Source organism: Chitinophagaceae bacterium (assembly GCA_016713085.1).
GTDB lineage: Bacteria > Bacteroidota > Bacteroidia > Chitinophagales > Chitinophagaceae > Lacibacter.
In genome coordinates, this window is the sequence record JADJPV010000001.1 from 1,268,774 (window position 1) to 1,380,000 (window position 111,227).

At 39.2% G+C, this 111,227-nt stretch carries 105 protein-coding genes and 11 pseudogenes (2 of these 116 running past the window's edge); 60 read left to right on the plus strand and 56 right to left on the minus strand.

The genetic code is table 11. The features are described 5' to 3' along the window. Positions 1–440, plus strand: partial view of a hypothetical protein gene (locus tag IPK31_06060; GenBank protein ID MBK8087528.1) — the 3' portion only. The gene continues 193 nt to the left of window position 1, outside the view; the window shows 440 of its 633 coding nt (coding positions 194–633); the start codon falls outside the window, past its left edge; the stop codon is at positions 438–440. Between the two features lie 80 nt (positions 441–520). Here the strand turns inward: IPK31_06060 and IPK31_06065 are convergent. Both IPK31_06065 and IPK31_06070 read right to left on the minus strand, forming a co-directional pair. Next, positions 521–1,442, minus strand: a pseudogene (locus IPK31_06065) (sugar kinase). Between the two features lie 131 nt (positions 1,443–1,573). Then, positions 1,574–2,047, minus strand: a complete 474-nt coding sequence (locus tag IPK31_06070) for a hypothetical protein (protein ID MBK8087529.1) — start codon at positions 2,045–2,047, stop codon at positions 1,574–1,576. 105 nt (positions 2,048–2,152) lie between these two features. Between IPK31_06070 and IPK31_06075 the strand changes: the two genes are divergently transcribed. Together IPK31_06075 and paaK are read left to right on the plus strand one after the other, a co-directional pair. Then, entirely contained in the window at positions 2,153–2,743 is a 591-nt protein-coding gene (locus IPK31_06075) for a TetR family transcriptional regulator (protein ID MBK8087530.1), read from the plus strand. Between the two features lie 16 nt (positions 2,744–2,759). After that, entirely contained in the window at positions 2,760–3,845 is a 1,086-nt protein-coding gene (gene paaK / locus IPK31_06080) for a phenylacetate-CoA oxygenase/reductase subunit PaaK (protein MBK8087531.1), read from the plus strand. 10 nt (positions 3,846–3,855) lie between these two features. Here the strand turns inward: paaK and IPK31_06085 are convergent, their stop codons facing one another. Next, positions 3,856–5,325 (minus strand): aminotransferase class V-fold PLP-dependent enzyme, encoded by a 1,470-nt coding sequence (locus IPK31_06085; GenBank protein MBK8087532.1) that lies wholly within the window; start codon positions 5,323–5,325, stop codon positions 3,856–3,858. 248 nt (positions 5,326–5,573) lie between these two features. Here IPK31_06085 and paaA point away from each other — a divergent pair, with 248 nt between their 5' ends. The 15 genes and pseudogenes from paaA to IPK31_06160 all read left to right on the plus strand — a co-directional run bounded on the left by paaA (position 5,574) and on the right by IPK31_06160 (position 19,110). After that, a complete protein-coding gene (paaA, locus tag IPK31_06090; protein MBK8087533.1) occupies positions 5,574–6,533 on the plus strand; it encodes a 1,2-phenylacetyl-CoA epoxidase subunit A in 960 nt (319 codons plus the stop codon). A 21-nt stretch (positions 6,534–6,554) separates the two neighbouring features. Beyond that, complete coding sequence (gene paaB / locus IPK31_06095; GenBank protein MBK8087534.1) at positions 6,555–6,938, plus strand: 1,2-phenylacetyl-CoA epoxidase subunit B; 384 nt, start codon at positions 6,555–6,557, stop codon at positions 6,936–6,938. A gap of 65 nt (positions 6,939–7,003) precedes the next feature. Further along, positions 7,004–7,351, plus strand: a complete 348-nt coding sequence (locus IPK31_06100) for a phenylacetate-CoA oxygenase subunit PaaI (GenBank protein ID MBK8087535.1) — start codon at positions 7,004–7,006, stop codon at positions 7,349–7,351. After that, positions 7,341–7,889 (plus strand): annotated as a pseudogene (gene paaC / locus IPK31_06105) (phenylacetate-CoA oxygenase subunit PaaC). The gene IPK31_06100 and the pseudogene paaC overlap by 11 nt, the downstream one beginning before the upstream one ends. Continuing rightward, a complete protein-coding gene (gene paaJ / locus IPK31_06110) occupies positions 7,883–8,386 on the plus strand; it encodes a phenylacetate-CoA oxygenase subunit PaaJ (protein MBK8087536.1) in 504 nt (167 codons plus the stop codon). The pseudogene paaC and the gene paaJ overlap by 7 nt, the downstream one beginning before the upstream one ends. A gap of 65 nt (positions 8,387–8,451) precedes the next feature. After that, the gene (locus IPK31_06115; GenBank protein MBK8087537.1) at positions 8,452–9,228 is read left to right on the plus strand and encodes an enoyl-CoA hydratase/isomerase family protein; all 777 of its coding nucleotides are present in this window, start codon (positions 8,452–8,454) and stop codon (positions 9,226–9,228) included. A 23-nt stretch (positions 9,229–9,251) separates the two neighbouring features. Beyond that, complete coding sequence (gene paaI, locus IPK31_06120) at positions 9,252–9,662, plus strand: hydroxyphenylacetyl-CoA thioesterase PaaI (protein MBK8087538.1); 411 nt, start codon at positions 9,252–9,254, stop codon at positions 9,660–9,662. Further along, complete coding sequence (locus IPK31_06125; protein MBK8087539.1) at positions 9,659–10,255, plus strand: transferase hexapeptide repeat family protein; 597 nt, start codon at positions 9,659–9,661, stop codon at positions 10,253–10,255. The genes paaI and IPK31_06125 overlap by 4 nt, the downstream gene beginning before the upstream one ends. A gap of 200 nt (positions 10,256–10,455) precedes the next feature. Next, positions 10,456–12,492, plus strand: a complete 2,037-nt coding sequence (locus IPK31_06130; protein ID MBK8087540.1) for a T9SS type A sorting domain-containing protein — start codon at positions 10,456–10,458, stop codon at positions 12,490–12,492. 124 nt (positions 12,493–12,616) lie between these two features. Further along, entirely contained in the window at positions 12,617–13,606 is a 990-nt protein-coding gene (gene obgE / locus IPK31_06135; protein ID MBK8087541.1) for a GTPase ObgE, read from the plus strand. A gap of 33 nt (positions 13,607–13,639) precedes the next feature. Then, positions 13,640–14,536 carry a CPBP family intramembrane metalloprotease gene (locus tag IPK31_06140; protein ID MBK8087542.1) on the plus strand — a complete coding sequence of 299 codons (897 nt, stop codon included), beginning with the start codon at positions 13,640–13,642 and terminating at the stop codon, positions 14,534–14,536. A gap of 71 nt (positions 14,537–14,607) precedes the next feature. Further along, positions 14,608–15,426, plus strand: a complete 819-nt coding sequence (locus tag IPK31_06145; protein MBK8087543.1) for a hypothetical protein — start codon at positions 14,608–14,610, stop codon at positions 15,424–15,426. Positions 15,427–15,453: 27 nt separating this feature from the next. Then, positions 15,454–15,666: a hypothetical protein gene (locus IPK31_06150; GenBank protein MBK8087544.1), complete on the plus strand. Its 213-nt coding sequence runs from the start codon at positions 15,454–15,456 to the stop codon at positions 15,664–15,666. 83 nt (positions 15,667–15,749) lie between these two features. After that, a pseudogene (locus IPK31_06155) lies at positions 15,750–17,912 on the plus strand (S46 family peptidase). Between the two features lie 115 nt (positions 17,913–18,027). Continuing rightward, positions 18,028–19,110: a dipeptide epimerase gene (locus tag IPK31_06160; GenBank protein MBK8087545.1), complete on the plus strand. Its 1,083-nt coding sequence runs from the start codon at positions 18,028–18,030 to the stop codon at positions 19,108–19,110. Positions 19,111–19,122: 12 nt separating this feature from the next. Here the strand turns inward: IPK31_06160 and IPK31_06165 are convergent, their stop codons facing one another. The 11 genes and pseudogenes from IPK31_06165 to rlmD all read right to left on the minus strand — a co-directional run bounded on the left by IPK31_06165 (position 19,123) and on the right by rlmD (position 28,788). Further along, positions 19,123–20,424 (minus strand): TlpA family protein disulfide reductase, encoded by a 1,302-nt coding sequence (locus IPK31_06165; GenBank protein ID MBK8087546.1) that lies wholly within the window; start codon positions 20,422–20,424, stop codon positions 19,123–19,125. 125 nt (positions 20,425–20,549) lie between these two features. Next, positions 20,550–21,053 (minus strand): hypothetical protein, encoded by a 504-nt coding sequence (locus IPK31_06170; protein MBK8087547.1) that lies wholly within the window; start codon positions 21,051–21,053, stop codon positions 20,550–20,552. A gap of 23 nt (positions 21,054–21,076) precedes the next feature. Next, entirely contained in the window at positions 21,077–21,679 is a 603-nt protein-coding gene (locus tag IPK31_06175; GenBank protein ID MBK8087548.1) for a DNA-3-methyladenine glycosylase 2 family protein, read from the minus strand. Between the two features lie 15 nt (positions 21,680–21,694). Next, positions 21,695–23,188: a cysteine--tRNA ligase gene (locus IPK31_06180; protein MBK8087549.1), complete on the minus strand. Its 1,494-nt coding sequence runs from the start codon at positions 23,186–23,188 to the stop codon at positions 21,695–21,697. A gap of 126 nt (positions 23,189–23,314) precedes the next feature. Continuing rightward, positions 23,315–24,022, minus strand: a complete 708-nt coding sequence (locus IPK31_06185) for an endonuclease/exonuclease/phosphatase family protein (GenBank protein ID MBK8087550.1) — start codon at positions 24,020–24,022, stop codon at positions 23,315–23,317. A gap of 123 nt (positions 24,023–24,145) precedes the next feature. Continuing rightward, complete coding sequence (locus IPK31_06190; protein MBK8087551.1) at positions 24,146–24,451, minus strand: hypothetical protein; 306 nt, start codon at positions 24,449–24,451, stop codon at positions 24,146–24,148. A 41-nt stretch (positions 24,452–24,492) separates the two neighbouring features. Further along, a complete protein-coding gene (locus IPK31_06195) occupies positions 24,493–25,614 on the minus strand; it encodes an endonuclease/exonuclease/phosphatase family protein (protein ID MBK8087552.1) in 1,122 nt (373 codons plus the stop codon). 5 nt (positions 25,615–25,619) lie between these two features. Further along, entirely contained in the window at positions 25,620–26,549 is a 930-nt protein-coding gene (locus tag IPK31_06200; protein ID MBK8087553.1) for a rhomboid family intramembrane serine protease, read from the minus strand. Positions 26,550–26,563: 14 nt separating this feature from the next. After that, entirely contained in the window at positions 26,564–26,662 is a 99-nt protein-coding gene (locus tag IPK31_06205) for a rhomboid family intramembrane serine protease (GenBank protein MBK8087554.1), read from the minus strand. 199 nt (positions 26,663–26,861) lie between these two features. Beyond that, complete coding sequence (locus tag IPK31_06210) at positions 26,862–27,296, minus strand: rhomboid family intramembrane serine protease (protein MBK8087555.1); 435 nt, start codon at positions 27,294–27,296, stop codon at positions 26,862–26,864. A gap of 69 nt (positions 27,297–27,365) precedes the next feature. Next, positions 27,366–28,788, minus strand: a pseudogene (gene rlmD / locus IPK31_06215) (23S rRNA (uracil(1939)-C(5))-methyltransferase RlmD). 110 nt (positions 28,789–28,898) lie between these two features. Between rlmD and IPK31_06220 the strand changes: the two are divergent. From IPK31_06220 to IPK31_06240, 5 genes are read left to right on the plus strand one after another with little or no spacing between them, the layout of a single operon-like run. Further along, positions 28,899–29,657, plus strand: a complete 759-nt coding sequence (locus IPK31_06220) for a DUF4369 domain-containing protein (protein ID MBK8087556.1) — start codon at positions 28,899–28,901, stop codon at positions 29,655–29,657. Further along, on the plus strand, positions 29,644–30,363 hold the full coding sequence (locus tag IPK31_06225; protein MBK8087557.1) for a TlpA family protein disulfide reductase: 720 nt from the start codon (positions 29,644–29,646) through the stop codon (positions 30,361–30,363). Before IPK31_06220 ends, IPK31_06225 begins: the two co-directional genes overlap by 14 nt. A 9-nt stretch (positions 30,364–30,372) precedes the next feature. After that, on the plus strand, positions 30,373–32,289 hold the full coding sequence (locus IPK31_06230; GenBank protein ID MBK8087558.1) for a peptidylprolyl isomerase: 1,917 nt from the start codon (positions 30,373–30,375) through the stop codon (positions 32,287–32,289). A 40-nt stretch (positions 32,290–32,329) separates the two neighbouring features. After that, positions 32,330–32,740, plus strand: coding sequence for a hypothetical protein (locus IPK31_06235; protein ID MBK8087559.1), 411 nt, complete (start codon positions 32,330–32,332; stop codon positions 32,738–32,740). Continuing rightward, entirely contained in the window at positions 32,737–33,207 is a 471-nt protein-coding gene (locus IPK31_06240; GenBank protein MBK8087560.1) for a hypothetical protein, read from the plus strand. Before IPK31_06235 ends, IPK31_06240 begins: the two co-directional genes overlap by 4 nt. A gap of 104 nt (positions 33,208–33,311) precedes the next feature. Here IPK31_06240 and IPK31_06245 read toward each other — a convergent pair whose 3' ends face one another. From IPK31_06245 to IPK31_06260, 4 genes are all read right to left on the minus strand, one after another. Beyond that, on the minus strand, positions 33,312–33,692 hold the full coding sequence (locus IPK31_06245) for a type II toxin-antitoxin system death-on-curing family toxin (protein MBK8087561.1): 381 nt from the start codon (positions 33,690–33,692) through the stop codon (positions 33,312–33,314). 1 nt (position 33,693) lies between these two features. Next, positions 33,694–33,882, minus strand: a complete 189-nt coding sequence (locus IPK31_06250) for a hypothetical protein (GenBank protein ID MBK8087562.1) — start codon at positions 33,880–33,882, stop codon at positions 33,694–33,696. Positions 33,883–33,960: 78 nt separating this feature from the next. Continuing rightward, entirely contained in the window at positions 33,961–34,911 is a 951-nt protein-coding gene (locus IPK31_06255; GenBank protein MBK8087563.1) for a hypothetical protein, read from the minus strand. Positions 34,912–35,209: 298 nt separating this feature from the next. Continuing rightward, the gene (locus IPK31_06260) at positions 35,210–36,163 is read right to left on the minus strand and encodes a methylenetetrahydrofolate reductase (GenBank protein ID MBK8087564.1); all 954 of its coding nucleotides are present in this window, start codon (positions 36,161–36,163) and stop codon (positions 35,210–35,212) included. A 154-nt stretch (positions 36,164–36,317) separates the two neighbouring features. Here IPK31_06260 and lptB point away from each other — a divergent pair, with 154 nt between their 5' ends. From lptB to fabG, 3 genes and pseudogenes are all read left to right on the plus strand, one after another. After that, positions 36,318–37,208 (plus strand): LPS export ABC transporter ATP-binding protein, encoded by an 891-nt coding sequence (gene lptB, locus IPK31_06265; protein MBK8087565.1) that lies wholly within the window; start codon positions 36,318–36,320, stop codon positions 37,206–37,208. Between the two features lie 47 nt (positions 37,209–37,255). After that, a pseudogene (locus IPK31_06270) lies at positions 37,256–38,769 on the plus strand (GH3 auxin-responsive promoter family protein). A 121-nt stretch (positions 38,770–38,890) separates the two neighbouring features. Continuing rightward, entirely contained in the window at positions 38,891–39,646 is a 756-nt protein-coding gene (gene fabG / locus IPK31_06275) for a 3-oxoacyl-[acyl-carrier-protein] reductase (GenBank protein MBK8087566.1), read from the plus strand. Between the two features lie 67 nt (positions 39,647–39,713). Here the strand turns inward: fabG and IPK31_06280 are convergent, their stop codons facing one another. The 6 genes and pseudogenes from IPK31_06280 to IPK31_06305 all read right to left on the minus strand — a co-directional run bounded on the left by IPK31_06280 (position 39,714) and on the right by IPK31_06305 (position 47,139). Further along, entirely contained in the window at positions 39,714–40,028 is a 315-nt protein-coding gene (locus tag IPK31_06280) for a hypothetical protein (protein ID MBK8087567.1), read from the minus strand. Continuing rightward, on the minus strand, positions 40,009–41,568 hold the full coding sequence (locus IPK31_06285; protein MBK8087568.1) for a hypothetical protein: 1,560 nt from the start codon (positions 41,566–41,568) through the stop codon (positions 40,009–40,011). Before IPK31_06285 ends, IPK31_06280 begins: the two co-directional genes overlap by 20 nt. Before the next feature lie 33 nt (positions 41,569–41,601). Next, a pseudogene (locus IPK31_06290) lies at positions 41,602–44,224 on the minus strand (DUF2309 domain-containing protein). A gap of 7 nt (positions 44,225–44,231) precedes the next feature. Next, positions 44,232–44,921, minus strand: coding sequence for a carbonic anhydrase (locus IPK31_06295; protein MBK8087569.1), 690 nt, complete (start codon positions 44,919–44,921; stop codon positions 44,232–44,234). Positions 44,922–44,985: 64 nt separating this feature from the next. Then, the gene (locus tag IPK31_06300; protein ID MBK8087570.1) at positions 44,986–46,566 is read right to left on the minus strand and encodes a SulP family inorganic anion transporter; all 1,581 of its coding nucleotides are present in this window, start codon (positions 46,564–46,566) and stop codon (positions 44,986–44,988) included. A 204-nt stretch (positions 46,567–46,770) separates the two neighbouring features. Beyond that, a complete protein-coding gene (locus tag IPK31_06305; GenBank protein ID MBK8087571.1) occupies positions 46,771–47,139 on the minus strand; it encodes a hypothetical protein in 369 nt (122 codons plus the stop codon). Between the two features lie 170 nt (positions 47,140–47,309). On the opposite strand from IPK31_06305, the gene IPK31_06310 reads away from it, so the two are divergent. Next, positions 47,310–47,945, plus strand: coding sequence for a carbonic anhydrase (locus IPK31_06310; protein ID MBK8087572.1), 636 nt, complete (start codon positions 47,310–47,312; stop codon positions 47,943–47,945). Between the two features lie 2 nt (positions 47,946–47,947). On the opposite strand, the gene IPK31_06315 is transcribed toward IPK31_06310, so the two are convergent. The 9 genes from IPK31_06315 to rplM all read right to left on the minus strand — a co-directional run bounded on the left by IPK31_06315 (position 47,948) and on the right by rplM (position 55,482). After that, positions 47,948–48,586: a DNA-3-methyladenine glycosylase 2 family protein gene (locus IPK31_06315; GenBank protein ID MBK8087573.1), complete on the minus strand. Its 639-nt coding sequence runs from the start codon at positions 48,584–48,586 to the stop codon at positions 47,948–47,950. Between the two features lie 39 nt (positions 48,587–48,625). Beyond that, positions 48,626–49,054: a hypothetical protein gene (locus IPK31_06320; protein MBK8087574.1), complete on the minus strand. Its 429-nt coding sequence runs from the start codon at positions 49,052–49,054 to the stop codon at positions 48,626–48,628. After that, complete coding sequence (locus tag IPK31_06325) at positions 49,051–49,824, minus strand: enoyl-CoA hydratase/isomerase family protein (GenBank protein MBK8087575.1); 774 nt, start codon at positions 49,822–49,824, stop codon at positions 49,051–49,053. Before IPK31_06325 ends, IPK31_06320 begins: the two co-directional genes overlap by 4 nt. 54 nt (positions 49,825–49,878) lie before the next feature. Then, positions 49,879–51,954 (minus strand): phenylacetic acid degradation bifunctional protein PaaZ, encoded by a 2,076-nt coding sequence (gene paaZ, locus IPK31_06330; protein MBK8087576.1) that lies wholly within the window; start codon positions 51,952–51,954, stop codon positions 49,879–49,881. 60 nt (positions 51,955–52,014) lie between these two features. Next, positions 52,015–52,479: a DUF1569 domain-containing protein gene (locus tag IPK31_06335; GenBank protein MBK8087577.1), complete on the minus strand. Its 465-nt coding sequence runs from the start codon at positions 52,477–52,479 to the stop codon at positions 52,015–52,017. Between the two features lie 163 nt (positions 52,480–52,642). Beyond that, a complete protein-coding gene (locus IPK31_06340; protein ID MBK8087578.1) occupies positions 52,643–53,479 on the minus strand; it encodes an elongation factor Ts in 837 nt (278 codons plus the stop codon). 167 nt (positions 53,480–53,646) lie between these two features. Further along, positions 53,647–54,543 carry a 30S ribosomal protein S2 gene (gene rpsB, locus IPK31_06345; protein ID MBK8087579.1) on the minus strand — a complete coding sequence of 299 codons (897 nt, stop codon included), beginning with the start codon at positions 54,541–54,543 and terminating at the stop codon, positions 53,647–53,649. A gap of 66 nt (positions 54,544–54,609) precedes the next feature. Beyond that, positions 54,610–54,999, minus strand: a complete 390-nt coding sequence (gene rpsI, locus IPK31_06350) for a 30S ribosomal protein S9 (protein ID MBK8087580.1) — start codon at positions 54,997–54,999, stop codon at positions 54,610–54,612. A 39-nt stretch (positions 55,000–55,038) separates the two neighbouring features. Continuing rightward, on the minus strand, positions 55,039–55,482 hold the full coding sequence (gene rplM / locus IPK31_06355) for a 50S ribosomal protein L13 (GenBank protein MBK8087581.1): 444 nt from the start codon (positions 55,480–55,482) through the stop codon (positions 55,039–55,041). A 438-nt stretch (positions 55,483–55,920) separates the two neighbouring features. Between rplM and IPK31_06360 the strand changes: the two genes are divergently transcribed. Beyond that, the gene (locus IPK31_06360) at positions 55,921–56,061 is read left to right on the plus strand and encodes a hypothetical protein (GenBank protein ID MBK8087582.1); all 141 of its coding nucleotides are present in this window, start codon (positions 55,921–55,923) and stop codon (positions 56,059–56,061) included. Between the two features lie 60 nt (positions 56,062–56,121). Beyond that, a complete protein-coding gene (locus IPK31_06365) occupies positions 56,122–56,799 on the plus strand; it encodes a hypothetical protein (GenBank protein ID MBK8087583.1) in 678 nt (225 codons plus the stop codon). Positions 56,800–56,824: 25 nt separating this feature from the next. Here the strand turns inward: IPK31_06365 and IPK31_06370 are convergent, their stop codons facing one another. The 11 genes and pseudogenes from IPK31_06370 to IPK31_06420 all read right to left on the minus strand — a co-directional run bounded on the left by IPK31_06370 (position 56,825) and on the right by IPK31_06420 (position 68,679). Next, complete coding sequence (locus tag IPK31_06370) at positions 56,825–59,050, minus strand: DUF3857 domain-containing protein (GenBank protein MBK8087584.1); 2,226 nt, start codon at positions 59,048–59,050, stop codon at positions 56,825–56,827. 8 nt (positions 59,051–59,058) lie between these two features. Next, positions 59,059–60,996, minus strand: a complete 1,938-nt coding sequence (locus tag IPK31_06375; GenBank protein ID MBK8087585.1) for a transglutaminase domain-containing protein — start codon at positions 60,994–60,996, stop codon at positions 59,059–59,061. 149 nt (positions 60,997–61,145) lie between these two features. Further along, positions 61,146–61,987 (minus strand): annotated as a pseudogene (locus IPK31_06380) (outer membrane beta-barrel protein). A gap of 120 nt (positions 61,988–62,107) precedes the next feature. Beyond that, positions 62,108–62,986 carry an NAD kinase gene (locus IPK31_06385; protein ID MBK8087586.1) on the minus strand — a complete coding sequence of 293 codons (879 nt, stop codon included), beginning with the start codon at positions 62,984–62,986 and terminating at the stop codon, positions 62,108–62,110. Between the two features lie 73 nt (positions 62,987–63,059). Continuing rightward, complete coding sequence (locus IPK31_06390) at positions 63,060–64,553, minus strand: hypothetical protein (protein ID MBK8087587.1); 1,494 nt, start codon at positions 64,551–64,553, stop codon at positions 63,060–63,062. A 74-nt stretch (positions 64,554–64,627) separates the two neighbouring features. Beyond that, the gene (locus tag IPK31_06395; protein MBK8087588.1) at positions 64,628–65,290 is read right to left on the minus strand and encodes a CBS domain-containing protein; all 663 of its coding nucleotides are present in this window, start codon (positions 65,288–65,290) and stop codon (positions 64,628–64,630) included. Positions 65,291–65,314: 24 nt separating this feature from the next. Further along, complete coding sequence (locus IPK31_06400) at positions 65,315–66,088, minus strand: alpha/beta hydrolase (GenBank protein MBK8087589.1); 774 nt, start codon at positions 66,086–66,088, stop codon at positions 65,315–65,317. 79 nt (positions 66,089–66,167) lie between these two features. After that, a complete protein-coding gene (locus tag IPK31_06405) occupies positions 66,168–66,707 on the minus strand; it encodes a CvpA family protein (protein ID MBK8087590.1) in 540 nt (179 codons plus the stop codon). Next, entirely contained in the window at positions 66,707–67,156 is a 450-nt protein-coding gene (locus tag IPK31_06410; protein ID MBK8087591.1) for a GatB/YqeY domain-containing protein, read from the minus strand. The genes IPK31_06405 and IPK31_06410 overlap by 1 nt, the downstream gene beginning before the upstream one ends. A gap of 5 nt (positions 67,157–67,161) precedes the next feature. After that, positions 67,162–67,506, minus strand: a complete 345-nt coding sequence (gene gldC / locus IPK31_06415; protein ID MBK8087592.1) for a gliding motility protein GldC — start codon at positions 67,504–67,506, stop codon at positions 67,162–67,164. A gap of 24 nt (positions 67,507–67,530) precedes the next feature. After that, positions 67,531–68,679: a glycosyltransferase family 4 protein gene (locus IPK31_06420; GenBank protein ID MBK8087593.1), complete on the minus strand. Its 1,149-nt coding sequence runs from the start codon at positions 68,677–68,679 to the stop codon at positions 67,531–67,533. 571 nt (positions 68,680–69,250) lie between these two features. On the opposite strand from IPK31_06420, the gene IPK31_06425 reads away from it, so the two are divergent. From IPK31_06425 to IPK31_06445, 5 genes are all read left to right on the plus strand, one after another. Then, on the plus strand, positions 69,251–69,715 hold the full coding sequence (locus tag IPK31_06425) for a hypothetical protein (GenBank protein MBK8087594.1): 465 nt from the start codon (positions 69,251–69,253) through the stop codon (positions 69,713–69,715). A gap of 58 nt (positions 69,716–69,773) precedes the next feature. Beyond that, the gene (locus tag IPK31_06430; GenBank protein ID MBK8087595.1) at positions 69,774–71,375 is read left to right on the plus strand and encodes a T9SS type A sorting domain-containing protein; all 1,602 of its coding nucleotides are present in this window, start codon (positions 69,774–69,776) and stop codon (positions 71,373–71,375) included. 111 nt (positions 71,376–71,486) lie between these two features. Next, complete coding sequence (locus IPK31_06435; protein MBK8087596.1) at positions 71,487–72,209, plus strand: DUF4290 domain-containing protein; 723 nt, start codon at positions 71,487–71,489, stop codon at positions 72,207–72,209. Positions 72,210–72,295: 86 nt separating this feature from the next. Then, positions 72,296–73,606 (plus strand): UDP-N-acetylglucosamine 1-carboxyvinyltransferase, encoded by a 1,311-nt coding sequence (murA, locus tag IPK31_06440; protein ID MBK8087597.1) that lies wholly within the window; start codon positions 72,296–72,298, stop codon positions 73,604–73,606. Beyond that, positions 73,603–74,205, plus strand: coding sequence for a GNAT family N-acetyltransferase (locus IPK31_06445; protein MBK8087598.1), 603 nt, complete (start codon positions 73,603–73,605; stop codon positions 74,203–74,205). Before murA ends, IPK31_06445 begins: the two co-directional genes overlap by 4 nt. 123 nt (positions 74,206–74,328) lie before the next feature. Here IPK31_06445 and IPK31_06450 read toward each other — a convergent pair whose 3' ends face one another. Then, positions 74,329–74,736 (minus strand): hypothetical protein, encoded by a 408-nt coding sequence (locus tag IPK31_06450; GenBank protein MBK8087599.1) that lies wholly within the window; start codon positions 74,734–74,736, stop codon positions 74,329–74,331. 199 nt (positions 74,737–74,935) lie between these two features. On the opposite strand from IPK31_06450, the gene IPK31_06455 reads away from it, so the two are divergent. The 10 genes and pseudogenes from IPK31_06455 to IPK31_06500 all read left to right on the plus strand — a co-directional run bounded on the left by IPK31_06455 (position 74,936) and on the right by IPK31_06500 (position 84,176). Next, on the plus strand, positions 74,936–76,132 hold the full coding sequence (locus IPK31_06455) for a hypothetical protein (GenBank protein ID MBK8087600.1): 1,197 nt from the start codon (positions 74,936–74,938) through the stop codon (positions 76,130–76,132). Positions 76,133–76,155: 23 nt separating this feature from the next. Continuing rightward, positions 76,156–76,776: a hypothetical protein gene (locus tag IPK31_06460; protein ID MBK8087601.1), complete on the plus strand. Its 621-nt coding sequence runs from the start codon at positions 76,156–76,158 to the stop codon at positions 76,774–76,776. A 41-nt stretch (positions 76,777–76,817) separates the two neighbouring features. After that, complete coding sequence (locus IPK31_06465) at positions 76,818–77,372, plus strand: YceI family protein (GenBank protein MBK8087602.1); 555 nt, start codon at positions 76,818–76,820, stop codon at positions 77,370–77,372. Positions 77,373–77,399: 27 nt separating this feature from the next. Further along, positions 77,400–78,350, plus strand: coding sequence for a hypothetical protein (locus tag IPK31_06470; protein MBK8087603.1), 951 nt, complete (start codon positions 77,400–77,402; stop codon positions 78,348–78,350). A gap of 293 nt (positions 78,351–78,643) precedes the next feature. Next, positions 78,644–80,686, plus strand: a complete 2,043-nt coding sequence (locus tag IPK31_06475; protein ID MBK8087604.1) for a glycoside hydrolase family 97 protein — start codon at positions 78,644–78,646, stop codon at positions 80,684–80,686. Between the two features lie 567 nt (positions 80,687–81,253). Next, on the plus strand, positions 81,254–81,604 hold the full coding sequence (locus IPK31_06480) for a helix-turn-helix transcriptional regulator (GenBank protein ID MBK8087605.1): 351 nt from the start codon (positions 81,254–81,256) through the stop codon (positions 81,602–81,604). 173 nt (positions 81,605–81,777) lie between these two features. Beyond that, positions 81,778–82,485, plus strand: coding sequence for a hypothetical protein (locus IPK31_06485; protein ID MBK8087606.1), 708 nt, complete (start codon positions 81,778–81,780; stop codon positions 82,483–82,485). 84 nt (positions 82,486–82,569) lie between these two features. Then, positions 82,570–83,211, plus strand: coding sequence for a hypothetical protein (locus IPK31_06490; protein ID MBK8087607.1), 642 nt, complete (start codon positions 82,570–82,572; stop codon positions 83,209–83,211). Between the two features lie 222 nt (positions 83,212–83,433). Continuing rightward, positions 83,434–83,969: pseudogene (locus IPK31_06495) on the plus strand (DUF2975 domain-containing protein). A gap of 3 nt (positions 83,970–83,972) precedes the next feature. Then, positions 83,973–84,176, plus strand: a complete 204-nt coding sequence (locus IPK31_06500) for a helix-turn-helix transcriptional regulator (protein ID MBK8087608.1) — start codon at positions 83,973–83,975, stop codon at positions 84,174–84,176. Positions 84,177–84,193: 17 nt separating this feature from the next. On the opposite strand, the gene IPK31_06505 is transcribed toward IPK31_06500, so the two are convergent. Further along, positions 84,194–85,072: a glycoside hydrolase family 18 protein gene (locus IPK31_06505; protein MBK8087609.1), complete on the minus strand. Its 879-nt coding sequence runs from the start codon at positions 85,070–85,072 to the stop codon at positions 84,194–84,196. 277 nt (positions 85,073–85,349) lie between these two features. On the opposite strand from IPK31_06505, the gene IPK31_06510 reads away from it, so the two are divergent. The 8 genes and pseudogenes from IPK31_06510 (at position 85,350) to IPK31_06545 (ending at position 94,260) form a co-directional block, all read left to right on the plus strand. Next, positions 85,350–86,096 carry a hypothetical protein gene (locus IPK31_06510; GenBank protein MBK8087610.1) on the plus strand — a complete coding sequence of 249 codons (747 nt, stop codon included), beginning with the start codon at positions 85,350–85,352 and terminating at the stop codon, positions 86,094–86,096. Between the two features lie 162 nt (positions 86,097–86,258). Continuing rightward, a complete protein-coding gene (gene gmk / locus IPK31_06515; protein ID MBK8087611.1) occupies positions 86,259–86,837 on the plus strand; it encodes a guanylate kinase in 579 nt (192 codons plus the stop codon). Positions 86,838–86,879: 42 nt separating this feature from the next. Next, a pseudogene (locus IPK31_06520) lies at positions 86,880–88,058 on the plus strand (HlyC/CorC family transporter). Between the two features lie 111 nt (positions 88,059–88,169). Beyond that, positions 88,170–90,749: a zinc-dependent metalloprotease gene (locus IPK31_06525; protein MBK8087612.1), complete on the plus strand. Its 2,580-nt coding sequence runs from the start codon at positions 88,170–88,172 to the stop codon at positions 90,747–90,749. 199 nt (positions 90,750–90,948) lie between these two features. After that, positions 90,949–91,751: pseudogene (tatC, locus tag IPK31_06530) on the plus strand (twin-arginine translocase subunit TatC). A gap of 105 nt (positions 91,752–91,856) precedes the next feature. Then, positions 91,857–92,219, plus strand: coding sequence for a four helix bundle protein (locus tag IPK31_06535; GenBank protein ID MBK8087613.1), 363 nt, complete (start codon positions 91,857–91,859; stop codon positions 92,217–92,219). Positions 92,220–92,343: 124 nt separating this feature from the next. After that, positions 92,344–92,781 (plus strand): ribose 5-phosphate isomerase B, encoded by a 438-nt coding sequence (gene rpiB / locus IPK31_06540; GenBank protein ID MBK8087614.1) that lies wholly within the window; start codon positions 92,344–92,346, stop codon positions 92,779–92,781. A gap of 159 nt (positions 92,782–92,940) precedes the next feature. Continuing rightward, on the plus strand, positions 92,941–94,260 hold the full coding sequence (locus IPK31_06545) for a M28 family peptidase (protein MBK8087615.1): 1,320 nt from the start codon (positions 92,941–92,943) through the stop codon (positions 94,258–94,260). Between the two features lie 93 nt (positions 94,261–94,353). On the opposite strand, the gene IPK31_06550 is transcribed toward IPK31_06545, so the two are convergent. Further along, on the minus strand, positions 94,354–95,061 hold the full coding sequence (locus tag IPK31_06550; protein MBK8087616.1) for a hypothetical protein: 708 nt from the start codon (positions 95,059–95,061) through the stop codon (positions 94,354–94,356). 202 nt (positions 95,062–95,263) lie between these two features. Between IPK31_06550 and IPK31_06555 the strand changes: the two genes are divergently transcribed. From IPK31_06555 to IPK31_06575, 5 genes are all read left to right on the plus strand, one after another. Next, the gene (locus IPK31_06555) at positions 95,264–95,575 is read left to right on the plus strand and encodes a hypothetical protein (protein MBK8087617.1); all 312 of its coding nucleotides are present in this window, start codon (positions 95,264–95,266) and stop codon (positions 95,573–95,575) included. Positions 95,576–95,810: 235 nt separating this feature from the next. After that, positions 95,811–96,524, plus strand: a complete 714-nt coding sequence (locus IPK31_06560) for a hypothetical protein (protein MBK8087618.1) — start codon at positions 95,811–95,813, stop codon at positions 96,522–96,524. A 164-nt stretch (positions 96,525–96,688) separates the two neighbouring features. Continuing rightward, positions 96,689–97,120 carry a hypothetical protein gene (locus IPK31_06565; GenBank protein MBK8087619.1) on the plus strand — a complete coding sequence of 144 codons (432 nt, stop codon included), beginning with the start codon at positions 96,689–96,691 and terminating at the stop codon, positions 97,118–97,120. Positions 97,121–97,431: 311 nt separating this feature from the next. Next, complete coding sequence (locus tag IPK31_06570) at positions 97,432–97,977, plus strand: hypothetical protein (protein ID MBK8087620.1); 546 nt, start codon at positions 97,432–97,434, stop codon at positions 97,975–97,977. A 107-nt stretch (positions 97,978–98,084) separates the two neighbouring features. Beyond that, a complete protein-coding gene (locus IPK31_06575; protein ID MBK8087621.1) occupies positions 98,085–98,477 on the plus strand; it encodes a DoxX family protein in 393 nt (130 codons plus the stop codon). A 381-nt stretch (positions 98,478–98,858) separates the two neighbouring features. On the opposite strand, the gene IPK31_06580 is transcribed toward IPK31_06575, so the two are convergent. The 7 genes from IPK31_06580 to IPK31_06610 all read right to left on the minus strand — a co-directional run bounded on the left by IPK31_06580 (position 98,859) and on the right by IPK31_06610 (position 107,148). Further along, on the minus strand, positions 98,859–100,532 hold the full coding sequence (locus IPK31_06580) for a putative transporter (protein MBK8087622.1): 1,674 nt from the start codon (positions 100,530–100,532) through the stop codon (positions 98,859–98,861). Between the two features lie 107 nt (positions 100,533–100,639). Next, positions 100,640–101,092: an RDD family protein gene (locus IPK31_06585; protein ID MBK8087623.1), complete on the minus strand. Its 453-nt coding sequence runs from the start codon at positions 101,090–101,092 to the stop codon at positions 100,640–100,642. Between the two features lie 117 nt (positions 101,093–101,209). Beyond that, positions 101,210–102,184 carry a deoxyhypusine synthase family protein gene (locus IPK31_06590; protein MBK8087624.1) on the minus strand — a complete coding sequence of 325 codons (975 nt, stop codon included), beginning with the start codon at positions 102,182–102,184 and terminating at the stop codon, positions 101,210–101,212. Positions 102,185–102,327: 143 nt separating this feature from the next. Beyond that, on the minus strand, positions 102,328–102,768 hold the full coding sequence (locus IPK31_06595; GenBank protein ID MBK8087625.1) for a hypothetical protein: 441 nt from the start codon (positions 102,766–102,768) through the stop codon (positions 102,328–102,330). A 283-nt stretch (positions 102,769–103,051) separates the two neighbouring features. Continuing rightward, positions 103,052–104,794 carry an N-acetylmuramoyl-L-alanine amidase gene (locus tag IPK31_06600; GenBank protein ID MBK8087626.1) on the minus strand — a complete coding sequence of 581 codons (1,743 nt, stop codon included), beginning with the start codon at positions 104,792–104,794 and terminating at the stop codon, positions 103,052–103,054. Between the two features lie 68 nt (positions 104,795–104,862). Beyond that, positions 104,863–106,653: an acyl-CoA dehydrogenase family protein gene (locus IPK31_06605; GenBank protein ID MBK8087627.1), complete on the minus strand. Its 1,791-nt coding sequence runs from the start codon at positions 106,651–106,653 to the stop codon at positions 104,863–104,865. 54 nt (positions 106,654–106,707) lie between these two features. Then, the gene (locus IPK31_06610; GenBank protein MBK8087628.1) at positions 106,708–107,148 is read right to left on the minus strand and encodes a winged helix-turn-helix transcriptional regulator; all 441 of its coding nucleotides are present in this window, start codon (positions 107,146–107,148) and stop codon (positions 106,708–106,710) included. A gap of 136 nt (positions 107,149–107,284) precedes the next feature. Between IPK31_06610 and IPK31_06615 the strand changes: the two genes are divergently transcribed. The 3 genes and pseudogenes from IPK31_06615 (at position 107,285) to IPK31_06625 (ending at position 109,899) form a co-directional block, all read left to right on the plus strand. Beyond that, positions 107,285–108,316 carry an SPASM domain-containing protein gene (locus IPK31_06615; GenBank protein ID MBK8087629.1) on the plus strand — a complete coding sequence of 344 codons (1,032 nt, stop codon included), beginning with the start codon at positions 107,285–107,287 and terminating at the stop codon, positions 108,314–108,316. 80 nt (positions 108,317–108,396) lie between these two features. Next, positions 108,397–109,438, plus strand: a pseudogene (locus IPK31_06620) (AI-2E family transporter). Positions 109,439–109,506: 68 nt separating this feature from the next. Next, complete coding sequence (locus tag IPK31_06625) at positions 109,507–109,899, plus strand: GxxExxY protein (GenBank protein ID MBK8087630.1); 393 nt, start codon at positions 109,507–109,509, stop codon at positions 109,897–109,899. Positions 109,900–109,949: 50 nt separating this feature from the next. Here IPK31_06625 and IPK31_06630 read toward each other — a convergent pair whose 3' ends face one another. Next, positions 109,950–110,996 (minus strand): hypothetical protein, encoded by a 1,047-nt coding sequence (locus IPK31_06630; GenBank protein ID MBK8087631.1) that lies wholly within the window; start codon positions 110,994–110,996, stop codon positions 109,950–109,952. 1 nt (position 110,997) lies between these two features. Further along, a protein-coding gene (locus tag IPK31_06635) for a right-handed parallel beta-helix repeat-containing protein (protein MBK8087632.1) crosses the window boundary here: on the minus strand, positions 110,998–111,227 show its 3' portion. Its footprint extends 880 nt past the window's final position; the window shows 230 of its 1,110 coding nt (coding positions 881–1,110); its start codon lies off the right edge, out of view; its stop codon occupies positions 110,998–111,000.

Sequence of the window (111,227 nt, forward strand, 5' to 3'; positions counted from 1 at the left end):
GTTTCAGAAAGACGTTTCAATCCATTAATACAATCATCGGTAACGGCAAACGTTTCATGGCCTATGAAATTATCCGGAGACTGGAAGAAAGAAATGAAACAGATTTACTTGATCAACTGAGCAGTTCGGTTGAAACAGAACGAAAGAAAAGAAAGAAAAAGCATGATGTTTGGGAACTGTCGTTTGACTGGAAGATTTGTGAAACAGCCAAGTTTATTACACAGAAACTTGATTATTTTCATGCTAATCCATGCAAAGGGAAATGGAACCTGTGCGCCACCCCTGCTGATTATGTACACAGTTCTGCAAAGTTTTACTTAGATGAAGAGCAGGGTGTTTATGAAGTAACAGACTATACTGAAGTGTTGAACATGGATTTAACGGTAATGATGGAAGATGGTGCTGCTAATGACGCAACGTCCACATCAGCTATTTGCTAACTTTCATCTTTACCTATTGGGAGACGTTGCTGGGAAAGAAAGTCGCTGATATATCAGCAGCGTTAAGTTAAACCCGGCTTTTAAACCAACTCAATATCAAAATTCACTAATTGCACAAACTGCTGAATACGGCTTTCGATATCTTTTCTTGAAATTTCTTTGAGTCGTTCAGTACCAAATTTTTCTACACAGAAACTTGCCAGCGCACTTCCAACAATAATAGCAGTTTTCATATTTTCAAAACTGATATCTTTTGTTTTGGCAATATGTCCAATAAATCCTCCTGCAAACGTATCACCTGCACCGGTTGGGTCAAACACTTCTTCTAACGGTAAGGCAGGAGCAAAAAACACATTGTCTTCATGAAACAGCAATGCACCATGTTCGCCTTTTTTAATCACCAGGTATTTAGGCCCCATCTGCATAATTACTTTGGCAGCTTTTACAAGCGAATACTGTGCACTCAATTGACGTGCTTCACTGTCATTCACCATTAAAACATCTACTTTACTCAACACTTTCTCCAGGTCAGGCATAGCAATTTCCATCCAGAAATTCATCGTATCCAGTACAACCAGCTTTGGTTTTACTTTCATCTGGTCAATTACTGCAAGCTGAACAGCCGGGGCTAGGTTGCCAAGCATCAGGTATTCACAATCCTGATAGCTGTCGGGAACTATTGGATCAAAATCAGCCAGCACATTGAGCTGAGTCTCCAGTGTATCACGGGTATTCATATCGAGGTGGTATTTACCACTCCAGAAAAAGATTTCTCGTTCTCTTTTATTTGAACGCCTTCGGTTACAACACCTCTTGCTTCCAGCATTTGCAGTTCTTCCTTTGGAAAATCACCCCAACCACAGATAATTGCTTGATGGGTTGGGTAAAATTGGAAGCACTCCATGCAATATAAGTGGCTGCGCCGCCAATAATCCGATCGCTTTTACCAAAAGGAGTTTCAATTGCATCAAATGCCATGGAGCCTACAACTAATAAAGACATAATAGATTTATTTTGATCCCGGTAATTATCGGGAGGGCAAAGGTAATGGGAACAGGCTTACAGCAAAAGGATTCAAATAAAAAAAGCGTTATCAAAACTGATAACGCCTTTATGAAAACGAACACTCCGCTTTATTTCTTGTCGCTGCGGACAAGATCAAAAAACTTGTTGTCGCTCATACCAAGCCAGATCATATCAATCTGCTCGATGTCGAATGCTTTATCAAAGCATACATATTGTATATGATTTTTTCCGGCTTCTACTGACCAGGTGCAGGCCAGGTCACCATCTTCAGCTTTTGTTGTATAGCTGTAAAACAGATCGTTGTTTTTTAACTTGATGTAGATCTTGTAATCGTTCCACTTCAGAGTATTGGCGCCTTCCTGGTTAATGACAGCCATACGGATCTTTGTGTAACCGGTACCATCATCACGGGTAATGAATTCGTTTTTGTTTACATAAACCCCAATCAGGAAGTTGATGGTTTTGCTTGGATTGGAGATGCTTTCATAATAATAGTAATCGCTTTGAGCTTTTGCAGTTACGGGAGCGGCCATAATTGCTGCTACGCAAATCAGAGTAAGGAGGAGGAGTTTCTTTTTCATGTTTTTGTTTTTTGGTACCGTAAAAATAGAGCAGAGACCAGAACCGGCCAATACCGTCAATTGGGTATTTTGCAAAAAGCCATCTAAACCCTATATTTTTGCAGCATGGGAAAATTGAAAGTGCCAAAAAACGGAAACCGTAAAGACCTGATCTTAAAAGCAGGCGCTGCCCTTTTTCGTGAAAAAGGGTTTGGTGCTGCCAGTATGAGAGACCTTGCCGAAACGCTTGGTATCGAAGCTGCCAGCCTGTACAATCATATCCGCTCCAAGAATGAAATCCTGGAATCGGTATGTTTTAATGTAGCCAACCGTTTCAATACGCATCTCGATGAAATTGAAACCGGCAGTCTTTCACCAATTAAAAAAGTGGAAACTCTTCTGCGTTTTCATATTCAGCAGATGATTGAAAACCATGAAGAGGTGATTGTAAGCGACAGGGAATGGAAGCATCTGGACGAGCCTTACCGTTCAAACTTTCATACACAACGCCGCAATTACCGCAAACGTTTTGCTTTAATTATTGAAGATGGAATGAAAAAAGGTGAGATTAAAAAAATTGATGCACCTACTGCTGTTGTTATCATTTTACATTCTGTAAGTGGTATTGAAAGCTGGCACCGTTCAACCGCAAAAATCAGTGGCGCTGAACTGGAAGATAATATGATCATGATTATGATCGACGGTTTGAGAAAATAAGATAAGAACGGTTTGCATGTCCATACACTTTCATCCGCTTTCGATTAAGGAAGTAAAAAAAGAAACAGCTGATTGCATCACTGTTTTATTTAATGTACCCCCCGACTTAACCACAGCTTTTCAATTTACGCAGGGGCAGAGCCTTACTATGCGTACAACGATCAACGGTGAAGAGGTAAGAAGAACTTATTCCATTTGCAGCAGCCCGCTGGAAAAACAATTAAGGGTTGCCATTAAAAAAGTGGAGGGCGGTTTGTTTTCAACCTTTGCCAATGAGGGTTTGAAGAAGTCGGACATACTGGAAGTAATGCCTCCTGTAGGAAGGTTTTACACAACGCTGGATCGGGCACATCAGAAAAATTATACCGCCTTTGCTGCGGGCAGTGGCATAACACCCATCTTATCCATCATCAAAACAACACTGGCAACAGAACCAAACAGCAGCTTTACGCTGGTATATGGAAATAAAAGCCGGTCATCAATTATTTTCTTTGAAGAACTGGAAGCACTGAAGAATAAATACATTAGCCGGTTTAACCTCATTCATATTTTAAGCAGAGAAAAAACAGATGCTGATATTAACTTCGGAAGGATTACAAAAGAAAAATGTTCGCAGCTGTTTGACAAACTGATTAACATCAAAACAACTGATGAGTTTTTTATATGCGGACCTGAAGACATGATCTTTTCAGTAAAAGATTTTTTAGAAGCAAATGCAGTTGACGAAAAGAAAATCCATTTTGAACTGTTTACTACACCGGGACAAAGCAACAAGACGTACGATGTAAGAGGTACGATGTACGGTGTAAGCAGCCCCCAAAGTAATATTACAGTTAAGCTTGATGGAAGGAGTTTTGATTTTACGATTCCAACCAACAGTGATACAACTATTTTAGATGCTGCTATGCAACAGGGAGCTGATGTTCCTTATGCCTGTAAAGGTGGAGTTTGCTGCACCTGCAAAGCAAGGCTACTGCAAGGTGAAGTAAGCATGGATGTTCACTGGGGATTAGAACAGGAAGAAATTGAACAGGGATATATTCTTACCTGTCAATCACATCCCAAAACTGAAAAAGTGGTGGTAGATTTTGATGTGAAATAATTCCAACTGATTAATTCAATTTTTTTTCAAACCAATCATTCACCTGTTCCCCGATTTTATCTTTATACGAATGATGATGATACTCATTGGTATCAGTCTCGTACACATAATCAGTTTTCCATACGTTGTAATGCAGGGCTACCTGTTCAATGGCATCAATGATAAAGTTAATTTCATCGTTGGTCATTACAGGATGAACAGACATGCGGATCCATCCCGGTTTGCAGGAAAGGTCACCACTGTTAATTTCATCAAGAATTTCGTAAGAATGTAATTCATCAACATGCAGTAAAATATGACCATAAGTACCTGCACAGGCACATCCTCCACGTGTTTGAATTCCAAAACGGTCGTTGAGCAATTTAACTACAAGATTGAAATGTGTTCCCATGACGATAAAAGAAATTACACCCAGCCTGTTTGAGTTTTGTCCTTCCAGTAATTCAATTCCTTCCACTTTTGGAAGACGATCAAAAATGATCTTCAATAATTCTTCTTCCCGTTCCAGCATTTGTTCAACACCCATTTCTTCTTTCAGTTTTACCGCCAGTGCTGCTTTAATTCCCTGTAAAAAAGGTGGAGTACCACCATCTTCCCTGTGTTCAATATCCGTAATGTATTCATGATACTTCCATGGGTTGGTATAAGTTACCGTTCCACCGCCGGGCTGATCGGGAATAATATTATGATATAAACTTTTGTGAAAGATCAATACACCGGGCGTTCCCTGTCCACCCAAAAACTTATGCGGCGAAAAGAATATCGCATCAAGATCTGCATCTTCCATATTTGCCGGATGCATATCAATGGAAACATACGGTGCAGAACAGGCGAAATCAACAAAACATAATCCGCTATGTGCATGAACCAACTGTGCTACTTTATGATAATGTGTTTGAATTCCTGTTACATTCGAGCAACCCGTGATTGCTGCAACCTTGTTTTTCCTGTGCTGATATTTCTTTAATAATATTTCCAGTTCAACCAGGTTGATATTGCCGTTTTCATCATTGGGAATAATTTCAACATCTGCAATTGTTTCAAGCCATGATGTTTGATTGGAATGATGCTCCATATGTGACACAAAAACAACCGGTTTCAACTCCGGATCAATATCAAGGTAATTGCTGAACAGGGAATGGATACTTACTTTGCTGCTCTTCAATTCATCTGCTGAAGGGAGCCTGCCCTGTTTTACATAGTCCATAATCCGTTCGGGAATACGCAAACCAAGCAGACGTTGCAGTTTGTTTACTGCACCGGTCATACCACTTCCTGCAAAAATCAACACATCATCAGAACCGGCATTTACATGTTGTTTAATAATATGCTTCGACTGTTCATAAGCACGGGTCATAGCTGTGCCTGTTACCGTTGTTTCGGTATGAGTATTCGCCAGCAACGGCATAATTTCATGCTGAAGTCGTTCTTCAATTGGGGCATAGGCCCGGCCACTGGCAGTCCAGTCGGCATAAATCATTTTCTTAATGCCGTAGGGAGTTTCAAAACTGGTGTTGATACCAATGATATTATTTCTGAACTGTTGAAAATATTGTTGAAGCAATGCAGTAATTTTTAAGTTGTAGCAAAAGAGGTTGAAAAATTAACAGCTTTCGTTTTATACAAAATAGCTCATTAAAAGAGTCACAAATTTAGCCCTAACACATGTTAGTTGTTGTTTATTTTTTCTATCTTTCCCTCGTCAGATTTCAAATCTAAGTAACACGCATGTCATTACCAGAAACAGATAACCAATTTCAACTAAAAATCGATGCTGAAATCAAGATTGAGCCAAAAGACTGGATGCCGGAAGCTTACCGTAAAACCAATCTTCGCCAGATTAGTCAGCATGCACACAGCGAAGTAGTTGGAATGCTGCCCGAGGGGAACTGGATCAGCCGTGCTCCTTCTTTAAAACGTAAAGCAATCCTTATTGCTAAAGTGCAGGATGAAGCTGGCCATGGTTTGTATTTGTATTGTGCAGCAGAAACGCTTGGCATGAGTCGTGAACAGATGATTGATGATCTGTTGAGTGGTAAAGCCAAATATTCTTCCATCTTTAATTATCCATCATTAACATGGGCCGATATGGGTGCAATCGGCTGGCTGGTTGATGGAGCAGCCATTCTGAACCAGGTGATGCTTTGCAGAACTTCTTACGGACCGTATGCAAGAGCAATGGTACGTATCTGTAAAGAAGAAAGTTTTCATCAGCGCCAGGGATTTGAATCGTTGCTGGTGTTATCAAAAGGAACAGCTGAACAAAAAGAAATGTGCCAGGATGCAATCAACCGCTGGTGGTGGCCAAGCCTCATGATGTTTGGACCGAAAGACAGTGAAAGCACCAACAGTGATCAAAGCATGAAGTGGAAGATCAAACGCAAAAGTAATGATGAACTGCGGCAGAATTTTGTTGACATGATTGCTGAGCAGATAAAACTTCTCGGCATGACTTTACCCGATCCAAACCTGAAATGGAATGAAGAACGCAGGCATTATGATTTTGGAGAAATCAACTGGGAAGAATTCTGGAATGTGGTAAAAGGAAATGGTCCCTGCAATAAACAACGCCTGGATGCAAAACGTAAAGCACATGAAGAAGGCAGATGGAGGAGAGAAGCAACAGCATGTCATGCAGAAAAAAGGAAGAAACCCCAAACCCCTGAAGGGGCTTTAGCAGCAGCTTAATAAAATGTAACACTCTGAATGATGAACATTCAAATAAGAAAATTTTATTACGGCGATATTCCTGACACAAATACAGGTGGTAACCTCTCATCGGAGAGTTCCCAAGTTCCCCCTTCAGGGGGCGGAGGGGGCTGGCCTTTATGGGAAGTATTCATCCGCAGCAAACAGGGATTGGATCATAAACATGTGGGCAGCTTAAAAGCTGCTGATGCACAGATGGCTATTGAAAATGCAAGAGATGTTTATACAAGAAGAATGGAAGGTGTAAGCATCTGGGTGGTGGAAAGCAAATATATTCATGCAAGTAACCCCGATGATGCAGAGAGTTTATATGACCCTGCCAATGATAAAGTATACCGTCATCCTACGTTTTACGATTTACCTGATGAAGTAAAACATATGTAGCCTCCCCCAACCCCTCCAAAGGAGGGGCTTAAGAAACAGTAAAAAGAATTTGAAAGACTTTATTAATGCAAACCCCGGAACCTTTAAAGAATAAAAAACACCTTGATATTGCAGGGTCAAAAGTCCCTCCTTTGGAGGGATTTAGGGAGGCGTATATATTACACCTGGCAGATACAACTCTAATCCTGTCGCAGCGCAACAGCGAATGGTGCGGGCATGGACCAATTCTTGAGCAGGATATTGCCATCACCAATATTTCTTTGGATCTCATCGGGCAGGCAAGAAATTTTTATCAGTATGCGGCACTGTTAATTAATCAATCAAAACAATCGGGGGGACTAAAAAGCCCCCCCCCCGGGGGAAAAAAAAAAAAAAAAAAAGGGGGGGGGGGGGGGGGGGGGAGAGGTCGATGAAGATCAGCTTGCATACCTACGTACTGAAAGGGAATTCAAAAACCTGTTACTTGTTGAACAACCAAATGTTGATTGGGGGCAAACCATACTCCGTCAGTATTTATTCAGCCAGTTCCAATTTTTGTTATACCGGCAATTACAAAATCATACAGATGAAGAGCTGGCAGCCATTGCAGCTAAAGCAGTGAAAGAAACAACTTATCATCTTCGCTGGAGCAGTGAGTGGGTGATTCGTTTAGGTGATGGTACAGAAGAAAGTCATACAAAAATGCTGCATGCCATTGATGAACTGTGGAGATATACAGGTGAACTGTTTATTCCATCTGCTTATGAAACAGCATGCGGAATTGATGTTGCAGCATTACAGGAAGATTGGATGCAGAATGTAATTCAGATTTTTCGTGAAGCAACATTACCTGTACCGGTGAATACGTTTATGCAAACAGGCGGTAAAGAGGGAATCCATACAGAACATCTTGGTTATATCTTAACTGAATTGCAATATCTGCAGCGAACTTATCCCGGTGCTAAATGGTAAACACATCAATCATATCTCAACAGGATATCCGGAACATTCTTGCAACAGTGTGTGACCCTGAAGTGCCCGTATTAACCATTTTTGATTTAGGGATTGTAAGAGATGTCCAAATCAACAATGAGAAAATAGAAATCATCATCACACCTACTTATACCGGCTGCCCTGCTATGGATATGATCGCTATGAACATCCGCCTGGCATTAGCAGAGCATGGCTGTAAAAACGTAACCGTAACAACAGTGCTCTCGCCTGCATGGACCACTGACTGGATGACGGAAGAAGGAAAACAGAAATTGAAAGCTTACGGTATTGCGCCACCCAATCCAAAACAGCAGGTATGCAACGATAAACTCTTCGCTGCAGCTGAAGCAGTTCAATGTCCGCATTGCAACTCGCATCATACAAAACGGATCAGTGAATTTGGATCAACTGCCTGCAAGGCATTATATCAATGCGAAGAGTGTAAAGAACCCTTTGATTATTTTAAATGTCACTGATAGTTGAGAATGTAAAAATATAGTTCCGATATTTATTTGAAATAGCATTTCTAAATCAACCAGCCATGTCAACTGTTTTATTCGAAATAAAAAACTCCATTGCGTTCATCACTCTTAACCGTCCTGATAAATTCAATGCATTCAACCGTGAAATGGCTTTGCTGTTGCAAAACATTTTAGATGAATGCGCATCACTGAATGAAATCCGTTCTGTGTATATCACTGGTGCCGGAAAAGCTTTCAGTGCAGGGCAGGATATTGGTGAACTGGTGGGTGAACATAAAATGGAGCTTGCACAAATTTTATCAGAGCATTATAACCCCATTGTAAAGCGTATTCGCAATATGCCAAAACCTGTTATTGCAGCAGTAAATGGAGTTGCGGCAGGAGCAGGTGCCAACATCGCTTTGTGTTGCGATATTGTTATCGCCGCTGAATCTGCTTCTTTCATCCAGGCATTTTCAAAAATTGGGTTGATACCTGATAGCGGTGGCACATTTACTTTACCAAGATTAATCGGCTGGCAAAAAGCAAGTGCATTAATGATGACGGGTGATAAGGTTTCAGCGAATGAAGCAGAACGAATGGCAATGATCTATAAAGTTTTTGCTGATGTTACGTTTGAAGAAGAAAGTAAAAAGATTGCCCATACACTTGCGCAGATGCCAACCAAAGGACTTGCGTATACAAAACATGCTCTGAACTATTCATTCAGAAATTCATGGGAAGAGCAATTGGAACTCGAAGATCAGTTTCAGCAAAAAGCAGCTGTTACAAAAGATTACACCGAAGGAATCAATGCATTCTTAGAAAAGCGACAGGCAACATTTAAAGGAGAATAATTTTTCAATTCAATAATCATTTTATGAGCAGTCCTCAACAGGTTGTTGCACACATGATGCAGAACGATTTATTCAGTCAGTGGCTGGGTATTGATGTCGTTGAAATAAAAGAAGGTTACAGTAAAATAAAGATGACAGTTCGTAAAGAAATGATCAATGGCTTTGGTATTGTTCATGGTGGTGTTGCTTTTTCTTTAGCCGACAGTGCTTTTGCGTTTGCTTGCAATAACCGGAATAATTTATCGGTAGCACTTGATACTTCCATCAACTTTATTAAACCTGTTCACGTTGACGACCGGTTGACAGCAGAAGCAAAGGAATTACATAACGGAAGATCCACCGGATTATATCATATTTCAATTTACAATCAGAATGATCACCTGGTTGCACAATTCAAAGGAACCTGTTACCGTACCAATAAACCATTGATATGATTTACTCTTTCAAAGGTTTTGTTCCCGTTGTTCACGAAACATCATTCGTACATCCGCTTGCTGCCGTTACCGGCAATGTGATCATTGGAAAGAATTGTTATATCGGGCCGGGTGCTGCTTTACGTGGCGATTGGGGTGCAGTTATCCTGGAAGATGGATGTAATGTGCAGGAAAATTGTACCCTTCATATGTTTCCCGGATTAACGGTTTTGCTGAAAGAAGCTGCACATATCGGTCATGGTGCAGTAATACATGGAGCAACGATTGGCAAAAACTGTTTAGTAGGAATGAACAGTGTATTAATGGATCATGTTGTGTTGGGAGATGAATGTATAGTGGGCGCACTTAGTTTTATCAGAGAAGGAGAAGAATTTGATCAACGCAGTTTAATTGTAGGCAATCCTGCAAAAAAAATAAAAGATGTAAGTGATGAAATGATCGCCTGGAAAACAAAGGGCACTTCTTTGTACCAGTTACTCCCCAATGAGTTAGCCCATGAGTGGAGCCCCTGTGAACCCTTGCGGAAAGTACCTGAAAACAGGCCGGAACAAAAGGAGATCTACTACAGCTTTAAACGGCATGAAAAAAAATAACCCTAAAAAAATTCGTATTTTCCGAAATCTGCTATACTTTTGTTGCATACCTCTGATCCAATCCCCTGACAATCCTCCATTTATTTTATTCATCCGTCATCCCTTATCCCCTGAATGCAATTTAGTTTTCAAATCCTTGCAATAACCTAAGGTCCATCTCCTTTTGAGGCTATTTTATTATTGTACCAAAATTTGAAAACATGAAAAATTTTACTTTCTTAAAAGGAACCCTGTCTCTATTCGTACTCTTTTCTTTAATTTCTGCAAAATTGATTGCACAAACAGCATCAATCACTCCTGGCAATTCAACGATTACTGCTAACAGCTCACAAACGTTTACAACAACTACAGCCGGCCTTGGCAGCAGTAACGACAACAGAACTTTTGTGTATACTATTTCAGGTCCGGGTGCTACTATACCGGCAAGCCCTGCAACGTTCAACTGCAGTACTGGTTGTAACACCGAAAGTCATACGTTTCAATTTCCAACTGCAGGGGTTTATACAGTGTCTGTAACTGTTACACAAACACAAAATGGTTCAGCGACTGCAACAGCTTCTACTACAATAACTGTTACTCCACCTCCTCCTCCGGCAGTAATTCTTGCTCCAACTCCTGCTGCTTCTGAGGTTGTTGGTGGCAGTCTTAATTTCACTTCATCAACCGCAAATTTTACCGGAAGCGGAACAATTACTTATACATGGTCAGTTTCCCCCGGAACTGATGGTGAAGAGTTTGTAATTCCTGCAGGAAACAGCAGCAGCAAGAATATCATATTCAATGCAGCCGGTGAATACACTGTAAGCGTTGTTGCCAGCAGGGGAAGCGAAGTGGCAGCCTCACCAATAACTACAGCTACCGTTTTTCAGCCAAATCTTTACTCTACTTCCGGCACGGGAGCAATCAGAGCATATAAGATTAACCCGATTATTGGTTCAGTTACAAACGGACCTGTTGATCTTATTTCACCTTCGTCAAGCACGGCGGGCTTAGGAAAAAACAAAGCAAATGCAAATGACCCTAACGGAAATCTGTATTACATCCTCAATACATCAAACAATGATGGACTGGTAGAAATTTATTCTATGAGTCCAACCGGTACAGGCAATACCTCTGTTGGAACAATTGACCTGAACGGTGCAGGTAATACTACCAGTCTTGGATTTGTACGAATTGGCTTTGATGCAAATGGTAAAGGTTGGATCATTGCAGGTGATGGTTCTGCCAATATTTACATTGCTTCTTTCCAGGGTAATGGTACAAATGCAATCACAGATATTAATACCTACGGTAATACCTCTCTTGCATTCAGCGGTGGTGGCTCAGCTGCTGATTTTCAGAATGGTGATTTAGCAGTAGGCCCTAATGGTGTATTGTATGCACTGGCAAATGTAACAGGTGCAGATACTTATATTTATACACTTAACTCGTTAGCAAATCCAACAACCCTTACCAGGAAATGGATTGTTCAAACCGGTGGTGCATCATTTACAGGAACAAGTGTAAATGGTGTTGCCTGGACTCAAACCGGGTCGTTGCATATTTCAACCGGAACCGGCTTGTATTTTATTGATCAAACAACTGCAAACAGCGCAACAGGCACTGTGCAAAGTTTTCTTATCAGCAGCCTTAGCGGATTAACTGATCTTGCATCAAGTGAATTCCCTTCCAACTCAACACTTCCGGTTTCATTTGGTGAAGTCAGTGTAAAAAAATCAGGTGCAAATGCTGAGCTGAGCTGGATTACATTAAATGAAATCAATAACGATTACTTCCTTGTTGAACGCAGCGAAGATGGTGTTAACTTCAAATCAGCAGGAAAAGTATTTGGCAAAGGTGGCTCCGCTTCTCAGCAATTCTACAGCTACCTCGATCCAATCAACTCTTCTGCAAAAGTGATCTACTACCGTTTGAAACAGTTTGACCAGGATGGAAAAACATTTTTCTCCAACACCGTTTCATTACGCCTCAGCGGAGTTAAACTGAACAACTATACAGTATATCCCAATCCGTTTGCAAGTGATATTAAACTGCAGGTTGAAACTGAAAAGCAGACTGCAATGACTGTAAGGATCAGTAATGTATCAGGCCAGGTTGTTATAAACAAACAGGTAAGTCTTCAGAAAGGTCAGAATATTGTGGTGATTCCAAATCTTGGTTCACTGAAACCGGGCATGTATATCGTAGAAATGATTTCTGTCGATTGGAAACAGACTCTGAGAGTAACAAAGCAATAAAAAAGAAGGATATTTTACTATCCGGAACAAACCCCTCTTGCCACTATGCAGAGGGGTTTTTGTTTGACTGGATAAATACAAATTCCTGTACCCGCTGTCAAAAAACTATCTTTGCCGCCATTTTATGGAAAAGAACTTTATCGACTATATACGGGTATTTTGCCGCAGCGGACACGGTGGTGCAGGGGTTAAGCATTTTATGCGTAATAAATTAACGGCTATGGGCGGTCCCGATGGTGGTGATGGCGGCCGTGGTGCACACATTATATTAAGGGGTAATTCACAACTCTGGACCTTACTTCATTTGCGTTATTATAAGAATGTACTGGCTGAAGATGGCATTCCCGGTGGGAAGAACAATATGACTGGCAGGGATGGAAAAGATATTATCATTGAAGTTCCTCTTGGTACAATTGCCCGTGATGAAATAACTGGTGAAGTGGAAGCCGAAATTCTGGAAGAGGGTCAGCAGGTAATTTTATTAAAAGGCGGACGTGGTGGTTTGGGCAATGCCAACTTTGCCACACCCACCAACCAGGCACCTGAACATGCACAGCCGGGCGAACCGGGTATTGAAGGCTGGAAAGTGCTTGAATTAAAAGTGCTGGCCGATGTTGGTTTAGTTGGATTTCCGAATGCCGGCAAATCAACCCTGCTTTCATCAATTACTGCCGCTAAACCAAAGATTGCTGACTATGCTTTTACAACCCTTACTCCGCAATTGGGCATGGTTGAATACCGTGATGGGAAAAGTTTTTGTATTGCCGATTTGCCGGGTATTATTGAAGGTGCTGCAGAAGGGAAAGGCTTGGGTCATCGCTTTCTCCGCCATATTGAACGCAACGCTGTTTTATTATTTTTAATTCCTGCCGACAGTAATGATCACCGCAAAGAATTTGAAATACTGCACAATGAGCTGGAAGAATACAATCCTGAAATGCTGCAGAAAGAATTCATTATTGCTGTAAGCAAAAGTGATATGCTGGATGATGAGCTGAAAGCAGCCATTGAAAAAGAGCTGCCAAAAAATATTCCGCATGTGTTTATCTCTGCTGTTACCGGCCAGGGACTTCCCCAGCTGAAAGATATTTTGTGGCAGAAGCTGAATGCATAAAAAGCAGGCATTATTTTCAGTGAAAAGAAAATCTTGAAAAAATTCCTTTCCATAACCGTAACAGAACTGCTGCAGAATTTTTCAGTTATAAAATATGGAATTGCAACAGCAATCATTTGCATTACCTGTTACATCAATTATTTTTCCGGCTTTAAGTTTTGGTTACGGGGCGAAGATTTTCTTTTTTCACTTGCCTGGTATTTCAGCCTGTTTTTTATTTTTTTTCTTGCGGGCATTTTCATTGAAGTAAGAACTGTCTCGTTTAAAAATAACCTGCTTCGTTTTTTATTATTTGCAGCCCCCATCCTGTTTGCCCTAAAAGTAGTAACACCTTTTTCCCGTTTACTGGAAGTAACAGATTCATACAAACATGCGTTTCAACAGCCTGCATCCTGGCTGGGTGGAGTAATTCTTATTTCCGGTTTACTTTTAGTAATACACAGGTTTACAGAAGGGAAATGGGGTTTATATGGTTCAAAAAAAACAAGTCCACTCAGCCCTTACTTTTTTCTGATTTTGCTGATGATTCCATTACTTCTCTGGGCTTCCAAGCAACACGATTTTTCACTTGTGTATCCAAGAGCAAAAGTTATTACAGAAAGCCTTGGCAATGATGCAAAGCCCTGGCACTACATATTATTTGAAGCTGCTTATACTTCTGACTTTATTACCATTGAATTGTTTTTCCGGGGTTTCCTGATTATTACATTAAGCAGAGTGCTTGGTAAACAAAGCATTCTGCCAATTGCTTTATTCTACTTTTCCATTCACCTTGGCAAGCCGATGTTTGAAGCGATCAGCAGTTTTTTTGGAGGCATTATTTTGGGCACCATCGCTTATCAAAACAAAAGCATCTGGGGAGGCTGGCTTGTGCATGTAAGCATTGCATTGCTGATGGAGTTATTTGGTTACTTACTTCGTACGGCATAGCCGGAGGCGAAGCCGTATTTTAACAGCTTGCTGTATTTCCTTTCTTTATTTTTATGCTTTAATCAATCTCCATGAAGAAAATATTTTTCATCTGTTTACTGACTGCATTCTATTACTCCCTTCCGGCACAAACTGTAAGACAACTCCGTAAGTCGGTTACTTTGAAGATGCCGAAAGGGCCGGGTGAAAATGGGGGCACGGTTGCCATCAATTTAAAGAACCGTTTTTACTATGCAACTATTGCCGGCAACAAAACATACAGCATTGCTTATTTCAATGCAGTGGGTGAAATGGTTTCACCTCCTGATCTTGCCTTACTTGCCGATGTAAGAGGAATGTGGTACAGCCCGGGCTTGAAAACCATGCAGGCAAATGCATTCGGCAGTATTGGCTGGGTAAACTATGTACTGGATGATGCCGGTATACCTTACGATGTGAAACCATTTTTGAGCGGACAATTGCAACCTTTCCCCAATTCAGTAGCACAATACAATCAGCGGGAAAATCTGGTGCATTTCTTAAAAGGATCAACAGTTGTGGCTTATGATGCTGCAACCGGAAAAGAAGTAAAAGAAAAAACTGTTTTATTAAAAACAGGCTATTCCAAAAAAGCCCCTCCTCCTGCAGGGTTACTGATTGATTCAGCAAGAGTTTTACCGCAATACAATTCCACTACCGTTCTTTATACAGGTATCAGCAATGCCGAATTTGGTTTGCTGAACCTCCAAACCAATGAAATTGAATTATACAGTAAAGCAGATGGTTTACTGACACAGAAACTTAAACTCCCTGCCGATGCAAGACCAAACGACAAGCTGAATTTCAGCTTTTGCAATAATGTTTACTTCATCTATGATGTATCAACAAGATCCTGGTTTGGGTATCGCTGATATTCATTTTGTTCCTATTTTCGGGTGATGCAGCAATGTCTTTTCTGTGGCTTCATGGTGCAACTGGTGCATGTACACGGTCATTATCAATGCCCTGTATGTTTTACCAATGCATTGCCCTGCTGCGACGGAGATAATTGCCATACCAATCAATACTTTGATGAGAAAGCCAGTGTTGCGGGGAAAAAGCTCAGTGAAGCTTCCTCTGCACAAGAGTGCGACGCCAATACAGCTGATTAATTTACCGCAGACAGATACCTAATCCTCATCCTTCTTTACAATCTGTTTTTCCCGTACGTTTGCTGCCATAAAAGAATGTCGTTATGAAAAAATTTTTAGTTACGGTTGTTTTTGCACTTACGCTGTTGCGTACGTATGCAGATGAAGGCATGTGGCTGCCTCTTTTATTGGGCGAGCAGGTATATGCTGATATGCAGAAAAAAGGATTGAAGCTCACCAAAGATCAGCTTTACAACATCAACAAAGCATCGTTGAAAGATGCCATCATCATTTTTGGAAATGGTTGTACCGGCGAAATTGTAAGCAGCCAGGGTTTGATTTTTACAAATCACCATTGCGGCTATGATGCTATTGCAACTTCATCAACTGTTGAACACAATTATCTGCGTGATGGTTTTTATGCAAAAAGTCAGAAAGAAGAAATCCGCAGCGGTTTAACTGTACAGTTTTTAGTGCGTATTGATGATGTAACAAAAGAAGTACTCGATTCATTAGGTACAATGCTTGGCAAAGCAAGAGCCGATAAACAGGCTGCTGTATTAGCTGCCATCAACAAACGTTTATCAAAGCTGGATGAATCTATTGAATGCAGAGTTAGCCCCTTTATTTAAAGGCAACCAGTTTTTAGCATTCGTTTATCAGCGTTACCGTGATATTCGTTTGGTAGGCGCTCCTCCTGAAAGTTTTGGTAAATTTGGTGGTGATACAGACAACTGGGAATGGCCACGTCATACTGGTGATTTCAGTGTGTTTCGTGTTTATATGAGTAAAGATGGCAAGCCTGTAGAATACAATGAAGAAAATGTTCCATTGAAACCTAAATATTTTTTACCTGTTTCTATTCGTGGATTAAAGGATGGTGATTTTGCAATGACCTGGGGTTATCCAGGCAGCACCAACCGTTATGAAACTTCACTGGGTGTAAATCTTGCTACTGATATTAATAATCCAACATTGGTAAAGCTGCGTGATGTGCGATTGAAATATATGTTTGTTGAAATGCAGAAAGATCCCGGCACTAAATTGAAATTAGCCAGCAACTATGCAAGCGTTGCCAACTACTGGAAATTTTATGATGGTGAAACCAAACAGTTACTGAAGTATGATGTGTTTGGACAAAAACAAAAAGTTGAAGCTGACTTCATGAAGTGGGCGAAAGAAAAACCTGATTATGCTGCTATTTTTCCTGAATGGGAAAAAACATATACTGCATGGCGCCCTTATGCAAAGCACCGTGTATATATGAATGAAGGAATTTTCGGTTCCCCATTGATTGCTTTTGCATCAAGTTTACTTCAACTGGAAGCAGCTATACTGAAACCAAACTCAACAAAAGAGGATGTAAAAAAAGCCATGGCAGCATCAGTTGAAGCAAGAAAAGGATTTCTTGAATCGCATGATGCGGTAAGTGATCAGAATATACTCGGAGCTGTGTTAATGATGTATTATAAAGATGTTCCTAAGGAACAGCACCCTATCAGTTATTTTGAAACAGTGAAAGGAAGTTATGGTGATTTGAAAGACGAAGCAATCTGGAAAAAATATGCTGCTTCTGTTTTTGCCAATACCATGATTTTAAATGAAGAAAAATGGAATGCATTTGCTGCCAATCCTGATGGAGTAAAATTGCAGGAAGATCCTGCTTTCTTTATTGCCAGTGCTTTCTATAAAAACTGGAGTGTGAAGTTCCTTCCACGTTTCCAGGAGTTCACCATTAAGAATAATGATCTCGGCCGTTTGTATTTAAGAGGTATTATGGAAATGAATCCATCAAAAGCTAAGAAGATGTATCCCGATGCTACGTTTACCATGCGTGTATCGTATGGTAATGTAAAAAGTTATGTACCGAGAGATGCTGTGAAATACGACTATGTTACAACAGCAGGCGGACTTCTTGAAAAATACAAAGCAGGTGATTATGAATTTGATCTTCCTTCAAAACAGATTGAACTGCTGAAGAAAAAGATTTCGGTCAGTACATTGATAAAGTCCGCAAAGATCTTGTTGTTGGGTTTATTACCACTAATGATATCACCGGAGGTAACAGTGGTTCACCCGTAATCAATGCCAATGGCGAATTGATTGGTTTGGCTTTTGATGGCAACTATGAAGCATTAAGTCACAAGATTGCATTTGACAAAGATCTCAACCGCACCATTTGTGTTGACATCCGTTATGTATTGTGGTGCATTGATAAATTAGGTGGTGCTTCAAATTTGATAAAAGAGTTGAAGCTGGTGAAATAGACCGTTGATTACTTTGATGAAATGATTTTCACTGATTAATAAAAAGAGTCCCGCCTTCGGCGGGACTCTTTTTATTAACTTCGTTCAATGCAACTCCAAATCACATCCATCTGAAATTTTACAAACTCTGCATCCCCTTAAACAACCCTTTGTAATTTCGTTGGGTACACAATATGATGCAGATAATATTTTAATCATCATCCGCACCAGCGAAGGCATCAACGGTTATGGTGAATGCAGTCCCTACATGAGCATCAATGGCGAAAGCATGGACACCTGTTACATTGTTGGGCAATACTTAGCTGCTGCTTTAAAAGGAAAAAACCCGTTACAGATTGAAGATTGTGTTACAGCAATGGATCGTGCAATTACAAGAAATGAAAGCATCAAGAGTGCATTTGATATGGCATTGTATGATATAGCAGCCCAATATGTGCAACAACCTCTGTATAAATTTTTAGGCGGCAGTAAGAATAAAATTATTTCAACAGATATGACCGTTGGCTTGGGAACTCCTGAGAAAATGGCGAAGGAAGCATTGCAATACAAAACAGAAAGGTTCCCTTCCATAAAAGTAAAACTGGGCACCACAACAGAAGCTGATGTGGCAAGGATCAAAGCAATTCGTGAAGCAATTGGCAACGAACTTCCTTTACGTATTGATGCCAACCAGGGGTGGACTGTGGATACTGCAATTACAACGTTAAATGCATTAAGTACATTTGAAATTGAGCATTGCGAAGAACCGATTGCCCGCTGGAATTATATGGAATTACCGAAAGTGAGAAAGAACAGCCCCATTAAAATCATGAGTGATGAAAGCTGTTTTGATGAACATGATGCTGAGCGATTAGCCAAACTCAATGCTTCTGATTATTTTAATATTAAGCTGGGAAAGAGTGGCGGCATTTATCATGCGTTGAAAATTGTGGAAGTAGCCAAAGCACACAACATTAAATTACAGGTAGGTTGTTTTATGGAAAGCCGCCTGGCCATTACAGCTCTTGTTCATTTTGCTTACTGCAGCGATTTAATTGTGCATTATGATTTAGACACACCACTAATGTTGAAAGAAGACCCCATTATTGGTGGTATGGTTTTTAAAGAGAACGGAATTGTGGAGATACCTGATGCAGCTGGAATTGGGGTGAAAGTAGATGAAGAGTATTTGAAAACACTTGAATCTGTTTTCATTTAATTTACCCTTTACCTACCGCATTGCTTTCAGCGCAGCTTCAACATCGCTTAAACTTGTAGACCGTACAACAATTACCCCCTGCTTATTCAAAAGGATGTAAGTTGGAAAGGCTTTTACTTTTAATACGTTAACAACATCAGCCCCATAGAGAGGATGGTTTCTGTATTGAAGTAGTTGTGGCCATTTTAATTCATCTTTTATAATATATCCCCTCGCTTTTGAGATATCTTCCCTGGATTCATATGGAAATCCATACACTGCTATTCTGCCCTGGTATTCCTTAATAAGCTTTGAAAGTAAGGGGAGATTTTTTATACATGGGTCACACCAGCTTCCCCAAAAATGAAGTAAGGTGTAGGTTGCTGTGTTTTTAAAACTAAGGTCGATTTCTGTGCCAGTTATTAAATCTTTTCCTATTAATGATCTTAACGACATACCAACAGTTGGCCCCCTGTGCTCCTCATTAATTACAAAATACCTGAAACTTATAGTATCGCCTGTAAAATTCATCTCTTTGAACTGCAACAAATGATCACCTGCATAAATTGTATCAGAAAGACTGTAGTAAATAGAATAACCAGAGCTCATATCTACATCGTTTTCATTTGTCTTTGAAAAGAAAATCATCTTTGCTTTCTCTTTAGTTACACCGATTGAGTAATCTGGATGCCAGACAATAAAACGGAAACTATCGATACCTAAATTAATTGTTCCCAAAGTTAATTTTTTAGTACCGCCAGTTGCTTTAAAGTAATTTTCATACCCGGGCAATTCCGGTAGTTTCTTCATGTAAGGGCAAAAATCAATAACCAGCTTTCGTTTGAGTTCTTTTTTATCCCAATACTTTACGTTGTATGTAAATTGAATTGTCTCTTCGCTTCGTACTTTATAAACCCGGTCATCAGTAAAAGAAAAGGATCTGTTTACATCAGGAGTTACTTCATAAAGGCTGTCTCCTTTATACTTAACCAATATATAAAGTTTATCATAGTCTTTCCATTTATACAGATTACTTGTGTCAATATTTAATCTCTCGATTAAAAGTTTAAAACTATCAACATCAATCTTTCCCAACTTGTATTGCTCATAAAGCCGATGGCTTCTATCCAGTATAAGTTCTCGTATTTCAATTTTACCGGGAACCGGCTGAATATTAAATCGTTTATCAACTGTTGGTACGGGGAATGTGTAGACAATACCATAAGTAGTAATTGTATCTGATGAGAATTTTACCGGCGCCGTCACTATTGAATCAACCTGAGCCTGGGCAAAGTTTACGATGAATAATAACAGAAAGAATAAACGGTGCTTCATTTTGGCTAAACGAAATTTTTGACTTGTTATTTTTGAAGAGGCTTAATTCTCTTTCTTCCACAAAAACTTTCAGTATTCCTGTAAACTGTTCAAATTCGTTTAAAAAAAAGTATCCAAAGGGATTACTATTGCACTGCACTTTTTAACACAGCTTCAACATCCATTATGGATGATGACCGGACAAGAATTATCCCTTCTTTATTCAGCAGCATATATGTAGGAAACTCGTCTACTTTCATTACATCAATCACATTTGCACCCTGCACACCACTTTGTTTATACTGAAACAACTGTGACCAGTTCAATTTATAACGTACAATATATTCTTTGGTTCGGGGAATGTACTGCCTATCTTCATAAGGAAAACCATAAACATTTATTTTTTGGTGATACTTCTTTTCCATTGATACAATTTCAGCAAAGTCTTTAATGCAGGAGTCAGATTCTGTTTGCCAGAAATGCAGCAGTGTATAACCCGGAGATTCTTTAAACTGAATATCGATCAGTTTTCCTGTGAGTAAGTCCTTACCAGATAATGAGCGAAGCTTTGTTCCAACAGTGGGACCATTTTCCTGGGCTGTTGCTGCAACGCTGTTAAGCAAAAATAATATGAACAGAAATTTGCGCATACTCAAACACAAAGTTATGCTTCTTATTTCTCATCCTTCCATCTCCACAAATGCACACAGGCATAAGTGCGGTAGGGCCGCCATTTTTCAGCCACCTTGTGCATTTGCTCATACAGCAGCTTTTTGCTGGATGTATCTAATTTGTAGAGTTTGGTCATTGCCTGCTGTATTCCAAGGTCATCAACCGGAAATACATCTTCATGCTGCAATGCAAACATCAGGATCATTTCAGTCGTCCATTTGCCAACTCCCTTGATCTGGATAAGCTTCTGCTGCACTTCTTCACTGTTCATTTTATACAGATGCTTATCATCAAGCCCTTCTTCAATAAAGAAACGGCAGACATTATGTACATAGTTTGTCTTTGCATTACTCAGCCCGATTGCACGGAGTGTTTCAAAAGGTGTATCTAAAATTTGCTGAGCAGTTGGTTCTTTCTTCCCGTACAACGCAAGAAAACGTTTGTAGATCACATCAGCAACTTTGGTGGAAAGCTGTTGGCTCATGATAGATGCACAGAGATAGAGATAAATTTTCTTTCTCCTCACCAGTTCATGCGGATCCTGCAGTTCTAAAACTTTTCTGAACTTTTTGTCCTTCGACAGATGTAAAATATACTCAGACATGAGGAATTTGTTTTATTAAAAAGTATAACTCATTCCCCCATCTCTTTCATCTTTCAGCTGAATACCCAGTTCAGATAATTGATTTCTGATTTTATCGCTTGTAACAAAATCTTTCTTTGTTTTTGCTTCCTTCCGCAAATCAATCAGTAACTGCATCACCGCTTTCAGTTTATCATTTTCTTCACCACTGATATTTTTTAAACCGAGGATATCTTCAATATAGACTTTGAGCTGTGTCTGCATCAATGCAATGGTTGTACTGCTCAATGCATCTGCTGCAATATGTTTGTCTTTCATGCCATTGATCACCGGTACGAGTTCAAACATATTCGCCAGCACTTTGGCCGTATTAATATCATCATCCATAAACTCATCCAATTCAGCAACCAGTTTATTAACTTTTGCATCAAGTTCACTGTCTTTCGCATCGTACTTCGTACTTCCTGCATCGTACTTCGATATCCATTCATATGCTTCCCATAAACGCTTCAATCCTTTTTCCGCTGCCTGCAGTGCATCATTCCCAAAATCAAGGGTGCTTCTGTATTGTGTTTGCAGAATAAAAAAGCGAACCGTCATCGGGTGATATGCTTTCTCCAGCAATGGGTGATTGCCACTGAAGAGTTCTGTTAACTTAATTACATTGTTATAACTCTTCCCCATCTTCCGTCCGTTAATGGTGATCATGTTATTATGAATCCAGTAACGAACCGGGGCCGTATGATTGCAAATAGTACTCTGGGCGATTTCACTTTCATGATGCGGAAAAAGCAAATCCATACCGCCGCCGTGAATATCAAACTCAGCACCTAAATATTTTGTAGCCATGGCCGAGCATTCAATATGCCAACCGGGAAAACCAACACCCCATGGACTTTTCCAGCGCATGATATGTTCGGGTGCTGCATTTTTCCATAAGGCAAAATCAGCACGATCCTTTTTTTCTTCCTGTCCTTCGAGTTCTCTTGTTGTCTCCAGCAAGTCATCGATCACTCTTCCACTCAGTTTTCCGTAATCATGACTCTCTGCATATTTTTTCACATCAAAATAAACGGAGCCATTTTTCACATAGCCATAACCTGCTTCAATGATCTGTTCAATCATACCAATCTGTTCAACAATATGTCCTGTTGCTGTTGGCTCTATCGAAGGTGGAATAGTATTGAACTGATCCATTGCCCAATGATAGAGGTTGGTGTATTTCTGCACCAGCTCCATTGGTTCCAGTTTTTCAAGAATTGCTTTCTTTGAAATTTTATCTTCTGCTTCTCTGCCTTCTTCTTCAAAATGTCCTGCATCTGTAATGTTGCGTACATAGCGAACCTTGTATCCCAAATGCATCAGGTAACGGTACAATACATCAAACGTAACATAAGGCCGGGCATGACCCAAATGACTTTCACCACTTACGGTTGGTCCGCACACATACATGCCCACATGACCGGGAGTAATAGATTTAAAGAGTTCTTTCTGACGTGTGAGTGAATTATAGACTTTTAACTGCGACATAAACTTGTATGATTGGGAATGAAGAATTGTTGTATACGGGAGACCGGTTGCATCATCAGCAACAGCAGCTACAACAACAATATTGGGAGAAATTCCTCATTGAAACAAAGATAGGATTTCCGCTGTTTAATTACCGGGGATTTTGAAATCCGAAATCACCGGGTTATGATCGCCGGGCGAAGGGCGAATGATCTGCACCTGCTTCAGTTCAAGCTGTTTACTGTGCAGCACATAATCAATACGCAGCGTGGGCGAAAGAAACTGGAAGGTGCGGCCAATGCCCCAACCCTTTTCAGTATAAGAATCGTATAAATTTTTGCTGATCGTTTGGTACGCATACGAATTAGGCACATCGTTCATATCACCGCAAATAATTACCGGGTAAGGGCTTTGATTAATCTCGGCTTTTACATCCAGTGCCTGGCTGGCACGTAACAAGTAAGCGCTGCGCATTTTTCGGATAATATTTTTACCGCTGCTTTGTACATTATCCATATCCTGCTGATCAATATTTTCAATAAATGCATATTCATTTCTTCCAAAATGCATGCTTTGCAGGTGAATATTGAAGATGCGGAAGGTATCTGTATTCACTAAAATATCGGCCCATAGAAATGTATGATTGTATTCTTTCAGGCTCTGCACTTTTTTCCATTGCAGAATGGGGTGGTTTGAAAAAATGGCCACACAAAAAGGATGATAGCGTTCATTTTTTTGTTTGAGGTTTGTATGCACGCCGAAAGCCCTGTCGTTAGCAGCAACAACATATTTAAATCCTAATCGCTGTTTTACTTTGTCAAGTGTAATGGGCGATGAACTGTCTAACGAAAACACAAATTCCTGTGCTGCAAAAACATCTGCATGAAAATTCTTTGCTTCCTGATCATGCCTGCATCAAGCTTTCCGTTGTTTTCAAAAAAATTAAACAGGTGTGTGTTCCATGTTGCCACCCTCAAATCAGCATCGTCTTTTACTTTCTTTTTCTGAAGGATGAAATCCAATTAATGATCCAATCAGACCCCAGCATAATAATAAAGTAATAACCGGAATCCATACCAGTTTGCGTTTTGCAAATAGCCAGAAAACCAGGAAGCAGATCTGCAGAAAAAGAAAGAAAGGAAACAGCAGCGCAACAAGATTAATAAACCAGGATACCCGCTGATTGGTAATGGGCAAAATGTACAGCAACAGCATACTCACACTTAAACCAACATTACAGATAATGAGGAAACGCTTGGTAATGTATCGGAGTATCTTTAACATTCAGCTTACAAAGTATCATTTTAAGCGAAAAAAATAAAATCTCATTTCAGTTGAAAATCGGCAGTAAACGGGAAGTGATCAGAAGCATGGATACGATCAATAAACGCATTTACGGGTTTCATTCGCTTATCACTAAGTATATAATCTATTCGCAGTGTAGGAGAAATGAATTTAAATGATCGTCCGATTCCTTTTCCGGCTTCACGTTGTGCATCCAGTAAATTATGTGATAATTTCTGATAAGTGTAAGACGCAGGTACATCATTAAAATCACCACAAACAACTACCGGGTAAGGGCTGTTCTCAATCTCGGGCAGAATGTTATTTACCTGTTGTGCCCGCATAGCGTAAGCAATTTTCATTTTTTTCAAAATTGCTTTCCCACCGGGCAATGCATTTTCAACTTTCCCTTTTCTTACTTCTGAAAGAGCGTTGTAATCCTGTCGGGTAAAAAGAAGTGATTGCAGATGAAAATTAAATACCCTTATGGTATCGTTTTTCACTTTAATATCAGCATACAGAAAATCACTGTTATTAGCATCAGTTGCGTTTACTGTTTTAACAGCAATGATTGGGTGTTTTGAAAAGATCACTCCGCAGTGTGTACGATCGCTCTTCTCAGGCCTATACTGTTCCTCTTCAAACCCTGCTGCATGGTATTTAAATCCGAGTGCCTGCATGATGCTGTCAAGACTGAACGGATGTCTTATATCTTTTGCATACATTATTTCCTGCAGTGTAAGAATATCAGGATTCAGTTCTTTTATTTTTTTCAGCATCGATGAATCCAGCGAAGTTTTATAAAAAGGAATATTAAACAGATGAACATTCCAGGTAGTGATGCGGAGTGAATGATCAGAAACAATCCCGGTTTTTACAGGCTCTTTCATCTTAAAAGCATATAAAGCCGTAATAAAATTCCACGATAACAGCAGCGTAATTACAGGAGCCCAGCCCCATTTACTTTTGAAAAACAACCATAGAACCAGGAAACAAAGCTGAGCCAGCAATAAAAAAGGAAGTGTAATGGCAAACAGGTTTATAAACCAAAAGATGCTCTGGTTCACATAAGGTAAGGCATACAGCAGCAACAGGCAACAGCTGAGCAGTACATTACTGATAATAAAAAAACGTTTTAATATGATACGGGTCTTAGCGGTCATTTGCTTTAGTCACTTGCATCATCCGCAGCTTTCTTCAGAATATCTTTCTCTTCCTGACTGAGCGTTTCAAATCCTTTCTGACTGATCTTATCCAGAATTTCATCCACTCTTTGTTGGGTGATGTTTGGTTTCTTTGTAAACGGCTGCTTCCCTTTTGTATTATAGAACACTTCTTTTTTTACAGTTTTCTTTGGCGGCTTCTTTTCTTTTGGATCGAATAAATGAATAAACCAGCTGTAGAATCGATGCATCCAGCTGCCCCAGTCATTTCCGCTTTGTACCTGTTTAATGTAAACAAAGCCCATAAACGCTCCGCCTAAATGTGCAAGGTGATGAGGAAATGCAAAACTTGCAAGACCTGCAAAATCAACAATCACATAAATGAGTGTAATGATCCAGATGGGTATTCCTCCATTGATCATGGGAAACACACGGTAATCAGGTGCTGTAACGGTTGCTGCAATAGCCACGGCCATTACACCTGCGCCACCACCTAAAAAACCAACTGCATTGGCAGCTTCTCTGAACTGCGGAAAAATATTTACAGACAGCATATATAAAACCGCACCTGCGAAGCAACCATAAAAATAAACAGGGATTACATGACGATTACCCATCATATCCTGCAGCAGGTATCCAAATGCCCAGAGAAAAATCATATTGCCAATCATGCTCCACAAATCAGCATGACTGATCATATGTGTAATGATTGTCCATGGCCGTGTGAGCAATGTGTACGGATCATGGGACAGAGCCACCCAATCAAGTATCTGTGTTTTGTATAAGTCTAATGGAATAGGTGTGAGTTGATAAACGATTTTGATGAACATCAGTATCACAAACACCATTACATTAATAAAGATGAGCATCATGAGTGAATCTCCATCCTCACCAAAGCGTATTCTCTTTTTTCGTTCTGCCTGCAGGTAGCTCATAGATCAATCATTTATCAGTAAAACGTTTTGCGGTTGTTTTTGTTCCAGAAGAGAACCAGTAAAAAGCCTACAACTGCTCCACCAAGATGAGCAAAGTGTGCAATATTATCCACCTCTATTTTTGCAATACCTCCAAATAAATCAATTGCCTATAAAAGCAAGGATTGCATATTTGGCTTTAATTGGCAAGGGAATAAACATCACAAACAGTTCAGTATTATGGAAACAGGTTAAGCAAACCCTGCCAGATCAATCCCTTGAATATAATTGCACCCGATGCACCACCAGCAACTGTAAAATGTCAACCAGCAACTATGCTATTCCAACAAAAAACCGGAAAAAAAAAAAAAAAAATTTTGGGGGGGGGGTTTGTTTTTTTTTGCTTCTGGGTCCTGAAAGGGGTTTTTTTGGCGCTGCTAATCCACAAATAATATAAAATTGAAGAAAGTTTTTTGAGCCCCAGAAATTTTCAAGTATTCTTCCAAACATCCAAAGAGTAAGCATGTTGAAAAAGATATGCATGAACTCAATTCTGCCAAATTCATCTACTGATGCATGCATAAACATATGTGTTACTAATTGCCACACTTTAAAATTTCCTGTATCAATACCCCACAATGCGCCCCAAACTTCTAATGCAATTCCTTGTTTCCTGAAATATATCTGTGCAATCCATATTACAATATTAATTGCAAGCAGGTTTTTAACAACAGGCGGTATACCATTAATTCCCCTATACTGAGTCATTCTTTTCCTTGTTTATTATTCGAAAGTAGAAAATTATCCTTTTACATTAAGTGAACAAACATATAAGCTTTAATTCCTCAATACCAAAGCAGCAACATTTTCAATATGATGCGTATGCGGAAACATATCAACCGGCTGCAATTGCTCCACCACATATTTTTCGTTGAGCAGTTGCAGATCCCTTGCCTGTGTGGCCGGATTACAGCTTACATACACAATTCGTGGAGCAGCAATATCCAGCAGTTTCTTCACCAGTTTTTCATGCATGCCTGCACGGGGCGGATCGGTAATGATCACATCGGGGCGGCCATGAGCCGCAAAAAAATCATCAGTACAAACATCAATTACGTCTCCTGCATAGAAGGAAGTGTTGGTTAACCCGTTTACTGATGCGTTCTCTTTTGCATCTTCTATGGCTTCTGCTATTGCTTCCACTCCAATAATTTTTTTAGCTCCTTTACTGCAAAAAATGCCGATGCTGCCGGTACCGCAATACAAATCATACAGAATTTCATTGCCGGTAAGCTGTGCAAACGCTCTTGTTATTTTATATAACTCTTCGCCCTGTTTGGTATTGGTTTGAAAAAAAGATTTAGCCCCGATCTTGAAAACAAACTCTTCCAGTTTCTCTGTTACATAACCTTTGCCGAAATAGATTTGCGGCTGCAGGTCGTAAATACTGTCGTTCCATTTTGGATTAATGGTATACAACAGGGTTGTAATTTCAGGGAACTCATTCAGCAGGGCATCAAACAAAAGTTTACGGTCAGCTTCATCATCATGACCAAACGTAATGTTTACCATCACTTCACCTGTTGTTGTCATTCGAAAGATCATTGTACGCAACCAGCCTTTATGCTCACGGATATCATAAAACGTAAACTGGTGACGCACAGCAAACTCCCTTACAAAATTGCGGATGGCATTATTCGGTTCCTGCTGCAGAAAGCAGGTTTCAATGTCAATCACCTTGTCAAAAATACGGGGAACGTGAAAGCCAAGAGCCCCGTTAAAAAGGTTCTTCAACCTGCGATTGATCTGTTGCAGCTTTTGCTCTTGCCTCATCTCTTTTCAACAATTCTTCCCTTGTGAGATAGCGCTTATTGCTGAATGTATATTCTAGTTTGTTTCGGTAGTATTTGGTTTGTTTCGCTCCAACAATCGGCAGCATGGCTGGTAATTCAATACTCCCGATACGTTTCAGGTTTTGCTCCACTTCCCGTTGCTTATACTCCAGCTGCTTTTCATAAGGCAGCATCTGCCATTTACAGCCCCCGCATAATCCAAAATGATCACAGAAAGGAGTGGTACGGTCAGCAGAATACGAATGAAAATGAACTGCCCTTCCCTCGGCCCAGTCTTTTTTGCTTTTGCCAAGCTGAATATTCACCACATCGCCGGGTACAGCACCTTCAATAAAGATCACTTTCCCGTCAACACGGGCTATCGATTTACCTTCGGCTGCATAGTCTTCAACGGTTACCTGTTCCAGTATCCTGATTTTATTTTTCTTTCTCACGGCGCAAAGGTAACAATAGGACAGTTTGCAAATCGTTAACAGGTAGAGAAAGGTTTTTGAATAACTTTACCCATCTTATGCGAATGAAAACAGTACTCTTTTCCTTCCTTTTACTGGTCAGCAGTTTTTGTGCGTTTGCGCAGGGTTATCAACTCACCGTTAACTATAAACCGGTAGAGAAAGGTTATTTATACCTCGGCTATTATTTTGGTGAAAAGAAATATGTGCAGGATTCTGCCCTGCTCCAGCCAAACGGTCAGGCTGTTTTCAGCGGAGCTGAGAAACTTACCGGCGGACTTTATATCATTGTTGACCCGGAAAAGAAAAAATTCTTCGACATCCTCATTGATAAGGAACAGCAGTTTCAGCTAACGATTGATACAGCCAGCTTTATTATTTCCAGCATCACCGGTTCCACTGAAAACAGTTTCCTGGAAAACTATAAGTTCGCAACGAATCAGTTATATCGGAATTACCAGGGCTGGCAAACAGAACTTGTATCAGCTAAAACAAAAAAAGACAGTATCGCCATTCAGCAAAAAATGAATGGAGTTGCCATTGCATCCCAGCAATGGAGGGATAGTTTTACAGTTACACATCCGGAAAGTTATTTATCACTTTTGTTCCGATTAATGAAAGAACCGGCTTACAGTATAACAGGTGCTAAATCAAAACAGGACAGCATCAATGCATTTTACAATTATAAAAAACAATACTGGCAGGATATTTCATTTGCTGATGACCGCTTATTGCGTACTCCCATGTTTGAGCAACGGTTGAACCGTTATATGGAGAGCGTTGTTTTCCGTCACCCCGACAGTATTAAAGGTGGAACTGGATAAATTCATTCTGTACAGCCGCAGCAGTAAAACCATGTTCCGGTATTTCATTAATAAGTTTACCAACGATTATATGAATCCCAAATACATGGGGCTGGATGTAGTGTTCCTGCATCTGTTTGAAAAATATTATATCACTAACCAGGTTGACTGGCTGGAGAAAAAAGACAAGGACCTTGTATTTAACCGTGCTTACAGTTTAATGGGCAATATTGTTGGTGAGCCTGCCGCTGAATTGAATTTGCTTGATACGCTGGATAAAAAAGTAAACCTGTATTCCATTAAATCGCCTTACACCATTATTGTGTTTTGGGATCCTGATTGCAGTCATTGCAGGGAACAGGTACCAAAGCTCGACAGTATGTACAGAAGCACCTGGAAAAAACAGGGAATACAAATGGTGGGAGTACTAACCGATACAGTTAAAACGGATCTCACTAAACTTTCATTGGTAAAAAGCGCCTGGACCAAATACATCCGTGAACACCAGTTGGAAGGATGGGTGCATTTGTATCAAACACCGCAAATGAAACAGGCTGAAGCAAAAAACAATCTTCCCGGTTTCAGGCAAACCTATGATGTATATCAAACCCCTACAATATATTTGCTTGATGAACAGAAACGGATCGTAGCCAAAAAGATCAGCCCCGAACAGGTTGATGAGTTTCTGGAATTCAAACGCAATAATAAAACAAACCAGCATCCTTAACCAGAACTTATGCGTAACATTCTATTGATCGTTTTCATGGTTGCTTCTTTCAGCAGTCAGAGTCAAACACTATTTACTTACGGCACAACCAAAGTTGATCAGAAAGAATTCTGGCGTGCCTACAGCAAAAACAATAACGGAGCAACCGATGAAAAATCTATCCGTGAATATCTTGATCTGTTCATCCGGTTTAAATTAAAGGTACAGGCTGCAAAAGATGCGAAGCTGGATACCCTTCCAACTATTAAAAATGATATTGCGGGTTTCCGTGCACAGATCCTTGAACAGTTTCTGCGTAACCAGGGTGCAGGTAAGGATGTTATTACCGAAGCAGTTGATCGCAGCAAAACAGAAATTGAAGCGGCACATATATTTGTTGCGTATGATAAAGACAGCACAAAAGCAAAAGCACAAATTGATAAAGCTTACCAGCAATTGCAGGCAGGAGCAGATTTTAAAAAATTAGCAAGAGAGGTATCAACCAATGCGTATGTAATTTCAAGCGATGGTTATATCGGTTATGTATCTGTGTTTTCATTGCCCTATAATTTAGAAAATGTTTTATATGCATTACCGGCAGGTTCTTATTCAAAACCTGTGGCTGGTGAAAATGGTTATCATATTCTGAAAGTGATCAGCAAACGAAATTCAGCAGGAACACTGAAAGCTGCACAGATCCTGATTGCAACTCCTGCCGATGCAACAGCAGCGGAAATTGCGGCTGCAAAAACAAAAGCACAAACTGTTTACCAGCTGGCAAAAAAAGGAGATAAGTTTGAAGACCTTGCTCTGCAGTACAGTGAAGATAAAATGACCTTCCAAAATGGGGGCTTACTACCCGATTTCGGTTTTACAAAATTTGATGCAGGTTTCAGCAAAGCAGCTTTTGGTTTGCAGAAAGATGGCGACATCAGCGAACCTGTACAAACATCAGCGGGGTTTCATATCATCAAACGGATTTCATTAAACCCTGTTAAAACAGATATCACCGATCCTTTATTATTACAGGAGTATACGGATAAAGTAAGCAACGATTCCCGTATCAATATTGCCAATGCCCGTATGAAAGAACAGATGCTGAAAGCAAGCGGTTACAAAGCATTGCCTTATAATGAACAGCAATTATGGACATTAACAGACACGATGCTGAAGGCAAAAAACTATGCTTCCTTTTTTAAAGCCAATCAGCAAAAGCCTTTGTTCTTATTAAAGGATAAAACAGTTACCGTATCAGATTGGTTAAAGTTTGTAAAGAGTCAGCAAACAAACCCCAATGCTAAACTGCAGCTCAATTATAAAAACGTAATGAAGCAGTTTGTGGAAACAACCGCTGAACAGTATTACAAAGACAGGCTCGAAACAATGAACGAAGACTTCCGTTACCAGATCAAAGAGTTCAGTGAAGGAAGTTTACTGTTTGAGGTAATGGAACGTAAAATATGGAGCGTGGCTCCAACTGACAGTGCTGCGTTGGTAAAGTTTTATACGGGAAACAAAACAAAATACAAATGGCAGCCCAGTGTAAATGCAATTGTGTTTAACTGTTCGGATACATCTGTTGCCAACAGGGCTTTGCTGCTGATGAAAAAAGCTCCGTTGAAATGGAAAGATTATATGGACGGTTTTAACGGAACAGCCTTAGCTGACAGCGGACGTTTTGAATTCAATCAATTACCTGTAACAGAACAGCGTGGTTTTACAACTGGAACATTTACTCCTGTTATTACCAATACCAATGATGGGTCTTCTTCTTTCTGCTATATCGTTAAAGTATATAATACAGAAGATCAGCGCAGCTTTGATGAAGCCAAAGGTTTAGTAATTAATGATTACCAGTTATTACTTGAAGAACAGTGGATCAATCAGCTGAAAAAGAAATACCCGGTGAAGGTGAATGAAGCAGTGGTGAAGGGGATGGTGAAGTAGGAGGTTGGAGTTTTATTGCAAATAAAGAGACAATCATATCATGAATCCTGGCAATTTAATTTTCAGCATTGCCGCACTTGTTGTTCTGAATTTTGTATTCAGTTACAACCTAATTAAGCGTACAATTCACATATTATTCCTGTACAAAAAAGGGATCAGATCCACCGCAACTGTAGTAGATAGTATTCCGCATGACGAAGAGGATACGCTTACGAGTTATGACCGGATCATCGAATATTCCACCGTTGAAAATGAACATAAAAAACTAAGGCTTGATCGTGATGCTTTGTGGATAAGGCCTAAAACCGGCAAAACAATAAAGATCATTTACAATTCAGATAAACCAGAAGACATTATTTTAGTAAATGACCCTGTATATTATTCTTTTCTGCTTGCTGGTTACTTTCTGCTTGCAACTTTAAACATTATGCTGTTTCAAAAGATTTTATGAATACAAAGCTTTTTTTACTGCTGATTTTAATACTTCTGCAAATTGGTTGTAATACCGGTGACCCTTTTTATACCTCTTACGCAAGAGAGGATATATGGAGAGTGCCATTAATTAAACCCTATGAATTACTTAATCTTAAGGGCGCAAATCCAAAAGTAGAAATGGCTTATGGTTGGGAGTTAGATTTTAATAAAAAGAATGAATTCGGCGGGAATCATTTTATACGAGTTTATCGTATCAATATTAAGAACAGCTATATCTATGGATATGGAAAAGGAGTTTATAATGATTTTTTTGTAATTGACAGTAAAAATCAAAAAGAACATTTTTTTGAGAATTCAACACAATGGGAGTATTTTCTTAGAGAGATATCTATAGATACAAGTACAGTAATGTCAACTTGGGATTTGTTCTATGATTTTAAAGATACAGGAAAACTGCCCTGGTCAGTTCCAGCCGATAAATAACTAAACCTTTAACGTATCTCAATTTCCCTGCTATTTTACTTTTTTTCTCAGCACAGTCTCCTGAAAGGGACTGTGCGTATTTAGGATGTAAAAAGATATTTGATTTATCCCGCAGCTTTTGTATTCTTCTTCAACCATTCCACAATCTCTTCATATCGTTTTGCACCGGTAGAAATACCTATTACAAACTGATAAAGCTCGTCATCAGCAGCTGAGATTTTAAACCCTTCCAAACGTAAAACAGTTTCCATTAAAACATACCCGGTTCTTTTATTGCCATCAACAAAAGGATGATTCATAATAATGCTTTCGCCGATAGCAGCCGCCTTTTCAAAAGAGGAAGGATATAAATCATCCCCGCCAAAGCTTTGGTAAGGGCGGGCAATTGCAGATTCAAGTCCATTCATATCCCTTACTCCATTGGCTCCGCCATGAAGCAGTACCACCTGGTTATGTATCAGTAAAACTTCTTCTTTTGTAATCATATTACTGAGCCAGTTTTTCCAGCACTTTTTCACGCTCCTTTATAATTTCCATGGCATGCGCCATTACAGAAATCTTTGCATCAGAATCACTGTTTATCTGCTCAATAAAATCATTTACCAGCTTTAGTTTTTTTTCTTCTAAAGAATCCACCTGCTCGTGAATTTTCTTTTTCATTTCAGCTGCACTCATACATTTTAATTTAGTCCTTTAAAATTACAACTTTTAAATGGATAGGCTTACAGGGGGAATCTATTCAACTTTTGTTTATCAGAACAGTTTTTCAAAACTCAGCTTCGGAGTAATGGTGCAGCCAATACTTTCTTTAAACTGGCACAAGCCGTAGTTGGGAATACTTGCTTCTGTAGCAATACCGAAATGCAGGTACTTTTTGCCCATCTTCTGATAATATTCCTCAATATGGTACGACAGGAAATTCATTGGCCGCATGGAAGAAAAACCGGGCAGATCGCCCCACAAAGCTACATACTGAATATCATCAGCTACATCATATACAATCGCTCCTGCCACCGGCACATGATGATGCTTTAACAGGAAAAAATCCATGGGTATAATTTTATTCGTTTGAATAATATCTTCAAACGTCATATACATCGGCCGGTCTTTCAACAAATGGTTTTCTTTGATGATTTCATACGTCAGCTGCTTCCCTTCTTCATCATCATTGCAAAGGCATACAGAAAAATCATTTTGCTGACTGACACGCAAATTCTGTCTTGCCGTTTTCCACATCCGGTCAATATATGGTTGCTCATCCTGCAGTTCTATATAAAAATCAATATCAAGATTAAACACCCGGTAAGAACGGCGGTAAAGTACATTAATGAGTTTGGTAAGAAGTGTACGGTTATAAATTAATGGTGGCAGTACCATGCGGATTCCTTTCAATCCTTTTTCAGCGGCAAACTGTTCCAGTAAAATAAGTGCCTGTTCAATAGCACTGATCTGAACATCTGCTTTCAAAAATGAAAGTCCTCCAAAAGGTGCAGAAAAAGGAGATAAGAGCATTCCCTTTCTTACTCCGGCAATTATACCAAGCCGGTATTTCGAATCTTTGTAAAGCAGTGAAAAAACAGCATCGCATTTATGCTGATTGATGGATGCAAATTCTGCAGAATTAAATGCATGGTAGGGTTCATGAAAAATCTGTTCGTAATCTTTAAACCCGACCTCGACCAATGAATGAATGGCTACGGACATAATAGAAACAGTTCATTTACTTACTAAAAGATTGTACCAGTATACAATTGTATGCTGCCGAATTGGTTGGAGATTGACGAACGCAGATGCTGGTTTCAGGTATAGGAGAATGGATAATCATTGTATCATAAACTATCCGGATATAAAGGTAACAGATAACAGTCAACTATTATAACCTGAAATGTGCTTCTCAAATATTTCTATTACTAAGCGAACAAAAACATGACCAAGATCAGGATAAATCAAAAAAAAACTCCCGGGAAATGCCGGGAGCTTTATAAAAGTTATTGCGAAGTAATCAAATTACATTCTTCACCACATTATAAATCACTTTCGGGCTGCCGAGTGTATAATAATGCAGAACGGGAACGCCAAACTCTTTCAGTTCTTTAGATTGCTGAATCAACCAGTCGGTTCCAATTTTTTTACAATCTTCATCCGTTTTGGCTTTCGTTATTTCATTACTCAGTTCAGTTGGAATATCCACATGAAAGGTTCTTGGAATAACAGTCAATTGTTTTTTAGTAGTCAATGGTTTCAACCCCGGAATGATGGGAACTTCAATGCCCATTTCACGGCAGGTTTTTACAAAAGCAAAAAACTTGCTGTTGTCGAAAAACATCTGTGTCATAATATATTCTGCACCTGCATCAACTTTATCTTTCAACCGTTGCATTTCAATTTCCATATTCGGACTTTCAAAATGCTTTTCGGGGTAGCCAGCCACACCTGCACAAAAATCAGTACGGAAACCATCACGGATATCTTCTTCAAGATAAATGCCATGATTGAGATTGATGGTTTGCTTCAGCAGATCAATGGCATATTTATGGCCATCGTTATGCGGTTCAAAAGAAGTTTCATTTTTGGGGGCGTCGCCACGTAAGATCAGCACATTCTGTACGCCGATGAAGTTGAGATCAATCAATGCATCTTCCGTTTCCCTTTTGGAAAACCCACCACAAATGAGGTGTGGTACAGCATCGATATTATAATGATTCTGTAATGCAGCACAAATACCAACCGTTCCTGGTCTTTTTCTTATTTCCACTTTTTCAAACGTACCATCCAGTTTCTTTTTAAACACCTGCTCGGCACGGTGATAGGTAACATTGATAAATGATGGTTTGAATTCCATCAAAGGATCGAGATGATCAAAAATGGAATTAATTGTCTTTCCTTTTAAGGGAGGAAGAATTTCGAATGATACAAGGGTATCTTTTGCCTGTGCGATAAGTTCAGTAACCTTCATGAATTGCTATATTCCTGCAAACATACTACTTCGCCCTTACTCAGATAAATTACAGTTCATTTAAATAGTGTTCTGTTTACCTGTAATGAGTCTTTTGATTCCCGGCTTCGCAGTACGCAGTATAACGGCAGTTGCTTTTAATCAAACAATGTTTATGAACGACTGTTCTTATCAGAGATGGGTTTTCACATTTCAAAAGGGATTCTTATCGCTCAGTTCTGCTGAAAACAGGTATTTTCGCAATCATAACTTTTTTGTTTTGAGTTTAACCATTCATACCTCCGAGCTCGTAAAGCGTTACCGCAACCGCACCGTTGCCAATAAAGTAAGCATTGAAGTAAAGCAGGGTGAAATTGTTGGCTTGCTCGGGCCAAATGGTGCCGGTAAAACAACAACTTTTTACATGGTGGTAGGATTTATTAAGCCCGATGAAGGTGAGGTTTTTCTCAATGATCTGAATATTACCCGTTACCCCATGTACAAACGGGCCCAGATGGGGATTGGTTACCTGCCGCAGGAAGCCAGTGTGTTCCGTAAATTAACGGTGGAAGAAAATATTGCTGCCGTACTTGAAATGACCAAGCTCAGCAAACAGGAACAGCATGATAAGCTGGAAGAATTACTCACTGAATTCCGTTTGCACCATGTTCGTAAGAATAATGGCGACAGCTTAAGTGGAGGCGAACGCAGAAGAACAGAAATTGCCCGGGCATTGGCTGTTGATCCTAAATTTATTTTGCTGGATGAACCTTTTGCCGGTGTTGATCCGATTGCAGTAGAAGATATCCAGGCAATTGTTGCCAAACTCAAATACAGGAATATCGGCATTTTAATTACTGATCACAATGTAACAGAAACGCTTTCTATCTGCGACAGGGCTTACCTGCTCATTGAAGGAAAGATCTTTAAGCACGGCACCGCCGAAGAACTGTCGGATGATGACCAGGTTCGCAGGCTTTACCTTGGCCGCAACTTTGAATTAAAACGTAAGGATTATCTGCATGAAGAAGCAAATAAGCCGATGCCTGAACAACCAACCCAGTAGTTAGATCACTAAATCTCCCTTAAGTTTTTTATCTTGCCATTATCAGCATGAAACTGTTAAGCCCTGCCATATCACGACTTGCCCGACTGCGCATGTGGCGCATCGAAAGCTGGATGAATAATCCGGTTGCAGCCCAGCGTGAAGTATTACAGGACCTGGTTACAACTGCACAATACACCCAATTCGGCCATCAGTATAGTTTTGAAAAACTATTCAACATCAGGGATTTTAAAAGTACAGTGCCTGTACGTGAGTACGACGACTTTAAACCATATATCGAACGAATGATGCTGGGTGAAGAAAATATTCTCTGGCCAACACCGGTAAAATGGTTTGCTAAAAGCAGTGGCACCACCAGCGACAGAAGCAAATTTATTCCCGTTAGTGAAGAGAGTTTAAAAGATGGTCATTACAAAGCAAGCAAAGATGTATTAACCCTTTACTATAATAATTTTCCTGCATCCGATCTGTTAACAGGCAAAGGTTTGGTGATTGGCGGCAGTCATACAGTGAATCAGCTGAATGATGAAATACAGTTTGGCGATTTAAGTGCTGTATTGATGCAGAACGCACCATTCTGGAGTAACTGGATCCGCACACCTGATCTCAGTATTGCATTACTCGATGAATGGGAAAACAAAATTGAGAAACTGGCAGAGAGTACCATTAAAGAAAATGTGACCTCTATCTCAGGAGTTCCTACATGGAGCTTGGTTTTGTTTCGCCGCATCCTTGAGTTAACAGGAAAGAAAACTATGAGTGAAGTATGGCCGCAGATGGAGTTGTACTTACATGGCGGAGTTTCCTTTGTGCCATACCGTGAGCAGTTTGAACAGATCATTGGTAAATCCATTAACTACCTGGAAATGTACAATGCAAGTGAAGGTTTCTTTGCTGCACAGGATAAACCCGGAGAAGATGGGATGCTGCTGTTTGCTGATCATGGAATTTTTATGAATTCATGCCAACAGAAGAATATGGGAAACCATTTCCCGTAACAATTGGTTTGAATAAAGTGGTGACGGGTAAAAACTATGCAATCATCATCAGCACCAATGGCGGGTTGTGGAGATATATTGTTGGAGATACCATTCAGTTTACTTCACTTGAGCCTTACCGTGTTAAAGTAAGCGGACGGTTAAAACATTTCATCAATGCATTTGGAGAAGAGTTGATTGTTGATAATACAGATAAAGCAATTGCACAGGCGTGCGAGCAAACCGGTGCAGTAGTAAATGAATATACTGCGGCTCCCATTTATTTCAGTCACAGTGATAATGGTGCACACGAATGGCTCATTGAATTTGAAAAAGACCCTGCTAATTTAAACGACTTTGTATATGAGCTTGATACGGCGTTAAAAAATTTCAACAGCGACTATGAAGCTAAGCGACATAGAAATATTGCCCTGCGTTTGCCCTTTGTTCATCCCGTTCCAAAAGGAACTTTTCACGAATGGATGCGGAGCAAAGGTAAGTTAGGCGGCCAGCATAAAGTTCCCCGCCTGAGTAATGACAGAGATTATGTAGAAGAAATTTTACGCTTTAAACAGATGCAGTAAGCAAACCTGCTGATTTCAATTCTTCGTCATTCCATTTACATAACCGGAAATAACTGAATCTCCGCCGTTGTCAGTAGCGGAATAAAACCTTTACTTTGCAGCATTACAAAATCATATTTCAATGAAACTATTAGAAGGAAAAGTTGCCATTGTTACCGGTGCAGCCCGTGGAATTGGCGAAGCCGTTGCCATTAAATTTGCTGAACATGGCGCTCATATTGCTTTTACTTATGTTAGCGACAGCAGCGCTGAACGTGCAAAAACATTAGAAACTAAACTTCAGGGCATGGGTGTAAAAGCAAAAGCTTATCAAAGTAATGCAGGTGATTTTGCTGCCTGTGAAGCCTTTGTAACCGATGTGCTGAAAGAATTTGGCACTGTTGATATCTGTGTAAATAATGCAGGTATTTCAAAAGATAATTTACTGTTGCGTATGACGCCTGATCAGTTTGAAGAAGTGATCAAGGTAAATCTCAACAGTGTATTTTATATGACCAAACAGATCATTAAACCTATGATGAAAGCAAGAAGCGGCTCTATCATTAACATGAGTTCTGTTATTGGTGAAATGGGCAATGCCGGTCAAAGCAGTTATGCAGCCAGCAAAGCAGGCGTTATTGGTTTCACTAAGTCTGTTGCAAAAGAACTGGGCAGCAGAAATATCCGTTGCAATGCCATTGCTCCCGGTTTTGTAGAAACAGACATGACTTCCTATTTAAAAGAGGGAGAAGCTGCAGAAAAATACAAAGCCGGTATTCCACTGGCAAGATTTGCAAGTGGGGAAGATATTGCCAATGTAGCCCTGTTCCTTGCCTGCGATCTCAGCAGCTATGTAACCGGCCAAACCCTAAGTGTTTGTGGTGGATTGAATATTTAATTAAATAAACATTATAAAGAAAAAGGGTTGTCTTAAACTAAGACAACCCTTTTTCTTTTTATACCACTTATGAACTTCTGAATGCCACCGGGTGGTTTAATTTTTTATGCGGACCCAAAAAGATTCTTAGTAAAATTCGGAATGCCGACAGTTCAATAAAAACAAAACAGAGTGCCATCAAAATAATCAAAATAATCTGATCGCTGTGAACATAGGTAAACAATACATCTATCCCTATAAAAGCTGCTGTTAAAGGAAAACCAAGCATACCCATAGCTGACAGTAAAAACAAAAACCCTGTAGTTTCCTGTTCATATACATAGCCATGAAACTGGTTGAGCGAAATATCATTATCAATTGTTTTATTTTTGTAAACAATCATAGCCCAGTAAAAAAGCAATGAATATTCCACTTACATAAAAAACAATTTCGATCAGGCTGATATGTGTTGCATTAATTAATACTGCTGTTATAATAAACAAATGTGCAGTAAACAGGTAAATCCATGCTTTTAATGCTGATTGCCGGTAAGCAAACGCAAAAAGAATAACCGCCAAAGCAACACTCATTAAAATAATTGGCAAAGCTCCTCCTAAAGATGGAATGATATCCTGGTTGATATATCCGAGAACTAAAAGGGAAACACCTGAAACGGCAAGAATGCTGATAAAGATATTTGATTGTAAAAACTGTAATTGCTTTCCAATCCATTTAAAAGGACTCCATAAATACTTATACATCATCGTATCCAGGTTCCATTCTTTTATACTCAGCATATAGAAGGATGCTTTCAGTTTAGATACCGCTTTTTGCTTTGGAAGTACATAATGGAAATACTGATGATGTACCAGGTAGTTTAATACAGAAGGTGAAACCAGCAATTGATAGGTTCTTAAAAAAGCATTGCCGGCAAAGTGAAGCAGTACCAGCCAGTGAAAACCTAATGCCACTTCAATAAACATCAATCCAATTTGTGCAGCTGATGAATAGGCGATCTGTGTTTTAACGGTTGGCTGCACTCTTGCAATCATTGTTGCAACGATAGCTGTTAATGCTCCAAAAACAATGATTGCAATTTTCGCCCAAAACATATCTTCCCAAAAAGGATGTGTACGCAGCAGTAAAAAAACACCGATATGTACACTTAGCGAACCGTAAAATATTGCTGATGAAGCGGTTGGTCCTTCCATTGCTCTTGGCAGCCAGGTGGTAAATGGAAACTGTGCCGATTTAATAACTGCCGGCAGAATAATCATACAAACAATAAAGATTGCCATACCGGTTTGTCCCGATGTTACAGCCATTTCTTTTGCTTCGCCTAATTGAAAGAAGGTGATATTCTGATGTGTAAGATGATGCATCATCCACATGGCAAGCATGAGTGCCACATCACTGATACGGTAATTTGAAACTGCTTTAAATGCATTTTTCACCGGTAAATAACGGTTACGGTAAAAAGCTATCAGAATAAAAGAACAGATGCCTTTTATTTCCCAGCCGATAAACAGTGTTTCAAAATTTCCAGCGAGAATGATAAAATTATAAGCCGTTGCAAATAACAGGATGGTGTTGAAGAAGCGTTTGTAACCCTGATCACGGTGCATATAATATTTACTGAAAGTTGCTACCAGGAAAAACAACAGTGAGCCAACAATGCTGAACACGGCAGTTACCTCATCGTAAAACAAATGAATGGCAAACACAAAATGTTCTGTTTCGTAAAGAGTAGCCAGTTGATAGCTGACCGGTTCAAAACCTTTCAGCATCCACCATGCAGCAAATGATACAGAGATTGCTATGTTGAACACTTTTGCAAAACGTACAATCCTGCCAATGGCTTTTTCACTTTTGTTTTGCCACAGGAGTGTGGCAAAAAAGCCCAGCATGGGGATGGCGATAAATAAAACAAGTAATTGATCCATTCTGTAATAATCAGCCGAAACTGTTTTAGAAAATTAATCCAATAAATATACCGGCAGGTTTTCTTCAGTAGCATGCACAATATGATTCGTTTCCATTTCCTTTGCTCCTTCAATAAACTGTTCCATGTTGTGAATCGTTTTTATTTCACCCGCATCTGTAATGGGTTCATACTTTACAAAACTTCCATTCCTGAAATAATAAAACTGTTGTTCAACGGGATCCAATGCTACAATATGCACCCACTCATTTTTATACCATTCAAATACTTCGGGTGTAGATTGAATCGCTTTTAAAACGATGTCAGGCTGATGTTCAACAATTACCAGCAATCTAACCGGGTCATGCACTTCAATCATTTGCCATGGCAAACCGGGCCGCAGGTCGCCATCGCTGCTGTTGGCTACTCCAAACAAACCCATTACATTATGAGGAAGTTTAGTGCCGGCTCCCATTTTAATATTATCCACTCTCGAAAAATAATATTCAAGGTTGATGCCGCCGCAAACCAGGCCAATCGGCCGCATAACTGCCGAAAGAATTGTTCCTTCAGGATCTGTTGTGTAATCATAGCTGTTTAAGAATGCTCTTCTGTCGAGAAACAAACCTTTGGATGTTTGCCTGCGGCCAATGATTGCTAATGTATTTGTACCATGCCCCAACTCCGGCCTTGGTTCAAACAAAGAAACCGAACGGCTGTGAATCGCTTTGCGTACCTGCTCCAATCCCTGTTTGGTATTGATTGATGCAAATCTTCTGCTGCGTTCTTTTGCATTCAGGTTTAAAGCCGTTTCAAAATTCTGGATATTAACAAGATGTCTTTTTGCATTGTCTGCATTCAAAACATCTTCATCATAATAAGCCCATACATCAGCAGCTGTATCATGCATGCTGCCTATAAACTGTGTTGTATCAGGAATAACAATTCCTTTGGCTGCCAACTGTTCTCTTACTTTTTTATGATTTAAAATATAAGACTGCACTCTTGCATTCGTAGCACCTGGCCTTCCGCTGCAGGCACCGCAATCGTGTGCACCATGATGCGGATTGTTGGCACTGCTGCTGCCATGTGCAACAAAATAAATAATTGGTGCAAAATTTTTTAATCAATCCAATGCCACGTAAAAAGCCTTCAGCTCTTGTAACCATTTCATCGAGCGTATAACCAATCTGCAATCCATTTTCTGTATCTGACAGGTTTTTATTTTCGATGGTAAGAGTTGATTTATTATCCATATGCCCGTATGCATTTGAAATAGCCGGGCTCATTGTTGGCCGAAACAGCATTTCCAGTTTTTTTACAAAAGCCCAAAAACCAAAACCGATGCTTAAGAAAAATCCGGAAAAAATACCGTGTGTATGTTTGGTGTAAATCAGTTCATCTTTCCGTACAGAACTGGCGTTAGATTCTTTGATTAAATACTTAGGTGTTACAGGTGCGGGGCAAAGTTTATCATAAAATTTACTGCCCTGCTGCTGAAAATAAAACTCTACTCCAAAAAAACCCGGAGCTCCAAATGTTTCAGATTTTTTATCTACTGCTTCAATATGCCGGCGAATGGAATCCTCTCTTTCATCAATACAAAAAATTGCCTGAAGAGAAGGAGGGGCTTTAGGGTCTGCTATTGTAAAAGGCTTATTCATTTCGGAGAGTTCCAAAATCCCCCCTTTGGGGGGTGGGGGGGCCGCCAATAATATTCCTTTTAACACCGAGTCATAATAACTCCATTCAAAAGCATCCTGCCATAATTCAATTACTTCTGCAAATTCAGTTTTCGGAAACTCTTCAAATAAATCAACCGGCGGAACTGTAACATGATTGGCTAAAGGCTGCCATTTATTACCGAATGAATCGTTTAATGCATCCAGCTCCATCAATAATTCAAACTCCACCAATTCCTTCAGTGTAATCAGTTTCTTGTCCAGTAATGTTTGCGGATTATCTTCCACTGCGGTTACAAAACCACTCCAGCCATGATGTGCAAACTGCTGATCAAATAAATACTGTTCAAAATATTCCTCTTTCCCTACAATCTTTGTTAACAGCTCTGTTACAGAATAATTGCCCGATAAGAATTTCTGTTTAACAGCTTTTGTTTTAAAGAAACTCACAAAACTGTTTTGCTCCATTTCTTTCATGCTCTCTGTAAAAGGTTTACTTACAACCGGAAAACTTTCGATTGCAATACCCTGGTCTAAAAATGCACAGAGAATACGAAACAGCAAAGGATGAACTTTATTATCCAGATCCAACTGATACACATCTTTCCAATACTTCCGTAATTGCCCGATACGTGGATGATTAATCGTATCATACTCTTTGCTGATCAATTTTTCTTTCCAATGATCAACAGCTTCTTTTCCCTTCTTTTGCACAATCACCATTTGCAGCACATCTTTCCGTATCCTTCCGGTTGCATACATCTCCCTGTACTCCGGCAACTGCAAATGCACCTGGAAACCAAAAATTCCGGATGCCTTGAAAATAGCATCATAAAATTTGATATGCTGAAAAGCATGCAAAGAATTATGATGTATAAAATCTTTTAATGCTTGCTGTGCAGGCAGATAATGTTTTAACTCATGTATAACATTCGCTTCGCTGAAAGTGGCTGTATTCATAATAATAAAAATGGGCGCAGGTTTTACCTGGCCCATTGTAATTCTAATGTTTCAATTCTTCTACACTGAATTCGGGGTTCATCTCGTCTTTTACATATTCCACATCGGTATAAAATTCTACCTTGCCTGTGTCAATATTATACATGGCACCCACTACACCAATTTCTCCCTTCTCCACCATTTGTTCAATAATGAAACTTCTTTCAATAATGCTTTTTACAGAACGGCGTACATTTATCGATGATACGTTTTCGACAAAGGTTGAATTCTTTGAATGACGGTCTTTTATATTTACAGTATCTCTTTCCGCATATACCGAAGGTTGCAGTTTGGAAAGCAGTTCGGTAAGGTTACCCATTTCTACATGGTCGCAGGCCCCTTTTACTGCACCACATTTAGTATGGCCTAACACAACAATCAGTTTTGAGCCCGCCACTTTACAGGCAAACTCCATACTTCCTAAAATATCGGTATTTACAATATTGCCTGCAATGCGAACGGAGAAAATATCGCCCAATCCCTGATCAAAAATCAACTCTGCTGATGTACGGCTGTCGATACAGCTGAGTATTATGGCAAAAGGCCATTGGCCATCACGTGTATCATTTGCCTGTGCCAGCAAATCCCTTTGTGCTTTCAGGTTTTTTACAAACCGGTCGTTTCCTTCCCTTAAAATTTCAAGCGCCATTCTCGGCGTCAGGTTTGCCTGTGTTTCTTTTGTGTGTGCCCTCATGTTTAATTAAGTTTTTTTATCACTACCCTTCCGGGATGTTATATTGTTATAAATTTCAAATTTCTTAATCCTGCTCCGAATGCACGTGCATGGCATCTTCCATTTTATAAGCAGGCTTAAAGTTTTTAAGTGTTACTGTAATGTTTTTATCTTTCGACCCAAAGTTTACAAAGTCCCTCAGTAGTTCCAGCACATCATAATCTATATAAACTGTGTTGGCTGCATCAATTACCAGTTTACTGTTTTCGGGAAGATGAGCCAGTGTTTGTTTAATGGCTGCTTTGTTTAAGAAAGAAACTTCCTGTGCAAGATCCATATGTATTGTTTCGCCTTCGTGGTGCTGTTCTTTTTTAAAGAAGTAGGCGAGTTTCATATTTCCTCTCAGAATAAAAATAATACTTACCACCAAACCAATACCTACACCTTTTAATAAATCAATACCAACAACGGCTATTACAGTTACAATAAATGGTATGAATTGAAATTTACCCGACTGCCACATATGCTTAAATACTTTAGGGCTGGCCAGTTTAAATCCAATCATAATTAAAATAGCAGCTAAGCAGGCCATTGGAATCATATTCAGAATTCCGGGAATTGCAACAACTGCAATCAGCAAAAACACACCGTGAGCTATTGCAGAAAGCTTTGACTTTGCCCCTGCATTAACATTGGCAGATGTTCTTACAATAACTGATGTCATCGGTAATCCGCCAATTAAACCTGAAAAAATATTTCCGATGCCTTGTGCTCTTAATTCTGTGTTGGCACTGGAAAATCTTTTTAATGGATCCATTTTGTCGCCTGCCTCAAGACAGAGTAATGTTTCAATACTTGCAACAGTAGCAATGGTTGCGGCCGTAATCCAAACAGCAGGATTTGCAAACCCACTGAAATCAGGAAGACTGAATTGTCCGAAAAACTCACTGAAGGAAGAAGCTGTTGGCAGTTTCACCAGGTGTTCTCCTGCAATAACTAAATCAGGGTTTGTTACTTTGAAAATTTCATTCAACAGAATCCCTGCTGCTACAGCTACCAATGCACCCGGAACAGCTTTTATTTTTTTCAGGAAAGGAACTTTATTAAATGCTATCAGGATACCGAGTGAAACAATTGTAACAATAATAATCCCTGTATGGGCAAAATTGAAGGAATGAATAATTTCACTGAAGAAGCCTTTATCTGCTGCATCCATCAGTTCATACGAATAAAAATCACCCTCATGTTCTTTATCATACCCGATAGCATGTGGCAGTTCCTTTTTAATAATAATAATCCCGATAGCTGTAAGCATCCCTTCAATAACTCCTGAAGGAAAATAACTGGAAATACCTCCGGCTTTTGCAATCCCCAGTAAAAGCTGAAATACACCTGCCAGCACAACTGCCAGCAAAAATGTTTCGTATCCAAGATTTGTTACTGCTGCAAGCACAATTGCTATAAGCCCTGCTGCAGGCCCCGATACACTGACATGTGAGCTGCTCAAAACACCAACAAGTATACCTCCAATTACGCCGGTAATAATACCGGCAAAGGGCGGAGCACCACTGGCTACTGCAATTCCTAAACAAAGTGGCAGTGCTACTAAAAATACCACCATACCAGACAGTAAATCTGTCTTGAAATTTTTCGTGTTCAATTTCATCTTAAACGCTTGATTATTGTAACATGGTTAATTCAACAGAACAAACTGTTGAAAATTCGAATGAATAAAATTTGCTGTGAGCTTTTGTTTTTCCTTTTGTATACAGTGTTTCAGAATGGATAAAACATCTGTTTCATTACCCATACATGTTCTGCAGATAGTTTCATTAGCATGCAGACAGAAAAGACTGAATAAAGGAAAAAATTATGCGGCGTTGGGAGGAGGTACAAGTAATTCGCCGTGATAAGCAATATAGGCTTCTGCATCTTCGCAGTTATGATACTGCGAACGAGCCAGAAAAAAATGATCTGTTACATGATGATCGTGCAGGTATTCTTCTGAGAAAGCACTGCTGCTGGGGGTCTTTTCTTCAGTAGAATTGCCAAATGGGTTTGCTGATTCTTCTTCATTTTCAGAAAGAGGGAAGCCGGATTTTTCCATCTTCTGTTTTGCAATTTCCTGCTGGCTGGCATAAACAAAAGGAGCACTTACAGTAAGCCATAGCAGAGCCATCATCATAAAAATGACGGGGAAGACTTTATTGGCTTTGTATTTTTTAGATTTCCTTTTCATGAAAATGTGCTGCAAGATATAACTTTGAAGCTTGTAAACCAAGCAATTCACTGTCGGTTGATGGTTGCAAAATTACTGACTGAAAAGTATTTTGTTTATCTATATTTATTAAAGTTTTCTTAACAAATGAGCTGGAAAAAGATGCTTTACAACTCTATACCGGGGCAAATATGAAACCATACGAATTACTGTTAAATGAAAATAAAAAATGGGCTGCGGAAAGAATTTTGCAGGACCCTGGCTTTTTTGACCGCCTGGCACATTTACAAACCCCTGAATTTTTATGGATTGGCTGTAGCGACAGCCGTGTACCTGCAAATGAAATCACCGGTACAGATCCGGGAGAAATTTTTGTACACCGTAATATAGCCAACCTTGTTATTCATACCGATGTAAATCTGCTCAGCGTTCTGGAATATGCTGTTACACATTTAAAAGTAAGGCATGTAATTATTTGCGGACATTATGGATGTGGCGGCATTAAAGCTGCCATGGGAAATCATGATTATAAACAGATCTTAAATATGTGGTTCAGGCATATTAAAGATGTGTACCGCCATAACCGGAAAGAACTTGATTCAATTACCGATGAAGAAAAAAAGACAGACAGGTTAACAGAGCTGAATGTAATTGAACAGGTACAGCGGTTGGCAAAAACTTCCATCATACAAAAAGCGTGGAAAGAAGAACAACGTCCTGATTTGCACGGATGGGTATATGGGTTAAAGGATGGCATCATTAATCCTGTATTTGAAATGAAGGCAAACAGCACAATCGATCCGCTGTATGAATATGACAACCTGTAAGTTTACTGCTCAATTTTTATGTTTCTCTTTTTGATATAAGCATGCCACAGAATCATTGCAGCAATTGTTCTGTATGGCTTCCATGGTTCTGCAATTACAAGCATTTCTTCTTTTGTGATGTGTGGAGGTAATTGCTTCCGTTCTTTAAGACTGTTTACTAATGCAATATCCCCGAGTGGAAATAAATCAGTACGCTGCAGTGAATGCATCAGATATACATCAGCTGTCCAGTGTCCAATACCTTTTATAGAAATCAGTTGTGCACGAACATCTTCATCTGTCATTGCAGAAAACTTTTTCCATTGGAGTTGTTTATTCACAAAAGCAGTTGCCAGTTCTTTTGCATACACTTGCTTTTGCCGGGTGAAATAACATTCCCTCAGCTCTTCATTACTCATTGCCAGAATTTTTGCAGGTGTTACTGTTCCTATTCTTTCCTTCAGTTTTTTGTAAGCAGCAAATGCAGCAGCTAAAGAAACCTGCTGTTCAAGTATAATAAGAATAAGTGTTTCAAATCCCTGTTTTCTTGTCCACATAGGTGGATAGCCATGTTCTTTGATAATGGCTTTTAGGTGTTTGTCTTTTTTCGAAAGAAGATCGCAGTATGTTTGAAAATTATCTGCAGAGAAGGTTTGAATCATGTGCTAAAAATAAAAAGAGACAGAAGATAGAATGAAGAATTATTTATTTGCCCACTTTGGAATTTTTCCTTCCTTCTCCCATTCAATACACTTTTCTTTATGACTATTAAAATCGCCAAAACATAACGCATCTAACATTTCCTCCCTTTTCATTTCTGGATTGTTTAGTACATCACGAATAATATCTGCATGATTGTCGACATACTCCTCAAATCTTTGATAAGCCCAAATGTATTCCTTGTCGCTATTAAGGTACTGAAATTCTTTTGGCAATTCGGCGATTCCTTCTCTTAGGTTTAATCCCATAAATCTTTTGGGCAAAGTAGTTCTGTTGAATATAAAAGGGGCAGAAATTGAAATTACATTGAGGTCACCAATTAGATTTGCTATACCATGAATCTCAAGACCGGCTTTTTGTAAATGTCCAAACTGTTTTTTGAACTCGGTAATTATGGTTTCGTAGCTCAACTCTTAGCTTTAAATTTTGCAATTGCATTTCTTGTAAATTCACTCAGCACTAAATTTCCGCTAATCTTTGCACGTTCAATCAACAGCTCATCCCAGTGCTCTGTTCCCTTCCAGAAAACCTTTTTCATTTCGCTCATTGCTTCAGGAGAAGAATGAGATAATGTATTTGCCAGTTTTTCTATTGATTCATCCATTGCTTCTACTGTTTGATGTAATTCAGCATACAGGCCTTTACGTCTTGCCCAATCAGCATTGCGCCAGCTGGCAGCATCAATAGATAATTGTGAATAAGAAGAAACCCCCATTTTCCTTCCTACAGCAGGTCCAATTACAAATGGTCCAATTCCTATTGCCAGTTCACTCAATCTTATATCTGCTCCTTCAACTGCAATAGCATAATCTGCTGCTGCTGCTATGCCAACACCACCTCCCACACATTTGCCATGCACCCTTACAATTATAAACTTGGGGCATTTCCGCATTGCATTGATCACATTGGCAAAACCACTGAAAAACTCCAGTCCCTGTTTTTCATTTTGAATAGCAGCCAGTTCATCAAAACTGGCGCCTGCACAAAAAGCTTTTTCTCCGGCAGAACGTAAAACAATAACAGATGTATTTGGGTCTGTTCCTGCATGCAGAATAACATTAGCCAGTTCTTTTAATACTGCACCAGGAAGAGAATTGCTTTGCGGATGAAAAAATTCAATAAATGCAATTCCTTTATGCACTTCCGTTTTAACGTATGCTTCGTTCACTTGCTTTATCATAACCTCCTGTTTAGTCTTTTCAAGTTACTGCACTTGCAGCATAAAAACAATGAGTTACTGCTGCAATTTTTTTACCATTGTTAAAATGGTAGCAATGCCCGTTATCTCATGGGTTTCATCAAAAAATTCCACCAGCCACTTTACAATTCCTTTTTCAATATCATCGCCCCGTTTAAAATCTTCAGGGTTCTCAATCATCCGTTTGTCATTAGGCAGTTTTTCTTTACAGGTAAAGCGGATATATACTTCAGCCCCGGGATAAACAGGTTTTGTAAACCGCAGTTCATCGATTCCATAATTCAGTAATACCGGGTTTTTTTCATAACTGTCAACAAATAAGCCGGCAGCAATACTCATAAGAAAATAACCATGCGCCACCTGTTGCTCAAACATGGTTCCGGTAAAATCAGTGGTTTTAATATGCGCATAGAAATGGTCCCCACTTAAATCAGCAAACCGTTCAATGTCTTCACTGGTGACTATTCTTTTGTCAGTGATGATCTGATCCCCGATCTGTAACTCTTCAAAATATTTTTTAAATGGATGTTTGCCGGGGTCTTTCCCTTTTGCATTCGGCTGGTATACATTAGTGATGGCTGTAATAGTTGTTGGCGAACCTTGTATGGCAGTTCGTTGCAGATAATGTTTTACTCCACGTAATCCACCCATTTCTTCACCACCACCTGCACGACCGGGACCTCCATGCACCAATAAAGGCAAAGGAGAGCCATGCCCTGTACTTTCTTTTGCACACTCGCTATTCAGCACCAGTATTCTTCCATGATGTGTTGCTGCATCAATCACATACTGCTTTGCAATTTTATCATGAGCAGTTACAATTGATGAACACAAACTTCCCTTTCCTAATTTGCTCAAGGCGATTGCTTCATCTATTCCTTTATACGGCATGATTGTACTAACAGGACCAAAGGCTTCTACCTCATGCACATCCTTTGATGTAAATGGTTTTTCATTCACCAATAAAATGGGAGAAAGAAATGATCCTTTGTTTGCATCAGCATCTACAACATTTACACTGTCAAGACTTCCATAAACAATTTGTGAAGATGCTAATAATTTATGCACCTGTTCTTTTACTTCTTTACGCTGTGTTTCACCAGCCAGGCTTCCCATTCTTACTTTTTTATTCAATGGATTTCCAATAACTGTTTGTGCCAATGATGCGGAGATGGCTTTCCACATGTCTTCCATTTTATTTTCAGGAACAAATATGCGGCGGATACCTGTGCAGCGTTGTCCGGCTTTCAGAGTCATTTCTTTACGCACCTCTTTAATCAAAACATCCCACTCCGGTTTTCCGGGTGTTACATCTTCACCCAATACTATACAGTTGAGTGAATCTGCTTCCATATTAAACGGAACATTCTCTTTTAAAATTTTTGGCTGACTTCTTAACATCAATCCTGTTGATGCACTGCCAGTGAATGTGATTACATCCTGTGAAGTTACATGCTCCAGTAAATCGCCTGCACTTCCACATACTAACTGTAATGCACCTTCGGGTATTATGTTTGATGCGATGATTTCTCGTACAACAGCTTCTGTTAAGTAAGAAGTAACCGTTGCCGGTTTTACAATCGCCGGCATACCTGCTAATAAATTCACAGCTATCTTTTCAAGCATTCCCCACACAGGAAAGTTGAAGGCATTGATATGAATGGCAACACCTTCTTTCGGCACAAGAATATGTGTCCCCATGAAAGTATTGTTCTTACTCAAATTATGGCTTTCACCATCTACACAAAATACTTCGTCAGGAAATTTCCTTCGCAAAGATGCATTGGCAAATAAATTACCAATGCCACCTTCAATATCAACCCAGCTGTCTGCTTTTGTTGCACCGGTTTGATAACTGATTTTATAAAATTTATCGAGATAATTTCTGAGATGAAGCGCTAATGCCTTTAGCATATTTCCACGCTCATGAAAAGTCATTTTGCGGAGTGCAGGGTTTCCAACTGTTCTTGCATAATTAGTGATGGATTGAAAATCTAATCCTTTGGTTGAGGCTGCTGCAATTGTTTCACCATTTACGGCATTGTATAAAAGTTGCCCATCACCATCGCCGGTAATCCAGCTTCCGGTAATATAGTTACCAAGTTTATTCATACTGCAAATCGTTATCAGCGAAGTTAAAGAAAAGATGAAGGGTTGAATGAGTTGCTTGAGTTATATCAAACCAAACTGCCGCAGGTGATGTGTTACATGTTTATAATGTAACCTTACCCATTCCTCAAAGTTCAGTTCACCAAAAACCGGGTGAACTGCAGTTGCATCATTTTGATTTTCGTAATACTCAAAAAAATGATTGACTTCCTGTTCCAGTTTGGCAACAGCTTCTTCTACAGTTGCATAATGAGCAGGGAATGGTTCTTCACCAATAATACTCACCGGTGCTTTTGTATTTTCTCTGAACAGCTTATCACTCATTAAAAATTCTTTGAATTTGGGCAGGTGCTCAGCTGGTGTAACCAAATCAAAATGAATCTTCTTTGTTGATACTTTGAAGAAGGCTGATACATGCTCCAGCATTTGCTGAAAATTCATCTTACCCCATTTCGGAGTTACTGAAGAATCAGCATTGCGTATGATTGAAATATACTCATGCTGCAGAAAATTTAATTTTTCCTCCATGGTTATTGTTTTACCAAATGTACTGGATTCGTATTTCACAGGTATGTCATACTTATTGTGCCGGTTTACAATTTCACAGCAACCTGATAAGTATGGCATACCTACATAAAAAAAATCCCGTGCACTTTCGTACACGGGATCGTATCAGGATTACATTATACTCTTACCCTAAAGCAACACGCTTAAACTCAGTAACTTTTAAATCGCCGGAAGCTTTCAGGTAATCACCAACACTTTTAGAAGCATCTTTAACAAATGCCTGTGCCAGTAATGTTTGCTCTTTAAAGAACGCATTCATTTTACCATCAGCAATTTTAGCGATCATTTCATCAGGCTTACCTGCCATCTTAGGATCCTGCTTCATCAGCTCAACAATGATATCTTTTTCACGTGCCACTACATCAGCAGGAACACTTTCAGGATCAACCGCTACAGGGTTCATTGCAGCAATCTGCATGGCTACATCTTTACCTGCATCAGCGGCTTCTTTATTTAAACCAACCAATACACCCATGCGGTATGAACCGTGAATGTATGACGCAACATAAGGAGCTTCGATTCTTTCAAATTTGCTTACGCCAATTTTTTCACCGATAGCAGCTAATTTATCATTAATCAGGTCTGATACTTTTGCACCATTTACAGTAGCAGCATTCAGTTCGTCAACAGATTTTACATTGTTGGCAACAGCAGCATCGGCAATTGATTGAGCAAAAGCAACAAAGTCTGCATTCTTGCTTACGAAATCAGTTTCGCAGCTGATGCAAACAACAAAACCTGTTTTGTGATCAGCACTTGTTTGTGCAATCACCACACCTTCTTTTGCTTCACGGTCGCTGCGTTTAGCGGCAACTTTCTGACCCTGCTTGCGCAACCAGTCGATCGCTGCTTCAAAATCACCATTTGTTTCAGTTAATGCTTTACGGCAATCCATCATTCCTGCACCGGTTGCCTGGCGAAGTTTATTAATATCCTGTGCACTTATTGTTACAGTAGACATATACTTAGTTATTTGAGTTTTAAAATTTAAAAAATGCTTCCTGCAAAACTCTTTTCAGAATTTAAAGCAGGAAGCATTTTCAATGATCTGATTGTTACATCAGTTATTTATTCTGTACGGGAATAAGATTACATCTTCCATCTTCTTACTCTCACGTTCAACTGATCTTATCTTGAAGACGTACGCTTCTGTGTACTTGGTACACGACGCTTTGGCCCGCCTGCTCCACCGCCGGGACCACCAGCACCAGGGCCTCTTCCGGGACCACGGCCAGCACCACGTCCGCCTCTTTCTCTTCCGCCTTCGTCATTTACATCAAACTTAGAATTATCATCAGATACTTCTTCAGTTTCATCTTCTTCTTTTTCATTCTGACGCTCAGCTAATCCTTCAGCAATTGCAGCTGTCAGGTATTCAGTAATAATAGCGATTGATTTTGTTGCATCATCGTTACCGGGGATGAAGAAATCAACTTTATTCGGATCGCAGTTGGTATCAACCACACCGAATGTAGTTACGCCTAAACGTTTTGCTTCAGCAAGAGCAATATGCTCATGTCCAATATCAACGAGGAATAAGGCAGCAGGGATACGGCTCATATTAGCAATACCGCCTAATACTTTTTCCATCTTTTCTTTATCACGGCTTAACTGTAAGCGCTCTTTCTTGGTTATGCTGTCGAAAGAACCATCGCCCAGCATTTTTTCAATGCTCTGCATTTTCTTCACGCTCTTACGAACCGTGTTGAAGTTGGTTAACATACCACCTAACCAACGGTCGGTTACATAAGGCATGTTTACTTTCTGTGCACATTCAGTTACTATTTCTTTGGCTTGTTTTTTAGTTGCCACAAACATGATCTTCTTTCCGCTGCGTGCAATTTGTTTCATTGCAGCTGCAGTTTCCTGCAAACCTTCTACGGTTCTGTTAAGATCAATGATGTGAATGCCTTTCTTTTCAGCAAAGATGTAAGGCAACATCTTGGGATTCCACTTCTTTTTCAGGTGACCGAAATGCACACCTGCTTCGAGTAATTGCTGTTGTAATGAAGTGCTATTTTCCATTGTATTTGTATAATCGTTTTTAAAAATTGTTTGATCGCAATCATTGGCCAAAGGCCAATGTGTGTATTAACGTTTAGAGAACTGGAAGCTTCTACGTGCTTTCTTATGACCAAATTTCTTACGTTCAACACCACGGGGATCACGCTTTAATAAACCCGCAGCTTTCAATAAAGGACGATATTCAGCATTTACTTCCAGCAATGCACGGGCAATACCCAGTTTTATTGCTTCAGCCTGGCCTTTAATACCCCCACCTGTAGCATTCACCTTTATATCAAACTTGTCTAATGAATCAGTTGTTTTCAAAGGAGCCTCCACCTGGTTTTGTAAATACATCAGGCTGAAATATTGTTTGTAATTTTTGTCGTTCACAATAATGTTACCTGTACCCTTGCTCATGAACACCCGGGTAATAGCTTCTTTACGGCGACCAACTGCATTTTTTTGCTTTTCCATTATATCTTATTTGGAATTTTGTAATTGAGTGATTGATGATCAGAACTTCAGTTCTATTGGTTGCTGAGCAGTTTGGTTATGCTTCTCGCCAACATATACAAATAACTTTTTGTACATCTTGCGGCCCAAAATAGTTTTTGGCAACATACCTTTTACGGCACGCTCAACAATTACTTCAGGACGGCGGCGCTGCAAATCTTTTGCAATTTCAATTTTCTGGCCACCTGGGTAACCACTGAAATTATGATACTCTTTGTAATCAATCTTAGTACCGGTGAATTTTACCTTTTCGGCATTAATGACAATTACATAATCGCCACAATCAACGTGGGGAGTGTAATAAGCTTTGTTCTTACCACGTAAAATAGCAGCAATTTTTGAACACATGCGGCCAACGGTTTGATTGGTGCCGTCTACAACGTACCAGTTACGTTGCACGGTAGCTTCGTTCGCATGCTTTGTAGTGAAATGTAGTTTACTCATTGTTTTTTAATTTTTATTTACCCGCCAATAGCTTTTTCGCTGGTGGCGCCACGCCATCCCGTGGATTTGTTGAAAAATTCCGTTTTAACAACGGGGTCGCAAAGGTAGCCGTACAGAAAGCATATAACCAAAGAAAAACAGAACTATTTTTTTATCGTACTTTCACAACACACTGATTTACAGTAAATATTTTGCACAATTATTTTCATAGCCTCGAAAACGCCTGAAAACAAAGGAAGTTTTGGGGCTGTTAGCTGCAAATCCTTCATCAGCTTTAGTTCGGGCTGTTCGCTTGTAGTCCCGCCGATGGCGGGAGCTACCGCTTCCATCCCGCAGCCCTTCAGCGATAAGCAACATGTAATCTATAAATGGCTTAATTTCAAACCCTGTTTACAGAAACTATAACCACCTGAAGCTTACTAACAGAAAAATCTTTCTATGCGCAACGGGTTATTCTTTGTAGTTTTTATTTTTTCAGTACTTGTTTCATTTGCCCAGCCTTATGTTGATGTGCTCAATGTTCGCACACTGCAATCGCCGGATAATGGTTTCATCAGAAGAAACAAAGACAAGAATTAATTTCAGTATTTCAATGCGGGCCTTACACTGCCTATCCGTTTTAAAAAAACCGGTGGAGCTTTGGTACTAAGCCCATATTTTGAAAACTGGCAGGTGAACCTTCCCGGTATCAATCAACAAACCATCCTTCCTTTGGAAAGAGATCACTTCTTTCCTTCAGGTATCGGGCTGCCAATAACGCTGCTAACACCCATACAGCATTCAAAATTTCTCATCAACACAACAATGATTTTGCGGAATAATGCAGAGAAAATAAACCTGCCCTCTTCTTTCCAGGCAGGCGGGTTTGTTGTAGTAAATTATAAAATCAATCAGAAGCTTATTGTAAAAGCAGGTTTGTATTATAACCGTGAAGCCTTTGGCAATTTCTTTATGCCGCTTGGCGGATTGGAATATAAAGTTGACAGCACATTACAGATCTGGGGAACACTGCCCGGTTCTTTCTTTATTGAAAAGCGTTTAAAGAAATACTGGTATGCCGGGTTAACATTCAAAGCCGTTACCAACAGTTACCAGTTGTTTAACGGAAAATATATTCAGTTTAATGATAACCAGCTCAGCCTCTTCTCCGATCTGTATCTCAGCAAAAACTTAGTATTGAACCTTGAGGCAGGCCACAGTTTATTCCGCAGAATCAGGTTAGGAACTACAGGAAAGATCAGGCAATATGTTTATGATGAAAAAGTAAACGACAACCTGCTGTTTCGTGTTTCAGCTATTTACAGAATACGTTTGTAATACAATATGAATATATCGAGCACCTTTAGTTTTTAGGCTGAAGTAAAATATATTTAAAGGTTGTGTTGTAAGCGGCATCAATAAACGCCAGCATTTCTGTCCATTTTTCCTTCGGCATATCTTTCTTCTTATACATTTTTACTATGCTGAAAATTATATTGCCGTTTTCTTCCTTTGCTTCACAGGAAAATTTACCTGCCTCATTGTCTATAATGATATTCATTTCCTTTAACCCTTTAACAGTATAACCTGCAGGAACAGGCATTGATATTTTCCAGCTGAGTGTTCTTGCATATCCAACCTGGATGTCTTTGGTTCTGTTTCTTTCCTCTTTTGTAATCTGCAGTTGGGTTCCCATTAAGCCGGCCAAATTCACAAGAATTTTTTTACCTGCTTTTTTTGTCATGTCTTCTATTTCAAACTCATCTGATACGGTTAACTGTTTTCTTACCAGTGCCCTTCCATCGCTGATGAGTTTAAAATTTTTATGCTTCACTTTTTGCCTGTACTCTTTATCGAGTTCCTGCTGCACCAATTCAGGCTTGGCTGTTTTAAACTCTTCTTTAATTGCAGCAACAGAACTGTAATATTCATCTGCCTGCCTGCTGCTCATTTTATCTAAGGGCGATGAACCAAAGTAAATCTTAAAATCATCAAATATGTATGGAGTGTATTTCACTACATTATCAATTTCTTTTGCCTTACTGATTCCATTATACGTTGCCGTTCTGTTGACATTCATTTTGTTGGTAACAGCATCGTACTGTGCAGTGATATCGTAATGAACTGTATTATCAGTTGCCGCAGCATCAGGCAGAGTGATGGGTGTAATTTCCTGTACACCTGTTTTCTTCGCCGGTTCTTTAATGATGTACGCTTCATTACCCAGTAATGTTTCAACCAGTTCTCCAGGATTTGAGTGATCGGTACAGTTGAAGTAAAACTTATCCTTTACCCTGATTACATATCTTATCTCACCATCAAACAAAACATCTTTGAGCTTTCCTGTTTTGTTGGAAGTTGTAATGATAAGATCGGAACTGATTTTTCGCTGAAAAAGCAGTGAACCGAAAATATAAGCAAACACTTTATCTGACAAATAGGAATCACGGAATAATACGTGGTTCCTGATGCGGTAGTATATGTTCTGAATAAATTTTTCTTCGGGCAAATCACTCACATTTTCCTGGCGCATATCTTTCCAGGTATAGTCAACGAACCCCTGTACTGTAAGCATGCTACTGTTCAGTGGATAATATCCAACATTTACATAATCATCCCAGGCAATTTTGGCAATTTCTTCTTTAGTAAACCCGCTTTTCAATTCACCTTTTCCGCCTATCAATGCTCCTTTAATTTTATCGCTGTTGGCATAGATCACCTGGAATTTTACAACCGGGTAAGCAAGCATAGGACTGATGAAGTTCACATCTTTTTCTGTTGCCCTGTCTTTATCAATAAGTACGTACCGGTAAAAACCACTTACATCGCTCTCTTCTTTTTTAAATTCAGGGGCGCCATTTTGCGAAAGTGATTTGAAAAACGTTTTCTCATCTGTATCAATACTGATTTCATTGTACATAACAGGATACTTCTTGCTGCAGATCTCGTACTGCTGGTCAAACTCTACATACCCGCTGCGCATTACATTGAGTTTGCTTTTTGTATAGGACACATACTCCAGCACATCCCCCACTTCAAGATTGGGAATAGCAACTTTATAATATCTTGTTTCAGTACCCGTGTTCTGATCAAAAAAACTTTTATAAAATTCTGGTACGTTTGATTTACTTCCGGCTTCTACTGCATCACCCAGATCAACCGCTTGTGTTTCCCCATTTGGTTTAATAACCCTTGCAGAAAATCCATCGAGTTTATCTCCATACCGGAAATACACTTCTGTAAATCCTTCTGTTGCATTTTTATCCTGCAGCTTAATTTTAAATCTTACTTTTTCAAACAGGAACACATTTGATTTAGTAGAACTGATCCAGCCACCGCTTACTTTTTTATCAAAGGTTATACTCCGTTTATATCCCATGATCACAGCCGATTCGTTTTTCCATTTGTCAGAAATCGTATTGATGGCGAAAGAGGGTATTGCTTCCGTCCAGTAAGGAGCTGCGTTTTTTTCAATTACCTCGATAAAATCTTCATCTATTACGCTCTGTGCAAATAAGGGTTGTGAAACAGACAGAAGAAAAATAAAGCTGGCAACAAATACAACTTTTTTATATGTACTGAATTTCATGATTGCAGTTATTTAGCGGTTACGGTAATATAGTTTTCACTGAAAGACTTAATGCTTTCGAGAAATTTTACCCAGTCTGTAAAATCTTTTTTACTGATCGTACTTTTCTTAATCAGCAGTTTCTTTTTTAATACTATTTTATTTCCGGTAACAATGTATTCACCCGTAAAACTGTAGCTATCATTTGCCACCTGCAATTTCTCCGGTATGTCAGCAAATTTTTTATTGACAGGAATTGTGAGCGACAGCTCGTCTTCAAATGCAGTTACCCAGTTTAAATCATATCCCCTAGTACGTTTTTCATCGGGCAGGTAACCCTGTAATGTTTTCGGAAAGAAATCAATGTTTACATAGTAGTCACCTTCAATGATGCTTACATTATTGCTAAGATTTGACTCGCCTTCAATCACTACCGGCAGCTCCCTGTTTTTTAAATCACTTGTCTTTGTTGTTTTGGAAGTGATGTTGCTGTTGCCAAACTCCAGCATGTTTTCAAGGAACTCCTGCTGCGATGTAACCGGTAACTGCTGATAGGTTTGATGAAAGTCAGTGCGTTCATTTCCTGTGAAAACAATTTTTAATTTCCCGATAAGGTTGTTATCAATCAATGAAAAATCAGCCTTCGTTTGAATCATATGCCCTTCGCCTGTTGTAAGCGGAACCATTTTAATTTCAAACTTTTCTTTATTGGCAATCATTGCTTCTTTTCCCTGGATGCGGTAAGCGTTCTCACCAAAAGGAGCATATTTTTCAGTAGCATCTAAAAAATATTCTTTACCTCCGTAGTATAAAGTTGTAATGGCATGATTATTTACACATAAAGCAGGTGTTGCCTGCGGGTAGGGAATATCTCTTGTGCCGATCCAGGTAAACCGTGCATCATAACCTGCAAGCAACAGCATTTCTGTTAACAGGTTGGCCATTCCTTTGCAATCACAATATTTTTTAGCAAGTACTTCCTGAGCCGGAAACGGTATATAACCTGAATACCCATCTTCATAAGCAATATACCTGATGTTATCCTGTACCCAGTAATAGATGGCTTTGATCTTCTCAGTATCGTTATTCTTTCCGGCAGTTATTTTTGTCAATATTGCTTTTAGTTGCTCCGGTTCATTGACAGCCATTTTATACAACCGGTAATTCCAGTTGTAAACGTCATCAACTTTATCAAATCCTTTAATCAATTCTCCTTTACTATCAAATGATTTTACCTGAATAATAAGGTGAGGTTCTGTAAATGCAATTCCAATGCTTTTGGCTTCCTGTTTCAATGCAGGAATGTCACGCATGATGAACGTGTAATAAATATAATCGCCTTTTGGAACTGTTTTTTTCTCAATCTTATTTCCTTCAAAATTCACCGGTTTAAAATCAACTGTCAGCCATTTGGGTACTTTAAATTCAAATGTTTTTTCTTTTACCGGGTACCGCTCATGAAAGAACAGGCGGGTGAGATATTTTGAATCAGAATACTCTTTTTTTACTTTGATCCTGTTCATCTGCCCTTTTTGTGAAAACCTGATAGGGTAATACTGTACACGGCTGTCATCAAAAAAAACACCATCATTTGTTACGGAACGATCATATGGTCGTGTACGATCCCAGATATAAGAACTGCCAAACTTAATTGCTTTATCAAAGGTTTTAATCTGGATGAAGCGATTATAGTATTCAGGATAAACCATGCTGCCAAATTTTTTGATGGAAAGAAATTCCATGGCAGCTTCTTCTTCAATTGTGACCACTTTATCATTCAGTGCATTTTTCCCTTTGTCAAAAGAAAACAACTGGTAAGAACTGATGCAGGCAATATCTGCATCCTTATATTTTTTAGCAAGCTGAAAAGCAGTTGCTTCATCTTCAGAATTTACAGGTTGGGCCGATGCTGTAAAAGTAAACAGCAGCAGTACAGGCATCAGCCTGAAGGTTTGATGGAAAAACATAATAATAGTTTGAGTAAAACAAGTAAAGCAGGCGGAACGGATTTTCATAATTGGTGTTCCCTGGTTTTTAAAGCAGTAAATATATTTAATAGCTCATTGCCAGTTAAAATAAATTCCCGGTTTTTTTAACTCTGAGGGTAACATTTTCGCTAATTGGCAGTTGGACACCTGTAAGTAGTAATGTTGAATGTAACACCGATTGTTGCCGTAATGTATTGATCTTTTTGCCCGCTGAAGCCACGCTGATTTCCCATTGTTCCAATGCGTGGCCCAAGTTCATAACTCCTGTCCTGCAGTAAAGAAGCCGCTGAACCAGCCGGGAATGCAGTTATTCCCGCATAGTTTGAAGACACATCATCAAGATGATCGGTTGTTGTAAAACGATGGGTTATTTCAAAATTGAAATTCACCTTCTCATTCAATGCATATTTTACACCAACACCAAACGGAAAAGCAAATGCAACGGAAGAGTATTGTTTACGGCCGTGGTATAAAGCAGAGCCCTGGCCCTCGGTACCTAATGGACGCAAAAAATATTTTGTACCATCTAAGTAAGCATAAGGATCAAAATTAAAAACGCCTGCTCCAAACGTTAAGTAAGGTGTGAATCTTTCATCCGGGTTGGACGGGTTAAACCGGAAGAAATTAAAATCGCCCTGCAGCATGAGTTCAAACAGGTTGCTGTTAAAGCTGAGGTTGCGGCGTATCTGAAACTCGTTCTTTTTTTCATAAATATCACTATACCCAAGCTGTAGAAAATTAGCTCCCAGACGAACAGCTACATAATCATTGATCTGTTTACGAAAAAAAACACCTCCGGCAATTTTAGGACGGTTAAGTTTTTATCAGGATTTAAATCACCAAAATAATGAGCGGCCCCTAACTGAAATCCAAATTCACCTTCATGATGAAAGCTTTCGTACTGCGCCTTTGCGACAAAGGGAGCAGAGAATACACAGAGAGCCAGTAAGCAAAAAAATGATTTTTTCATCAGGAAATAATTCTCAAGAGATGTAATAACGCAAATATCAGGTTTTTCATGTGTCCCTTTTCTATTTTTACGATGATAACACCGTATTTGCCATAAAATTGCTGTTGAAATTTATGCTGATCAGTTCCTTCTGTCAAGACCCCATGATAATTTATTACGGAGAGTTTGCAGGAAGTTGTTTTCATTCAAACGGATGAGGTTAACCGTAAAGGCCTCTTTCTTTACTGCCAGCTGAATGGTTTTTTGAACAATTTCTTTTCTTGAATCAAGTGTACACAGAAAACTATCGGCCCTTCCTTCAATTTCAAAAGAAATGACATTATTATCTGGCACCACAATTGGCCGCACATTTAAATTATGCGGGGCAACCGGGGTAATTACAAAACTTCCCGAATCGGGGAACACAACAGGACCGTTACAACTTAAGGAATAACCGGTTGAGCCGGTTGGGGTAGCAACAATAAGACCATCGGCCCAGTAAGTATTTAAAAATTCACCATTGAGGTAAGCATGAATTTTTACCATGGAAGATGTATCAAGCTTATGAATGGCAAATTCATTTAAGGCATAAGGTGTATCGCCAAAAAGGGGAGTATTACTGTCAAGATGAATGAGGGTTCTTTCATCTTTCACAAACGTGTGATTCTTTAATGATGCAACCACTGTTTCCACTTCGCCACGTCCAATACTTGCTAAAAAGCCCAGCCTTCCAAAATTGATCCCCAGCAGCGGAATATGACGGTTACGAACCAACGTAACGGTATCAAGCAAAGTACCATCTCCACCTAAACTGATCATACATTCAATTGAATCATCCAGATCAGCTGAGGAGTGGAATATTTGCGGGGTATTGATGAAAGATACGTCCTCTTTAATCTGTTCATATAATCCGCTGTAAATAATCGTAGTGATCTTATTTGCTTCCAGTTCATGTAAAAGCCGCTGAACATCCTCTCTCTGTCCGTTTTCATATACACGACTATAGATAGCTACTTTCATCCTTTTATATTTATAATAGATTGATGGGGAAATGACAGAAATCTGTTCACTTATTATCTCCGTTCATCAGTGATTAAAAATCCCTGCGTATGTGTAAAAATAAACCCTTTTCGCCCAACTGATTAAATGAATATTCAATCTTGGCTACAAAATCATAATAACTCAACACATCAAAACCTGCCCCATAAGTGTACAGGAGTTTATTATTCAGAATACTGTTGGTAAATACAGGCATGTGACTTGCGCCGATATCACCATATACTTTCGCAATTACCTTAAACGGTATTTTTTTATACTTTTCATTTTTGATGATGAATGTGGGAACGTTTAACTGAAATAATTCCTGCCTCACCGTTGCTTTCAGGATTCCTGCCTGCACACCATCAATCACATAATATTCAAGTCCTCTTAAGAACCAGTCACCATATCCTAATGCACCCATATTATACATTGGCTGCTGAAAAGGAACTTTAATCATATAGTATCCAACCACAGATGCAGAAGTTTTTTTGGCCAGTTGTAAAAACTGACCTGCTTTGCCTGAAAACTGCCACATGTTCATTCCTTTTGCACCTAATCCTCTTTGAGAAAAATTACCATTAAACGCAAACCCTTTCCAGGGATACACAATATTGTTAACATTATAATACTGGTAGTTATAGGCAAATTCACCAAACTGCTGCTTAGAAACATTGCCGGTGAAATAAGGAAGATACCCTTTGCTGGGATTATTCTCAATAATTCTTGCCACAGTATCTGCAATCTGTTCACTGATATAATTCAACCTGAATGCATGCCTGTACTTAACTCCTTTGCGGATAGTAAAGCCTGTTTCAACTCTAAATGTTGTGCGCACAAATTCATTAATCTGGGCATTACCTACCGGAAAGAATGCCTGCTTATTTCTGTCAGTTGCATATGCAAGCTGCCTTGACTGTTTATAAAAAACACCTGCTAAAAAACCATTCTCCAGTTTTTTATCGGAATAGGGCTGTTCATAAAAAATAGAATATTCCCTTGTATAGCCGTTAATAAAATTAAAGTTGAGTTTATCTCTTCTGCCGGAAACATTATCCCAGTTTAATTTTATTCCGTAATTCACACGTTCCAGGCTGCCTCCCTGTTCTACAAGCCATTGGTTTGGATTGCGGTCTACAAGTTTAAAATGGGGAAGCGGAAAAAGATACCAACGCTCTTTTACATCAAATACAATATCAATATATTTTTCATCCCACGATTCAATACGGGCAATTACTTCAAGGAACAATTGTGTGTTGACAATATTGAGTCTCCCTTCTTCAATAATATCAGCTAAGGAGTTGGTCTGAAGTTTTGAGCCGGTCTTAAACGGCACCTCCCGCAATGCGATATATTCTTTTGTCTTTTTATTTCCCTTCACCGTAACAGAGCGTACAATCATTTCGGAGGAATCGGGAAACTTTGCAATAATTTTTAATAAATTTTCATATGCTGTATCATGAGCCACTGAAGGCTGGGCAAAAACAGGCGATATTTTCAGCATCGCTGCAAAGAAAAACAACAGGGCATATGTAAGCTTCAGCGGCATGTTCATTTTCACAAAAACTGCGAACAGTAAATTTAACTTTAATTAAGGAGAATTGAGTTATATGATTACGATGGCTAAATATTGAGGTAATTCATCAAGTGGTCATAATTAACCTTAAGTTCTTCCTCTGACAGGTTTTCTCCGAAATATTGAAGAACGTTGTACTGGTAACGTTCAAAAGAAGCCAGGATATCAAGAATATCGCTCTTATTTACTTTAACAGCAACCAGTAACTCCCCTGTTGATGCGTCAGTCCAGGTATTAAGATGAATAATTTTTGCGTTGTTTGATTCAACTATCCTCCCGATTTCTGAAATGTAAAAACTGTTGGGCGACATTTGCAGAATAATGATACCACCGGGAACAGATGCTGAGTTATACTGAGAAGCAGCCTGTAATAATTCTTCCTGCGTAATAACACCTGTTAATTCGTCGTCCTCATTTACAACTGGCAACAAACTCAGTTTTCTCTGCTGCATAATTTTAAGTGGGACCAGGAAAAAATCACCCGGGTTTACTTTTACTGGATTTCCCTGCTGCAGATAAGCATCAACCGTTTTTTGCTGATCCGCATCTTCCAAATCTTCTTCATGTACCAGTCCAATATATTTTTGATCCTTATCAAGTAATGGTAATTCAGCAACACGATGCTCCTGCATTAAATCAAGGGCAAACAGAACTGTATCGGTACTGTGCAGTGAAGGGATGTGATTGGTTATAAGTTCTGCTGCTGTCATTATATTTATATTTCTTCCTTTTACCTACGCAGGCACAGGCTTGCTCAGTTTTGTAAGGAAGCCATTCAGTATTTCATTAAATTCATCAGGTCTTTCCATCATAGGAGCATGGCCGCATTTATCTATGAGGTGTAATTCCGAATTAGGAATAAGCTTATTAAATTCTTTACCAACAAACGGCGGAGTAATGGTATCATTATTTCCCCATATAAGAAGTGTTGGTACTTTAATTTCCTTCAACTCATCGCCGAGGTTATTCCTGATGGCACTTTTTGCAAGAGCAATTACCTTGATTGCTTTTATCCGTTGATTAACGATATCATACACTTCATCAACAAGTTCTTTAGTTGCAACTGCGGGGTCGTAGAACGTTACTTCTGTTTTCTTTTTGATGTATTCATAATCACCACGCTTTGGATAAGTATCGCCCATGCCGTTTTCAAACAGGCCTGAACTGCCGGTGAGAATGAGTGATTTAATTCTTTCGGGATGTTTTAATACATGCACCAATCCAACATGCCCGCCCAGTGAATTACCAAGAAGATGAATATTGTTATAATTTTTGAACTCTATAAATTTCTGAACATGCTTTTCCAGTCCGCCAACAGATGTGTGCAGCAGGTCAAGTTCAAATAACGGAAGCATGGGCACAACAACCTTTGTACGCTTGCTGAAAAAATCAATCAGGTCCTTGAAATTACTCAAAGCACCAAAAAGACCATGAAGCAGCATCAGTGGTTCGCCTTCACCAACTTCTATATAGCGGAATTTTCCTTCCTGTTTAATTTCGTAATTCATGTGCTGGCAGCAAAAAATGTTCTTTGCTAAAATAGTTTATTTGAGTGAAAAACTGTAATTCAGTTGCAGATTCATCCTGTTAGTTCGAAAGCTTCCCGCCTAATTTTTCAAAGAATTGCTGCAGATCTGTAAAAACATTACTGAATACCGGAACAACTTTGCCCACAGCTTCCAGTACTTTTGGTCCCCATGGCTGTATGTATGCATATATTCTTGACTCCTCAATAGTTTGTGCTGTAAATACATGCATTTGAACTGCAAAAAACAACAATACACTTAAGATTAAAGAATACAGAACTGCATACAGCAAAATACCGGCAAATTTATTTACCCATCCCAGGAAAGCCAGTTCAACTGCTTTTTCAATCAGCTTTGCTCCCCAGTGAATAATAATCACAACGGCAATAAACACCAGTATAAAAGCAATAAACGGCAACCACCTGGCATTAATATTTGTTGATTCACCCAGCCATGCAGCAACAAGTGAACTGAGTTTCAAAGCTGCTGCCAGACCTACTATAAATCCAACAATAGAAAACACAGCAATGATCAGCCCCTTTTTGAAGCCTTTGAAAATGGCCATTGCCATAAACGCCAGGAAAATGATATCGATAATCATTATTTGCTTAATAATTCTTTAACCACAGCGCTGATTGTTTTTCCATCTGCCTTTCCTGCTAACTGTTTGCTGGCAACTCCCATTACTTTCCCCATATCTGCTGCTGACACTGCGCCAACTTCAGTAATAATGGAAGCAATGATTGTTTTTAATTCATCTGCACCCAGTTGCTTGGGAAGAAATTTTTCAATGATAGCTATTTCTTCCTCTTCTTTTTTTGCAAGGTCAGTTCTGTTCTGCTGCTGAAAAATTTCCAGTGAGTCTTTTCGTTGCTTCACTAATTTCTGCAACAGCTTCATTTCATCATCAGCTGTAAGTTCACTGGCTGCTCCTGAAGTTTTGGCAATTAATATGGCTGCTTTAATGGCTCTTAATCCACGCAGGCCGGCTTCGTCTTTTGATTTCATGGCATCTTTCATTTGAGCCATGATCTGTTGTTCAAGATTCATAATCCTTATTGATTTTCTTTTAACTGTAAATCTTTAAATTTCTTCAGGAAGCTTTTTGCAAACTCCTTCATATCGGCAGTAAGCTCAGGATGATTGGTTGCACGGTTAAATGTATCAGCCATGGTCATCAGCAGCTGGTAATAAAAATCAGCCATTTCATCCACCATCATTTCTTTTGTCCACAAATCAATTCGTAATGCAGATTTATCGGCTCCATCCCAGAATGAAACCATCATGGCTTTGGCCTTCTGTTCCATATCAGCATTACTGTCGCTTGCTTTCCACTTAATCTCTTGCGGAACTTTATCATCGTCAAGGTAAACGTCTATTGAAATATTACTTTTATGCATAAAAATTTATTTGGCAAATGTAAGTTATTCAGCCTGTGCAGCCAGCTCAATACAGTTCCACATTTTTTCAGCTGTTTTATCCCATGAAAAAAGAGCTAAACGCTGCCGCCCATTTTCAACCAGTTTATTCCTTAGCGTTTCGTCTTTATATAATAGCATCATCTTTTGAGCAATATCTTCAAAACTTTCGGCATTAACATACAAATAGGCATCCTCACCAACCTCAGGCATTGCACTGTTTCTTGAAACTATTGCAGGAACATGACATTGGAGTGCTTCAAGCGGAGGTACGCCAAACCCTTCAAAGAAAGATGGATAAACCATAGCATAGGCCGAAGCAACAAGCCCGGCCAGTTCTTCTTTTGAAACATACCCGGTAAGCCTTACATCATTCCTGAATTTATAAGTATTCAGGAGCTTTGTAAACTCTTCTGTTTTCCAGGCCATTCGCCCGGTAATAACCAGCTTCATGTTACTGCTCTGTTTTTTTTTGAAAACAGAAAAAGCTTTCAGCAGATTAATTAAATTTTTTCTTGGATGGATTGTTCCGGTAAAAATAAAATACTCACAGCCATCTGTATACTGCTGTTTAATCTTTTCCATTTCGTCATAATTCATGGGTTGAAAGGCAGGGCTTGTGGCGTTGTATGTTACATGAATTTTATCTGCTTCAATTTTATACTGATTACAGATATCCTGTTTGGAAAATTCAGAAACTGTTACAACCACTTTTGCTTTTGCCAGGAACTTTGCAGTATACTTTTTATAATACAGTAAATGCTTCTTCAATAAAAATGCAGGATGATGCAAAAAAGCAAGATCATGTACAACCAGGCACTGAGGAACGTTTGTGCGGAGCGAACAAAAACCATCGGGACTTACAAACACTTCAGCCTTAATTTTTTTCAGCATAGCGGGGACCTGCCAGTTGTACCAGATATTCCATAAAATGGGAAGCCTCGCCTGCGGTTTTATAACAACCGGTTTTATATTCTGTGCATATACAAATTGAGGTGCAAAGGGTCTGTCGAAAAAAAAATAAAATTCATGTTCGGGATGAAGCTGTGCAATTCTTGAAAACACTTCTTCAATATAATATCCGTAGCCTTCCATTTTTCCCGGAAGCAATGCTCTTGTGTTAACAGCTATTACCATGTAAAAAATTAGCTGCAAAGGTAGGAGTGAAATCTTCTGAACCTCATGAAAACAAATGTTGGGCAACAGCGTATGATCCGTATCAATAAAATCAGCAAATCATGCAGATGAAGGCGTTTATTTCCGTAGCATTAATTCAAAGGTTTTACGCTTGACAAAAAATAAAAAGCAATTTAATTTTACTGAAAATTTAATTTTTTCATTAAACACCACTGTAACAGCCTGTATATGTTCTTTTTACTGTAGGTATAACTACGCATTTGCACTTAATATTTGAAATAAAATGTTTGTAAAATAGTTTGCAGGAAACGGTTTTTGGAACAGTAATTGCTAAATATAGTAAGACAATTCAAAAAAGGAAAAACAGGATAACAGATTGCTTTTAAATAACTTATAGTTTAATATTATTCGTTTTACAACAGGAAGAGTCAGGATACATTGATGGTTTTACAATGTGGATTTTGGGTAAACGACCCCGCTTTCCAGCGGGGTCAATCTTTTTTAAGCGTTTTCATCTATTGTTTGGTTTAACGTGTTCCATTACTTTTGATTTGTAATTCAGAATCCCAATATCCTAAAACCGTATACTATGAAAAAGCTGTTATTTGCAATTCTATTTTGCAACTTCGCTTTTCTCTCTTTTTCACAAGATGTTAAGTTTGCTTCCGGTCGTGAGAAACATGATAGTAAACCTCAATTGTTTCAGAACGTTTTATCAAAGTTTTCATTTAAAGTTTCGCAGATTGATGAAGTGATGAATTATCGCCATCATCAGAATGTTGAAATTGATTTAACCCCGGGCTTATTGTTTGCTGGAAGCGTTTCTTCTATAACGAATGATGCTCCGGGGCTTACAACAATCACAATACAGTCTTCAGAAAAAGGTGGACTTGTACTTTCTTTTTCTAAACTGGTGTTGCCCAATCAATCAATTATTTATCGTGGCTTGGTTCAAAGCAAAAACCACAGCGATATGCTGATGCTGGAACAGGATGCTGTTACGGGTTTATATAACTGGAACAAAAAACAGGTTTCGCATCTGCTGTCTGACTGAGTTCAAAGAAGAAGAAATTCACTATCCAATATATCGTATCCTATTAAAACCTACATCCATGACCCGCTTTTTACAACTTTGCTTTGCTGCATTTTTTGCAGCCTCAGCTATTGAAATCTCTGCACAGGTTCCTAAACTTAACAGCTACCCCTCAGCATCAGCAACCATTTTTTTAGACTTCGACGGACAAACTGTTAACAGCCCCTACTGGAATGGCGGCACTTCATTTTACTGCACAGCTCCAACATTTACATCTGAGCAGATTACAACTGTTTTTAACCAGGTGGCTGAAGATTACAGGCCATTCAATTTAAATATTACAACCGATTCAACTGTTTATTTTGCTGCACCTGCTACAAAAAGACAACGCATTATCATTTCAGGATACAGTGCATGGTACGGCAGTGCAGGAGGTGTAGCTTACATTGAATCTTTCCGTTGGGGTATGGAAATTCCCGGGTTTGTATTTGCAAACTTATTAGCATATAACACGAAATATGTTGGTGATGCAGCCGCACACGAAACCGGCCATACACTCGGTTTGAACCACCAGAGCAGGTATGATGCCGCCTGTGCATTTCTAAATGAGTATAATCCAGGTGCCGGTACCGGTGAAATCAGCTGGGCCCCAATTATGGGTAACAGTTACTCAAAAAACTTATCTCTCTGGCATAATGGTTCAACCAATTATGGATGTACCTCTTTACAAAGTGACCTGGCCGTTATTGCCAGTGCTGCCAATGGATTTGGATACAGAACAGATGATATCGGCAATACAACAGCCGCTTCAGCGACTCTTCCAATCAATGGACAAATTTTATCAACAAGCGGACTTATAAACACAACAACAGATGTTGACATGTTTAAAATTATTGTTCCTGAAAGAGGCCGTTTAACTTTAAATGCTATTCCTTTTAATACTGCTAACGGGTATGTTGCAGCTGATATTGATCTGGAAGTTGATCTTCTGAAACATAATGGAGCTGTCCTCAATCATTACAACCCCGGTGTTTCTGTACAGGCTATTGTTGACAGTATTTTAGATCCCGGTACTTATTACTTATCAATTTCAAATGCTGCCAATGCCAATATCAGCAACTATGGTATGCTGGGAAGTTATTCTGTAAGCGGCACTTTTACTGCCGGAGCAGCTCTTCCTATTTACAGCCTTACATTAAATGGTGCAGTTACTAACAGCAAACATGAACTGAACTGGAACATTCTTGCAGATGAACCAATTGAAACAATTACCGTTGAAATTTCATCTGATGGTAAAACCTTTACCAGCCTGCAGGACGTAACCGGGTCTTTACGGAAGTTCGTTTATCAGCCTTTTGAAAAAGGAACTGCCTATTACAGGTTGCATGTAGTTACAGCATCACAATTAAAATACTACTCCAATATTATTTCACTTCGTGAAGCAAAAGGAGGAGCCAAATTCAACCTGGTAAGCAATATTATCAATGGTAACAGCATAAGCATCAACAGCAATGGTGATTTTGGCTGGAGAATCCTTGATATGCACGGCCGCAGCATTGGAAACGGAAAAGTGACCACTGGTTTAAACCGTCTTACTGCTGCAAATCTTACAAATGGCATGTATTTACTGCAGATCATGGATGGCACAGAAATCACCACCGAAAAAATCGTAAAACAATAAAAACTCTTTAACCTTCGAGACACTCTTGGTTTACCTCTGAAAAGAAGCTGCTCTATTTTAAGGGCAGCTTCCTTTTTATATCCCCTTTGCGTACATTTGCTGATTACAACTATGGAATATAATACTACAAGAAATCATCTCATCATTCGTGAATACGGCCGCCATATTCAGAAAATGGTAGATCATATCCTTACAATTGAAGACAGGCAGAAGCGCCAGGAGCAGGCGCAGGTGGCAATTGAGTTGATGGGTTTTTTAAACCCCCATTTAAAAAATGTGGAAGATTTCAGGCACAAACTCTGGGATCACCTGTTTCTCATTTCTGATTTTAAGCTGGATGTTGACAGCCCTTACCCCATTCCTACCAGCGAAACATTAAAAGCAAAACCGGAGCGTTTACCTTACCCCAAACGCTATCCACGCTATAATCATTTAGGAAAGAACATTGAAATTGTAATTGACAAAGCATTGAAAGAAGAAAACCCTGAAAAGAAGCAGGGCTTTGCCAATGCAATTGCTTATTACATGAAACTTTCTTATAACAACTGGCACAAAGAAAATATTCATGACGATGCTATTCAGCAGGAACTGAGTGCTATTACCAAGGGCGAACTTGAATTCAACAACAGGCCTTTTGTACGCCAGTACCGGCCAAGTGATGATTTCAGAGAAAACCGCGGCGGAAGCGGAGGTGGAAAATTCAAAAAACATTTCCAGCAAAGAGGCGGAAGTGGCGGAGGTGGTGGACGTAATATGGGAGGAAGAGATAATCGTGGTGGTGGAGACAACCGTGGCGGAGGCGGTGGCGGACAAAAATTCAAAAAGCGCTACTAATCTTTTCAGAATAATTTCAGATCCCCTTTCTTTTTACAGAAGGGGGATTTTTGTTTTTATATTTTCGCAACAGAAACAATACAAACATGCATTCATTTGAAGTTAGAGGTGGCAAAAAATTAAAGGGGGAAATTATTCCCCAGGGTGCCAAGAACGAAGCACTGCAAATTATCAGTGCTGTACTGCTTACTCCTGAAAAAGTAACTGTTACCAATATCCCTGATATTGTAGATGTAAACTTGCTCATTGAATTGCTGGGTGAAATGAATGTGAAGATTGAACGGCCGCAAAGAGATACCTGCGTTTTCCAGGCCGATGATGTAAACATCGATTACCTGCACAGTGAAACATTTAAAAAGAAAAGCGGAAAACTCCGTGGTTCTGTTATGCTCGCTGGTCCTATGCTTGCACGCTTTCGCAAAGCGTTCATACCAAAACCAGGTGGCGATAAGATTGGCAGAAGAAGATTAGATACACATATTATCGGCTTTGAAAAATTAGGTGCTGCATTTAACTATCATGCAGAAGATGGTTTCTTTCACTTAACAACTGATCAGTTGAAGGGCGTTGATATGCTTCTTGATGAACCATCTGTAACCGGCACTGCTAATCTTGTAATGGCTGCAAGTATGGCCAAAGGTGTTACAACCATTTATAATGCTGCATGCGAACCTTATATTCAGCAATTGTGCAGCATGCTCAACAGTATGGGTGCAAAGATCAGTGGAGTTGGAAGCAATCTTTTAACCATTGAAGGTGTACATTATTTAGGAGGTACATCACATCGCATATTACCCGATATGATTGAGGTTGGCTCCTTTATTGGTTTAGCAGCTATGACTCAGAGTGATATCCTCATCAAAGGTGCAGGTGTTGAACATTTAGGAATCATTCCTGAAAAATTCCGTCAGTTGGGTATTCAAATCAATATTAAAGGAGATGACATTCATATTCCCGAACAGGAGTTATATGAAATACAACGCTATTTTGATGGCGGAGTTCTTACTATTTATGATCATCCGTGGCCAGGCTTTACTCCCGATTTATTAAGTATTGTACTGGTAACAGCTATCCAGGCAAAAGGAAGTGTACTCATCCACCAAAAAATGTTTGAAAGCCGATTATTCTTTGTAGATAAACTGATTGATATGGGTGCACAGATTATTTTATGCGATCCTCATCGTGCAGTAGTAATTGGTTTGGAGCGTGAGCAAAAGCTGAGAGGCATTACCATGAGCAGTCCTGATATACGTGCCGGACAGGCCTTGCTGATTGCTGCTTTAAGTGCAGAAGGAAAAAGCACCATTCAAAATATTGAACAGATCGACAGAGGTTATCAATACATTGATGAACGCTTACGAAATTTAGGTGCCGACATTAAACGTATTGAAGGATGATGAACAATATTACACAGGAAGAAATTATTCTCGAAGATGAACGGGCTTTGCTTCGGCCCTTACTTTCAACCGATATTGAACACCTGCTTCCTTTTGCTTTGAATGAAGCAGATCTCTGGAAGTATTCTTTGGTAAGTCCTGCGGGTGAAGAAGGCATGAAAAATTATATCAGCACTAGTTTACAAAACAAGGCTGCAGGAATAGAATATCCGTTTATTGTATTTGATAAGCAAGCCAACAGCTATGCAGGCAGCACAAGATTTTATGATATTCAGGAAAACAATCTTACTACACAGTTAGGTTATACCTGGTATGGAAAAGCATTTCAACGCAGCGGATTGAACCGCCATTGCAAATTACTCCTGTTTTCATTTGCCTTTGAACAATGGGAACTTGAACGTGTTGAACTCAGAGCCGATGCAAACAATGAACGGTCAGTAAATGCCATGAAAGCAATTGGTTGTACTGTTGAAGGAATTCTGCGCAGCAACATGAGTATTGTTGCCGGAGGAAGAAGAGACAGTATTGTTTTAAGTATTCTGAAAAACGAATGGTTTGGCGGAGCAAAAGAACATCTGCTGAAAAAAATCTACTCCTGAATCCTTACCAACACTCTGCAAATTTTAAAAATTTATGCGCATGCCTTTGTCACATATATGTGACAAAGACATGCGCATTTTTACAGCTTTTAATTTCAACTCAGTTTTTTTAACTGATTTAAATCATTCTTTTATTACACACTGGTCTAACATGATCTCTTCCATTAAATCATTATAGGTAGTTAAACGGCCTTGTACTTTCAATACCTGCCCTACACTTACCTTACTCACTTTGCTGATATCAGTAGAGTCAATATTGCAGATAATATTACCAAAAGAAATATGGCTTCCCTCTACTGCGGAAACAGGTCCTTCAAGAAGTAATGTTTTATCAACATACTTGCTGAAAGCCGCAGTATCATTCTTAATTTCATCAGTTAGCTTCTGTGAAGTAAGAGAATACGCTGCCTTTTCTGTGCCAATATTACGGTGTGGTTTAAAGAATACATACCATACTGCCCAGCTTCCTGTTACCAGTCCAACTAACACAATTACTATTAAGATTCGGCTGACTTTTTTACTGATTTTCATTTTATAAAGTGTTATTGATGTTTACAATTATTCAGGTTCAAAATTGAAATGATATTTCAATCTCCGGTATGACCTAAATCATTAAACAAACCCCTTTTTGTCATGTTTCGGTCAGGTGCCCCCAATTAGTTTTGTGACAATTATCACTCTTCTGTGAAAAACTTCTGAAACAACAGCCGATTAATTTAAACTATTAATTATGTCAATTAAAAAAACACAAAAAACGATTCTGCTTATTCTGGGTGCCTTTTTTGTAATGTTCACTGTTATCCGGTGTACAAAAGAAGGAGCAAATGCATCTCTTATATCAAGAGCACTGGTACAAAAACCTGACTCAACTGTTTTCGCATCTTTCTATGATTCTGTAGTTGTGTTTAAAGCTGATGTAATCAGGGATGCGAATGATATTATCAGAACAACAGGTGTACTAAGTATCATTAAGAGTAACTGTTCTTCTATCTCCTGTCATGGCGGCTCTATTGCTCCAAAGCTTACAACTTACAATGAAATAAAAGCTTTGGTTACTCCCGGTAATCCCGAGGGAAGTGAATTATTCGACCTGATAACTACCAGTAAGGTAAACAGAGCAATGCCTCCGGTTAACTATGGTGTTGACTTATCTGTTACTGAAAAAACAAAAATATATAACTGGATAAAAAATGGCGCAATGGAAACTCCGGGTCTTATAGATTTCAGACCGGCAGCTGTTTCTTTAATTACCAATGGATGTGGATCTGGCAACTGCCATAATCAAGCTACTGTTGGTGGAGAGTGGGCAAGAAAAGGCTGGTTCACATTTGCTCCAACTGATACTGTTACGTTTGCTTACATCAATCCCGGTACAGGTAGCACAACTTATTATGCCCAGTTAAAAGAACCGCTTTTATCACAGGTATGGACAGCATATAAAGACAGCGTTAAAAAGTTTTATGCTGATACACTCGCCAATGCAAGCTTCAGACCTTTTAAAACATTCGGAACACCATGGACTACTGCAAGCCGCAGAGGTCCTTTAAATACGTACGATGATATCATTATGGATATCATGTATCCCAAGAGCCCACGTTCAAACAGTTCTGTTGTTTATACTGATCCTGTTTCTTTAAAGAAATACTATGTAAAAGGTGACTACCTAAATTCAACCAGTTCTTTACTTACAAGAGTTGATTCAACACTGGTAATGGCCAATCCAAGGACTGCAGTATTTGCAAACCACCAGGTTGGTAAAGATGGTGATATGGCCTTTGGTGATGGAGGTTTAAACGCAAGTGAAATAGCTATTATAAAAGCCTGGTATTTTGCCGATCCGAATATTCCTGATGTGTGGAAATACGGAATAGCAAATGGCACGGGTATTTTTAAATATTGGAAATCAGGAAACATTATCACCAAATAATTTAAAATTTCAATCTCTTTAATATGAAAAAAATTATCATATTGGCTCTTATAGCAGTAACAGTTACAGTCTTTTCATCCTGTTATAAAAACTACCACGACATTACAGAGGCAACATTATCGTCTATCAACTCTGTTTCCTTCCGCAACGATGTTGTTCCCATCATTACCAGCAGAGCCTGTGGTTGTCACAAGAACGGATCAACACGCCAGATTGCGTTTGTACATCTTGATACAATTTTTTACTCTGCAATTTTAACAAGGTCAACCATTCTTGGATCAATGGCGAATGGCGGATCTCACCCCGGAGAAGGAAGCGTTTACTTTACACCTTCACAGGCAGCCATTGTAAAAGCATGGGTGGCACAGGGAGCAAAAGATGATTATACACCCCCTCCAATTACTGGTGATATTACTTACTCATTACACATCGTTCCAATTTATAAAACAGATTGTAAAGGAAGTTCCTGCCACGGCGGAGTTGCTGTAGCACTTGACTATACCAGTTTGAAAGTAAAAGAAGCAGAAATCAAATCAATGATGAACAGCCTTGGAGCAACAGGACATCCCGGAGGTGCCATCAGTATTGCACCTACAACATCAGCAACCTTCCTGGCATGGATCGCACAGGGATATAAACCATAAGTATAACAATAACCCCATTCTAAACTTAACAATCTAAAAAAATGAAAAAAATATTATTATCGGTCTTCATACTTCTTGCCGCTTCTTTGATTACCAACGCCCAGACCTATAAGACCAGGGACGGAAACATTTATTTCAATCCCAACAAAAACCAAGGAAACAAAGAATACTCCGCATTAAGCAAAGAAGCAACTGCCATTTTTAAAGTGGAAACAATGGAAGTGGCTTTACTGGTTCCAATGAAAACATTTCACTTCAATAATGCTTTACTTGAAGAGCATTTCAATGAAAACTACTTACATACCAACAAGTTTCCGAATGCAACTTACAAGGGAAAGCTGATTGGCTTTGACAAATCCATGCTTGCAAAAGATGGTGAATACAAATTTACATCAGAAGGAAAAGTGGAATTACACGGAGTAACACAACCTTTTAAGGGTGCAGTTACAATGACTGTTAAAGGTGGTAATGCAATTTTTAATTGTGTATTCAATGTAAAAGCAGAAGATTATAAAATTGACATCCCTGCACTAGTTAAACCCAAGTTAGCAGATGCCACACCAATTAATGCAACGATTACATTCAAATTGAATTAGTATTCACTCAAACTAATCAGATAGTTTATGAAAAAAATATTAGCACTTTTTACAACCGGCATCATCCTCTCTGCAGGTGCTTTTGCCCAGGACGATTTATTGGGAGAGTTAAAGCTTGAAGATTCTGCCCAGGTAAAACAAAATTTAACCATTGCCACCTTTAAGGCAACACGTATCATTAACATGAACAGTACCGAAATGACTGGCGTAGGTAATCTCCAGTTTATGGTGATTCACCATTTCGGTCAGTTATGGGATAAAAATGAAAAGGGAAACAATTTTGCCCGTTTATTTGGCTTTAACGGAAATTTTGCCAGCACTTATATTTCATTCGATTATTCACCAACTCATTGGCTGAATCTGGGTGCTGCCTTTGCAGGCAATTCAAATTTAGAAGGAACAGCAAAGTTTAAACTCATGCGTCAGCAAACAGGTATTCACAACTATCCTGTAAGTATTGCATGGCTTTCAAATGTTCATTTTAATGCCGCAAAATCAGTAGCTGCTCCTAACGGTTTAGAGTGGAATAAATTCGCTTACCTGCATCAGTTAATGATTGCCAGGAAGTTTACTGATAAATTCTCTCTTCAGTTAACCCCTTCCATGGTTCACTACAACATTATTTCCTACGGTTATGGTAACAAACATGATGTGTTTTCCATTGGCTTGGGAGGCAGGTATAAAATCTCCGACAAAAAAGCCTTAACCTTTGAATTTGCCAGACAGTTGAATATGTATGAAAATGTAATTGATAAAACCGGCGAAATTGTCAATTACTCTCCTAACTTAATTTCAATTGGCTATGACTGGGATACAGGCGGACATATTTTCCAGTTCTTTATCTCTAACAGTTCCAATGCAAGTAACCTGTTTCAATTATCCACCAATCCTGTAAAAGACAACTTTGGCCAATTTTCCTTAGGGTTTAACTTAAACAGAAGCTACAGTGTAAAGAAGACTGTAAAAACAACACATTAAATTTTTACCTCAGTATAAAAAAGTATACCCGGTTTTTTTGAAGCAACGGTTTAACAGCCGTTGCTTTTTTATGTGTTTGACTTTTTCACTCCCAAAAGCAACCTGCAAACAGGTACAGCAAACGTTTGCAGCATTTTTTTCTGCCCAAAATCATTTGTTAGCAGCAGAAAAATCAGTTGATCTCCAGGTAAAAGATTGACCTTTATAAAAATTGTACTTATGCGATTCTGCATCTGCCTGCTTGCTCTCACATTCCTTTGTTTAAGTAATGCTTCTTTGTTTGCTCAAAAAACATTTCTGTCAACTCTCCTGACAAAAGTATTTCAGTAAAAATTCAACATACAACTGAAGGGACACTGTTGTACGGCGTTACATACAAAGGAAAAAAAGTAATTCAACCCTCAACACTTGGCTTTGCATTAAATAGCCCCAAAGCATTACTCAATAAGTTTACAATTGTTGCTGTTGATTCATCAGCTGTTGACGAAACATGGAAACCTGTTTGGGGTGAAGTAAGCATCATCAGGAATAACTATAAAGAACTTACCGTAAAACTGAAAGACAAATCAGGTTCAGGGATTTTATTGAATGTCATCTTCCGGGTGTTTAATGATGGGGTTGGTTTCCGTTATGAATTTCCCAAACAGCGATCACTCACTTACTTCATTATTGCAAACGAGCAAACACAGTTTGCATTAACCGGCAATCATAAAACATTCTGGATACCCGGCGACTTTGATACCAATGAACAGCTGTACACTACTTCAAAGCTAAGTGAAGTGGATGCATGGAAATCTGACATGGTATCTGTTGGAGATAAGAAACTAAACGTACCTGATCAGTATGCAGTGCAAACACCATTGATGATGAAAACGGCTGATGGATTATACATCAACATTCATGAAGCAGCCTTGATCAATTATTCTGCTATGCAACTGCATGTAAACAGATCAGCATTCAGCTTAACTTCTAACCTGGTTCCCGATGCTGCAGGTAATAAAGCCTACTTACGTACACCTGCTGTTACACCTTGGCGCACTATCATCGTCAGTGACAAAGCAACAGAGATATTAAGTTCGAAACTGATTTTAAATTTGAATGACCCATCAGCAATAGAAAACACATCGTGGATAAAACCCATGAAGTTTATGGGTGTGTGGTGGGAAATGCAGACAAATCTCGGCAGCTGGAATTATACAGATAAACCTGATGTACCTGGAGCAAATGGTCTTCCTGTTCCTAATGGAAGGCACAGTGCAAACACAGCGAATGTAAAACGCTATATCGACTTTGCATCAAAGAATGGTATTGAAGGTTTACTTGTTGAAGGATGGAACACGGGATGGGAAGCATGGTATGGTAACTGGCGGGGAAAGCATTTTGATTTTGTTACTCCTTATCCTGATTTTAATGTGGCAGAAATACAGCAGTATGCCAAACAGAAAAATGTGCAGATGATTATGCACAATGAAACAAGTGCTGATGCAGCTACTTACGATCAACAGATGGATACTGCTTTTCAATTCATGAACCGCTTTGGTTATGGTTCTGTAAAAACAGGATATGTTGGACAGATTATTCCACGTGGTGAACATCATGACGGACAATGGATGGTGAATCATTATATCCGCTCTGTACAAAAAGCAGCGAAGCATCATGTTATGGTTGATATACATGAACCTGTTCGTCCAACAGGTTTGCACAGAACATGGCCCAACTTCATTGCCAGTGAAGCAGGAAGAGGAAATGAATTCAATGCGTTTGCTGAAGGAAGTCCGCCTGAACATGAAACCATTTTGCCTTTTACCCGCTTAATGGGCGGACCGATGGACTATACACCGGGCATTTTTAAAATGCGTGGTTATGCAGCTGCTGCACCCAACAGGCAAATGCATTCAACCTTAGCTAAACAGCTTGCATTATATATTACTATGTACAGTCCTTTGCAGATGGCTGCTGATCTTCCTGAAAATTATGAAGCGCATATGGATGCTTTTCAGTTTATAAAAGATGTTGCAACTGACTGGGATGATACAAAGATCTTAGAAGCTGAACCGGGTGATTACTTAACCATTGCAAGGAAAGAAAAAATAAGGGAGAATTGGTTTGTTGGTGCTATTACTGATGAACAAAGCAGAACGGTTGCTTTATCGTTTGATTTCTTAACACCCGGTGCAACATATGAAGCAACGATTTACCGTGATGCAGATAATGCAGACTGGAAAACAAATCCTGAAGCATATACAATTGAAAAGATTGTTGTGACGAATAAAACAAAGCTGACTATAAAACTGGCGAAAGGTGGTGGGTTTGCGGTGAGTGTGATGAAGAAATGAGTTTTTCTTATTGATAAAGCGAAAGGGGGGTGTGCCCCTTTTTTGTTTCATGATTTTTTTTAGCAGGCTTTTGCAATAGCTGTTTGCTGTTCTTTCTTTCTTTTTGCTTGTCCAAAAAGAAACAAAAGACCCCGCAATCGAAGACGGCCGATTGCGGGATGATTCCCTGATTTAGCTTGGTTACTACTGTGGTGAAATGCATTTGTAGTTGCACAATCATCCTTTGTTCATCTGTGTGACTTTTTTCGGTTTTGTTGCCTTTTGTTTTTGTGCAGATGGGGTTTTGGCCAGTTTTATTTGCAGTTATTTTAATGCGATTTGCAGCTTTGCGAATGTTGTTTGCAAATAATTGAATGCGTGTTGCAGCAAATTGAAATGCTTTTGCAGTCTTGCGAATGCTCTTTGCAATTCGTGCAATGTTTATTGCAGTTATTTTAAATGCCCTTGCAGTTTTTTAAACTCGCTTTGCAGTTATTTGAATGTTGTTTGCAGTTGCTGCAATGTAAATGTCGATTTATTGGCTTTTTTGACCTGTTTTTGTATCTTTTTGGCCTAAAACACCTTTTTATGCTCGCTTTAAATGTATTAAAGTTCCTGGAAGACAGGGGTATTGTGAATCCTCAAACTTATTTGGTAAAAAATGGCATTCCTTATTATACGGTGAGCCGCCTTGTTACCAACACTACAAAAAACATTACTTACTCCACTTTAGAAAAGCTTTGCCTGATCTGCAAATGCACGCCTGATGATTTGTTTGTGTGGGTGGCTGATACTGATTTGCAGTTAACGGAACCGGTTGCTCTTGAAAAGCTGAAGCCAAAACCGAAGCCGCTGAGCGCTGCTGAACGGATGAAAAATTTATCGGCTGAACAGTTGGAACAGCTACAGCAGTTTATTAATGAGCTGGAGAAGAAGTGATAGGTTGGCTTTGTGCATGATTGCTATGCCGACAAAAAACGTATATGAGTTCTGATGAAGATCACTTGGTTGAAAAAATGAAACTTAAAGGAGTTGCGTATATTTAAGTGTTGGCTGTTATATAAGACCCAAATTTAAAAAGTGAATGAAAAAAAAAGATACCGCTTACCATTTTGCAAGCACTGCAGCCTTTTGCTGATAAAAACGAAACGCTTATAGAAGTTGTACCTACTAAAGAAACAATCTTTAAATTAAAAGATAAAGACGAAAATTCCGACTTTTATTTTGAGGTATTGCGACAAGAACCATCTAACGGAAATCCTGGATATATAATTGAATTTAAACCTACAAGCAAAAACGATACTAATTCACATAAAGTCTGGACAAAACTTGAAACTATTATTTCTTTTGCAAACACTTGGATACAAATAATTACAGAATATAATTCTATTCAAACAATTTATGATGACCCAGTCATAAAACAGTATGAAGAAGAATTTTATAAAGATTTTAAAATTGTAGACGATGATGCAGAAACAAGCAGGTTTAATTTTTCACAGCAATTGCTATTGCTATCGTATGTAGAAAATCTTGAAAAATACATTGCTGAAGAAGAAGAATTTACAATTGATGACAAAGAAGAATTATTAAAAGAAGCAAACACTTTAAAACATAAAATTGCAACTGAAAGTAAAGACAGTTATATTAAAAAGCAAAGTACTTTTTGGGCGAAGGTGAGAAAGAAAAGTATTAAAGCATGTGAATTCACTTTGAAAGAATTCGCAAAAGTTGTAATAAAAAATGCAGCCGAAAAGGGTCTGACTATTTCTTGGGACACAGTGCCACATTATTTTGAACAATTAAAGAACTTATTAAACTAGACAGAAATGTACTCCGCACCGGTTCGTGGCACACGAAATGCACTGTAATTATAAAATGTTATAATTAGCTTTAACAATCCACGTATGAAATATTTGTCAATACTTTTTTTCTTCGCTGTACAGTTATGTCACTCGCAGGATTTAAGTCTTCAACAACTGACAAAAACAGAAATCGCTAAAAAAATCCAATATCATTACCAGTTCGAGTCAACGGATGGACACGCTGCAAAAATTGACTTGTTTCTATACAAAAACCAAACATTTGAGTACTTCATTGCAAGTAATGTTTACAATGCTTACACAACCGGTCGCTGGAAATCTGATAACAATATCGTGACTTTGAATAGTCAATTTCAAAAAGGAACCCTCCCGGTTAAGGTTTCATACCGGCAACGGGATAGTTCTGATTTTTCCGTTAAACAACTTTCTTTAGTGAAAAATTTAAATAAAAAGACCCTCCCATATGCGTTTGTATATATAAATAACGATTCGACAAGGTGCATGGATGGCGACTTGTTGTGCACTGGTGAATACAAGCAAATCGAAAGAGTTAAAGTGGTTCTTGAAAATAATGGCCCTTCTTCAAAATGGATTAATATACCTTCTCACAAAGGTTTGATACAGCTTACTGTATTGACAAAACGAGATCTTGAAAACTATATAATCCTTACAAACAAAAAATATACGATTGACAGTAAAAAGTTAAAGCCGTTGGATAACAAATAACTGCATTCAACATGAACTATTTTAGAAAAACCGGTCTTCTAAACGCCCAGGCCTTATAAACAACCCGGCAACTACACGGTAAAAAATTAATCCTTAGCTACCTTTCACCCAACCGTCCTTCTCCTTACCCGGTCATCACCAATTTTCCCATAAAAAACAAATATTTGTTGTTTATCAATAAATATTTATTACTTTTGGCATACCAACTTAAATTTCACAATTATGTCAAAAACAAACAAGTTCGTATTTTGGGGCTTATATGTTGTGGCCTGGCTCATTTTTGTCGGCTTATCCATTGAAGCAGGAGGCTTAGTAGTAAATTTCTTTTTCAGTTTGTATAAGCCTGAAATTGTCCAACATCTTTATCAAAAGCTGGACTTATCTGAAATGTATAAAGAGAGCAGCTTAGCTTTTTTCGGCATCTACAGCTTTATTCTGATTATTTCAATTTCAAAAGCCTGCCTGTTTTACATCGTTATCAGACTAATGCACAAAATGGATTTAGCAAACCCGTTCAATAATTTTGTTGCGGGACAAATTTCACTTATTAGTTATTACACACTTTCAATTGGACTGTTAAGTTACATTGCCAGACAGTTAGCTAAGAGTTTAATACACTACGGTTTTGTCACCGACAGCTTAAACCAATTTTGGGCAGACAGTCAGGCCTTTATTATAATGGGAGCTATCGTTTATATTATTGCGACTATTTTCAAAAAGGAGTAGACATTCAAAACGAAAATGATTTAACTGTATAAGCTATGGCAATCATTGTAAATTTAGACGTTATGATGGCAAAGCGGAAGATGTCACTGAATGAACTTTCTGAAAAAGTGGATTTAACGCTGTCCAATCTTTCTATACTCAAAACGGGAAAAGCAAAAGCCATCCGGTTCAGCACACTTGAATCAATTTGTAAAGTACTCAACTGCCAGCCGGGAGATATTCTGGAATTTGTTGAGTAAATTGTTACATAGCCATCTTAATAAGTTCTGCCCACTGTATCGCAAACTGCTTTCAGCAAAGAATTGTTATCATGTGCATCGTGGCTTTTTTCCCAAAGCATAATTCCATTGCCGCTTTGTTTGGCAAGCATTGCTTTCTTTTTTACAGTGGCAAGTCCGTTGTAATAAATAGTGTAATTAGTAAATGCACCGTTACTTACAATTGCTGAATCGGATTGAGGATTACCGCCTTTGAGCAGTATATCGTTATAACTGAGTATGGTTCCAGTTTGTGTAATGCCACTTGGCCTTCCATAACCTGCAATACCCAGCACCGCTTTTGATGAAGGCAACCCACGGGTGCCCACCCAGTAATTCATACTTACAGTTGCCAGTGTATAATCGCAGTGATGTTTGTATGGAACGGTGCTGCTGAAATCATCATAGCTCATTATATTAAACCAGTCTACATAATTGCCCAGCCACAATTCACTTTTAATGGCATCACGCACAGCACCTGCATATTTGCCGGCAGTAATGGCGGCGGTTAAATAATATTTAGCTGAAGTGTGGCAGCTGTCACTTAACTGTTTCATTAATGCGGTGTAAGTAATATCGGTGCCATCATCTGTACGGGGAAATTCCCAATCCATATCCACACCATCGAGGCCGTAAGTTCTTACCATGTTCATTACTTCACTGATGAACAAAGTGCGGCTGCCTGAGGCTGCGGCCATTGTTTTAAAATCGGCAGCAAGTCCGCTGATGCTGATGAATATTTTTGCTCCGTTTGCTTTGGCTTTTGTTTTTACTTCCAATAGATGAGTACTGTTGCCTAATGTTAAACTGCCGCTGCTGTTAATATTGGCAAAGGCATAATTAATGACATTGCACATTTTGAATTTTACATCGGGCACTGAAGACAGGGTTCTGTAAGAAGGAAATATCCTACTACATAAAACCAAAGGCTGGCGGCGCTGCAATAATAACAGGAGGAGCCGGAGGAGTTGGAGGATTGCCTGATTTTTTACAGGAGTAAATAAGTGAGATAAACAGACTCCCCACTAAAAGGTACCGCAGTTGTTTCAGCATGGTTTCAGAATATAAGATGAAGGTAATAAAAGAATATCCTGCTTTTACGCAGTGAGTCGTTGGCTGCTAAGCCGCCAATGGCTAGGCTGTTATACAGATTTTTTGCAGCGTAAAGGAAAAGCCAATATTGCTGTTTTCGCCGTATTTAAGCCGTATTTAGTCCTTGCCATCCGGCTAAAACAACCGATCTTTGTTCCCAATATTCTAAACTCCAAGCCACATTTAAGTTACTTGCCACATTCCAAACACGAAATTGATTTAGCCCGTATCCCGAACAAACAGGTTGTTACGTTTATTCACGACAACAATCTTTACCGTTTAAAGGACTTTGCCGACCTGGAATCTTTTTCACGCAGTCACCCGGATATTGAAGACTTTCATCATCACACAAAAACATTTTATATTCAGAAGCCGATTGAAGAAGTATGGGCGGCCTATAAAAATATTCCACCAAAAAATGCATGGTGTGGCAATATGCTGCAGTTCGGTTTGCAGTACTGCCGCAAAGGGAATAACCTTTCTTATTTAGATGATGAATACAAAGGGGCCGTAGTAGGACAGATTGTTTTGATTCGTGTGAAAGTACTGGGCGGACTGGCAAAGATTGCTGTGGGGCATGAAATAACTGCGGTGAATGATAACCAGCATATGCTTGAAACCTGCTACCTGCTGAAAGGCAAATCGATGGGCAGTCAGCGGATCTGGTTAACAGAAACAAAGAAGGCTTTACAGAAATCACGCATCATACTATTTATAAAAGCGGTTCACGCTTCAGGGATAAATTTCTGTATCCCTTCCTGCATACAAAAGCGATTAATGAATTCCATAACAATATCAGGAATCATTTGAATGAGCAATGATTGATTGTTGCCGGGAAGGCGGGAAGAAATACAAAGAAGAATTTATTGGAAGAAAAAGCAATTGGTTCACAAAGAAAACAAATGCCGTTTTTTTTCGCTGCGAATAAATTCTTTCTGCAACGGGTTAATCTATAATTTTGAGGCCTTATTTATGGAACAAACAGCAAACAAACTGCTCATCATTACCGCACCCTCCGGCGCAGGAAAAACATCCATTACCAAACATTTAATGAAGCGCTTTCCGCAGCTGGCGTTTTCTGTGTCGGCTGCTACAAGGCCGCCAAGGGCACATGAACAAAACGGGGTGGATTATCATTTTATGAGTGTGGATGATTTTCAGCAAAAGATCCAGGCCGATGATTTTGTAGAATGGGAAATGGTGTATGATGGAAAATATTACGGCACACTGAAAAGTGAAATGCAGCGCATCTGGAACAATCATCAAACACCTGTACTGGATATTGATGTAAAAGGAGCCATTCATGTGCAGGGATTGTACCCAAAGCAAACACTATCCATTTTTATAGAACCGCCGAGCATTGAAGAATTGAAACGCCGGTTAGAAAGCCGGGGTACAGAAACGGCTGAAACTTTGCAGGCAAGGCTGAGTAAAGCTTCGTACGAAATATCGTTTAAACATTCTTTTCATAAAGTGGTGGTTAACGCCCATTTGCCCGAGGCATGTGCCGAAGCAGAGCAGATTGTGGCGGCTTTTCTTGCCGGGCAGTAATAACCCCATTTGCAATTCCTTACAAAAACACTATTTTTAAAGATGAACTGGTATTTACTTATAGGCATTGGCATCAGTATTCTGTTTGTAGGTTTTTTTGCCGGACTGCAAACAGCCTTCGGTTCACTGAACCGTTTTTCTGTTGAACTCAAGAAAAAGCAGGGTCTTGCAAGTGGCCGTATTCTCAGTGGTTTTATTGAAGAACAAAGTCGTTTTATAGGTGCAGTGCTGGTAGGCATTAACCTGGCGCTTGTAATTTTTGTATTAATGGCCACCCGTTTTTTTGATCCGCTCTGGAAAAAAATGCCACTGGTTATTCAAAATTCATCACTGCGGATCATTGTAGAAATCCTGATCACTGCCTTCATCATTTTACTCGTTCAGGTTATTTTCAAAGCTACCTTCCGTGCAAGGAGTAATTCATTGCTTTCTTTTTGGCAAGGATCACTGGTTTTTTTCAACAGTCTTCTGTCGCCCGTTTCCTCCCTGTTTGTAAACATTGCTGAATGGATTTTGAAATATTTGTTTGATGTAAGGGTCAATGAAAAAAGAAGCCTTCAGCCGTGTGGACCTGGAACATTTTATTCAGCAAACTAAAGACAACAATGAAGAATCGCAGGATCTGAATACAGAACTGTTTGAAAATGCCTTATCATTACCCGGTGTAAAAGTGCGTGAATGTTTAATTCCACGTAAAGAAATCATTGGAGTAGAAGCCGGCATATCTATCAGCGGCCTCACAAAAAAATTCGTTGAAACCAAGTTGAGTAAGTTGATTGTTTATGAAGGAAATATTGATACGATTCTTGGCTATGCACATCATTTAGACCTGTTTCGTAAACCGACAGATATTAAATCGATCTTATTACCTATTCCTGCAGTACCTGAAAGTATGGGTGTTACCGATCTCATCAATCAGTTTGCGAAAGAGCGCAAAAGCATTGCCTGGGTGGTGGATGAATTTGGCGGTACCAGCGGTATTGTTACCATGGAAGATTTGCTGGAAGAAATTTTTGGTGAAATACAGGACGAATATGACATTGAAGAATTTGTAGAAAAAGAACTGGCCGAAGGTGAATATATTTTCAGTGGCCGCCTGGAACTGGATTATCTCTCAGAAATAAGGCAAAAGAGCGGATCATTATTGACAACTACGAATTTGATATTCTTTCTGTAAACGACACCCGGATTGAAACAGTAAAAATGAAAGTACTGCACTAACAGCAGGCAGTTTTATCAACCAGTTACAATCTTCTCAGCCCGTTTATAAAAACTCCGCTTACATACGAAATCTTTATTATACCTTCTATTTCCAAAACCAAATTTTCATTTATGAAGCAAAAGATTGCATTCGCTTGTACGGCAGCCTGCCTGTTGTATGGAGCAGAAACATTTGCACAGGCTAAACCTGCAGCAGCACCGGCAGCAGACAGCACAAAGAAAGCCCCACCAAAAGCTAATGTGGCCGACAAAGTAAAAACAAGTAAAAAACATGCGGGTTTGTTCACGCTTTACCAGGATACGGTAACAGGAAGTGTACTGATGTATGTGCGGAAAGATCAGCTCAACAAAGATTTTATTTATCAGAGTTTTTCTCTTGCGGGCCCTTCCAGTTTATTCCTGCACCAGAGTATGCACCGTGCAAACCTGGTATTTAAAATGAAAAAGCAGTATGATAAGATTGAGTTCTCAATGGAGAATACTTCCTTTTATTATGATCCCAAAAATGCAGTAAGCAAAGCAAGTGATTTGCCGGAAGCTGTTTTTTTTGTAGACAAATTCAGTGTGGAAGATTCAACCGGATATCTTATCAGTGTTGATGGTTTATTCCTGAGTGATAAACTCGATCCGGTTAAGCCAATCATGTCGCCAATGCTCCCTCCCGGTGCAGTATTTAATCTCGGTGGTTACAATCCAACCAAAAGCAAATACGCCAACATCCGTTCATATCCCAACAACAGTGATGTAGTTGTTGACCTGGCTTATGATAATCCAATGCCATTCAATGGTGGCGGAAAAGATATTACGGATGCCCGTTATGTGCGTGTAAAATTGCAGCACTCTTTTCTTGAAGTGCCTGTGAATGATTATAAACCAAGATTGGATGATCCACGTATTGGATATTTTACACAGGAAGTTGATGATCTTACATCAAACGAAATCACCAACTACCGTGATCAGATTAACCGCTGGCATTTAAAGAAGAAAGATCCTTCTGCTGCTTTAAGTGAGCCGGTTGAACCCATTACTTTTTGGGTAGAAAATACAACTCCCGTTGAATACCGCAATATTATAAAAGCTGCCGGCGAACGCTGGAACGAAGCCTTTGAAAAAGCAGGCTTCAAAAATGCGGTAGTGATGAAAATCATGCCTGATGATGCCACATGGGATCCTGCTGATATCCGTTATAATGTGATCCGCTGGATCTCTTCTCCTTATCCGCAATACGGAGCCATCGGACCAAGTTTTGTAAACCCAAGAACTGGACAGATTCTTGGAAGTGATATCTCTATTGAGTGGGCTTCCGGTGCAGAAACTCCGTTCTTAGATGTTACTGAAGCCGATAATGCAGGTTATTCTGCTAATGATCAGGCTATGCAAATGGTTCCTGCGCATATGCGTAAACATTGGGCTGCCTGTACAATTGGTAACGAATTGGCGATGCAATATATGGCAGGTTCAACATTGATCACTACCAGTGCAACAGATGGTGGAACAGAAGAAGTAAGACTTGCACATGAGCAGTTCATTTATTATCTCATCTTACATGAAATGGGCCATACCCTTGGCTTGAACCATAACATGAAGGCCAGCCAGATGCTGAGCCCAACTGAAGTGCATAATAAAGCCATCACACAAAAATTAGGTTTGCAGGGTTCTGTAATGGATTACCCATCAGTTAACATTAACAGCGACAGAAGCAAACAAGGTGATTATTACACTATGAAACCAGGTCCGTATGATTTATGGGCCATTGAATATGGTTATCGTGAATTTCCGGCAGGGCAGGAACAAAGCAGCCTGAATGCATTGTTGCGCCGCAGCCATGAGCCATACCTTGCTTTTGGTAACGATGCAGATGATATGCGCAGCCCCGGTAATGGTATTGATCCAAGGGTGATGGTGAACGATATGAGTAATGATATGATTACTTATGGCGAAGACCGTTTCAAATTTGTAAACAGTGCCATGAGTAAACTGGTAACCAAATATTCGAAAGGCGATAAATCATACCAGGAAATTCAGATCCGCTATTCAGTATTAAATGGCCAGCGTTTTCAAATGGCGAATGCCGTGAGCCGTTATATTGGCGGTGTGCAGGTAGACAGAAGTTTCCCCGGTCAAAACCCCGGCAGTAAACCTTTTGTAATTACTCCTGTTGACTATCAGAAAAAAGCAATGGCTTTTTTAGCAAAGAATGTATTTGCTCCAACTGCTTTTGATGCAGACATACAGGTATTGCCTTATTTGCAAATGCAGCGTCGTGGTTTTAATTTCTTCGGATCTCCTGAAGATCCCAAGCATACCTCTGTTGTACAGAATTTTCATACAAATATTCTTGCACAACTGCTGAACCCAACAACCCTTCGTCGTATCAACAACAGTGCTTTGTATGGTAATACATATACAGTAGCGGATGTTATGAACGATTTAACCACCGCACTTTTTAAAGCAGATATTGGAGGTGCTGTAAATATCTACCGTCAGAATCTGCAAAGTGAATTTGTAAAAGGCGCTATTAACATTGTTGAATCTAAAACAGGGTTCGATAATGCTTCAAAAAGCGGTGCATATAATACGTTGAAGAAAATCAGAACTATGCTGGCAACAGCGGCTTCGCCCAACGAAAGTACAAGGGCTCACCGTGGAATGCTCATCTTTATGATTGATAAAGCATTGGCAACAAAATAGTTTTCAACTGGTTGAAAAGGAAAGGCTGTCTCAAAATGAGACAGCCTTTTTTTGTTGGCAGAGTCTTCTTTTTTTGCTCATTTTTTTCGGGTTACATTTGCAGCTGAAACTAATAACAGTGGCAGAAGAAACAGAATCAGAACGCAGGTCAATTTTTAAACGCATCCGTGGCAAGTCAACCGGTGAGGAAAAAGCAGAAATGACTTTTATTGATCACCTGGAAGAACTGCGCTGGCATGTGATCCGTTCTTTGATTGCAATTGCTACTGGAGCAATCGTTGTAGGTTTTAATATTAACTACGTGGTTGACAGGATCTTTATGGGACCAATTCATAAGGAATTCATCTCCTACAAATGGCTTTGTCAGATGGGCAACTGGATTCATGTACCCGATTTGTGCATGACCAATTTCAGCCTGCGTTTCCAGAGTAATTCTTTTTCAGAGCAATTCCTAATGACATTTACTATTGCGTTTACTGTCGGTTTTATTGTTGCTTTTCCGTATGTATTTTGGGAAATATGGAAGTTTGTAAGACCTGCACTCAGTGAAAAAGAAAAAAAAGGAACAACAGGTGTTATTGCCTGGATTTCCATTCTGTTTTTTCTTGGAGTTGCTTTCGGGTATTTCATTCTTACCCCGTTCATGGTTTATTTCTATTCTACTTATAGCATCAGTCCGCTCATTGATCTTAAACCAACCATCAGTGATTATTTTGAAAATCTTGTTTACTTAACGGTAGGTATTGGTTTATTGTTTCAGCTTCCGGTTGTAGTAATGCTGCTTACTAGAGTAGGAATCCTTACACCTCAAACCTTGAAGAAAGTAAGAAAGTTTGCTTTTATTGTAATCATTATTCTTGCGGCCATTATTACACCATCAACAGATCCTTTCAGCCTGGCATTGGTTACTATTCCTCTCTATACATTGTATGAGTTCAGTATTTTCATGAGCATGCGTATTAACCGCAAACAGGCAAAAAGGATGAGGAAGAATGGAGTTGAGGGGAAAGCCTGTAGTTGGTAGACGATAGTTATTAGCCGGTACCAGAAAGTGAACTATTGGGAGTGGTGTTTTCTTTTTATAATTTAAGGCTGTAAAAAATTGCTATGCCTGGTTATAAAACACTTCTCGCTTATCAAAAAGCGAAACAGGTTGCTGATGAAATCTTTCTTGTTTCAAAAACTTTTCCTCAGGAAGAAAAATACAGTCTTACTGATCAGATAAGAAGAAGCTCAAGATCAGTTTGCGCCTGCATAAGTGAAGCATACAGAAAAAGAAAATACCCCGCACATTTTGTAAGTAAGCTAACAGATTCAGATATGGAAAATGGTGAAACTGAAGTATGGCTTGACTTTGCAAAAGATTGCAATTATCTGGCTGTTGAAAAGCATACCCGGCTTTATTCATTAAACGAAGAGGTCGCTAAGCTTTTGGCTTACATGATCAATCACCCTGAAAAATTTCTGTAGGGCTGCTGCCTTTTACTAACAACTTAAGACTACCGGCTATCGGCTATTGACTCATTTTTATATGCTAACTTTGAATCCTTAACGTTCAACCACAAAACATTCCGTTATGCAAAGTCCTTTTGATATGAGCAAACCCGTTGCCATTGGTTGTGATCATGCAGGGTTTGACTACAAAGAAGATTTGATTTCGTTTTTAGAAGGCAAAGGAATTGCTTTCAAAGATTTTGGCACCTATTCAACTGACTCTGTTGATTATGCCGACTTTGCCCACCCTGTTGCCAGTGCTGTTGAAAAAGGGGAAGCCGCTTTTGGGATTTTACTCTGCGGCAGTGCCAATGGTGTTGCAATTACAGCTAACAAACACCAGGGCATACGTGCTGCTATTTGCTGGGGCGAAGAACTGGCACAGTTATCAAGAGGACATAATAATGCCAATGTAATTTGTATCCCTGCCCGTTTTGTTCGTGAGGGTGATGCAGAAAAAATGGTTGATACTTTTATGACAACTGAGTTTGAAGGTGGCCGCCATGACAGAAGAGTACAAAAAATTGCCTGTTCGTAACAGGACAGATCAATTTTATACCATTTATATAACTATCCCGCTTACGGCGGGATTTTATTTTATATTCGGCACATCAAAAAAATAAATAATGAGGAACTATTTACTACTTGCATTGCTGCTGATTTAAAAACCCATCTCTACATTCTGGCTGATCCGGCTATGGAAGGAAGAGAAACAGGTACAGCAGGACAACGAAAAGCAGCTGAGTATCTCAAACAGGAATTTAAACGTATTGGAATTGCTCCGGCTAATAACGGAAACTATGAACAGTTCTATCCATTATACAAAGACACATTGCTGGATGCTTCTGTAAACATTGGCGGTAACAGCTACCTGTTTGGAAAAGATTTTACTGCAATGACCAATAACATCATCACAACAAAACAGTTTTTCAGTGAAGTGGTGTATATGAGTAAGATTGATACGACCACAGATATCAGGGGTAAAGCAGTTGTCATCGTTGCAAAAGGCGGCACACAGCTTCCTGCTCAAAATGAAATCTTTAACTTATACAGCCGTCAGCCTGCTGGCATGTTGTTTGTGCAGAGTAATATTGACAAACAACCATCAGCCCGCAGTGGCAGAGTTTCATTGAACTTATATAAAGCAAGACAATCACCACTTGTTGCCCGTATTTCGGAAGCAATGGGCGAAGCGATTCTGAAAGCTGATTATGCAAAAGCAAAAGAACAAACTCTGGAAACAAAAACAGTTGCAACTGAACTGATGCTTTCGTTCAACAAAGAAAGTCTGGTGTCGTCTGCATCCAATGTGCTGGGCATGATTGAAGGAACAGATAAAAAAGATGAGTGGGTGATTATATCTGCACACTACGATCATATTGGTATTACAAATGGTAAAGTAAATCCCGGTGCTGATGATGATGGCAGCGGTACTGTTGGTGTACTTGAACTGGCAGAAGCATTTGCCAAAGCAAAAGCAGCTGGTAAAGGATCACGCAGAAATATTTTATTTATTCTTGTGAGTGGAGAAGAAAAAGGATTGTGGGGAAGTGAATACTACAGCAACCATCCTGTTTATCCGTTAGAAAAAACATCGATTGATCTGAACATTGATATGATTGGAAGAAAAGATGATAATATCAAATCACTCGACACCAACAATCATGTGTACTTAATTGGCGATGATAAACTGAGCAGTGATTTGCCAAACATGGTTGACAGTATCAATAACCTCTACATCAAAATTATTACCGACAGAAAATACAACGATCCGAAAGATCCCAACCGTTTATACTACCGCAGCGATCATTATAATTTTGCAGCAAAGGGAGTTCCTATTTTATTTTTCTTTGATGGTATACATAAGGATTATCACAAACCATCTGATACTCCTGATAAGATCAATTACGATCTGCATGAAAAAAGAACAAGACTTGTTTTCTTTCTTGCATGGGAAGCAGCCAACAGAAATGAAATGATGAAGAGAGATATACCGCTGAATGTGCCGGCGAGATAAAAGGAACCCCCTAACCCCCGCCTGTGCGTCGGGCAGGCCCTGAAGGGGGAATAAGAAAATCCCAACTGTTGTGCAGTTGGGATTTTTTATTTGTCAACCCGTAGCATTGCTGTTGGATGCAGCAATAAATTTTCCTTTTGTTTGTGTGACTGATGTACCGGGATCGATAATGATGCGGTTGCTTTTGTATGCATTATAAAATTCTGTGTGAGTGGTTATGAACTGAACAGATAATTTATCGAGTTGCTCTTTTAAGAGTTTATCGGTTTTTATAAACAGATTGCTGAGATCTTTTGTATAGGCCGAGCGCAGACTGATTGCATTGCGTGGTGATGATATTGCTGCTGTATAGTTTGTTATAGCTGTGCTGAATGATGTAAGAACTGCTGCTGTAATTCCGTAGGGTGCCAATGCTGCGAGGTTTGCATTGGCAGCACTATGAATGTTTAAGCAGGTGGGTACTATAAGATCATCTTTAATACGGAGCAGTTTACGGGCGCTGAATTTTACCTGCTCTTTTAATGTGTTATTGGCAATAGAAGATGCGTAAGCAAAGACTGCATTTGCAATATTGGAAGCCTGCTGTGCCAATGTTTCTTTGTGTTTTGCTTTATCGGCGGTGATACCGGAGATAACCTGTATTTCGAGCTGGGCTGTGGTGAGAATGGACGCAATATTTGTATTGAGGCTGGTGATTGCTGTTTGGAAAGCAGGAATTGCAGCGATAACTGCGGGGTTATTGTTACAGTGCTTTGCGACTGCTCTGTACATGTTGAGCTTTGCTTCATTTATTTTGTTCATTTGTTTTTAGTTAACAGGTGTTTCAATAAATGTGAACGCTAATTTAGAAGGAATAACAGCTGTTGTCAATTCCCTGTTCATGGTATTGGGACATGTAGTATAGCTTGCGGAAGGTTCAATGCTTCCTGCGCATTCGATGATGTCTCCTGCGGAGTTTATAATATGACATGACGTCAATGAATTGGGCTTTGACGTAGTTGAAATGGCAAATGACGCACCCACTTTTGCGAATGACGCTGTTATATTGGCGAATGACGCTCCTACATTTGCGTATGACGCAGTTGAAATGGCGAATGACGCACTCACTTTTGCCAATGACGCTGCTCTGTTAGTGAATGACGCACCCACTTTTGCATATGACGCAGTTGTATTTGTCTTTGTCACTACAATATTTGCTAATGACAGGGTTAAAATTGACCAAGACGAGCTGAAATGGATTGTTTTGGGGCTGTGGATGAGTGTTTCTGTTATTGTGGCAGGAAATTGTCTGAACCCCCGCCGAAGAATTGTCTGAACCATGATTTTTAGGATTTTAAGGATTCATAAGATGGGATTGTTACCTGGTGTGGCCGCCTGGAGCGGCGTGACCTGACGAGCGCTTGCGAAAAAGGTTTTGCCGGGGAGGCGGGAAGGGAGAAAGAAAAAGCAGATGGAGCTAAACTGATTTAGTTTTGCTTGGTAGTGCGGCTTGCCCCGTATTGCGGGGGTGAGTGAGGCAGCAGCGCATAAAATCAATTGCTGAGACTCGCTTGAGAAAGAAAATGACGACTTTTAATAAAAACTTCCGCCAACACCTGATCGTTGCAATGAACCAAATAAAGAGCATGCGTAACATACCATTATTCTTTTTATTTATCAGCTTTGGTTGTAACCAATCAAATCGGAACGCTAAATACAATGCTCTTTTAAGCTCTGTCGACACATCTAATACAATTGTTTCAAAAAATATTTCGATTGTTCCTGATACTTCTAATCAGAATATATATGACTTTATGAAAATTATGGTTAACGATCAAAAATTGAACTTGAACTATGGCTTGTCAATTGAACCTGAGTTTGGTTGTGATTTATCAGGTGATGATATCTCCTTTTTAAACACTTTACTTATTGAGCCCGAAAAACAGGAGATAAAAGCAGATACAGGTGACTGGCAAAACATAACAATAACAAATAGTTCCTTTGAACTAAAAAAGTGCTTAACTCCAGCAGATATTAAATCAATGCTGGAGCAAAAGAGAATATTACCAACTTTTAAATGGAACAATTCACGACTTGGTTTTGATATGGCAAATAATAAAAACTGGTATTGTTTTTCAATTCCTCTTTTTTCGAAGGATAAGAAAAAGGTAGTTATGATGGTTAGAGATCTGTGTCAGGGTTTATGCGGTACGGGGCGGACAATTTTATTCGTAAAAGAAAACAGCAAATGGGTTTCGCAAACCGGAGGACAGTGGATACACTAAATGTTGAGGGCAGTCGCTTGTGTTTTATGCAAGCCGGGTTGAACAAACAATATTGAGCATTAGTTTTTAACTTCATTAAAACATTTTCAATCAGCAGTGGCAAGGGCAGACGGAATTCTAATTCCCAACCTGCATAAAGCCCTCTGCGTTGGCTGCCATAAATTATGACTTTCTCCTTAAATAACAATCAAGAAATCATTAGCAGAGACATTGCATTAGACATGTTAATTTCTGTATTTCCTGATTTAAAGGAGCAGTGGAAGAACTATTTAGCAGAAGAGTACAAAAATTATAATGAAGAGCGACTAGACTATATTGACATCGGAATAGTCATCGATTATATTGTTGAAAAGAAGAAATCAAACGAGACCAAAGGATTCGACGACTTCTTCATCCGAGTGGAAAACATTTTGACTTCAGGTGACAGTTATACAATGGAACTAACAATTATCGGGCTTCTTGAAGGCATTCAGAATGTTTGCGGATCTGAAGTAAACTATTATGATGGCTTTGATGAATGGCTAAAACCAAAAACAAAAAAGGTATGGCTTGAACTCATTGAGTTTTGGGAAGGCAAAAGCTCTAAATTGATTTAATAAGATCTTTTAATCATAGGTATGCCATACTTTGAAAGTATGGCATACCTGTTTGAAGCTGTTTCATATACTGGTGTTTTTTTATCTTTACTTATGCAAGATGTCTGACGTCTTAAGGACGTCCTGACATCGCCTCCGCATTTTGAAGTGCAGGTGTCTTTTTTGTTTAGGTTGAAATTTTTGATGTTGAATAGATAGTTTATTTAGCTTAGCAGGACGGGGAGTGAGGCAGCCAGCGCACAAAACCTTTGCCGAGACTCGCCTGAGAACCAAACGTTAACTGCAATTTGTCAAAGATTTAAAAATATAAAATGAAAGTAATTCTGATTGTTTATTCATTCTTTTTTTTTGCCGTATCATCCAAATCCCAGATCATTGACAACAAAAATTATTATGACTATAGCAGTAGTTCAGGCAGCATTAATTGGCTTCGACCCAGTGATGCTGTTCCAGTAATCATTGACCAATTGCTGAAAAAAAATATAGCTTATCACACCATCAGCATTGGAGATTTAATAGAAATCAACGACAGTGCAAAAATTGTTTCTACAGTATCTTTTGAACTAAATGGCAAAAGGTATGGCTTCATATTTGAAACATCTCATTCAATACCAATAAATCCGAAACACCGAGACTTTCTGAAAAATGACACGCAAATAACATTTCAAACCGAATTTGATATAGATGGTAATTTTAAGTCTTCAAAAGAAATCAACCCCTTGCCAAAAAATATTTTTCTGCTCAAAGAAGATTGTTACTGGTATCAATATGGCGATAATAAGAATAATCCCGTCTCAAAGGATGTAATACAACAAATCCTTCGTCAAGACATTGATGAATATTTGAAGAGAATTTAAACTGCGCCCAATAAAAGGTTTTGTGCAATTGGGGCATGATGTTGAAACAATCATCAGCAATACCTGCCCGTAACACTGTTATACTTTAAAATTTGAAATAAATCAAGATGAAGTTATTTGACCAAACATTTTTACTTCGTTTAGCTGTTGCAATTATTTTAATTATGCATAGTGTTCCAGGAATGTTTAACAATGGTATAAATGAATTTGGCAAATTCTACTTAAACGAAGCTGGATTTTCTCCAATAGGTGTTCCGGTTGCATGGATAATAAAACTATCGCATGTCATTTGCGCTATCTTATTACTAATAAATAAGTTTATTAAACCTGCTGGAATTGTGACAATCTTAATTTTAATTGCCGGAATATTTATGGTTCATTTAAAAGAAGGTTGGTATGTTGTTGGCGGTGGACGAAATGGAATTGAGTTTAATTTTCTGCTAATATTCGTACTCTTAACAATCATATTCCCCAGTGGTTTTAAAAGCAAGATCCGCTAACATGAACTATGTAAAAAACCTCTTCCCCTACAGGTCTACATTAAAAACAAATGATCAATAAAAAATTTCTCAGGCGGGTGTTGGTTCAGATACAGTGTTTAGCCGCCTGACTTGAGTAAAGGCTAATCATAGGTATGCCATACTTTGAAAGTATGGCATACCTGTTTTGAAGCTGCTTCATTTACAGGTGTTTTCAACTTTACCTGTGCAAGATGTCTGAAGTCTTAAGAACGTCCTGCTGAGAAAAGATATACACGTACAAGAGAGCGACGCAACAAAAGCCTGATAGTAGCACCGGCTTCTGTAACAAAAAATATTCAAGCCGTTTTACAAAACAGGCTGTATAAAAAAAGCCCCGATGTTTCAACCGGGGCCTTTGTTTTATGCAAAGAATAGTATGAGTAATTGTCCCGCTATAATTCTCAGAATCATTGTGAGCGGATAAACAGTTGCGTAATTAATAGAAGCCACTTCATTTTTTGCCAGCTGTGATGAAAAGGCAAGTGCAGGAGGATCGGTACTTGCACCGGAAAGAATACCGCATATTTCGAAATAGGTTTTCCTGAAACCGTAGTGGGCAATTAAGCCTACCACTAATAAAGGAACCATTGTAACGGTAAGACCCATTCCAATCCACATCCATGCATTACCACCTTCGAATGCAGTGTGCAGATTAGCACCGCTGCTTAAACCAACACTGGCAAGGAAGAGGGTGATCCCTAATTCACGCAGCATTAGGTTGGCACTGTAGGTTGTAAACTGGTTGAGATAAAGTTTGTTTCCATAACGGCTGAGCAGCAAAGCAATAATTAACGGTCCGCCTGCCAAACCAATTTTAACCGGCACGGGCATGTTAAAGAAAAACATGGGGATGCTTCCGAGAACAACACCGAGGATAATTCCAAAAAAGATAGGAGCCAGATCGGGAACATCGAGACGTTTCATTTCATTACCCACTGCTTTGGTAACAGCTTCAATTCCATCTTTTGTACCAACTACTTTCAGGTTATCGCCCAGCTGTAAAATAATATCGCCATGAGGCACCATTTCCACACCGGCCCTGTTGAGTCTTGTTAATGTAAAGTCGTGCTGATGAAGTGCAGAAAGATCGCCTAATCTTTTATGTGTTACACCGGCCTGTGTAACAGTAATAATCCTGGAGATCAATTCACTTTGAGGTGCTTCTTTGAGATCCATGTTACTTTCTTCACCCACAATCAGTTTCAGCATTTGAATCTGTTCTTTGTGTGCAACAATTAAAAGCACATCGCCTTCATGTAAAACTGTTTGAGGTGTTGGTGTACTGATTTCGCCCGACTGAAAAATTCTTGAAACTACAATGGGATCTTTCAACAGTTCAAATACTTCACGCAGTTGCTTTCCAAAGAGCTGTTTGTTTTCGAGTTTGAGATGAACGGATACGGGACGGTTTGATTTCATTGCATCGAGCTTGCGGTGAAGCTCTCTTTCTTTATCAAGATTAACCCTGAAAATTACTTTGAGTAAAAGAATTGATCCGATAATACCAAACACACCGAAGGGATATACCAATGCGTAAGCAAGTGTAATCATGGATGATGTTTCGGCAGGCAACTGCAGATCTTTTGCTGCTGCCTGTGCAGCACCCATTCCGGGAGTATTGGTAACAGCACCACTCATGATACCCGTTAAAGTAGGCATGGGTGTTCCGGAAAAATAGAAGAAGAGAATAACAATTGTTACACCAAGAAGTACAACTGATGCAGCAAGTCCGTTGGTGACGATTGCATTTTTTTTCAGTGATGCAAAAAAACCGGGACCAACCTGTAAGCCAATTGTATACACAAAGAGGATTAATCCAAACTCACGCAGAAAATGTTCTGTTTCTTTATTTACATGGATGCCTGCATAAGAAATTGCAAGCCCCATAAAGAGAACCCATGTAACGCCGAGTGAAATTCCAAAAATCTTTAACCGTCCAAGCCATACCCCCACTGCAATCACCAATCCAAAGATGATAACTGTTTGAGGGATGCTTTCTTCTGTAATTAATTTGATTAGCCAGTCTATATTCATATATCAGAAATAAAGTGCAAAAGTAGAAGTGAATACTGAGTTACCGGCTAACGAAAATCATCCTTTCAACTTTCATTGAACAGGAATTTGAACTTTTTAGCCTGAGATTATTTGTCTTTCACCAGCATTGTCTTCGTCCATTGGTCGTGCCACATCGTTGTTCCTGAGAAGCCGCTGAGAAATTCAAAAGGAACAAAACGAATGAGCGTTCGTATAAATGCTTTGCCATAAGAGATAGGTTCGCCTGCTTCTGTAACAACTTTTGTTTTAGTGATGAGCTTGCCTAATGTTTTTCCATTTGAGCCTTCAAGCAATGAATAATAAAGAATGATTACAGCAAAATAAAGAAAAAGGAAAAAGAGCTGAATTCCGCCTCCACTCATTCTCCCGCCGGTTTCTGATGTTGCAAAAGCAGCCAATCCAAGAATAACACCAAGAATCATCATTACAATATAAAAGGCAATAACATCAATTATGCAGTTTAAAAACCGTTGCCCTGCACTTGCATACTGAAATGATGGTTCTGTAAATTCATTCAGCAGATTATTTTGTGTTTCCATAAAATGTGAGTTTGTTTTATAAAGCTTCAAATTAATAAACAAATTCCGTATTAAATTTCTGTTGAATAAAAAAACCGCTGCTGATGCAACGGCTTTTTATTTACTGATTATTTTTCATTACCATCCAAGTATCCATGCAAAGATGAGCGGCGCAACAATGGTAGCATCGCTTTCAACAATGAACTTGGGTGTATTGATATCTAATTTACCCCAGGTAATTTTTTCATTCGGCACTGCACCGCTGTATGAACCATAAGAAGTGGTTGAATCAGAGATCTGGCAGAAATAACTCCAGAAAGGAACATCGTGCCATTCAAGATCCTGGTACATCATCGGCACCACACAGATTGGAAAGTCGCCTGCAATACCGCCGCCAATCTGGAAAAAGCCAACACCTTTGCCTGCACTGTTTGCCCTGTACCACTCAGTAAGCCATACCATATATTCAATACCGCTTTTAACCGTACTTGCTTTTAATTCGCCTTTAATAACATAGCTGGCAAAGATGTTACCGGTTGTACTGTCTTCCCAACCCGGAACAACAATGGGAATATTTTTTTCAGCAGCTGCAATGATCCAGCTGTTCTTTGGATCAATTTCATAATACTGTTCCAGTTCTCCGCTTAATACTGTTTTATATAAAAATTCATGCGGGAAATAACGTTCGCCTTTTGCTTCGGCTTCATTCCACTTTTTCACTAAATGTTTTTGTAAACGGCGGAAGGCTTCTTCCTCGGGAATGCAGGTATCTGTAACACGGTTGAAATGATTTTCCAGCAGATCCCACTCATCCTGTGGGGTAAGATCACGGTAATTGGGTACACGTTTGTAATGACTGTGTGCAACAAGGTTCATCACATCTTCTTCGAGGTTGGCACCTGTACAACTGATAATCTGTACCTTATCCTGGCGGATCATTTCAGCAAGGCTCAACCCCAGCTCGGCTGTACTCATGGCACCTCCAAGAGTGATCATCATTTTACCACCTTCGTTCAAATGTGTTTCATATCCTTTTGCTGCGTCAACCAATGCCGCTGCATTAAAGTGGCGGTAATGATGCTGTACAAATTGTGAAACCGGACCTTTGCTCATGTTCTTCGTTTTTAATATTGAGCAGCAAAAGTAAATATTTAAACCATTGTATTGAGTTGCTGTTTTAAGCAGCGCAGCGTTTTTCAACAAAAAGCCCCAAACGGTTAAGTTGGGGCTGTCCAAAACAATCTATCTGCAGGTGTTTATCGTTTTTTCTTTTTTTCGAGTTTCAATGCTTCTCCTGTGCTGGAAAGACTGTAGGTAATCTTTGCTTTTTCATTTTCTGTTTTCACCAGGTAATAAAAAACACCTTCCTTGCTGACTTCCTCAACACTTACAATTTTTGCCTGGGTTGAAAGCTCTTCCAGCTTCTTTGCTGCGAGTAATGTCATTTGCCTTGGTTTCACATACCGCTGAACGGCTTTAAATTCACCATTCTCTGAGTACCAGGCACGCATCGTTTCATTGTTCAGTTTAAATGTTACAACGTACAGGTCTTCAACACTTGTCCACTGCGGATCGGTTGCGCCGGCGAATTCTTTTTCAAATGCTGCTGTTGCTTTGGCATTTTCAGCAGGAGAGGGCGATGCCCATGTGCTTACAGCGATGACAACTGCAGCGAATAATACAAACATCTTTTTCATAAATAAATTTTTAAGGTTTAATGAATCATGATTTTCAACAACTGAAAACCGAATGATGCAGTAAAACTATTTTTTCAGGAACTGCTGTGCAAGTGAATCATGACAAAAGGCTGTTAACATGCCGGTCATATTGATGAGCGGATGCAACATTTGTAACAGTATGTTGCAAAAAAATAAAAAATCAATAGGGCAAAGGGTTTCAGACTGTCTTAAGAAAATGATAAAAGTCGATTGACTAAATGAGTGGCAAAACCAGTAGTGATAAGCGGAGAAGAGGAAAGCCTTAATCTGCTGTTTTACAATTCTGCAGCCAGTCTTTTATTCCCAGCACAATTTTATCAGCCATTTGTTTTCTGTACTCCGGTGTAAGTACATTCATTTCATCTTCAGGGTTGCTGACGAATAACGCTTCAACCAAAACATTCGGGCATTCGGTTATTCCATTTAAGATAAAATTGAAATTACCCACGTTGCCGAACTCCTTTAATCCCATGCCCAGCATCTGTGAAAGGATTGTTTGTGTTAGCGGGCGATAGCCGATGTATTTATAATAGGTGCTTACACCTTTTATGCGGATGGGATCGGTTGCACTGTTTAAATGAATGCTCAAAAGCAGATCAGGATTTTTTTCTTTGTAGAAACTAAGCCTATCATGATTATCATAAGTGGTATCTTTTGTTCTTGTCATGATTACGGTTGCACCTTCTGCTTCCAGTGCCTGCTGCAATTCTTTTGCAATGAGCAGGGTCATGTCTTTTTCCATTACACCGGTTAATCCAAATGCGCCTTTGTTGGTACCGCCATGACCTGCATCAACAGCTATCACAAGGTTGTTTAATGAAAGTTCCTGCGGTTGACGTTTTACCCGGATGACCAAATTGTTTCCATTGTAATAGATGCTGTGGCCCCAATGCTGTGCATGATTTAATTCAATGCTGATACGAAATACATCTTCATCAATTTGAGTGGAGTAAATGTTTTTGATTTCTTTTACTGAACTCATCTGTGTTAACCAGTTGGTATTAGATGTTGCTCCAAATACATCTACAATAATTTTTGATGGATTGATTTCCTGAATTGCCTGGTAAGGTAAACGATCGTATAAAATCAGTGATACATAATCAAATGTACTGTCGCCCCACACTCGCATGCTGCTTGTAAGCGATGCCGGAGAAAAACTTCCATTCTGTATTACATCAACATATTCCTCTTCAATATATGCCTGCCTGTTTTTACTCAGCTGCACACAATACTTATTCCCCACTTTACTTACTGCATACAATTTCACCAGTGAATCGAGATATCCCATTTTTGCTCCGCCTAATCGATCTTCCCCGAGTCCAAGTAACAAAAATGGAAGCTTCCCTTTTGTCTGTAAGATCAATGGCTGAGTCATCAGTGCAAATACATTTTTGGTTGATACTTCAATCAGCTGCTCATCCTTTGTCTGAATAACTGCTTTCAGTTTTGCTTTTATTTCTGTAAACAAAGCGTCTTTTTCTTTTACAACATATTCGCCCCTGTAAATACCCCTGATGCCGGTTGAATCTTTTACCGGAACTTCTGTCAACTCAAATCCATTCTCTAATTTTACTACAGAGCCAGGTAAGGTTTTGATGGTCATCTTTAAACGGTCACCAGCCTTCAGTAACAAATCGCCCTGTGGTTCAATGCGCCAATACTCCACATTACTTGTTGTTACTTCTTTTTCTTTTGCAGGAAGCTGGTAATTATAAAACAGTTTCTGTGTTACTTTAAATCCTTTTGGGTCAACTGCAACTATTTGAAAAACGGTATCGCCAACGCTTAGATTTACTTCTGCTGCAAATGCACCGGTGCCCCACACTTTTACTTCTGCATCATTGATGGTTAAGCGGCATTCTTTACAGGTTGTTCCTTTAATAAACTGTCGTGATGCTGTTACACTATTCTGTGTTTTAGCCGGGCTAACCAGTTTAAGAAATACAGATTGGGCATTTGTATAACCAATCATTAATAAACCGGAGAAAAATAAGATCAGTTTCATCATGCTTTGTTTAAATAAAAAATCCTTTGCAAATTATGCAAAGGATTTTCAAATCAGCTATTTCAATATTAAAGTGGATATTTCCCGTCGCTGCGAAGCTTTGCTGTTATTCTTCTTCTTGCTTCTTTACTGTTAAATGGTTCCACTTTGGTAAACCGTTTTAATCCCAACAGCATCATCCTGTGCTCATCGCCATCTGCAAACGCATTGATTGCATCTTTACCAAACTTGTTGATCCTGTCTGCTGCATCATATAGATAGGTACGCATAATGTCCAGTTCAAACTGGCAGGCAGCTTCCCCTTTCTGTTCAACCATTTTGGCTGCACGTAACAAAGCACTTTCAGCATTAAAGGTATTTATAGCCATATCTGCAATGTTCATCAGTACTTCCTGCTCCTGTTCAATCTTCATCATCAGTTTCTGCACAGCAGCACCTGCTGTCATCATAATTGCTTTTTTGAAATTGGCAACTGCTTTAAATTCCTTTGCAAAAGGAGTTTCATCATCATTACCAAAATCAGGAATACTCATCAGTTCTTTCTGCACAGCCATTGCCGGGCCCATAATATCCAAGCGTCCTTTCATGGCACGCTTCAATACCATATCAACAGTTAACAAACGGTTGATTTCATTGGTGCCTTCATAAATACGGTTGATGCGGCTGTCCCTGTATGCTCTTGAAATTTCATACTCATCACTGAAGCCATTACCTCCATGAACCTGTACACCTTCATCCACCACATAATCCAGCACTTCACTTCCATCCACTTTCAACATGGCACATTCAATGGCAAATTCTTCAGCAGCACCAAGTAGTGCTTCGTTGAATGGTTTTCCTGCTGCCAGTAATTCATGCTCTTTTTCATCGATCCATTTGGCAGTTCTGTACAAAGCACTTTCATCAACCCAGATACGGGTTGCCATTTCTGCAATTTTATATTGCATTGCCACGAAATTGATGATGGGCGTTTTGAATTGTTCACGGGTCATTGCATAAGTCAATGCAATATTCAATGAACGTTTAGAACCGCCTAATGCAGCAGCAGCTAATTTCAACCGGCCAATATTTAAAATATTGAAAGCGATGATATGACCCTTTCCTTTTTCACCCAGTAAATTTTCAACAGGTACTTTACAATCCTGGAAATATAACTGAACAGTAGATGATCCTTTGATACCCATCTTATGTTCTTCCGGTCCCTGTGTAAAACCTTCCATTCCACGCTCAATGATAAAGCCTGTAAATTCTTTGCCGTCTATTTTGGCGAATACAGTATACACATCAGCAAAACCACCATTGGTGATCCAGCATTTCTGTCCGTTTAAAATATAATGTTTGCCATCTGCACTAAGCACAGCAGATGTTTTTGCGCCTAATGCATCACTGCCGCTGTTCGGTTCAGTTAAACCATAAGCACCTTTCCATTCACCTGTTGCAAGCTTTGGAATGTACTTTGCTTTTTGTTCTGGCGTGCCGAAATATAAAATAGGTAACAAGCCAATACCTGAATGCGCAGCTGCTGCTACAGAAAAAGAATAACCTCCGCCAACTCCTTCACTGATAAGAGTAGATGTTACAAAATCTTTTCCCAATCCGCCTAAGTCTTCAGGCGTAGAACTTCCCAGCAAACCTAACTCTCCAGCTTTTTTCAATAAAGAAGGCATCAACTCTTTGTCTTCCATTTTATCCAGCTTTGGAACAACCGGCAAAACTTCCGTTTCAAGAAAAGTTGCACACATTTCTTTTACCATGTGCTGTTCTTCATTAAAATCTTCAGGAATAAATGTTTCCTGCGGCGTGTTTGCTTTAATCAACCACTCGCCGCCTTTAAGTGTTGCAATCGTTGCGGTGCTCATAATAAGAGGTTTAAAAGTTATTGTTGTTTGTTGTTATGTATAATTCGGGAGCTTCTATTTCAGGTTATCATATACCACCTGTAATACTTCTTTACAGATATCGATCCTGTCGGCAGGAACTCCAATCAATGCTTCATTTAAAGTTGTGTTAGCCACAGTCATTGTTTCTTCTTCCAGTTGTTTTCCATGCTCTGTAAGAAATACCTGGTTAATGCGGCGATCGTTTTTACTGGCTACACGTTTTACGAGTTTCAGTTTTTCAAGATTATCAACCAGTCTTGTAATACTTGGTTTATCTCTGAAAGTGGCGTTGCATAAATCCTGTTGACTCTGTCCATCGTTCTTCCATAAATGATACAACACACTCCATTGCTCAACGGTAATTTCAATACCACTGTGTTTGAGATTTTTCTGCAAACGCCGTGCAATGGCCGTGCTGGCTTTGCCCGTCATGAAGCTGTATAACTCGCCTTTTTTAAATTGGTTGTTTGGCATATAGTTGTTTATGCAACTAAACAAATCTAAGGATTCTTTTTTTAAAAGCTATTATTTGTGAGAAGAAACTTTTGTTAAGGGCTGTCCTTAAACTCATTTTCATTGCTGAGGCTTTGGAGTTTATCTTTGATGCCCGATGGCTCAATTACACCGAAGCGATATACTCAACCTTTTTTCAAAACTAACCCCCCGGAGAGCCTGGAATTTCGGGAAGGTTTGGAGCAGCTACCAGTTAAGCCGGTTGCTGAACAAACCCATTCAATGGGGTTACCCGGTTTCTATTTCATTTGAGCCAACCACCAGCTGTAATCTTCGTTGCCCTGAATGCCCCAGTGGTCTGCGGGAGTTTACAAGGCCTACCGGTATGCTCCAAAAGAGTTTTTTTGAACAGACGATCGATGATATACATAAAGATCTGCTGTACCTCATTTTCTATTTTCAGGGTGAGCCTTACCTGAACCAGGATTTCTTAACGATGGTGAATTATGCATCTAAGAAAAAAATCTATACCGCCACTTCAACCAATGCTCATTATTTGACTGATGAAAAAGCAAAGCAGACTGTTGAAAGCGGGTTGGACCGTTTGATCATTTCCATTGATGGTACCACTCAGGATGTGTACCAGCAATACCGTGTTGGCGGACAGCTGAATAAAGTAATGGAAGGTGCTAAGAATATTGTGAAATGGAAAAAAGAACTGAACAGTAAAACACCGCTGGTTGTATTTCAGTTTTTGGTGGTAAAGCCAAATGAACATCAGCTGGAAGATGTAAAACAACTTGCGAAAGAAATTGGTGTGGACGATGTGTGGTTTAAAACTGCACAGATCTATGATTATGAAAATGATCCCAACCAGCTTATTCCAACACTGAATAAATACGGCCGCTATAAAAAAAATGCAGACGGGTCGTATGCACCCAAGAACAAACTGCAGAATCATTGCTGGAAACTGTGGCATGCCAATGTTATTACCTGGGACGGACTGGTAGTTCCCTGTTGCTTTGACAAAGATGCCATGCACCAGCTCGGTAATTTAAAAATGCAATCATTCAAACAGGTTTGGAACAACGATAATTATAAACAGTTTCGCAAAGAACTCATGACCAGCCGCAGGAATATTGACATCTGTGCCAATTGCAGCGAAGGGCTAAAAGTGTGGGAAGACTGATATTTGTACGATGTAACTATCTTTAGAAAATTCAGTGCTCCGTTTAATAATTCACCATTCAGTTTTTGTAATTTCAACCTATGGCATCCTTCAGCAACCGTTTACGTCAGGTTATTTTATTAGCCGTATTAATTGCACTGGGGTTTTTACTGGTAAAAGAATTGTATATTTTTTTGCCGGGCTTTTTTGGGTGCTGTTACCCTATACATACTCAGCCGTAAAAATTACATCTATCTCACACGTCAGAAGAAATGGAATAAAGGTTTAACAGCAACACTGTTTCTGCTTGGGTTCCTGGTGATTGTTGGATTTCCTGTTTACTACATTATTACATTACTGTCGCCAAAAATTACTGCCATATTCAGTCATACAGATGAAGTGGTTCAGGGATTGAAATCGGTTTCTGCGCAGGTAAGAGAATGGACAGGCCAGGAATTATTTTCTGACAGCAATGTTGCTGAACTTCAAAAAAGGATCGCTAATTTTTTCCCGGCTTTTTTAAACAGCACGGCCATGATCGTTTCCAATCTCTTTATGCTGCTGTTTGTTTATTTCTTTATGCTTACGAATGGAAAAGAAATGGAAGAGTCATTGGAATACTTCCTGCCCCTTCATGAAAAAAATATTGATATTCTTGGTAAAGAAACGATCAGTGTTGTAAGAGCAAACGCCATTGGTATTCCACTTATCTCGTTTATACAGGGCATCTTTGCCATTATCGGTTACTGGATTTTTGGCATCAATGAATTTGTGCTGTGGGGATTTATTACCGGTGTGTTCGCTTTCTTTCCGATTGTTGGAACAACCCTTATCTGGGCACCACTGGTTGTATTTCTTTTTTCACAGGGCCATACCGGTCAGGGAATCGGGTTGCTGATTTACAGTTTAGTAATAACCGGCAACGTTGATTACCTCGCCAGGATTACTCTCATGAAAAAAATGGGTGATGTGCATCCTCTTGTAACAGTGCTGGGTGTAATTGTTGGATTAAGCCTGTTTGGTTTCTGGGGATTCATCTTCGGGCCACTGCTGATCAGTTACTTCATGCTCATGTTTAAAATTTATTCCAGCGAGTTTGGGCCAATTTCTGCAGAGGAGAGTCCGCATAGGCATGGCAGCTAAGAGCTACGAGTTCAAAGGAGGGAAAAGAGATGAAAGAGTTTTCAACTCAATCATAAAAAGAATTTGATATGCTAATTGATGAGCTAACCAACATAGTGATTAATACCTGCATCAAAATACATTCAAGAGTTGGGCCGGGATGTTTTGAGAAAGTGTATGAAGAAATTCTATATTATGAATTGATAAAGCTGGGAGTTAAAGTTGAAAGACAGGTTTTGATGCCGCTTGACTACGAAGATCTGCATATCAAAAATGCTTATAAACTTGATTTATTAATTGATGACGAACTGATTGCAGAATTAAAATCTGTTTATCCGCTGCCTCCTGTTTATTTCAATCAACTGAAAACACATCTTTCTCTTCTCAACCTGAAACATGGAATGCTGATCAACTTTAAAGTTCCCTTAATGAAAGACGGCATTCACAGGGTGTTTAATAATAAAGGGAAAGAAGAGTTATAGCTCCTTCTCTTTTTCTCCTTCCCTCTCCCGATAGCTATCGGGATGAACTCTTAGTCCCGCATCTCCCTAATCCACTTACTGATCAACGCTACGCCTTCTTTATGAATCGTTCCTCTTCCAACTTCAGGCATGGCAAAACCGGGATCGGTTGTATTCATCCGGTAAACAAGAATTGATTTATTGGGAGAACCGGGCACAATATCATACGTAAGATTTCCTGCACCTCTTCCAGCGGCAACGGGAGTTTTAAATACACCCAATACCGTTTGATTGGTTTCATGAATATCTAAAAACAAACCCGATGTATTTCCGGGACCTGATTTGTTATGACAATGTCCGCAGTTAATATCTAAATAAGCTCTTGCTCTTTGCTCCAGTGTGCCGCTCTGTTCATTGTTCCAAATTGCATTGGCAGGAATGTTTGCTGATGGCAGATCAATCATGTTATGCTGCTGCCAGTACTGTAACTGATTTTGTTTCCCTGCGGCATAAGTATAATCACCGTTGAGATGTCTTACTGCTGGACCGATTGGCACAATGGTATCATTACGGTTATGACATCCTTTGCATTGCGGTTGATTGGGAACTACATAATTTATTTTTATATTTTTCCCGTTCGCATCAATGTATTCAACTGGAGTTATATCACCGATCGGTTCAAACACTGCTTCTGTTTGTTCTTTGTTCCAGATATATTGATAAGTATGCCAGCCATCCTGCATATTGGCTAATAATCTTGTTTCAATGATGCGTCTGCCCAGTTCAGGTTTACGTGTATCATGGAAATAATAAAAGTTTTTTATGAGCACGGTGCCCAATGGCATTTCGAATATTGCAGAATCATTGTAGTTAATTTTTTTACCGGCAGGCAGTTTAATGAATCTGGTTTTGACTGCATAATCCGTAAAGAGCGGAGTGTTGAGATCATACGGTACAATACCATCGGCAGGTTGCAGATCAGCCATTTTCCCGGCAAAGAAATTATACTCCGATAAATTTTCGTGAAACTGAAAATAGGGATCGGCTTTCTTTTCATTAAACGAGAAAGCGATCAGCATCAAAAAGAGTATAGAACTGATAACAACAAACTTCTTCATCTTACCTGTTAAATTTTAATTCAACTGCCGGAACAAATGGCAAGGTACAATCGTGTTTGGAAACATCACGGCTGATACGCTTGAATTTATTTTCTGCATCAAGATTGGCAAAGCTTTGATTCGTATTTGTGCGGATACAGATTTTCGCAGGGTTTTTCTGATCAATAATTCCATCGTACTGAATATGCGGAACATCTTTTCCAAACCTCAGTTTAAAACGGTACAGCTTCC

Bases quoted from the DNA above. Each gene is read 5' to 3' on its own strand.
- IPK31_06070 (MBK8087529.1), bottom strand. From the start codon at position 2,047: ATGAAAAAGAAACTCCTCCTCCTTACTCTGATTTGCGTAGCAGCAATT.
- IPK31_06075 (MBK8087530.1), top strand. From the start codon at position 2,153: ATGGGAAAATTGAAAGTGCCAAAAAACGGAAACCGTAAAGACCTGATC.
- paaK (MBK8087531.1), top strand. From the start codon at position 2,760: ATGTCCATACACTTTCATCCGCTTTCGATTAAGGAAGTAAAAAAAGAA.
- IPK31_06085 (MBK8087532.1), bottom strand. From the start codon at position 5,325: ATGATTTATGCCGACTGGACTGCCAGTGGCCGGGCCTATGCCCCAATT.
- paaA (MBK8087533.1), top strand. From the start codon at position 5,574: ATGTCATTACCAGAAACAGATAACCAATTTCAACTAAAAATCGATGCT.
- paaB (MBK8087534.1), top strand. From the start codon at position 6,555: ATGAACATTCAAATAAGAAAATTTTATTACGGCGATATTCCTGACACA.
- IPK31_06100 (MBK8087535.1), top strand. From the start codon at position 7,004: ATGCAAACCCCGGAACCTTTAAAGAATAAAAAACACCTTGATATTGCA.
- paaJ (MBK8087536.1), top strand. From the start codon at position 7,883: ATGGTAAACACATCAATCATATCTCAACAGGATATCCGGAACATTCTT.
- IPK31_06115 (MBK8087537.1), top strand. From the start codon at position 8,452: ATGTCAACTGTTTTATTCGAAATAAAAAACTCCATTGCGTTCATCACT.
- paaI (MBK8087538.1), top strand. From the start codon at position 9,252: ATGAGCAGTCCTCAACAGGTTGTTGCACACATGATGCAGAACGATTTA.
- IPK31_06125 (MBK8087539.1), top strand. From the start codon at position 9,659: ATGATTTACTCTTTCAAAGGTTTTGTTCCCGTTGTTCACGAAACATCA.
- IPK31_06130 (MBK8087540.1), top strand. From the start codon at position 10,456: ATGAAAAATTTTACTTTCTTAAAAGGAACCCTGTCTCTATTCGTACTC.
- obgE (MBK8087541.1), top strand. From the start codon at position 12,617: ATGGAAAAGAACTTTATCGACTATATACGGGTATTTTGCCGCAGCGGA.
- IPK31_06145 (MBK8087543.1), top strand. From the start codon at position 14,608: ATGAAGAAAATATTTTTCATCTGTTTACTGACTGCATTCTATTACTCC.
- IPK31_06150 (MBK8087544.1), top strand. From the start codon at position 15,454: ATGCAGCAATGTCTTTTCTGTGGCTTCATGGTGCAACTGGTGCATGTA.
- IPK31_06165 (MBK8087546.1), bottom strand. From the start codon at position 20,424: ATGAAGCACCGTTTATTCTTTCTGTTATTATTCATCGTAAACTTTGCC.
- IPK31_06170 (MBK8087547.1), bottom strand. From the start codon at position 21,053: ATGCGCAAATTTCTGTTCATATTATTTTTGCTTAACAGCGTTGCAGCA.
- IPK31_06175 (MBK8087548.1), bottom strand. From the start codon at position 21,679: ATGTCTGAGTATATTTTACATCTGTCGAAGGACAAAAAGTTCAGAAAA.
- IPK31_06180 (MBK8087549.1), bottom strand. From the start codon at position 23,188: ATGTCGCAGTTAAAAGTCTATAATTCACTCACACGTCAGAAAGAACTC.
- IPK31_06190 (MBK8087551.1), bottom strand. From the start codon at position 24,451: ATGTTAAAGATACTCCGATACATTACCAAGCGTTTCCTCATTATCTGT.
- IPK31_06195 (MBK8087552.1), bottom strand. From the start codon at position 25,614: ATGACCGCTAAGACCCGTATCATATTAAAACGTTTTTTTATTATCAGT.
- IPK31_06200 (MBK8087553.1), bottom strand. From the start codon at position 26,549: ATGAGCTACCTGCAGGCAGAACGAAAAAAGAGAATACGCTTTGGTGAG.
- IPK31_06210 (MBK8087555.1), bottom strand. From the start codon at position 27,296: ATGACTCAGTATAGGGGAATTAATGGTATACCGCCTGTTGTTAAAAAC.
- IPK31_06220 (MBK8087556.1), top strand. From the start codon at position 28,899: ATGAAAACAGTACTCTTTTCCTTCCTTTTACTGGTCAGCAGTTTTTGT.
- IPK31_06230 (MBK8087558.1), top strand. From the start codon at position 30,373: ATGCGTAACATTCTATTGATCGTTTTCATGGTTGCTTCTTTCAGCAGT.
- IPK31_06235 (MBK8087559.1), top strand. From the start codon at position 32,330: ATGAATCCTGGCAATTTAATTTTCAGCATTGCCGCACTTGTTGTTCTG.
- IPK31_06240 (MBK8087560.1), top strand. From the start codon at position 32,737: ATGAATACAAAGCTTTTTTTACTGCTGATTTTAATACTTCTGCAAATT.
- IPK31_06245 (MBK8087561.1), bottom strand. From the start codon at position 33,692: ATGATTACAAAAGAAGAAGTTTTACTGATACATAACCAGGTGGTACTG.
- IPK31_06250 (MBK8087562.1), bottom strand. From the start codon at position 33,882: ATGAGTGCAGCTGAAATGAAAAAGAAAATTCACGAGCAGGTGGATTCT.
- IPK31_06255 (MBK8087563.1), bottom strand. From the start codon at position 34,911: ATGTCCGTAGCCATTCATTCATTGGTCGAGGTCGGGTTTAAAGATTAC.
- IPK31_06260 (MBK8087564.1), bottom strand. From the start codon at position 36,163: ATGAAGGTTACTGAACTTATCGCACAGGCAAAAGATACCCTTGTATCA.
- lptB (MBK8087565.1), top strand. From the start codon at position 36,318: ATGAACGACTGTTCTTATCAGAGATGGGTTTTCACATTTCAAAAGGGA.
- fabG (MBK8087566.1), top strand. From the start codon at position 38,891: ATGAAACTATTAGAAGGAAAAGTTGCCATTGTTACCGGTGCAGCCCGT.
- IPK31_06280 (MBK8087567.1), bottom strand. From the start codon at position 40,028: ATGATTGTTTACAAAAATAAAACAATTGATAATGATATTTCGCTCAAC.
- IPK31_06285 (MBK8087568.1), bottom strand. From the start codon at position 41,568: ATGGATCAATTACTTGTTTTATTTATCGCCATCCCCATGCTGGGCTTT.
- IPK31_06295 (MBK8087569.1), bottom strand. From the start codon at position 44,921: ATGAGGGCACACACAAAAGAAACACAGGCAAACCTGACGCCGAGAATG.
- IPK31_06300 (MBK8087570.1), bottom strand. From the start codon at position 46,566: ATGAAATTGAACACGAAAAATTTCAAGACAGATTTACTGTCTGGTATG.
- IPK31_06305 (MBK8087571.1), bottom strand. From the start codon at position 47,139: ATGAAAAGGAAATCTAAAAAATACAAAGCCAATAAAGTCTTCCCCGTC.
- IPK31_06310 (MBK8087572.1), top strand. From the start codon at position 47,310: ATGAAACCATACGAATTACTGTTAAATGAAAATAAAAAATGGGCTGCG.
- IPK31_06315 (MBK8087573.1), bottom strand. From the start codon at position 48,586: ATGATTCAAACCTTCTCTGCAGATAATTTTCAAACATACTGCGATCTT.
- IPK31_06325 (MBK8087575.1), bottom strand. From the start codon at position 49,824: ATGATAAAGCAAGTGAACGAAGCATACGTTAAAACGGAAGTGCATAAA.
- paaZ (MBK8087576.1), bottom strand. From the start codon at position 51,954: ATGAATAAACTTGGTAACTATATTACCGGAAGCTGGATTACCGGCGAT.
- IPK31_06335 (MBK8087577.1), bottom strand. From the start codon at position 52,479: ATGGAGGAAAAATTAAATTTTCTGCAGCATGAGTATATTTCAATCATA.
- IPK31_06340 (MBK8087578.1), bottom strand. From the start codon at position 53,479: ATGTCTACTGTAACAATAAGTGCACAGGATATTAATAAACTTCGCCAG.
- rpsB (MBK8087579.1), bottom strand. From the start codon at position 54,543: ATGGAAAATAGCACTTCATTACAACAGCAATTACTCGAAGCAGGTGTG.
- rpsI (MBK8087580.1), bottom strand. From the start codon at position 54,999: ATGGAAAAGCAAAAAAATGCAGTTGGTCGCCGTAAAGAAGCTATTACC.
- rplM (MBK8087581.1), bottom strand. From the start codon at position 55,482: ATGAGTAAACTACATTTCACTACAAAGCATGCGAACGAAGCTACCGTG.
- IPK31_06360 (MBK8087582.1), top strand. From the start codon at position 55,921: ATGCGCAACGGGTTATTCTTTGTAGTTTTTATTTTTTCAGTACTTGTT.
- IPK31_06370 (MBK8087584.1), bottom strand. From the start codon at position 59,050: ATGAAATTCAGTACATATAAAAAAGTTGTATTTGTTGCCAGCTTTATT.
- IPK31_06375 (MBK8087585.1), bottom strand. From the start codon at position 60,996: ATGTTTTTCCATCAAACCTTCAGGCTGATGCCTGTACTGCTGCTGTTT.
- IPK31_06385 (MBK8087586.1), bottom strand. From the start codon at position 62,986: ATGAAAGTAGCTATCTATAGTCGTGTATATGAAAACGGACAGAGAGAG.
- IPK31_06390 (MBK8087587.1), bottom strand. From the start codon at position 64,553: ATGCCGCTGAAGCTTACATATGCCCTGTTGTTTTTCTTTGCAGCGATG.
- IPK31_06395 (MBK8087588.1), bottom strand. From the start codon at position 65,290: ATGACAGCAGCAGAACTTATAACCAATCACATCCCTTCACTGCACAGT.
- IPK31_06400 (MBK8087589.1), bottom strand. From the start codon at position 66,088: ATGAATTACGAAATTAAACAGGAAGGAAAATTCCGCTATATAGAAGTT.
- IPK31_06405 (MBK8087590.1), bottom strand. From the start codon at position 66,707: ATGATTATCGATATCATTTTCCTGGCGTTTATGGCAATGGCCATTTTC.
- IPK31_06410 (MBK8087591.1), bottom strand. From the start codon at position 67,156: ATGAATCTTGAACAACAGATCATGGCTCAAATGAAAGATGCCATGAAA.
- gldC (MBK8087592.1), bottom strand. From the start codon at position 67,506: ATGCATAAAAGTAATATTTCAATAGACGTTTACCTTGACGATGATAAA.
- IPK31_06425 (MBK8087594.1), top strand. From the start codon at position 69,251: ATGAAAAAGCTGTTATTTGCAATTCTATTTTGCAACTTCGCTTTTCTC.
- IPK31_06430 (MBK8087595.1), top strand. From the start codon at position 69,774: ATGACCCGCTTTTTACAACTTTGCTTTGCTGCATTTTTTGCAGCCTCA.
- IPK31_06435 (MBK8087596.1), top strand. From the start codon at position 71,487: ATGGAATATAATACTACAAGAAATCATCTCATCATTCGTGAATACGGC.
- murA (MBK8087597.1), top strand. From the start codon at position 72,296: ATGCATTCATTTGAAGTTAGAGGTGGCAAAAAATTAAAGGGGGAAATT.
- IPK31_06445 (MBK8087598.1), top strand. From the start codon at position 73,603: ATGATGAACAATATTACACAGGAAGAAATTATTCTCGAAGATGAACGG.
- IPK31_06450 (MBK8087599.1), bottom strand. From the start codon at position 74,736: ATGAAAATCAGTAAAAAAGTCAGCCGAATCTTAATAGTAATTGTGTTA.
- IPK31_06455 (MBK8087600.1), top strand. From the start codon at position 74,936: ATGTCAATTAAAAAAACACAAAAAACGATTCTGCTTATTCTGGGTGCC.
- IPK31_06460 (MBK8087601.1), top strand. From the start codon at position 76,156: ATGAAAAAAATTATCATATTGGCTCTTATAGCAGTAACAGTTACAGTC.
- IPK31_06465 (MBK8087602.1), top strand. From the start codon at position 76,818: ATGAAAAAAATATTATTATCGGTCTTCATACTTCTTGCCGCTTCTTTG.
- IPK31_06470 (MBK8087603.1), top strand. From the start codon at position 77,400: ATGAAAAAAATATTAGCACTTTTTACAACCGGCATCATCCTCTCTGCA.
- IPK31_06480 (MBK8087605.1), top strand. From the start codon at position 81,254: ATGCTCGCTTTAAATGTATTAAAGTTCCTGGAAGACAGGGGTATTGTG.
- IPK31_06490 (MBK8087607.1), top strand. From the start codon at position 82,570: ATGAAATATTTGTCAATACTTTTTTTCTTCGCTGTACAGTTATGTCAC.
- IPK31_06500 (MBK8087608.1), top strand. From the start codon at position 83,973: ATGGCAATCATTGTAAATTTAGACGTTATGATGGCAAAGCGGAAGATG.
- gmk (MBK8087611.1), top strand. From the start codon at position 86,259: ATGGAACAAACAGCAAACAAACTGCTCATCATTACCGCACCCTCCGGC.
- IPK31_06525 (MBK8087612.1), top strand. From the start codon at position 88,170: ATGAAGCAAAAGATTGCATTCGCTTGTACGGCAGCCTGCCTGTTGTAT.
- IPK31_06535 (MBK8087613.1), top strand. From the start codon at position 91,857: ATGCCTGGTTATAAAACACTTCTCGCTTATCAAAAAGCGAAACAGGTT.
- rpiB (MBK8087614.1), top strand. From the start codon at position 92,344: ATGAGCAAACCCGTTGCCATTGGTTGTGATCATGCAGGGTTTGACTAC.
- IPK31_06545 (MBK8087615.1), top strand. From the start codon at position 92,941: ATGGAAGGAAGAGAAACAGGTACAGCAGGACAACGAAAAGCAGCTGAG.
- IPK31_06550 (MBK8087616.1), bottom strand. From the start codon at position 95,061: ATGAACAAAATAAATGAAGCAAAGCTCAACATGTACAGAGCAGTCGCA.
- IPK31_06555 (MBK8087617.1), top strand. From the start codon at position 95,264: ATGGCAAATGACGCACCCACTTTTGCGAATGACGCTGTTATATTGGCG.
- IPK31_06565 (MBK8087619.1), top strand. From the start codon at position 96,689: ATGACTTTCTCCTTAAATAACAATCAAGAAATCATTAGCAGAGACATT.
- IPK31_06570 (MBK8087620.1), top strand. From the start codon at position 97,432: ATGAAAGTAATTCTGATTGTTTATTCATTCTTTTTTTTTGCCGTATCA.
- IPK31_06575 (MBK8087621.1), top strand. From the start codon at position 98,085: ATGAAGTTATTTGACCAAACATTTTTACTTCGTTTAGCTGTTGCAATT.
- IPK31_06580 (MBK8087622.1), bottom strand. From the start codon at position 100,532: ATGAATATAGACTGGCTAATCAAATTAATTACAGAAGAAAGCATCCCT.
- IPK31_06585 (MBK8087623.1), bottom strand. From the start codon at position 101,092: ATGGAAACACAAAATAATCTGCTGAATGAATTTACAGAACCATCATTT.
- IPK31_06590 (MBK8087624.1), bottom strand. From the start codon at position 102,184: ATGAGCAAAGGTCCGGTTTCACAATTTGTACAGCATCATTACCGCCAC.
- IPK31_06595 (MBK8087625.1), bottom strand. From the start codon at position 102,768: ATGAAAAAGATGTTTGTATTATTCGCTGCAGTTGTCATCGCTGTAAGC.
- IPK31_06600 (MBK8087626.1), bottom strand. From the start codon at position 104,794: ATGAAACTGATCTTATTTTTCTCCGGTTTATTAATGATTGGTTATACA.
- IPK31_06605 (MBK8087627.1), bottom strand. From the start codon at position 106,653: ATGAGCACCGCAACGATTGCAACACTTAAAGGCGGCGAGTGGTTGATT.
- IPK31_06610 (MBK8087628.1), bottom strand. From the start codon at position 107,148: ATGCCAAACAACCAATTTAAAAAAGGCGAGTTATACAGCTTCATGACG.
- IPK31_06615 (MBK8087629.1), top strand. From the start codon at position 107,285: ATGGCTCAATTACACCGAAGCGATATACTCAACCTTTTTTCAAAACTA.
- IPK31_06625 (MBK8087630.1), top strand. From the start codon at position 109,507: ATGCTAATTGATGAGCTAACCAACATAGTGATTAATACCTGCATCAAA.
- IPK31_06630 (MBK8087631.1), bottom strand. From the start codon at position 110,996: ATGAAGAAGTTTGTTGTTATCAGTTCTATACTCTTTTTGATGCTGATC.